The following is a 115,343-nucleotide window of genomic DNA, read 5'->3' on the forward strand; positions in this document are numbered from 1 at the left end:
TCATTCCATTCTTATTATGGTTAGCACTTTACTTCAACAAAAAAATGACAGGTACATTTAGACGTTTATTCTCAGACGTTGCTGATTTCAATGCATGTATTGAGAATAATGTTGGTGGTATTCGCGTAGTACAAGCATTCGGAAATGAAAAGTTTGAGAAAGAGCAATTTGCTGTTAACAACGCTCGTTTCCGCACAACGAAATTAATGGCGTATAAAATTATGGCATTAAATTCATCGATTAGTTATATGCTCATGCGTCTCGTAACACTCTTCGTCTTAATATGCGGTACATGGTTTGTTCTGCAAGGTGAATTAACGTACGGTGGATTTATTGGATTCGTTCTATTAACGAATATTTTCTTCCGCCCAATTGAAAAAATTAATGCGGTAATCGAAAGCTATCCGAAAGGGATCGCTGGTTTTAAGAGATATGTAGAGCTTCTTGAAACAGAGCCAGATATTGTAGACTCTAAAGGTGCGATGGAAGTTAAACATGTACATGGTGATATTCAATATAACAACATTACGTTCGGATATGAAAATAAAGAACCGATTTTAAATGACATTAGTTTGAACATACATGCAGGTGAAACGGTTGCGTTCGTTGGACCATCAGGAGCTGGAAAAACAACGTTATGTAGTTTACTCCCACGTTTTTATGAACAATCGTCTGGTTCAATCCAAATTGATGGTATTGATACGAAAGATATGACATTATCTTCACTTCGTAAACAAATTGGAATTGTGCAGCAAGATGTGTTCTTATTCTCAGGAACGATTCGTGAAAATATTGCTTACGGAAATTTAAAGGCGTCAGAAGCTGAAATTTGGCAGGCGGTAAAACGTGCGCAGTTAGAAGACTTAATTTACTCACAACCAGACGGTTTAGATACCGTTATCGGTGAGCGTGGTGTGAAACTTTCTGGTGGACAGAAACAGCGTCTAGCGATTGCTCGTATGTTCTTGAAAAACCCACCAATTTTAATATTAGATGAAGCGACTTCTGCATTAGATACAGAGACGGAACTAGCGATTCAAAAATCGCTTGCAGAACTATCTGTCGGCCGTACAACATTAGTTATCGCTCACAGGCTTGCAACGATTAAAAATGCAGATCGTATCGTCGTTGTAAATAAAGATGGTATTGCAGAACAAGGTTCGCATGAGGAACTAATTGAGCAAGGCGGAGGATACAGCCGATTATACGAAGCTCAGTTCAGTTCATAAATATAATTTCTGCTGAATTAGTGCACCATAAGTAAGTGAAAATCTTATATGGGAGGCTATAAAGCATGATTGTAACAACAACGTCTACAATTCAAGGAAAAGAAATTATTGAGTACATCGATATCGTCAATGGAGAAGCGATTATGGGCGCGAATATCGTTCGTGACCTTTTCGCTTCTGTTCGTGACGTTGTCGGCGGTCGCGCGGGTGCTTATGAAAGTAAATTAAAAGAAGCGCGCGACATCGCAATGGAAGAAATGAAAACTTTCGCAAGACAAAAAAATGCGAATGCAATTGTTGGTATCGACGTGGATTACGAAGTAGTTCGCGAAGGAATGCTAATGGTTGCGGTGAGCGGGACTGCTGTCCGTATATAAAAGTAAAAAGCCGTGCATCAGCACGGCTTTTTACTTTTATATGTCGAAGTTTCAATATTTCTTGGGAAATGCGGAAGGTCCCGTCGATATATAGGGAAGACATTAGAGTACTTCTTTACATTTTTGAATTTGAGTTAATAATTTTGCGTATTCTTGTTCGAGAGATGTGATGTCATCGTTTTTGTCAAACTTATTTCTGTTCGCTATTTTTGAATTTATTATTATACAATTGTGCTTTTGCCAGCGCCTCAGCATCGTTTTGGATTTCATCTAGTCCATTCGCATCCCCAATAATATATCCTTCAAATGATGAACCAACAAAATCAAAGATGTATTGAAACTGAGTGATAAGCGGCAATGCTTTCAGTTTAGGATTGTCTCCGCCAACGATGACAACATACATTTTTTTGCCTTTCATTTTTTCTTTGAAATGAAGAGATGTATCGCGCAAGCTTTGTGACCAACGATCGACGAAGTTTTTCATATGTCCGCTCATTCCGTACCAGTATAGCGGTGTAGCAAAGATAATTGTGTCGTGCTCTAACATGCGTTTCGTTAACTGCTCATAATCATCATTTACAGGTTGGAATCCTTCTGCATCATGACGTTGGTCTGTAATAGGATGGACTGTATGGTCTCGCAAGTGAATTTGTTCTGTTTCAATGCCCTCTATCATTATATGTGTTAAAGCTTCTGTATTTCCGTTTTGTCTTGAACTGCCATGTATAACAAACATGTAATCATCCCTTTTCTTTTGCTTGTTTTAGGAGTGAAACGTGTTTTTGCAAATTTGTTTGGATGTTGGAAAGCAATGAGATTTGCTTTGTTACTTCATTGAGTTTATCTTCATAAAGCGTAAGAATGCTGCTGCACGGATTGTCGTATAGGTGCGGTTCAATTGCAAGGCAACGCAGCATCCTTGCCGTCTCTTCTAAATTTAAGCCAATTTGTAAGTACATTTGAATAAGTTCTACTTTTTCGATGGCACTTTCATTAAAATCACGGTAGCCATTTGCGAGGCGCTTAGAAGGGAGTAGTCCCTTTTCTTCGTAATGTCTTAGTGATCTTTCACTAACGCCAGTTTCTTTTGATAATTCTCCAATTCGCAATGTGTTTCACTCCTTTTACATGTATTGTAAACCTTCACACTAATGTGAAGGTCAATGCTGTTTTTTCGCAAAAGAGTCTACATGATTTAAAAAAACCTGAATGGCTTTAGACGGGATGAAGTATTTGCCGCGCACGATGGAGAATGGACGGATGAGTTGTTCATTTGGAACTTCGACGTGGAATAGCTCTTTTGCCAGTAGCTCTTTTCGTACAGTCCAATCAGAAAGTATAGCGATGCCAAGTCCGGCACTAACTGCTTCCTTAACGCTTTGGATACTACTAAATGTAAAGAATCGTTTCATTTTCAAATGGTGTTGATGAATAAAGCGGTCACTATAAGCGCGTGTACCAGAACCACTTTCTCTTAATACCCATACTTGATCTTGGAGTGTACTTTCATTTATTTCATTTGTGCGGAGCAGTGGATGATTTGGCGGAACGACGAGCTTCATTTCATCTTGCATAAACGTTTCAACGTCAACGTCGGCGAATACGACTTGCCCTTCCACTAAGCCGATATCGATTTGATTAGAGCGAAGGCTTTGTAAAACGTCTTCTGTATTTGAGATAAAGGTATGAACTTCGACGTGTGGATTTTCATTCGCATAGTTAGCCAGTATTTTTGGAAGTAAGTATTCGCCAATTGTGAAACTAGCACCGATGCGAAGAGTTCCTGTTACAACGTTATGTAATTCGTTAATTTCTTGTTTGGCTTCTTCGTAAAGAGAGAGCATTTGCTTTGCATGTATATATAGTATGTTTCCAGCCTCCGTCACTTGGACGTGCTTTGGGGAGCGCTGAATAAGAGTAGTGCCAAATTCGTTTTCTAAGTTGCGTATATGCATACTTACGCCAGGTTGTGAAAGGTTTAATAATTCTGCTGCACGTGAGAAGTGTTTCTGTTCAACGACAGTAACAAATATTTTTAAAATGTCTACGTTCATGTGATGGGCTCCTTTCTTTTTCTATCATCTTATCATAAGTATTTCTGATGATAGAGATTTGGTATTGGTATTAAACTTATTATAGAAACTCTCTTATAATGTAAGTAGAAAGAACATGCATGTTCCAATACGATTATTGGAGTGGTTCAAAGTGGAACAAACACTTGTTATACAAAAGAAGAAGGGCTTTGGATTTTCGCAAGGAATTGGGATTACATTATTAATCGCAATTGCCGCGAAATATTTAGCAGAGCTTCCATTTTTAAATATTATGGGACAATTAGTAATTGCTATTCTAATTGGGATGGTTTGGCGAGCAGCTATCGGAGTTCCACAAGAAGCGATAGCTGGAACGAATTTCGCGAGTAAGAAGTTACTTCGCTTTGGGATCATCTTACTTGGAATGCGATTAAATCTTGTTGATATTGCGAAGGCAGGGCCGAAAGTATTGGTCATCGCTGCGGTTGTTATTGCATTTACGATTTTCGTTGTATATGGACTAACGAAAGTATTTAAAGTAGAAAAGAAACTCGGAATTTTAACAGCGTGTGGAACAGCAATTTGCGGTGCGGCAGCGGTCGTGGCAATTGCACCGCAAGTGAAAGCAAAAGATGACGAAACAGCAGTTGGAGCAGCGATTATCGCAATTTTAGGTACTATATTTACGCTTATTTATACGTTATTATATCCAGTGCTTGGTTTATCTCCATACGGTTACGGTGTATTCTCAGGTGCGACGCTTCACGAAATCGCTCATGTCATCGCAGCTGCGGCGCCAGGAGGAAGCACGGCTGTAGATATCGCAGTTATCGTGAAGCTAACGCGCGTTGCAATGCTTGTGCCAGTAGCGATTTTAATCGGATTATGGTTTGGTAAGAGTGAAGGTAGCGAGGAAAAAAGATCATGGCGCGAACTTCCAATTCCGTGGTTCATCTTCGGGTTTTTAGCAATGAGTGCAGTGCATTCGCTTGGGATTATTCCAGAAGTTGTTGCGGGATACATTGTTGTCATTGCTTATATGCTAATCGCAATGGCGATGGCGGGGCTTGGTTTAAATGTAGAGTTTAAAACGTTCCGTAAGTTAGGAAGTAAAGCATTCGTGGCGGGGCTGATCGGCTCGGTTTGCCTTTCTATTCTTGGATACGTTCTTGTATATGCGTTAGGATTTATGTAGTAGGACGAAGAAGCTGTTCCAAAAGATATTTTGGGACAGCTTCTTTCTTATGCTTATAGTGCTATCGATGTCGATATATTAAAAAAACGCTGATATAAATTGAACTACTCTTGTACTTTGTTAGAGTAGATGTTTAGTGAAATGTTTTTCTAAAATTTGTAAGGATATCTTTACTCGTTACTGGAAAATATTTATAATTTAAGTAAAGATATCTTTACTTTTGAAGGTGGAGCCTATGGGTGTGAAAAATAAAATAAAAGAGTTAAGAAAGCAAAATCATATAACGCAAGTTGAAATGGCAAAGGCGATGCAGGTGACGCGGCAGACGATAGTGGCGATTGAAAATCATCATTACAATCCGAGTCTAGAGTTATCCTTAAAAATCGCCAAGTATTTTGGAGTGAAGGTGGAGGAAATCTTTACGCTGGAGTAAGGGGGAAAGAAAATAAATGATAAGTTTGAGAGATTTCAATTAGATTAAACGTTTAAATATATAAGGATTGGTTTTGGTTTATTAATAAGTATGGCATCGACGAGTGTGTTAGCAACAAAGAATAATAGATAGAAAAAGGGGAACTGGGATGGAATTACCGGTGTTATGTGTCGCTACAGCTATATTTGCGCTTCTTTGGGGAATGCAAAACTTTTCTCGTAATCCAGTGCCAAGTATTTGTATTATGATTGGTACTGTAGGTTTAACGTATTATTTATTAGTATTAGCCCATTATCATAAAACGGCAACGAGTGTTGTTGTTGGAGCACTTATTTTATTTTGTGGGCGCGCCATACAAAAGGGGTTATTTCCATAAAAGCTGTTTATACACTTTGTATAAACAGCTTTTTGTATTTTTTTACAAATTACTTGAAAGTTACGTAACGTCATCTTTTATAATGAAGGGGAAGAGGTGATGGTAGTGATTTCAATACAAGAATTGACGAGAGAAACAGGGGTTACAGTACGTACATTACGTTATTACGATCAAATAGATTTGTTAAAGCCGAGCGGGAAAACAGAAGGTGGGCATCGTTTATATAGTGAAGTTGACGTAATAAGGCTGCAACAAATTTTATTTTTAAAGGAAATGGGATTTTCATTAAAAGAGGCTGCGAATATGTTAGTAAAAGGTGAGCTTAACTTAAAGGATTCTCTTGAAAAACAACTTCGGTTTGTACAGGAAGAACAAAAGAAATTTAATCGAATGGAGCGTGTTTTACAAGCTGTTGTTTATTCGGTAGATGTGGAGGGAGATCTTGATTGGAAAGTTATGTTTGAACTTATTCAGCTTTCGAAACAGTCTCCTCGTATACGTGAAATATTCCAAAATGAAGTGTTTTCAAAGGAAGAACAAAAGTTGCTTCACAATTTGCCGAATATGAGTGAAGAAGATCCGAATGTTTTAGAATGGGTAGATTTATTAAAGCGATTCCGTACTTTTATGAAGGAAGGTAAAGAAGCTGCTAATGATGAGGTACAAGGGGCAACGAAAAAATTAATGCAGAAGTGTTTAGAAATGGCTAATGGTGACGAAGCATTTTTAGATAAGTTATGGGAAGTTAGAAAATCGAAGGAAGATTCACAGAAAATGAGCATGTATCCAATTGAAGAAGAACTTTTAATATATATGGATGAAGCTTTTCATATTTATGATGAAAAGGAGAAGGATAAATGAGTATACTCGCAGAATATCGTTGGTATTTTTTAATTGGGGCAGAAATTGTATTTTGGTTATCAGCTATCGGTTTCTTTTTACTCCGTTACGGATTCCGTTTGAAAAAGGCGAGCTTTATTATGGGGATTGTACTCCTCGTAAATGAAGTGTTTATTTTAACATTAGGGGCAGTGGACTATTATCAAACAGGAAAGTTCTCTAATTTTCAAATCATTACTGTAATTATTTTATTGTATGCAGTTTTCTACGGGAAAAAGGATTTGAAGAAGCTTGATATATTTGCGCAAAAGCTAGTTGCGAAATGGCGTAATGAACCGGCGCCTATTATTGAAGAACAGGTAGAATTAACAGGTATGGCCTATGCAAAGCAGGAAATAAAAAATTGGGTATTACATCTTGTTTTATTCGTTGGTGTGCACATATTCTTTTTCTTCGCGTATGGATTTATTCCATTTGAACAATGGGGTAATTGGTTAGAATCGGGAATCGTTTTAAATAAAGCTGCAAGTCGCGTGAGCCAAGTGTGGGCAATTATATTTTTAGTTGATACAGCGATTTCATTTTCATATGTGGTTTTTCCGAAGAAGGAGAAAGGAAAAGAAAAGCTACTTTCATAGTTGAAAGTAGCTTTTGGGTATACAAATAATTTTTATAGGAGAGGATGACAATAGAAAAAAGAACCAGCTTTATATGTCTATTTCTCTTTAGTTTAGTAGCATGCTCACTATCTAACACTACAATTGATAAGAAGAACGATGTCATTGTAAAGGGAACCAGGATTTCCAATCTAGATAAATTTGAAAATTTCGTTTTGAATGTCGAACAAAGGGAAGTTGATAAAATAAGAATTGTACAGTATACCCTTGAAGGGGACCCGATTTTTCAAACGTTAGAGCATAGTGGGAAAGATATCCTTTATGTGTTAGATAGTAGACAAGACAAATTTGCTGGTGAGGATAAAGGCTTATATAAAGATAGCTGTAAAAGGATTGTTAAAGAGCAGCGTGAATCACAAACGGCTTATAGGTTAATAGACTGTGTGAATGAAAATGGGCGCAATGGATATGACTTAGTATATGTACCTAAAAAATAGAGTTAGTAGAGGAAGGAAGTTTTGACTCCTTCCTTTTTCTATGTGTAGATTGTCGAAAACTTTACCGAATATCTGTTCGTTTTTTTAGGTTTTTTATAGGCATTCGTGGTAAAATAATAATACAGATTTTTATGAGGAGGTCGGATTTTACTTGGAACATCAATTTGAAATTATATCAGCGTATTCCCCGCAAGGTGATCAGCCAGTAGCTATAGAGAAGCTTGTAGAGGGAATTAATAGTGGAAAGAAAAAGCAAGTGTTGCTTGGAGCGACAGGAACGGGTAAGACATTTACGATTTCAAATGTCATTAAAGAAGTGCAAAAGCCAACACTTGTCATGGCTCACAATAAAACGTTAGCAGGACAGCTATATAGTGAGTTGAAAGACTTTTTCCCGAATAATGCAGTTGAGTATTTTGTTAGTTATTACGATTATTATCAGCCGGAAGCGTATGTACCACAAACAGATACGTTTATTGAAAAAGACGCGCAGATTAATGATGAAATTGATAAATTGCGTCACTCAGCAACGTCTGCATTATTTGAACGGGACGATGTAATTATCGTTGCGAGTGTATCGTGTATATATGGTTTAGGTTCTCCTGAAGAATACCGCGAGTTAGTTGTGTCACTTCGAGTTGGTATGGAGAAGGACCGCAATCAATTGCTTCGTGAACTTGTTGATGTACAGTATGGACGTAATGATATTGATTTCAAGCGTGGTACATTCCGTGTGCGCGGAGATGTAGTTGAAATCTTCCCAGCATCACTTGATGAGCATTGTATTCGGATTGAATTTTTCGGCGATGAAATTGATCGTATTCGTGAAGTAAATGCGTTAACAGGTGAAGTATTAGCAGAACGTGATCATGTAGCAATCTTTCCAGCATCTCACTTCGTTACACGTGAAGAGAAAATGAAGGTCGCTATTGAAAATATCGAAAAAGAATTAGAAGAGCGTTTAAAGGAATTAAATGATAACGGTAAGTTGCTAGAAGCACAGCGTATAGAGCAACGTACACGTTATGATTTAGAAATGATGCGCGAGATGGGCTTTTGTTCAGGGATTGAAAACTATTCCCGTCATTTAACACTTCGTCCAGCAGGTGCAACGCCGTATACGTTATTAGATTATTTCCCGAAAGATTTCTTAATCGTTATGGATGAATCGCACGTATCAGTGCCACAAGTAAGAGCGATGTATAACGGTGACCAAGCACGTAAACAAGTGCTTGTGGATCATGGATTCCGTCTGCCATCGGCTCTAGATAATAGACCGCTCATGTTTGATGAGTTTGAAGAAAAAACAAATCAAGTTATTTACGTTTCAGCAACGCCGGGACCGTATGAGTTAGAGCAGTCACCAGAAGTAATAGAACAAATTATTCGTCCAACAGGGCTTTTAGATCCACCAATCGATATACGACCTATTGAAGGTCAAATTGACGATCTATTAGGAGAAATTCAAGATCGTATTGCAAAAAATGAACGTGTACTAATTACGACTTTAACGAAGAAAATGTCAGAGGATTTAACGGATTACTTAAAAGATGTAGGAATTAAAGTGAACTATCTTCACTCTGAAATTAAAACGTTAGAACGTATTGAAATTATCCGTGACCTTCGCCTTGGTAAGTTTGATGTACTTGTCGGTATTAACTTATTACGAGAAGGATTAGATATTCCAGAAGTATCACTTGTAGCGATTTTAGATGCTGATAAGGAAGGGTTCTTGCGTTCAGAACGTTCGTTAATTCAAACGATTGGTCGTGCGGCGCGTAATGAAAACGGCCGCGTTATTATGTACGCAGATCGCATAACGAGATCGATGGGAATTGCAATTGAAGAAACGCAGCGTCGTCGTACTATACAAGAAGCTTACAATGAAGAGCATGGTATCACGCCGAAAACGATTCAAAAAGGTGTTCGTGATGTAATCCGTGCAACGACAGCGGCTGAAGAGACAGAAACATACGAAGCAACTCCTGCTAAGAAAATGACGAAAAAAGAGCGCGAAAAGACAATTGCGAAGATGGAAGCAGAGATGAAAGAAGCAGCAAAAGCGTTAGACTTCGAGCGTGCAGCTGAACTAAGAGATTTACTATTAGAATTAAAAGCGGAAGGGTGAAAAGAGTGAGTAAGAGCAAGGATTTTATCGTTGTAAAAGGTGCTAGAGCACATAACTTAAAAAATATTGATGTAACCATTCCGAGAAATCAGCTTGTCGTTGTAACGGGATTGTCTGGTTCGGGGAAATCATCATTAGCATTTGATACGATTTATGCAGAAGGGCAGCGCAGATATGTAGAATCGTTATCTGCGTATGCGCGCCAGTTTTTAGGACAAATGGATAAGCCGGATGTAGATACGATTGAAGGATTGTCACCGGCGATTTCAATCGATCAAAAAACGACGAGTCGTAATCCACGTTCAACTGTCGGAACAGTGACGGAGATTTATGATTATTTACGTTTATTATTTGCACGAATTGGTACGCCAATTTGTCCGAATCATGGGATTGAAATTACATCACAAACAGTCGAGCAGATGGTAGACCGTGTTCTTGAATATCCTGAGCGTACGAAATTGCAAGTGTTAGCGCCTATCGTGTCTGGGCGTAAAGGAGCGCATGTGAAAGTACTTGAAGATATTAAGAAGCAAGGGTATGTTCGTGTACGTGTTGATGGTGAAATGCTTGATGTGTCTGAAGAGATTACGTTAGATAAAAATAAGAAGCATTCCATTGAAGTTGTAATTGACCGTATTGTTGTAAAAGAAGGAATCGCAAGCCGTCTTGCTGATTCACTTGAAAGTGCATTAAAGCTTGGCGGAGGCCGAGTGTTAATCGATGTAATGGGAGAAGAGGAACTTCTATTTAGTGAACATCATGCTTGTCCGCATTGTGGTTTTTCAATCGGAGAATTAGAGCCGCGTATGTTCTCATTCAACAGTCCATTCGGAGCATGTCCTTCTTGTGATGGACTTGGTTCAAAGCTAGAGGTAGATTTAGAACTTGTTATTCCGAACTGGGATTTATCATTAAATGAACATGCGATTGCTCCATGGGAACCGACAAGCTCACAATATTACCCACAGCTTTTACAATCTGTATGTAATCATTACGGCGTTGATATGGATGTGCCTGTGAAAGATATACCGAAAGATTTATTTGATAAAGTGTTGTACGGAAGCGGTGAAGAGAAAGTTTATTTCCGCTATGTAAATGAATTTGGTCAAGTAAAGGAAAATGAGATTTTATTTGAAGGTGTTATTCCAAATATCGAACGTCGTTATCGTGAAACGAGTTCTGATTATGTCCGTGAGCAAATGGAAAAGTATATGGCAGAGCAAGCTTGTCCGAAGTGTAAAGGTGGACGCTTAAAGCCTGAGAGTTTAGCTGTTTTCGTTGGTGATAAAACGATTGCTGATGTAACGAAGTATTCTGTTCAAGAAGTACAGGAATTCTTCTCGAATGTGGAGCTAACGGAGAAACAACAAAAAATTGCTCATTTAATTTTAAGAGAAATCCAAGAGCGCGTTGGGTTCTTAGTGAACGTCGGTTTAGATTATTTAACGTTAAGTCGTGCCGCAGGAACTTTATCAGGTGGTGAGGCGCAGCGTATTCGTTTAGCGACGCAAATTGGTTCTCGTCTTACTGGCGTACTTTACATTCTTGATGAGCCTTCTATCGGTTTACATCAGCGCGATAACGATCGTCTTATTCGTACGTTGCAAGAAATGCGCGATTTAGGTAATACATTAATCGTTGTTGAGCATGATGAAGATACAATGATGGCTGCTGATTATTTACTTGATATCGGACCGGGTGCAGGTATTCACGGTGGGCAAGTTGTATCGGCAGGGACACCAGCTGAAGTGATGCAAGATGATAATTCGTTAACAGGAAAATATTTAAGTGGTAAAGAGTTTATTCCAGTTCCACTTGAAAGACGTAAAGGTGACGGACGTAAAGTGGAGATTGTCGGTGCAAAAGAGAATAACTTAAAGAATGCAAAAATGTCATTCCCACTCGGTACGTTTGTAGCGGTAACAGGTGTATCTGGATCAGGTAAAAGTACGATGATTAATGAAGTACTATATAAATCGTTAGCGCAAAAGTTATATAAAGCGAAAGCGAAGCCAGGTACTCATAAAGAGATTAAAGGTCTTGAACATTTAGATAAAGTAATTGATATTGATCAATCGCCAATTGGTCGTACACCACGTTCTAATCCAGCGACGTACACAGGTGTATTCGATGATATTCGTGATGTGTTTGCACAAACGAACGAAGCTAAAGTGCGCGGATATCAAAAAGGACGTTTCAGCTTTAACGTAAAAGGTGGCCGTTGTGAAGCGTGCCGTGGAGATGGAATTATTAAAATCGAAATGCATTTCTTACCAGATGTGTATGTTCCGTGTGAAGTTTGTCACGGTAAACGATATAATCGTGAAACGTTAGAAGTGAAATATAAAGATAAGAATATTTCTGAAGTGTTAGGGATGACAATTGAAGATGGAGTAGAATTCTTCGCCAATATTCCTAAAATTAAGCGTAAACTTCAAACGCTTGTAGATGTTGGGCTTGGTTATATGAAATTAGGTCAACCAGCAACAACATTATCTGGTGGGGAAGCACAGCGTGTGAAATTAGCTTCTGAATTACACCGTCGTTCTACAGGTCGTACGTTATATATTTTAGATGAGCCAACGACTGGTTTACATGCGCATGATATTGCACGTCTTCTAGAAGTGCTGCAACGTCTTGTTGAGAGTGGTGAGACGGTACTTGTAATTGAACATAATTTAGATGTGATTAAAACAGCTGATTATATCGTTGACCTTGGACCAGAAGGCGGGGACAAAGGTGGACAAATCGTCGCTTCGGGAACGCCAGAGCAAGTAGTAAAAGAAGAGCGCTCGTATACTGGTAAGTATTTAAAAGAGATTTTAAATCGTGATAAAGCAAGAATGAAAGAGAAAATAAAAGAAGTAGAGTTATCGCAATAAGTTTATTGATGAAAACCGAGTGGAAATGACGCTCGGTTTTTATTGTATAGGGGGAGATGATGGAGTTTTTAGATGTGTTGCGAAAGAAGAATATGAAGGTAAGAAAGTTCCAAAAGTGGGGTGTATATTTTCGGAAGCGCTGGGAGAATAACTTTGCAAACCATTTAAGTGATGAAGAAAAAGAAGACATTTTCTTTTACGGAGATAAGTATGTATGTGGATATCTTTGGCACATATTTAGTTATGAGAAAAAGAAGTGCTTAGAAGGAATAGAAGCAGAGAGCGCGTTTCATAATGAAGTGAAAAAGGAGTGCTACATTTTCTACCAACACTGTGATGAGGTACTATTAATAAAGGATGCGAGTTTATTACATATGGATGATACATTGTGTGAGACAGATGATGCGTATAAAGGTGATATCTATATTGTAGATAAAGATTTCACTTGGACTTTTGTAAAAACTCATGAACATAGATGGTGTGGTCCCTATTTCACAAAGAAATGTTGGTAGGTATACAAGCGTGAAGAGTAGAATAAGTTGGTATAAGTATTTGTATGATACTTGCGTTTATTGTCTATTAGCGTATGATGAAATATATATGTTAAAAGGATGTGTAAGAAAATGAGATGGATTGTATCACTTCTTGTAAATAGCGTTGTGTTAATCGCTGTATCGGGACTTTTAAAAGGGATTGCACCAGACGCGTTTTACGTAGCGAATATACAAACTGCAATTATTGCGAGTATTATTTTGGCTGTTTTAAATGTGTTCGTAAAGCCGTTTTTAATTTTAATTACGCTACCAATTACTGTTGTAACTTTCGGCTTCTTCTTAATTGTTATTAATGCGATTACGTTAAAAATAGCAGATTCATTATTAGGAGATGCTTTTAATATATCAGGATTTGGTGTAGCGATTGTTGCGGCAATTTGTATTTCAATTTTTAATATGATTATTGAAAAGGTAATTGTGGAACCTCTATATGAAAAAAAGAGAAAATGACAAAAAGAAAAACATTTCATTATTCGTATGAAATGTTTTTTTCTATTTATCAGAAACCGTATTTCTTGTTTCCAGAAAAAAATGGTACAATATCCGGTAGAATGGAATTTTACATCAAACGAGACTGAACCCGCAGCGGAGTGGAGGTTTATACATATGCCAAAAGTAAGGACAAAAGATTTAATTGAACAATTTCAATTGGAGTTAATAAGTGGTGAGGAAGGAATTCATCGTCCGATTGATACAAGTGATTTATCACGACCTGGAATTGAAATGGCAGGATTCTTTACATATTATCCAGCTGATCGCGTGCAGCTTCTTGGAAAAACGGAGCTTACGTTCTTTGATACGTTAACGATAGAACAAAAACAAGAGAGAATGAAAGCGCTTTGTACCGAGGAGACGCCATGTATTATTATAACTCGTAATCAAGATGTACCAGATGAGTTATTACAAGCATCACGTGAATCAGGCATGCCTTTATTACGTTCTTCTCAAACGACAACGAGATTATCAAGTCGTTTAACCAATTATTTAGAAGGTAAGCTAGCACCAACAACTGCTGTTCATGGTGTATTAGTGGATATTTACGGTGTTGGTGTTTTAATTACAGGTCAAAGTGGTGTTGGTAAAAGTGAGACAGCTCTTGAACTTGTGAAGCGTGGCCATCGCCTTGTTGCGGATGATAGTGTAGAAATTCGCCAAGAAGATGAAGACACATTAGTAGGAAGCTCACCAGATTTAATTGAGCATTTATTAGAAATTCGTGGTCTAGGTATCATTAACGTTATGACGTTATTCGGTGCAGGGGCAGTGCGAAATTATAAGCGTATTACACTTGTTATTAATCTTGAAATTTGGGATCAAAAGAAAAATTATGATCGCTTAGGTCTTGATGAAGAGAAGATGAAAATTATTGATACAGAACTTACGAAGATTACACTTCCAGTTCGTCCTGGTCGAAACTTGGCTGTTATTATTGAAGTAGCAGCGATGAACTTCCGTTTAAAACGTATGGGAGTCAATGCAGCACAGCAGTTCTCAGAACGATTAATGAGTGCGATTGAGTTAGGGAATCAGGAGTAAACATTGGAGAGGGAGGTCATACATATGCTGTTAGGTTCTGTACCGCAGCTTGACCGCGTAGCTGTCCAACTTGGGCCGTTTCCTGTTTATTGGTACGGGATTATTATCGGTACAGGTGTGCTATTAGGTCTTTGGCTAGCAACTCGCGAGGGAGAAAGGCTAGGTATTCCAAAAGATACATTTGTTGACCTTGTATTAATTGCAGTACCGATCGCTATTCTATTTGCGAGAATGTATTATGTTATTTTTGAATGGGAATATTACGCGCAAAACCCGAGTCAAATTATTAATATTCGTCAAGGTGGCTTGGCGATTCATGGTGGTTTAATCGGAGCGGTTATTACCGGAACTCTTTTTGCAAAGCGACGCGGGGTTTCATTCTGGAAGTTGGCGGATATTGCTGCGCCAAGTATTTTACTAGGACAAGCAATTGGCCGATGGGGAAACTTTATGAACCAAGAGGCACATGGTGATGAAGTAACCAGACAGTTTTTAGAAGGTCTTCATTTACCAGATTTCATTATTAATCAAATGTATATTGAGGGTGTGTACTATCATCCGACGTTTTTATATGAATCATTATGGAATTTTGTAGGTGTAATTTTACTACTTGCATTAAGAAAAGTGAATTTACGCCGCGGGGAATTATTCTTCACATATTTAATTTGGTATTCAGTAGGACGCTTCTTCGTAGAAGGCTTACGTACAGATAGTTTAATGCTAGGACCACTTCGCATTGCACAAGTAATGTCAATTGGACTTGTTGTTATTTCTATTATTTTCATTATTGTGAGACGAAAAATGGGGCAAGCTGATAAAAGATATTCGGAAAATTAGAGAAAAGTAGCATCTTATTGTAAGATGCTGCTTCTTTCATATTCAGGAAAGCGAAAGGACTAAGGCAATGAGAATAAATACAGTGTTATTTGATTTAGATGGAACTTTAATTAATACAAACGAACTTATTATTTCTTCTTTTTTACATACTTTAAATACATATTATCCAAATCAATATAAGCGTGAAGATGTGTTGCCATTTATCGGTCCATCTTTGCATGATACTTTCAGCAAGATTGATGAAAGTAAGGTTGAAGAGATGATTACAAGCTATCGCGAATTTAACCATGATCATCATGATGAATTAGTAGAAGAATATGAAACTGTATATGAAACAGTTCGAGAGTTGAAGAAGCAAGGTTATAAAGTTGGTATTGTTACAACGAAAGCGAGACAAACCGTTGAGATGGGATTACAGTTGTCAAAGCTTGATGAATTTTTTGATGTTGTCGTGACAATTGATGATGTAGAGCATGTGAAACCACATCCAGAGCCACTTCAAAAAGCGCTTGAATTATTAGATGCAAAACCAGAAGAGGCATTGATGGTTGGGGATAATCATCATGATATTGTCGGTGGTCAAAATGCGGGGACGAAAACAGCTGCGGTTTCATGGACGTTGAAAGGTAGAGCGTATTTAGAAGCTTACAAGCCGGACTTTATGCTAGATAAAATGAGTGATTTGCTACCGATTTTGTCTAATATGAACCGTTCATAAAGGTCCAAGTAAGTTAGTAGAGGAGCGAGCTCAGTGCGACGGACAACGCGCTATCCTGTTTCAGGAGGAAATTCATTATGGAATGTGTATAAAACAGTGTCTTTTTGGAAGGTAATGAAAAACTTTATTATTATCCAAATTGCGCGTTACACGCCATTTTTATCTGTGAAGAATTGGTTGTACCGTACTTTTTTACGGATGAAAGTAGGAAAGAAAACATCATTTGCACTTATGGTAATGCCGGATATTATGTTCCCAGAAAAGATAACTGTGGGAGAGAATTCGATTATTGGTTATAACACAACGCTTTTAGCACATGAATATTTAATTCGTGAATATCGACTTGGGGAAATCATCATTGGAAATGAAGTGATGATTGGAGCGAATGTAACAATATTACCAGGTGTGAAAATTGGAGATGGTGCGACTGTCTCAGCTGGCACACTTGTTCATAGAGATGTACCGAGCGGAGCTTTCGTAGGTGGAAATCCAATGCGTATTATTTATACGAAAGAGCAAATGACCGCAAGAGAAGGTTCATGGTGAAAATGTAACATTTCTCTTCTTTTTTTATGAATAAAAAGGAAATAATTGAGTAGAATATACTGTTTTGTTTTTTACGGAATCGTTTATACTTATAGATAGAAGAATGTGTGAACGAAGAAAACAAAAAACTGGAGGATATATGGGGAAAAATCAAAGAATATATAAGGAGAACGGACAAGTTATCTCTTTTAATCAGCTAGCGGACTTCTTTTATAAAAAAGGGATGAGAGCTTACAAAGGGCAAAAATTGCAAGATGCAATTAAATATTTTCGAAGAGCGGCACAAAGTGAGAAGGAGCCGTTTATTTTATGTCAATTAGCATCAGTATTATCTGAGGCTGGTGAATATCAAGAATCGAATCAAATCTTCTTAAAGTTAGTTAGATCTAATCCAGAACTTGAACAGTGCTATTATTTTATTGCAAATAATTATGCATATATGGGGTTATTTCAACAGGCGAAGAAATATGCGGATCGCTATTTAGAATTTGCAAAAGAGAAGGAATTCGTAGAAGATACATTAGAACTTCTTGAGATTATGGAAGAAGAAGCAATGGGTGCGGAAGAGATTGAAGATGAAGATGATTTAATTGTTATGCAGGAAGAAGCGAATCGTTATATTCGTAATGGACAATTGGAAGAAGCGATTGCTACATTAGAAATTGTTACGAAAGATTATCCGGAATTTTGGTCAGGTCATAATAATTTAGCCATTGCACATTTTCAATCTGGTAATGTAGACAAGGCACTGAAGTTAACAGAAATGATTTTAGAGAAAAATCCTGGTAATATACATGCGCTTTGTAATACGCTTATTTTTCTATATTCAATTGGAGAGCATAAACAAGTAGAAGCGTTAGCGGGACAGCTAGTTTCAGTATATCCGATTTCATTTGAACATCGTTTGAAACTGGGAACCACACTTGCAACGATTGGTTATTTCGAGCATGCATATAAATGGTTCAAATTATTAAAGCGTCAAGGATACGAGGGAGACGTTAGTTTTTATTATTGGTTTGCATATTCTGCTTATATGGTGAAAGATCAGCAACTAGCTGAAAAAATGTGGCAACATGTCGTGGAATTGCACCCTGATAAAAAAGGAAAAGAGCCCTGGAATGCGCTGAATTTAGCAGATGAAGGACAAAGTTTGCTATTTGAAGAATTACGAAAATCATTTCAGCAAAGTGCGACGTTAGAAGAACAAATGCTGGCTTTATATTTAATGAATGAATTGTCAACGCCGGAGAAGGTTGGATTCTTCTTTGATATAACGCAAGCGAAGAACGGTGTTCCCATCGTATCACAACTTGCAAATTACTTCTTTTTACTTAATAGTCATAAGAGTATTCCAGCTGATTTACAACAATTTGAGCAGTGCGTACGAATCGCGGATGCATTATACAATTATACGAAAAAAGATGATGAATTAATTGAAGAGTGTTTACACTTTTGGTTTTGTACGTTCATACGTTTATATACATCTGGAGATATATTTACAAATGTGTACGGCTGGTCAGCTGCGATTGAATACATTGTACGCGGCGAACAAGGAAATAAAATGACACAGTCGGAGCTTGGAGATGTATATAATGTATCTGTAGCGACTGTCCGAAAGTATGTGCAAGCTGTTAAGCGTACGCACACATAAGATAAGCAAATCATTGGGAAAAAAATGATGCTAACAGTATAATGAGGGTAACTTAATTGTGTAGGAATGGATAGGAGTGAATAGTGTGTCAGAAGAAAAAATTTATGATGTCGTTATTATTGGTGCAGGACCAGCTGGTATGACAGCTGCAGTATATACATCTCGTGCAAATTTAAGCACATTAATGCTTGAGCGTGGTATTCCAGGTGGCCAAATGGCAAACACAGAAGATGTAGAAAACTACCCAGGTTATGAGTCTATTTTAGGACCAGACTTATCAAATAAAATGTTTGAGCATGCGAAGAAATTTGGTGCTGAATATGCATACGGTGATGTGAAAGAAGTCATCGATGGTAAAGAATACAAAACAATTATTGCTGGTAAAAAAGAATATAAAGCACGTGCAATTATCGTTGCAAGCGGTGCAGAGTATAAAAAAATTGGTGTACCGGGTGAAACAGAACTTGGCGGCCGTGGTGTATCATATTGTGCAGTATGTGACGGGGCATTCTTTAAAGAAAAAGAACTTATCGTAATTGGCGGCGGAGATTCTGCTGTTGAAGAGGGTGTATTCTTAACGCGCTTTGCATCAAAAGTAACGATTGTTCACCGTCGTGACACGCTTCGTGCACAGAAAATTTTACAAGACCGTGCTTTCCAAAATGAAAAAGTAGATTTCATTTGGAACCATACTATAAAAGAAATCAACGAAGCAAGTGGTAAAGTAGGAAGTGTAACACTTGTCGACGTAAACAGTGGAGAAGAGAAAGAAGTCAAAACTGACGGCGTATTCGTATACATCGGTATGTTACCATTATCAAAACCATTTGTTGAACTAGGTATTACAAATGAAAATGGTTACCTTGAAACGAACGAACGTATGGAAACGAAAATTCCTGGTATTTTTGCAGCTGGTGATGTTCGTGAAAAAATGCTTCGTCAAATTGTAACTGCAACAGGTGACGGTAGTATTGCAGCACAAAGTGCTCAACATTACGTAGAAGAATTATTAGAGGAATTAAAAACTGTATCAGAAAAATAAGGGATAATATACCTTGTGAGAAGAAAGCTACCGACAGGAGCTTTCTTCTTTTTTTGTTTGAAAATGTCAAAGTTTTGTCAAAAAATATTAGGATTATAAGCTTTCTTATTGATATACTGGACTTTACGGAAAAAATCACTATAAGAAATGAGGAATTTATTCAGTATGGAATGGCGTAATATATATCGTGGATTTTGTATGGGCGTTAGTGATTTAATTCCTGGTGTGAGCGGCGGTACAATCGCTGTTGTGTTAGGGATTTATGAACAATTACTTGCGGCAATTAGTGGATTCTTTAGTCGTGAATGGAAAAAACATTTAGGATTTTTAATTCCCCTTGCAGCTGGTGTGGCAGCAGCATTTTTAACGTTAAGTCACGTTATTAAATATTTACTTGCAAATCATTATGAACCGACTCAATTTTTCTTCCTCGGTTTAATTATTAGTATATTACCGATGTTAATGAGAGAAGCTGATGCAAAGTCATCGTTTAAAGGTAAGCACATTGTTTTATTAATAGTTGCAGCAATTCTTGTTGCGATTACAGCTTTCTTTAAACCAGATAAGGCAGCAGATCCAATTACGACGTTAACAATTTTAAATGCAATTGGTTTATTTTTCGCAGGATGGATGGCTAGTATGGCCATGCTGCTTCCTGGGATTAGTGGATCGTTTATTTTATTAATTATTGGTGTGTATCCAACAGCAATTAACGCTTTAACTACACTTAATTTACCTTTAATCGTGGTTATCGGTGCTGGTGTTATGGTCGGATTTGTTGTAAGTAGTAAAGGCATTAGTTTTTTATTAGATCGTTATAAAAGTATGACATTTGCGGCAATTATTGGACTTGTAATCGGTTCGATTGTAATTGTGTTCCCTGGGATTCCGACTGGCGGATTTTCAATTATAAGTTCGATTATTACCTTTATTTTAGGATTTGCGATTGTTACTTATTTCGGTAAGAAATAAAGGCTTTAATCCCCTTGGCGATAAAAATCGTTAAGGGGATTTTTTATGCTATTCATTGAAAGTCTAAGCATTTACATTGCTTGTTATAGAAAGCTTTTTTAAAATTGTTGAGTAGCATATGCTTAACGAAAGAGGACTGGCTCCTTCGTTGTAGCAAACTGTTTTTGATAGTATAATGAAAGAAGTATGCAGTGAGGAATTTTACTGCAAGTAGCTGAGGTGAAGAAACATGCAAAGAGTGACAAACTGTGTGTTAATTAGAGATAATGAAGTACTCTTACTCCAAAAACCTCGCCGAAATTGGTGGGTTGCACCAGGCGGGAAAATGGAGCGTGGTGAGACTGTAAGAGATTCCGTTGTTCGCGAGTATCGTGAAGAAACAGGTATTTATTTGAAAAACCCAGCGTTAAAGGGGGTCTTCACCTTTGTCATCCAAGAAGGTGATAAAGTTGTTTCTGAATGGATGATGTTCTCCTTTTTAGCGACAGATTTTGCAGGAGAAAACAAACTAGAGAGCGAAGAAGGCATCATTGGTTGGCATACATTTGACAAAATTGATGATTTAGCAATGGCGCCAGGAGATTATCACATTATTGATTACTTAATTAAAGGAAATGGCATAATCTACGGTACATTTGTATATACCCCAGATTTTGAGTTGCTTTCATATCGATTAGATCCGAGTTAAACCGTCAAGGAGAGGATACGATGACAGAGAATAATGATATAAAAATGGTAATTATTACAGGGATGTCTGGAGCTGGAAAAACAGTAGCTTTACAAAGTTTTGAAGATTTAGGATATTTTTGTGTAGATAATTTGCCACCGATGTTATTGCCAAAGTTTATTGAACTTATGGCGGATTCAAAAGGGAAAATGAATAAAGTGGCACTTGGTATTGATTTACGTGGCCGCGAGTTTTTCGAACATTTATGGGGAGCGCTTGATGATTTATCAGAACGTACATGGATTATTCCTCATATTTTATTTTTAGATGCGAAAGATAGTACGCTTGTAACTCGTTATAAAGAAACGAGACGTTCGCATCCACTTGCACCAACTGGTTTGCCGTTAAAGGGAATCGAAGCAGAGCGCGATTTATTAACAGATATGAAGGCACGAGCGAATATTGTGCTTGATACATCGGATTTAAAACCGAAAGAATTACGTGAAAAAATTGTTCACTTGTTCTCAACAGAAACTGAGCAAGCATTTCGTGTAAATGTTATGTCATTTGGATTTAAGTACGGTATTCCAATTGATGCAGATTTAGTATTTGATGTTCGTTTTTTACCAAATCCATATTACATTCCACATATGAAGCCATTAACAGGACTAGATGAAGAAGTTTCTTCGTATGTACTGAAATTTAATGAGACACATAAGTTTTTAGAGAAGTTGACGGATCTGATTACTTTCATGTTGCCTCATTATAAAAGAGAAGGCAAAAGTCAACTTGTAATTGCAATTGGATGTACAGGTGGACAGCATCGTTCTGTTACGCTTACAGAATACCTTGGGAAACATTTGAAACCAGAGTATAGTGTTCATGTATCTCATCGTGATGTGGAGAAGAGAAAGGGCCATTAAGGGATGAAAAAAGAGAGAAAGCCTAAAATTGTTATCATGGGAGGCGGAACTGGACTCTCTGTTTTATTAAGAGGATTAAAGCAATATCCTGTTGATATTACAGCAGTTGTTACAATCGCTGATGATGGTGGCAGTTCAGGTAGATTACGTGATGAGCTAGAAATTCCACCTCCAGGTGACATCCGTAACGTACTTGTTGCGTTATCGGATGTAGAGCCACTGGTGGAAGCTTTATTTCAGCACCGTTTCACAACAGGGGACGGACTGAAAGGTCATGCGTTAGGAAATCTATTGTTGGCAGGTATGACCTCAATTACAGGAGACTTTTTCCATGCAATTACGGAAACAAGTAAAGTATTAAATGTCAGAGGACGTGTATTACCAGCAGCGAATCAAAGTGCGGTACTTCATGCGGAACTTGAAGATGGAGAAATTGTAACAGGCGAATCAAAGATTCCTTATTACGGAAAGAAGATTAATCGTGTCTTTTTAACTCCAGAAGATGTAGAGCCATTGCATGAAACGTTGGCTGAGATTAAACGAGCTGATTTACTCGTTTTCGGTCCAGGAAGTTTGTATACAAGTATATTACCCAACTTAGTTGTTAATAAAATTGGGGATGCTGTTCTTGCTGCAAAGGCGAATAAGGTGTATGTATGTAACGTTATGACACAAGCGGGTGAAACGATGGGATATACTGCTTTTGATCATGTGCAGGCGTTACACGATCATTTAGGGCAACCATTTATCAATACTGCAATTGTAAATAACCGTGATATTCCTTGTGAATTACGTAAGTTATATGAGGAAGAAATGTCTACACCAGTTGTAGTGGATGAAGAACGTTTTGCTGAAAATAATATTGATGTCATTCAAGGTGGATTAGCGAAGTATGATGATCGTGTTGTAAGGCATGATACGTTAAAGTTAGCTTCGATTTTATATTCATTGTTATAAATATGCGTTGCCTCGTTTGAGGTAGCGCTCCTCATTCATATAGGACAAGAATTTTGTTCCATAATAATCGTATAAGGAGGTGTTGACTGTGTCATTTGCATCAGAAACAAAGAAAGAGCTGACGAACCTTGAAATGAAGGAATGCTGTGAAAAAGCTGAATTATCAGCGTTACTTCGAATGAATGGATCGCTTTCTTTTTCAAACCGTCGTCTATCTATTGATATTCAAACAGAAAATGCGGCAATTGCAAGAAGAATTTATACGCTTTTGAAAAAGGGATATGACGTAACGGTAGAATTGCTTGTTCGTAAAAAAATGCGATTGAAGAAAAATAATGTATATATCGTAAGGCTTGTTGAGAAGTCTCGCGAAATATTAGCCGATCTTCATATCGTGCGAGATGACTTTTCATTTATTCGAAATATATCACAAGAATTGATTGAGAAGAAGTGTTGTAAACGATCGTATTTACGCGGTGCATTTTTAGCAGGTGGTTCAGTAAATAACCCAGAAACATCATCTTATCATTTAGAGATCTTTTCGTTATATAAGGAACATAATGATGCTATATGTGAACTGATGAACGGATTTGATTTAAATAGTAAGACGCTGGAAAGAAGAAAAGGGTACATTACGTATTTGAAAGAAGCGGAGAAAATTACGGAATTTTTAAATATTATTGGTGCTCATAATGCGCTTTTAAGATTTGAAGATATTAGAATCGTACGTGATATGCGTAATTCCGTAAATCGTTTAGTGAACTGCGAAACAGCTAATTTAAATAAAACAATTGGTGCAGCGCTAAGGCAAATTGAAAATATCCGCTATATTGATGAGACGGTTGGTCTTGATATATTGCCAGATAAACTACGAGAAATTGCGCAGCTACGAAGAGATTATCAAGATGTAACATTGAAAGAGTTAGGTGAGATGGTATCCGGGGGGAAAATTAGTAAATCGGGTATTAATCATCGTTTGCGTAAAATCGATGAAATTGCAGAGAAATTACGCGCGGGGGAAACGGTAGCAAAAAAATAAGAGGTTAAAGGGGAAATGGAGCTGTGGTTCAAAAACGAGTTCAGGTTTCATTAAAAAACGGTTTACAAGCACGTCCGGCTGCGTTGTTTGTACAAGAGGCAAATCGCTTTCATGCAGATATCTTCATCGAGAAAGACGGAAAGACAGTAAATGCAAAGAGCATAATGGGGATTATGAGCTTAGCAATTGGAACTGGTAGCATGATAACAATTACAACAGAAGGTTCAGATGCAGAAGAGGCTTTAGAAGCATTAGCTGCATATGTACAATAAGAAACTATCGCGTATATGCGATAGTTTTTTGTTTTTGCTGTTTACTTAAAGGGAGTTTTCGGGATAGGGGGTATGTAGGTGGTTTGTCCTTGTCGTAGATTGTCGGTAAATCGATATGTTGTGTCGAACCGTTGATATATTAAAAAAATCGTTGATATAATTTGAGTTTTGTTCGATATAATTGAAAAATCGTTGATATATTTAGAGGGATACTGGATAGGGTATACAGACGGAGGTATATGATAATAAAAAAGCGCCCAATTATAGGGCGCTTCCGCTTTTAGTTGTATCCAGCTCCAGCGGCTAGAATGGTCGGTGGCTTCGCTTCTTCCGCCGAGGTAAAAAGCACCTCTTTGTCAGAAGCTCCATCCTCCTCCCATTCTGAACGAGCCGCTTCCGCTTTTAGTATATCCAGCTCCAGCGGCTAGAATCTCCGGTCGTTTCGCCCTTCATTCGAGGCAAAAAGCGCCTCGGAATCAGGGGCTCCATCGCCCTGCGATTCTAAACGAGCCGCTTTCGCTTTTAAGTATTAACGATTTGTAAAGATCTTATCGATTAAACCGTATTCTAAAGCTTTTTCTGCTGTCATGAAGTTGTCGCGGTCTGTGTCGCGTTGTAGTACTTCAAGTGGTTGACCTGTGCGGTCAGCAAGAATTTGGTTTAGTTTTTCACGTAAGAATAGGATACGTTTTGCAGCGATTTCGATTTCAGTCGCTTGACCTTGTGCTCCACCAAGTGGTTGGTGAATCATTACTTCACTGTTTGGAAGTGCATAACGTTTTCCTTTTTCACCTGCTGCAAGTAAGAATGCACCCATAGATGCTGCCATACCGATACAGATTGTTGATACTTGTGGTTTAATAAACTGCATTGTATCATAGATTGCCATACCTGCTGTGATAGAACCACCAGGGCTGTTGATGTAGATGTGAATATCTTTTTCTGGATCTTGAGATTCCAAGAATAAAAGCTGGGAAACGATTGAGTTAGCTACGTTGTCATCAATTGCACTACCAAGCATAATGATGCGGTCTTTTAATAGTCGAGAGTAAATATCGTAAGCGCGTTCTCCACGATTTGTTTGTTCAATTACTGTAGGAATTAAATTCATCTGTTATTTCCTCCTTCTAAAGCTTTCTTAGTCTTATAATACAATTATGGTCAATAAAGGTCAAACGAAACCACTTTAAATCAAAAAAATATGTAGTTGTATCATGAAATATTCGCTATGTTTTCGAAATTCCCTGCTTATGTATCTTCAACATCATAACCGAATTCCATAAATTTAAACGTTATGAAAACTGGAGAAAAAGGAAAAGAACGCTTGTTAACTGAAGCGTTCTTTCGATAATTAGTCTTTTAAAAGATAGGTAACTCTATTTAAAATCTTTTCGATTTGTTTCGCGTTTTTACTATACATTTCGCTTGCTGATTTCGACTTTGTTTCTAGGGAAAATAGTTCAAGATCAGCATGACATTTTTTTAAAGATGCTAATAATAAAGGCTTATTTTGAGGAGAAGGCATTTGTAGTTTGTCATTGTAAATGTCGATAGTAAGTTGTCCGTATGAATCTACTTGACCGAGAAAAACATTTTCGATAACAACACCGAGCTTTTCTAGTTCAGAGTGTAGCCAAGCGCGGTTATGCCCGTTTGCTGAAAGTGGTTCATCTAGTACATTTCCATCCATAATAACAGTTTGTGGTTCTTTTTCATTTGGCACTTTTAAACCGAGATCTTTTGCAGTAAGTGGCTGAGAATCTTTCTTTAATAATACATTTAATTCTCCGCTCGGTTCTAAGACAGCAAATTCGACTTCAGCTATACTGAATGCACCATTTCCTCTAAGAAGCTCAAGTAACTCATCACTTGTATATTTTTCTTTCTTTAAATTATCCTCAAGTACTTTTCCATCTTTTATTAACACTGTAGATTTTCCTTCAAAGAAATCTCTAGCAGTTTTGTTTTTCAAGGAAAGAATTCCAACGAAAAAAGGTACGGAGGCGAAAATAAGTATTGCAAAGACACCGTGGAAAAACTTTTGATCAAGCCCTGTAGCTATTTGAGCAGCGATATCACCGATTGTCATTCCCGCTATGTATTCAAAAAAGGAAAGCTGAGAGATTTGCCTTTTTCCTAAGCACTTTGTAATAGTGAATAAAATAATTAATATGAATACAGAGCGAAGGATGACAAGTGTCCATTCCGGTAGGTGAGACATAGTCATTTCCTCCAGTCTACTTAAAACCCTTTATATTGAGGTTCTTCACGTTCTAATACTGAAACTCTATCCTGTAAATCAGCGATGACACTGTCCATTTCTAACATACATTCATGAAATACGCGTTTAGCTTCATCGTCTGTAGAATTTAGTGAAAGGGAACTTAAGCTTGCTTGAGCGCCTCTTACACTAGCAAGGCAAGTTTTTACGCTAGCGATAACAGTCATATAAACACCTCTTATCCTTTCGGTTTAAATAACAATGCTCCAATGAAGCCGAAAATAATAGCTGCTGATACACCGGCGCTCGTTACTTTAAACATGCCGGTAATAACGCCAACGATGCCATGTTTTGCAGCTTCTTCCATTGCGCCATGAACGAGGGCATTACCAAAGCTTGTAATAGGTACAGTTGCCCCGGCTCCAGCGAAATCAATTAATGGCTCATACAAATTAAATCCATCTAATATAGCTCCAGCAACAACGAGTGTTGCCATTGTATGAGCGGGTGTTAGTTTGCCGACATCAAACATAAGTTGGCCGATTACACATATGAGTCCGCCAATGACGAAAGCCCAGAAAAAAATCATTGCGTTGCACCTCCAAATTCAATCGAAACGGCATGAGCGATACACGGAATCGTTTCTTCTTGTTGGAATGTAAGTGGAGATAGTAAAGCGCCTGTCGCAACGACAAGTATTTTTTTGAACTCTCCTCTTTTCATTCGGTTTAATAAATGACCGTACACGACTGTTGCGGAACATCCAGGCCCGCTAGCACCAGCTATGACAGGTTGTCCTTCTCTATAAATGATAATTCCGCAATCTTGAAATTGTTCGCTCGTTACTTTCGTTCCGTGTTTATGTAGTAAGTCATAAGCAATTTCGCGTCCTACATGTCCGAGATCGCCTGTTACGATTAAATCGTAGTAAGAGGCATCAATTTGGCGTTCACGTAAATGGGCTTCAATTGTATCCACTGCAGCTGGAGCCATTGCGCCTCCCATATTAAACGGATCCGTTAATCCCATATCAACCACTCGTCCGATTGTTGCAGAGGTTACCCTTGGACCGTGTCCAGTATCGCTTAAAATAGCGGCTCCTGCTCCGGTTACTGTCCACTGTGCAGTAGGCGGCTTTTGTCCACCGTATTCGGTAGGGTAGCGGAATTGTTTTTCTACAGCAGTATTATGGCTTGAAGCTCCAGTTAATAAATATTTTGCACCTTTTGCATTTACGATACTTGCCCCAAGTGCTAAACCTTCCATAGAAGTAGAACAAGCTCCGAATAATCCGAGATAAGGAGTGCCCAATGTGCGGCAAGCAAAGCTTGTAGGGGTAATTTGATTAATTAAATCTCCTGCGAGTACAAATTGAATATCATCTTTACGAAGTTCTGCTTTTTCAGTAGCGCGACTACAAGCTTCTTCGAATAAAATTTTATGTGCTTTTTCATAGGAATCTTGCCCGAGCCATAAATCTTCATGAAGGATATCGAAGTCTTCTGGGATGTTTCCCTTTGCTTCAAATGGTCCACCGACAACCCCTGTTGAGATAATGACTGGTTTGTTTTCAAATACCCACGTTCGGTGTCCTTGTAACATTTATAGCCCTCCCCATTGAACGAGAATCGTTTTAATAAGTGCGATGACAAAAGCCGAAAATACACCAAATAAAATAACAGAGCCAGCTAATTTAAACATGTTACCGCCAACACCAAGAACAAATCCTTCCGTTCGGTGTTCGATACAAGCTGCAATAACGGAGTTTCCAAATCCAGTAACAGGTACAGCTGTACCAGCACCAGCAAACTGTCCAAAACGATCGTATATACCAAATCCAGTTAGTAACATAGAAATGAAAATAAGAGTTGCGACTGTCGGATTTCCTGCTGAGCGTTCAGTGAAATCAAAATATGTGATATAAAAAGTAGAAATGAGTTGACCGATGAAGCAAATAAAACCACCGACGAAAAAGGCTTTTATACAATTTTTTAAGACAGGTCGTTTCGGTTCGCGTTCTTGTTCGAATTTTTTATACTCCTGTTGTACAGGGGTTAAGTTTTTATCTTTACTAGACATTGCAATCCTTCCTTTTCTTTTAAAAAGCGTTAAGTGTTAGACTCCATTTTTTTACCAATGAATTTTAATTGTTTATTAATTTCATCTTTAGATACTTCTTTTTCCTTAATTTTTCTTTCGAGTTTTTCGAGTAACATAAAGATTTTTTTATCTGTACTGACACGAACATCGAAAGTAGGGTGCTCATCACTTAGCTGCTTTTGAAGCTTTTTACGAAGAGGTTTTAATCCAAACCTTTCGTGATGCTCAGGTGTAACTGCTATGTAGAGATCTAAATTTGAATTCACTGCTGTGCTTTTTATAATTTCATCCATAGCGAGAGCTCTTTTCTTCGCTCCTTGTGATATAGATTGATTAAAGGATTCCGTACTCGTCTTTGTTAACTTTGGACCTTTTTCTTTCTCCGTTCGTTTTGCTTCTTCTTTCACTTTTTTATCTAAAGGACTATTATCACATCCAGTAAAAGAGCTAAATAGAAGTGCAAATAATGCGGTTATGAGACCGAGTTTTCGCATAATTATCATTCCATTTCTATTGCAATATGTAATGTGATAGAAAAAGGATGACTGCATATCATCCTTTTTCTATTTCACAGCAAGACGGATTCGTTATTGCTGTGAGTATTGTGGTTCTTCCTGTTGGACTTCTTCAACACGTGGGTTTAAAGAATCGATAATCGTTTGTGTTTGCTGCGCAGCTGTTTGAAAAAGTTGCTTAGCTTGTTGGTTATCCGTATCAAGAGCGAATCCCTCTAAGCTAGCTTGTGCACTTTTTAATCCAGAAACAGTTTGCTTTAGTTTCGTAATTACAGTCATTGAATGAAGCCCCCTTTGGAATATCAATTCATAGGTTATAATTTGTGAGTTGGGGAGAATTTATGATTGGAAAATTTAGGGGTGGAATAGATTTTATATGCTTTTAGCTAAGATGTATAAGGTATTACGGGGATATTTTTATTGATTTAGATGGATTTTATTGCTATTATTATGAGAAGAAAATGAAGTGTTTTCTATAATCATGCGCCCATAGCTCAGTCGGATAGAGCGGTGGTTTCCGGTACCACGTCTGCCGGGGGTTCGAATCCCTCTGGGCGCGTTATATACCGCGAAAGCCTTACTGTATCTACATTCCTTTGCGAAACCTTTTGGATAAACGTCATACATTTAGCGTTACTATGACACGTTCTAGTCTAAAACGGAAAGGTTTATGATATTAAGTAAGTGTCACTCAATAACGTTAATAACACGTAGAAAAAATAGTAATAAAATTAGGGAAACCCCTTGTATGTGATTAGAAATAATCGTGTGCAGGGGGTTTTTTCGTTATGAAAAGAGTTAAAAGACGTGCGATTGGAAAGCGTCGTGACATCGATACAGATATCGTTCTTTTTAAGCCTTCTATTACGGTTAATAGGGCGTTAGAACGTGTTATGGACATTTACGTGTCAGAAGGATATAGAGAACGTACTATAAGCGATTATAGAATGTTTTGGTCGGAGTTCATTAATATTATTGACCGCCAACTTATTACCGACGTTACGAAAGACGACATAAGGAAATACGTGAATCATCTATTGAAAGTTAGAAAGTTATCACCTGTAACGGTTAATATTCGTTTGTCTGCTATTAGGGCGATCTTTAATCGTTTAGAAAAAGAAACGGTTATCGAAAACAATCCCGTGGTGGGCGTAAGAAAAATACGAGTCGATGAACAAAAGATTTATACTTTGACCCACAATCAAATAAAACGTCTATTTGCGATGGTTGATAAGACTTCTTATGCGGGATATCGGGATTATGTAGCTATGTTAGTAATGCTTAAATGTGGTTTGCGTATTAACGAAATTAACGCCTTAGAAATTGATGACGTTGATTTTGATAATGGGGTTATTTTATTACCAGGTAGAAAAAACAAGAACCGAAAAAGTCGGGTAATTCCGATGTCTAAAAAAGTTCAAAACGAATTAGCCCAACTAGTAACAGAAACAGGAGAGTATTTTGAAGGATTAGGAACATCTGTATTCGTTAACTCGTTTGGTGACTCTTTGAATCCTGACCATATACGCAAAAGAATGAACTACTACGGGAAGCAAGCTGCTTTAACAAAAGAATGTAGATGTTCACCACATAGTTTACGTCACACTTTTGCAGTTAACTTTTTAAAGAATGGCGGAGATATAAGAACGTTAAGTCTTATTTTAGGTCATAGTGATTTATCGACCACACAAGTATATCTAAGTTATTCAGATACTCACGTAGTTGAACAGTATATGAAGGCTAGTGATAACGATGATTTAGAAGTTTAAAAAAGAAAAAGTCCCCGACGGCAATCGGAGACTCAAAACAATTCAGCTTAAAACTAAATAACGGATATTCCGTACATTCAGCACCTCCATTATAAATTTTTAAAAAATATAATGCAAGAGGTCTAGTTTCTTATTGCCTTTTTTAGGTGATTAGTGGCGTTGGTGTGCGGTAATTCCGAACGTGGAATCCTTAAAATCGGAAATGTGCCTGACCCACGTAAAAAACTGAAATGGTCTGTCGAAGCCAATGCGGGGGGTACTAGTATACGCCTAGCACATGAGGAATGTGTAGTTCGTCCGTTGCCTACAAGTAACGTCGTTTGCCTTGTTAACGACTAGTAGGAACGTTATAGGAATCATAAGTCTGTTGATGCCTGTTGAGGGAATAAACCTCCAAAAGAAGCGTGACTGGGTGGGTTGTCTTGCATTACGGTGCAGGGTTAGTTATCAGATAACAGTATTCATGGCATTTGTCAGACACAATGAATATAGAAAGATAGCTATGACGAAAGGTCAATATTAACAAGGCATGATACATACGGATTCAATACGTGACATACGGCACGTCAGTATCAAATATACTCGTTGTTTCACTGTAAAAAGTGCTTGCAACGGGTATATTATGTCCAGCCGTTGTCCACCGTTCAACCGACTGTCAGTTTGAAGACCGTAAAGTCAAGTGATTTTAAAGGTTTTAAAGAACTACACTACTAACTATGATAGAGAAGAACGGGGCTTATACGATATGTAGATTAAGAATTATAAGGGGGATATGAAGAATTATGAATAAGAAGAAGGGTTCAGGTAGACCGGTAAGTAAGAAAAATAAAGCATATTGGGAAGCTAAAGAGAGATTAGAAAAGGTACAGGCTAAATATATACAAAAACCTAAAAAGAACAGTAGTAAACCAATGAGTAATAAAGAAAAACAAAGTGCGGAATTAAGGGCAAAGAAACGGTATAACGATAGAGTGTGGAAAGGTTGGAGAGAAACAGACGGGGTAACGTATCCTGTAACGGGTTCAGATGAAAAATCAGCAAGTAAGAAGAAATAGAAAAACATCTAGCTATGATAGAGGAGTATATAAGCAACTATTACTTTCGATGGTGGTAATATAGAATATAAACGATGTGTAGATTAAAAACTAAAGTAAGAAGGTGGAGAAGTGAACAGAAAGACAGAAGGAGTAGGTATCAAGCCATTAAGACAAGATAGTGAATTCATCGTTCTAACGTTGTTTCTTATCTTGGTAATGTCTACAACAAGTTATAAAACACCGGTATTAATTGATTATGTTGGAATTGCTACAACAATCGTACTGATCGCAGCAATCGGAATCAAATTAATAGCGAATTGGTATAACAAATAGGTCTAGAATCTTCGTCGCAATGCCAATGGTACATAAATTAAAAGTTAATAGCGTCAGAATGTGAATCTCGGTGCTATAAAAAAGGGAAGATAATAAAATATTGGTAAGGCTAGTATATTGAGGAATATAGTACGGGAAGAATGGCTTTATATTAAGGATTTTTTGCTATGATATGGTGAACTACTAGTAACAACTTGTTGGGAGAAGTAAGTATTTCTTGCTTGAAAAAAGGGAAGCATTGAACGTATAATGTACTTAAGACTTAGTTTGAGTGGCTAGACTGACTAGTTGAGTGGCTAGACTGATTAGTTGAGAACTTAGACTGATTAGTTTTATCTTAAACAGTAAACGGCAGATAGCTGTCTGTATAAATTATCTGTTTTCGGATAATTTTTTTTAGACATCAATGTATATTGGATACACATTGGATATACATTGCTTAACAAAGAAAAAACCTCTTAAGTGTCTGCCAACACAAAAGAGGCTTAATAAAAACATAAAACTATTCTTTCTTAGAATTCTTAGAATTCATGAACGCTATTAGGATATTCGTCGCCAACGATACTATACCTAATACAACAGTGAATATTGCACATAGTGCAATTACCGTAGGTTGGTCCATATTTCCACCTACTTTCTTAAAAGCTTTTCGTACGCCAATACGAAAGGCTTTTTTTTATACTTATCTTATCTCCTATATTAGCAATTAACTTGCATATCCGGCATATTAATTTACTAGTAGCTTAGATTAAGATAAGTTGTTACATGTCTTGTTAACTATAGGTTGTTTACCCTAAATATTGTATTACGTTTCAAAATAAGACACAAGATATATGTATAAATTCTTTCTTTTTTTAACTTTTGTTTTTCGACATAATGTCTTGTTTCTTTGTAATACAATTTCTATGAAACAACATAAGGAAACACCCTGTCAATAAAGTGCTTTTCAAAAAAGTTGTCAACGAATTTAACCTTATTGTAATAAAAGTGAACACTATTTTTTGTCATGAAACTTTATTTACTGGAGTAGTATATTTCTCCAGCATCACGCACAAAAGAACAGTAGTTGTATATTATATATGTTATCTAATAACTTAAACTTTGAGACATTTTAATGAAATATTTTTGAAGAATGTTAAATGGGGTTCATTCTAATATAAACGCGATCAAGGACAACAGTACCAGTAAAGATATCTAGAAATCACTTCAGGATATATGGAAATCCCCCGTTTTAATTAATAAGCACACGATTTCAGCATATGTGTTTGATAGCTAGTGGGAAGAGGGTGGAAACCCTTGATATACCGTTAATCACAAGTTTTAAGCATGACCAAGGGTGTGGGATTATTAAATTATGGTTACTTGAGAATCTGAAAAATGACGAAAAATCTCACAAGAACAACGTGTTTTTTGAATGTAGTTTTAAACGTTGATATAACAACAATGAAAGCGTATAAAAAAACTTAACATAATTGTAACATTTCTTTTCTTGTTAAAAAGGCTGATAGACGGGACTACTATATAGAGAGAGTTAAACGTTATAAATAAACGAAAATAAATAAACGTTATTAAAAACAAAATGCTTTAGCATTAAGCTTTAGCTTATAATTTTTTCTTTAATGAATAAGTTTGTCTATCTTACGATAAACCGTTATTAAAGATAAAAGATACAATTCGACCTAAAGGTCTCATTGGGGCTATCGCCCTTGTTTGTTTAGAAGAAAAAGATTAATTATCTTATTTCCAACAAACTACTACAAAAATAAAATACTAAGAGTTGTCTTTCCGCTTTGTTGCAAATCAGGTAGTTCTCCCTTCCCCTTTCCCCTCGCGATCTTGTTAATCGTGGGGGGCTTTTTTCATGCCTAAAATTAATTTCACAAATAATATAAAAAGTTTCAAAAATCTCTTGTTAAAAGACCGTTCAGCCTGTCTTAAGTATGAGGAAGTCTTACACTACTTCTTCAACAATCATTTCAGATAGAGTTATCGCTATTGCCAACAAATTCTTCCTAAAAATAGACGAACTTGATGTAGGAGTCAGGTTCGTCTTCTTTTTCTATTTGAAAATCAAATTCAGATACAAACATATAAAAATGGGGGTTACATCATATGGAACAAAAAGAATTGAAAATACCAGTTACGTTGAATCACACTACAATCGGTATCCTACGAAAAATCAAAGGTGTCACGGCTTCTCAACTTGCTGACAGAATGTTTATCCATCATTCAGCATTAAAGAAATTAGAAAGCGGTCATGCACCAATTACGGACTTAATGAACGTACGCCTGTGGAAAGGCTTGGCGGGGCTTGGTTATTCCGTTGAAGAGATTTATGTAATAAACGAATTTGTAGAATACAAAGGGGGGCGTTGTTAATGACTAAGCAACGACCATTAACACCACAACAATTAGAACTCTTGACGCAAGTGTTTGAGAGACAACGCAGTGGGGAAAGTGTTACGGCGATTTCGAAAGAAATGGGACTTGACCGACGCACGATTTACTACTGGCGTTCTCGTCCAGAGTGGATTGAAATGGAGAAAGAATTGCGAAGACGATTAGTGGAAGATGCGTATGAGAGTGTGATGGAGGGTCTTGCTAAAAATGCAATGGCAGCGAAGTCACCAAAATGGGTCGAGTTATACCTTAAAGCGACGGGGAAATACAAAGACCAAGAGGGCGTACAAGTTAACGTTAGCAATAACATCGTACAAGACGGTGTATCAGATGATTTACTGGCTGACATTGATGCGATCTTAAACGGGGAATAATTTACAGGGGGACTACTTAATATGACAACAACTAATAAACCAGTATTGGTACAAGCGGAACATGTCGTACAAAAGACGGCAGCGGAACGCAACAAGCTACATATTCGTCTTATTCAACTAAACGGTGAAATAGCTTATTTGCAAAGTGAAATCGTATCAGGTAATGCAAGTCTTCAAGATACGTTAAATGAACGACTAGCGGAGAAATCCACCGTTGATGCGGAATTAAAACAACGTAATGATGCGTTTCTATCTGAATTGAAGTCGATGCGTGACGACTTGCTACGTGAACGACTTGCGGTTCTGAAGTCCGGCAAAGACCGACAAGAGGTTCTTGCAAATGAGATTATGCGTACGAAAGTAGAGTATTTGAAGAAGATAATGGCATTAAAGGAACAAGCGGACGATACGTTTGCAGATGTGAGTTCTTACAATGAAATTATGAAATACATTGAACAAAATCCAGTAGATGTAACGGCAACAATCGTTTATCCGTATCCAGTAGCTAATGGCGATAACCGTTATTCTCCATATGTTACACCGCAAGAGATCGCTACGGCGAATGACGGTACATTACCTTATCCGACTAGACAATTTGAACAAAACTACATGCGAAAAGCATATTAATCAGGGGGAAGCAAAACTATGAATAACAGATTATCAGCAATCGAATTATTATCAATTGGTTATAACAAAGGACTTACCGACGAAGAAAAAATAACGGCGGTACAACAACTAGAAGCCCGCAAAAAGCAACAGGCAGAAGAAGCGGCCCTAAGTTTTGGGAATCCATTTCTTAATATGCGTCAAGCCTATGGCGACAGTACGTCACGACGTGAAGAACGACAACAACAAGATTTACTTGAAGCGAAAATGAAGCGTTTGGCAGAGTTGGAATTGAAGCAAGCAGCGGCCCAAGAAGAATATGAACGCAAGCAACAACAAGAAGCAAAACTAGAACGTTTATCCCACTTGGAACAAGCTGAAAAAGCTGGCTTAATTTAATAAGATACACACACGGGGAATGACGGCGTATAGCGGTTGTTCCTCTCTTTTTTTGTTTATATAAACTTCTTATATATAGCAATAATTTGGGCGTCGCTACGGGGACGGTAGTCACGTTAAAATGGACGTTGCGAATCCGCATAATCCGTGATAAACACGTAACAGATTTCATTTTGATATTTGGGAAGAATCCTTCAAGGAATCCGCACCATTACTGGATTTGTAGGCAATCGTGAATGGCAGGAATAAAGGAAAGTGTGAACGGTATCGGGAATCCTTGCAAGTGCAATTTGCATATGATTGAATGACGTATTCAAAATGACTACCTATAACATTTGTTATGTAAACTAAATTACGGATAAATGTACTTGTATCAATGGATTCTTATTTACCTATTAGTTTTTTATTATGCACTATTTTATACATTAGCGTTAAATCAACGTTTTTGAAGGGTGAATTCCTAGCTTCTTCGCTACAAAATGAATAAACTGAATGTTCTGTTATTTATTCGTTTCGTCCATTTATCCAATACGTAATATTCGGGATATCTATTATTGAAATAAAAGGGGCGGACATTATGTCCCCGTACTGTCTTTGCAATGTCTTCGCAAGCTGAAGGTGAGGACGCAAGGATTAAAAGGGGGATTCCTTAAAGGAACCGGCTATGTAAATTAAAGGGCAGTACACTTCAAGTGGCGGGACTTCATTTAACATGCGGTACGTTGTTTGTAGCCATGCCATTTATTGTGGGCGAAGACGTGGCACGGCACGGCGGATACTGGACGGTTACACATGTATTCCATTACCTATCTATTACTATCCATTAAAGCGTAAGCAATACGGCAAGACGTTGGATAGATCGCATATTATTGTGGTCATCGTATCCCGTGTACCTACCTCGCAACTACTACCAACGAATACTATTACATACGATTGATATGTATTGATTATGGAACAACAATAGTTACATACTTATCATTCATTCATATTAATTTAATAATTTTTTATTTGGATTGAATCTTCATTCGAAACCTTTCAACATTTGTTTTGTTTGAATTCATTCATTTTGATTATTAATATTCAATTCTTCTTTCATTACTTCTTCATCTACAAATCTTCCTGAAGAAGCCATTCCATACAAAATATACATATAGATTTAATCGAATAAAGGCAGAGACCCCGGTAGATGGGTGACGCCCCCTTAGTTTTGCCGTGTAGGGTATTCCGACAATACATATTTCAAATTTCAGCCGAAGGCGGGAATCCGTCCCCGCGATCTGCAACCGCAAAATACAATTACAACAAGAAAAAACAACGCCTTTGAGAAGATTAATGAAGATTAATTTTAAATTACCTGTCACAAGATGAAAGATCGCGTACGAATAGACCCCGAAAAAACAAAAACATTCGGAGGTAGTAATTCATCATGACAATTCAAAAATTACACAAGGTAGACAGAAAAGAAAGCATCTTTGTATTTCACGGTAAAATATCAAATTGGGTACGTGTGGCACTTGTAGAAGATACAAGTTGGTACTGTTTACAAGATGTTATAGACCTATTAGAAGTGTCGGGGAAGGCGTGTAACATCGCCCCGCATATTTCAGGAGAAAATAAACGCATGTTATCGTTTGGGGCAAGACCTACATATGTAGTCGATTTAAAAGGAATCCACACAATGATAACTATGTTTGAGATAAACGACGCTTCATTATTAACAGAACTTGTAGAAGGCGTATCAGGTGTGTTTAATACGAGACAAGAATTTGTAAGTATGGAACTAGACAAGGAAATGAGTGTGCCGAAGGTGACGCAAGAAGACCTGTTGGCTTTGCAAGTGCTGAATGCAGAAAATGACGAAGACAGAGTCCTTGCGTTGGCAGCGTACAAGGATTGGCTGACTCAATAATCATATAACGTGAAAATGACGCATCAGATTGTCTTGTATGCGTCGTTTTTATTTTTGTTAATGCATTTGTATTGTAAATCTACTAAAACGCTTAGAACGGACGATAGATAACTAAAAAAAATGTGGAGTATTTTGGTATTCAAACAAAATTAATCTATCAGGTGAAAATGAGACAATGACGAGGAAACGTGTACTCGCTATTGTAAAAAGGTACGTAAGCCTTTATAATCGAAAGATACAAGCATACATAACGTTGTATGTTCATGTCTAAAAAGATTATTTCTACATTATATATAAGGAAATACCTTGTTTTTACTGATGTTTCACGTGAAAATTAACGGGTGGTTTCCGGTACCACGTCTGCCGGGGGTTCGAATCCCTCTGGGCGCGTCAAAAAGTCCTAACTTACGTTTTGTAGGTTAGGACTTTTTTTATTTCCCTCTTGTTATATCTGATAATAAGATTTACTATTAGTACTTGATAATAATTTTTATAACTTATTATTTTCTTTCAATATTATTCAAATTTCGGTTGTAAGTTGTAAATATCATTAATACATATAAATTAATAATATTTTGGAATGGGCGTCTGCGTGAGGATTCTCCTTTTACCAAACTTATTGTACAATAGAAACAAGGGGGAGATTAGTTTGAAGGCAAGTCTTTTACAAGAACAAAGCTTACGTTTGGCAATGACACAAGAGTTAAGGCAAGCGATTACAATGCTTCAGTATAATGTACAAGAATTATCGGAGTTTTTGTATGAGCAATCGTTAGAGAATCCCCTTATTGAGTTAGGTGGTTTTGAGAGGGAGAAGAAAAAGAGCTCTAACAACAGTAAAAGTACCAGCAAACAAGTCGAGAATCAGATGGAAATCTACAGTGTGGATTCTACAACGATTCAGCAACACTTATTAAATCAAATACAGTATTATAAAATAGATGAAGAAGAGCGGAAAGTGGCTTCTTTCATTATTATGAACATGGATGGAAACGGGTATTTACAAGAAACGAATGAAGAGTTAGCAGAGCTCCTTTCTGCGCATATTCATGTAGTTGACCGCTCTGTAGAGCTTGTCCAATCACTGGAGCCAGCAGGGGTAGGGGCGCGTAATATTCAGGAATGTTTAACCTTACAATTGAAGCGCTTACAAAGAAGGGATGGATTAGCGGAAGATATTGTAGAGGAGCACTTTGCTTATTTCGTGAAGAAGGATTGGCGAAAGCTCGTTCATGTGCTGAAGTGTAGTAATGAAGAATTACAATCGGCGGTGAACTGTATTACATCATTGCAGCCGAAACCGGGCCTTGCGTATTCTTCGGATAAACCACTGTATATTGTGCCTGACATGGCAGTGAAAAAAGAAGGCGATCGCCTCGTTTTACAGATGAATGAGAGAAATATGCCGAGAATTGAAATTCACTCTGAGTACAGTGCGCTTCTTAATAATAGTGAAAGTGAAGTAGCATCTTACGTTTCAGAAAAGTATCAGCATGTGCAATGGATTATGCGCAGTTTGAAACAGAGAAAACAAACACTTCTGCAAGTGATGACGATTATTATGGAAAAACAACGTGATTTCTTTTGGGAAGGTCCAGCGTATTTGAAGCCGCTTGCTTTAAAAGAGGTGGCGGAAGAGCTAAGTGTGCATGAGTCTACGATTAGTCGTGCAACAAGAAATAAGTATGTGCAAACGCCACACGGTTTATTTGAGATGAAATCGTTCTTTAGTAATGCAGTTTCGACGACAGAGGATGAGGCAGTTTCAACGAAGCGAGTGAAACAGTTTATTCAAACGCTTGTGGAAGCAGAGAATAAGAAAAAGCCACTCTCAGATCAAAAGATTTCAAAATTATTAGAAGAAGAGCATGAAATTGTTATTTCTCGAAGAACGGTGGCGAAGTATAGAGAACAAATGCATATCCCAGCTTCGTCATTGCGAAAAACAATCGGATAGGTGAAGAAGATGAAAGTTGTGCTGTATACAAAAAAGAATTGTGGTCTTTGCGTGCAGGCGAAACAAGTTTTGCAGGAAGTACAATGTGAATATTCTTTTCAAATCGAGGAAATAGATATATATGAAGATAATGACCTTTTAGAAAAATATCATTTAATGATTCCGGTTGTAGAAATAGACGGAAAACAAGTAGAATATGGTAACATTCACAAAGGTGTCATAATAAACTATATAAAGAATGCAGTTAAGAGTTGAATAAGTTTCTATCTCCTGTTACAATAATACACGTAGCAGGGATTATTTTTTTAACCTATGTGGGACACAAAATGTCACTACGGGACGTAAAGTGACCACCGAGGAAAAATGAACCAATGTAGTGAGGAGAAAAGATATGCGCTCATGGATTCAGAACACAAAAAAATTATTACCTGATCTGCTACCTGTTATGCAAACGAGAATGCAAATTCTTCAATACATTAGGCTCATGCAGCCGATTGGAAGAAGAAACTTATCAGCAAGCCTCGGTATGACAGAACGAGTATTGCGAAGTGAAGTTCAAGTTTTGAAAGAACAAAACTTAGTTCACGTCGCTTCTTCTGGAATGACTTTGACAGAAGAAGGAACAGCTTTAGTTCTTGCTTTGGAAGACTTTATGAAAGAAATTTCCGGGTTAAAGGTTTTAGAAAAGCAACTTAAGGAAACATTAGACTTGGATGAAGTTTTCGTTGTCCCTGGTGATAGTGATGAATCACCTTGGGTCAAACTGGAGATGGGCCGTGCTTGTGTGACTTGTATAAAAGACCGTCTGACAGCGAATAATATCGTTGCTGTGGCTGGAGGAACTACGCTAGCTGCTGCTGCGGACATGATGCAACTTGATTGTAAAGATTTACATATGCTATTTGTCCCAGCACGTGGTGGAATCGGAGAAGGTGTTGAATTAGAAGCCAATACCATTTGTGCCAAGATGGCGCAAAATACGATGAGTAATTATCGCTTATTGTATGTTCCAGACCATGTTAGTAGCGAAGCATATGCGTCTATTGTGACAGAGCCTTCCGTGAAAGAAGTTCTTGAGTTGATTCGATCTTCCAATATCGTCATTCATGGAATAGGTGATGCGTTAACAATGGCACGTCGCAGAAGTACTTCGGAAGCAGATTGGTTAAAGATTCAAGCAAGCGAAGCAGTTGGTGAAGCTTTCGGTTACTACTTTAATGAAGAAGGAAATGTTGTTCATAAAGTAAGAACAGTTGGTATGCAATTAGAGGATTTACAAAATGTATCTCACGTTGTTGCAGTCGCTGGAGGTTCTTCAAAGGCAAAAGCAATACAGGCTGTAATTAAACAAGGGCACACTTCAATTCTAATTACAGATGAAGGTGCAGCAAAACAGTTAACAAAGGGTTTTACCCTTTAATATAATCCCCCAAGGAGGAAATTCAAATGACTAAAATTGGTATTAATGGATTTGGACGTATCGGACGTAACGTATTCCGCGCAGCTCTTAACAACTCTGAGGTAGAAGTAGTAGCAATCAACGACTTAACAGATGCTAAAACATTAGCTCACCTTTTAAAATATGACACAGTTCACGGAACTTTAAACGCAGAAGTATCTGCTAACGAAAACAGCATCGTTGTTAACGGTAAAGAAATTAAAGTTATCGCTGAGCGTGACCCAGCTCAATTACCATGGAGCGACTACGGAGTAGAAGTAGTAGTAGAATCTACTGGCCGTTTCACTAAAAAATCAGACGCTGAAAAACACTTAGGTGGATCAGTTAAGAAAGTTATCATCTCAGCTCCAGCTTCTGACGAAGATATCACTGTAGTTATGGGTGTTAACCACGAACAATACGATGCAGCTAACCACAACGTAGTATCTAACGCTTCTTGTACTACAAACTGTCTAGCTCCATTCGCTAAAGTATTAAACGAAAAATTCGGCGTAAAACGCGGAATGATGACAACAATTCACTCTTACACTAACGACCAACAAATCTTAGACTTACCACACAAAGATTTACGTCGTGCTCGTGCAGCAGCTGAAAACATGATCCCAACATCTACTGGTGCAGCTAAAGCTGTAGCATTAGTATTACCAGAACTTAAAGGTAAATTAAACGGTGGCGCTGTACGTGTTCCAACTGCTAACGTTTCTCTTGTTGACTTAGTTGTTGAACTTGACAAAGAAGTAACAGTTGAAGATGTAAACGCAGCATTCAAAGCGGCAGCTGAAGGCGAATTAAAAGGTATCCTTGGATACAGCGAAGAGCCATTAGTATCTATCGACTATAACGGATGTACAGCTTCTTCTACAATCGATGCATTATCTACAATGGTAATGGAAGGTAACATGGTTAAAGTACTTTCTTGGTACGATAACGAAACTGGTTACTCTAACCGCGTAGTAGACTTAGCAGCTTACATGACTTCTAAAGGTCTTTAATTCTTAATTATATAAGCAATCAATGACAAAACGAGGGAGAGGGTTTGTTCCCTCTCTCTTCTTTCGTTTTAAAAGCAAATGTGTTAAGCTTTTGAATGGGTTTTGTCAATCCTAACTAGTAGTCGGAGGGAAATCCAATGAACAAAAAATCAATTCGTGACGTAGATTTAAAAGGTAAGCGTGTATTTTGCCGCGTTGATTTCAACGTACCTATGAAAGAAGGCAAAATTACAGATGAAACTCGTATCCGTGCAGCTCTTCCTACAATTCAATATTTAGTAGAGCAAGGTGCGAAAGTTATTTTAGCAAGCCACTTAGGCCGTCCAAAAGGTCAAGCGGTAGAAGAATTACGTCTTACTCCAGTAGCAGCACGTTTAGGTGAGCTTCTTGGTAAAGATGTTAAAAAAGCAGACGAAGCATTCGGACCAGTTGCACAAGAAATGGTTGCAGCAATGAACGAAGGCGACGTATTAGTTCTTGAAAACGTACGTTTCTATGCGGGCGAAGAAAAGAACGATGCAGAACTTGCGAAAGAATTTGCAGCACTTGCTGACATCTTCGTAAACGATGCATTCGGTGCAGCTCACCGTGCTCACGCTTCTACAGCAGGTATCGCAGACTACCTACCAGCAGTATCTGGTCTATTAATGGAAAAAGAGTTAGATGTATTAGGTAAAGCACTTTCTAACCCAGAACGTCCATTTACAGCTATTATTGGTGGTGCGAAAGTAAAAGATAAAATCGGTGTAATTCGTCATCTATTAGACAAAGTAGATAACTTAATCATCGGTGGCGGACTTGCTTACACGTTCGTTAAAGCTTTAGGTCATGAAATTGGTCTATCTCTATGTGAAGACGACAAGATTGAACTAGCTAAAGAATTTATGCAACTTGCAAAAGAAAAAGGCGTAAACTTCTACATGCCAGTTGATGTTGTAATCACTGAGGAATTCTCTGAAACTGCAACAACTCAAATCGTTGGTATCGACTCTATCCCTTCTAACTGGGAAGGCGTAGACATCGGTCCTAAAACACGTGAAATTTATGCAGATGTAATTAAAAACTCTAAGCTTGTTGTATGGAATGGACCAATGGGTGTATTCGAAATGACTCCATTCGCAGAAGGTACAAAAGCAGTAGGACAAGCATTAGCAGATGCAGAAGATACATACTCTGTTATCGGCGGTGGTGACTCTGCAGCAGCTGTTGAAAAATTCGGTATGGCTGATAAAATGAGCCACATTTCTACTGGCGGCGGTGCGTCATTAGAATTCATGGAAGGTAAAGAGCTTCCAGGTGTAGTTTGTCTTAACGACAAATAAGTAGCAGCCAAAGAAAAAGGACGGTGCAAAGCATGCGTAAACCAATTATCGCAGGTAACTGGAAAATGAATAAAACTCTATCTGAAGCAGTTAGCTTCGTAGAGGAAGTTAAAGGTCAAATCCCAGCAGCTTCAGCTGTTGATGCAGTAGTTTGCTCTCCAGCTCTATTCTTAGAGCGCCTTGTAGCAGCAACTGAAGGAACTGATTTACAAGTAGGTGCACAAAACATGCACTTCGAAAAAAATGGTGCATTCACTGGCGAAATTAGCCCAGTAGCACTTAGCGACTTAAAAGTAGGCTACGTAGTACTTGGCCACTCTGAGCGTCGTGAAATGTTTGCTGAAACAGACGAATCAGTAAACAAAAAGACTCTAGCAGCATTTGAACATGGTTTAACACCAATCGTATGTTGTGGTGAGACTTTAGAAGAGCGCGAAAGCGGAAAAACATTTGATCTAGTAGCAGGTCAAGTGACAAAAGCACTTGCAGGTTTAACAGAAGAGCAAGTTAAAGCAACTGTTATCGCTTATGAGCCTATCTGGGCTATCGGTACAGGTAAATCTTCTTCTTCTGCAGATGCAAATGAAGTATGTGCGCACATCCGTAAAGTTGTTGCAGAAGCTGTTTCTCCAGAAGCTGCAGAAGCTGTTCGTATTCAATACGGCGGTAGCGTAAAACCAGAAAACATTAAAGAGTATATGGCACAATCTGACATCGACGGCGCTTTAGTTGGCGGTGCTAGCTTAGAGCCTGCTTCGTTCTTAGGTCTTCTGGGGGCGGTAAAATGAGAAAGCCAACAGCTTTAATCATCCTTGACGGTTTCGGACTTCGTGAAGAAACTCACGGGAATGCTGTAGCACAAGCTAAGAAACCTAATTTTGATGGTTACTGGAACAAATTCCCTCATACAACGCTTACAGCTTGTGGTGAGGAAGTAGGTCTTCCAGAAGGTCAAATGGGTAACTCTGAGGTTGGTCACTTAAATATTGGTGCTGGCCGCATAGTATATCAAAGCTTAACACGCGTAAACGTTGCAATTCGTGAAGGTGAGTTCGATCAGAACGAAACATTCCAAAATGCAATTAAAAGCGTAAAAGAAAAAGGTACTGCTCTTCATTTATTCGGTTTACTTTCTGATGGTGGTGTGCACAGTCACATGAACCATATGTTTGCTCTTCTTCGCTTAGCAGCAAAAGAAGGTGTGGAGAAAGTTTATATCCATGCGTTCTTAGACGGCCGCGATGTTGGACCACAAACAGCAAAAGGTTATATCGATGCAGCAAATGAAGTAATTAAAGAAACAGGAGTAGGACAATTCGCGACTATCTCTGGTCGTTATTACTCCATGGACCGTGACAAGCGTTGGGATCGCGTAGAAAAATGTTACAGTGCTATGGTGAATGGTGAAGGCCCTACTTATAAATCAGCAGAAGAGTGTGTAGAAGACTCTTATGCGAACGGTATCTATGATGAATTCGTATTGCCGTCTGTAATTGTTAACGAAGATAACACGCCAGTTGCAACAATCAATGATGATGATGCAGTTATCTTCTATAACTTCCGTCCAGACCGTGCAATTCAAATTGCTCGTGTATTTACAAACGAAGACTTCCGTGAGTTCGATCGTGGTGAAAAAGTACCTCACATTCCAGAATTCGTATGTATGACACACTTCAGTGAAACTGTGAATGGTTACGTGGCATTCAAGCCAATGAACCTTGATAACACTTTAGGTGAAGTTGTTGCGCAAGCGGGATTAAAGCAACTTCGCATCGCGGAAACCGAAAAGTATCCGCACGTTACATTCTTCTTTAGCGGTGGTCGTGAGGCTGAATTCCCAGGAGAAGAGCGTATCTTAATTAACTCACCGAAGGTTGCAACGTATGACTTGAAACCTGAAATGAGCATTTACGAAGTAACGGACGCTTTAGTAAATGAAATCGAAAATGATAAACATGATGTTATCATTCTTAACTTTGCAAACTGTGATATGGTTGGCCATTCTGGGATGATGGAACCAACAATTAAAGCAGTAGAAGCAACTGACGAATGTTTAGGAAAAGTTGTAGAAGCGATTCTTGCAAAAGATGGTGTAGCACTTATTACTGCTGACCATGGTAATGCCGATCAGGAGTTAACTGCTGATGGCGAGCCGATGACAGCTCATACAACTAACCCGGTTCCTTTCATCGTTACAAAAAATGATGTAGAGCTTCGTGAAGGTGGTATTTTAGGAGATATCGCTCCAACAATGCTTACACTTTTAAATGTGGAACAACCGAAAGAAATGACAGGTAAAACAATTATTAAATAATTTGCTTATATAAAAAGGAGAGAATTTATTATGTCAACAATTATTGATGTTTATGCTCGCGAAGTCCTTGACTCTCGTGGTAACCCAACTGTAGAAGTAGAAGTTTACACAGAAAGCGGTGCTTTCGGACGCGCTATCGTACCAAGTGGTGCATCTACTGGTGAGCACGAAGCAGTAGAATTACGTGACGGTGACAAATCTCGTTACCTTGGTAAAGGTGTTGTTAACGCAGTAAACAACGTTAACGAAATTATCGCTCCAGAAATCGCTGGTTTCGATGTAACTGACCAAGCTGGTATCGACCGTGCTATGATCGAATTAGACGGCACTCCAAACAAAGGTAAACTAGGCGCTAACGCTATCCTTGGTGTATCTATGGCAGTAGCTCACGCAGCAGCTGACTTCGTAGGTCTTCCATTATACCGTTACCTTGGTGGATTCAATGCAAAACAATTACCAACTCCAATGATGAACATCATCAACGGTGGTTCTCACGCTGATAACAACGTTGACTTCCAAGAGTTCATGATCTTACCAGTTGGTGCTCCAACATTCAAAGAATCAATCCGTATGGGTGCTGAAGTATTCCATGCACTTAAAGCTGTATTACATGACAAAGGTCTTAACACTGCAGTAGGTGACGAAGGTGGATTCGCTCCAAACCTTGGTTCTAACCGTGAAGCTTTAGAAGTAATCATCGAAGCTATCGAAAAAGCTGGTTACAAAGCTGGCGAGAACGTATTCTTAGGAATGGACGTTGCTTCTTCTGAGTTCTACAACAAAGAAACTGGTAAATATGACCTTGCAGGCGAAGGCCGTACTGGCTTAACTTCTGCAGAAATGGTTGATTTCTACGAAGAGCTTTGCAAAGACTTCCCAATCATCTCTATCGAAGATGGTTTAGACGAAAACGACTGGGATGGTCACAAATTATTAACTGAGCGTATCGGTGATAAAGTACAATTAGTTGGTGACGATTTATTCGTAACTAACACTCAAAAACTTGCTGAAGGTATCGAAAAAGGTATCTCTAACTCAATCTTAATTAAAGTTAACCAAATCGGTACTTTAACTGAGACTTTCGAAGCTATCGAAATGGCTAAACGTGCTGGTTACACAGCAGTTGTATCTCACCGTTCTGGTGAAACTGAAGATGCTACAATTGCTGACATCGCAGTTGCAACTAACGCTGGCCAAATCAAAACTGGTTCTATGAGCCGTACTGACCGTATTGCTAAGTACAACCAATTATTACGCATCGAAGACGAACTAGGCGAAATCGCTGTTTACGATGGTATCAAATCTTTCTATAACATCAAACGATAATTGTAGAAAATAACGACAGACCGTGAGAAATCACGGTCTGTTTTTTTATGCTAAAATTGTTCGCCCGTCATAAGTGACATGAAATGTTTGAAGAAGCGGTTATAATCAAAATCAATTGCGATTTGATGACTCGGCCAATCAATAAATGGCTTAGATTCTCCTAAAGAGCGAAATTCTCCAATGCTTGCCCCCTGCGCATAAGATTCTGTCATGACAACGATAGGTGATTTGTGATAGGTAAACATAGAGTTATCAAGTAAAGCGAGTATTGGCATTGTGTCATGGAAGGGGCTACCCTTTAAATGTGGTAGGGCGTCTTTATAATATCCGTAGTAATAATGATCGAATAAAGGTTTGACAAGTGGGGCTTTTCCTTTTGTTTCAATATACTCTGCCATCTCGGGTGTAATGACGGAATATTGGGTGACGTTTAATGGGTATATGTACATGTTAGCTGTAGATTGGAGGACTATATTAGCAGCAGTAGGATCGCCATAAAAGTTTGCTTCGGAAATAGGGGTAACATTACCAGGGTGTAAAAAGGCACCGCCCATTACGTAGTAAGATTTAACTTGCTTCATTAACTGTTTACATACGATGAATAAAATTGCTAGGGAGGTAAGTCTTCCTAAACTTACAATGATTAATTCATCTTTATACTGCTCAATAAGAGGAATAACTTCAAAAAAATTCTCCATTTCTCCGTTAGTCACATTTACCTTTGGAATAATTGGCCCGAGCCCCTGTTTCCCATGTACATCCGTAAAAAACGCAGGTGGGGCACCAGTAAGAGGACGTTCTGAACCACCGAATATCTTGATATTTCTATTCTTTGTTTCGTTATTAAAAAAATGAGCATTTTGTACGGCCATTTTTTTCGGGACATTGCCGTAATCAGCAACAATACCGATAATTTCTATTTCATCAATAAAGAAAGCTAAGAGGAGAGCCATCGTATCATCAATCCCAGGATCACAAAAAATGAGAACTTTTTTTGGCATATGTTCACCACCTATCTTGTTTATCCCTTACAAACCCGCTTGATGAGGGCTAACAATCAGTATGGATGTGGGAATCCTCATGGATTAAAGTTTCACTTTATATATATGTAAGCTTAAGGATAAAAAGATTATTTTATTGAAATAATAGTCTTATAAATTCAGAAAATAAAAACTTTTTATATTAGGTCAAGGTTTTTGACGTAATTTTCGTTTGGAAATGCAGTCATATCAAGGTTGTAAGCGTATAACACAGGCTGTTTTTGCTGTCAAGTTGATAAATTGCAGCTTTTTACAATTTATACTATGATAAAGATATTAACAGAAGATCGTATAAACATGAGGGATGATGAACATGAAATTTACAAAGATTCTTGTCCAAATTGCTGCTCTTTACGTGTTTTATATGGTTGGAACTTGGGTGCAAGAAATGCTAAATATTCCAATTCCAGGAAGTTTGATTGGGATGTTCCTCTTACTTGTTTTACTTAGCCTAAAAGTTCTTCCAGTGAAATGGTTCGATTTAGGAGCAGAAACACTCGTTGCTATTATGCCGTTTTTATTAATTCCGCCAACGCTTGGCCTAATGAATTACGGTGCTTTTTTTATGAGTAAAGGAATTTCTCTTTTCATTACAGTTGTAGCGAGTACGTTTTTAATTATTATTGTCGCAGGACATACAGGACAATATCTTGCGAATAGGAAGGAAAGAGAGTCGCGATGAGCCAAATATTAATCGGAATCGGTTGGGTTCTTTTTACGGTGCTATTATATCAATTATCTAAAAAAATCTATAAATTATTTCCAACACCATTCACCATTCCAATGCTTGTAGCAACAGGATTAATGGCTTTCCTATTTATCGTGCTTGATATACCATATCAACATTATATGGAAAGTGGTGGTGGTTGGATTGCAAAGCTACTTGGACCTGGTGTTGTAGCATTTGCAATTCCTCTTTATAAACAACGTCATGTTCTGCAAAAATATGTTGTACCGATTGCTGGTGGGGTATTAGTAGGTACAACAGTTGCAATCGCTAGTGATTTTGCCATTGCTTCACTTATGGGAACAGATAAAAGCTTAATCTTATCGTCTTTACCAAAATCGGTGACAATGCCAGTTGCGATGAGCGTTTCTGAACAAGTTGGTGGTGTACCTTCCTTAACAGCAGCTTTCGTTGTTATCGCAGGTATTACTGGAACAATTACAGGACCTCTCTTATTAAAATGGAGCCGTGTTACAAACTCAGTTGGTAAAGGTATCGGATTTGGATGTGCTTCTCATATTATGGGTGTTATGAGAGCGATGAAAAATAACGAACATGAAGGTGTTATTGGATCGGTAACAATGACATTAACAGCAATTTTGACATGTTTACTTGGACCGTTATTTGCAATGATGTTTATGTAATAGAAGAAAAGCGAGGGCAACTCTATAGCTCTCGCTTTTCTATAGGATTTATGCTACAGTTACAATAACTGAATCTTTGTAGGAGGTACGCCAAGTGCATACGTTATTATCCGTTTTACTTATTACTGTATCGATTTTAATGATTGTTATGGTACTTATGCAGTCTAGTAATAGCTCAGGCCTTTCAGGTGCAATTTCAGGCGGTGCAGAGCAATTATTTGGTAAGCAAAAAGCACGTGGAATTGAAGCGGTATTAAACCGTATTACAATTTTTTTAGCTGTATTGTTCTTTGTATTAACAATTGCTGTTACGTACTTAAACTTATAAAATTGAAAGAAGAAGCGTTAGTAAGATGTACTAATGGTTCTTCTTTTTTTGTTTTGCCATTTGAAAGATGTTTCTAATTAGATTATAGAAATGTAAATATGGTACACTAGATATAGAAAGAATACGACTAGATTACAGAAGAGAAAGAGGAGAAGTACATGATGAAATTAGCATCTCCGAAACCATTTACATTTGAGGGTGGAGACCGCGCTGTTTTATTACTACATGGATTCACAGGGAACTCAGCTGATGTACGTATGTTAGGGCGTTTCTTAGAAAAGAAAGGCTATACTTGTCATGCGCCAATTTATAAAGGGCACGGTGTACCACCAGAAGAGCTTGTTCATACAGGCCCTACAGATTGGTGGCAAGATGTAACGGAGGCATATCAGCTTTTAAAAGATAAAGGTTTTGAGAAAATTGCTGTTGTTGGATTGTCACTTGGCGGCGTATTTTCTTTAAAATTAGGTTATACAGTACCGGTTTTAGGTGTAGTACCAATGTGTGCACCGATGTATATTAAGAGCGAAGAAACGATGTACCAAGGTATATTGGCATATGCCCGCGAATATAAAAAACGTGAGCAAAAATCACCAGAACAAATTGAACAAGAAATGTTGGAATTCCAAAAGACACCGATGAATACATTAAAAGCATTACAACAATTAATTGCTGACGTACGTAACAATGTGGATATGATTTATGCACCAACATTTGTTGTACAAGCACGTCATGACGAAATGATTAATACAGATAGTGCTAACATTATTTATAACGGTGTAGAATCTACGTTAAAAGACATTAAATGGTATGAAGACTCTACGCATGTCATTACACTTGATAAACAACGTGATGAGCTACATGAGGATGTATATAACTTCTTGGAGCAACTAGATTGGTAAGATCTAGTTGCCTCTTTTTTTCATAAGGAATTTTTTGTGAAAACTGTAAAAATCATAAGGGGAGTATTGAAGTTTCGCTTTATACATCCCCTATCTTTCGGATACACTAAATAATATAAGGTTTTAAAGGAGGTATTTTTGCTTGGAAGAAATCACACAAGAACATATTGATAAGTTGTTATTATTTATGAGAGAAGAAGCGTATAAACCGCTAACGATACAAGAGTTAGAAGAGGCATTTGGAATTGAAGGTTCTGAGGGCTTTAAAGATTTTGTAAAAGCACTTGTAATGATGGAAGAGAAGGGACTTGTTATTCGTACACGTAGTAATCGATACGGTCTTCCTGAAAAGATGAATTTAGTACGAGGTAAGTTAATTGGACATGCACGTGGCTTTGCTTTCGTTGTGCCAGAAGAGAAGAAAACTGGAGACGATGATCTTTTCATCCCTCCTACAGAATTAAACGGTGCACTTCATGGCGATACAGTATTAGCACGCCTTAGTTCTCAATCGAGCGGTTCACGTCAAGAAGGTTCAATTGTACGCATTTTAGAGCGTGGAACGAAAGAACTTGTTGGTACATATACAGAATCGAAAAACTTTGGATTTGTTATACCTGACAATAAGCGCTGGACGAGTGATATCTTTATCTTGAAAAGTGCATCAATGGGTGCTGTAGAAGGTCATAAAGTAGTTGTGAAAATTACGAGCTATCCAGAAAACCGTTTAAGCGCAGAAGGTGAAGTTATTCAAATTCTAGGTCATAAAAATGATCCAGGAGTAGATATTTTATCTGTCATTCATAAACATCATTTACCTTTAGTATTCCCTGAAGAAGTGATGGAGCATGCAAACAGTGTACCAGAAACGATTTCAGAAGAAGATTTAAAGGATCGTCGTGATTTACGTGATCAAATGATCGTAACGATTGATGGTGCAGACGCGAAAGACTTAGATGATGCTGTTACAGTAACGAAGCTTGAGAACGGTAACTACAAGCTTGGCGTTCACATTGCGGATGTAAGTCATTACGTTCAAGAAGGTTCTCCAATTGATGTAGAAGCAGCGGAAAGAGCGACGAGTGTGTATCTTGTTGACCGTGTAATTCCGATGATTCCACATCGTCTATCTAACGGTATTTGCTCATTAAATCCGAAAGTAGACCGTCTGACATTATCTTGTGAAATGGAAATCAACAACTTAGGTGATGTTGTTAAACACGAGATTTTCCAAAGTGTGATTAAAACGACAGAGCGTATGACGTATGCTGACGTAAGAAGCATTTTAGAAGATGAGGACGAAGAGTTAATTAAGCGTTATGAGCCATTAGTACCGATGTTTAAAGAGATGGGTCAATTGGCACAAATTCTACGTGAAAAACGTATGCGCCGTGGTGCAATTGACTTTGACTTTAAAGAAGCGAAAGTATTAGTAGATGAAGAAGGAAAACCGACTGATGTTGTTATGCGCGATCGTTCTGTATCAGAGAAGTTAATTGAAGAATTTATGCTTGTTGCGAATGAAACAGTAGCAGAGCACTTCCACTGGATGAACGTACCGTTTATGTACCGTGTCCATGAAGATCCGAAAGAAGATAAGCTTGAGCGTTTCTTCGAGTTTGTAACGAACTTCGGATATGCGGTAAAAGGACGTGCGAATGAAGTACACCCTCGTGCGCTGCAACAAATTCTTGAAATGGTTCAAGGACAGCCTGAAGAAGTAGTTATTTCAACGGTTATGCTTCGTTCTATGAAGCAAGCTCGTTACGATGCGGATAGTTTAGGGCATTTCGGTTTATCAACTGAGTTCTACACACATTTCACATCACCAATTCGTCGTTACCCAGATACAATCGTTCATAGATTAATTCGTGAATACATTATTAATGGTAAAGTCGACAATGAAACGCAAGCAAAATGGCGTGAAAAATTACCTGAGATTGCAGAGCACTCTTCTAATATGGAACGCCGTGCTGTTGAAGCCGAGCGTGAAACAGATGAGATGAAAAAAGCAGAGTATATGGTTGATAAGATCGGTGAAGAGTATGACGGTATGATTAGCTCTGTAACAAACTTCGGTTTATTCGTAGAGCTTCCAAATACAATTGAAGGTCTTGTACACGTTAGCTACTTAACGGATGATTACTACCGTTATGACGAGCAGCATTTCGCTATGATCGGAGAGCGTACAGGAAACGTATTCCGCATCGGTGACGAAATTACAATTCGTGTTATTAACGTAAATAAAGACGAGCGTGCAATCGACTTTGAAATCGTTGGCATGAAAGGTACACCTCGTCGTAAGTTCAAAGATCGTCCAGTCGTTATCGAGCAGCCAAGAACAGGCAGAAAGAAACGCGGTGGACGTAGCGAGCGCAGTAATGAGCGCGGCGGTGAACGTGGCACAGGTAGAAAGTTTGACCGTGGTGGCAAAGGTAAAAGCACAGGAAGAGGATCCGCATCAGCAACAGCATCCACGTCTGCTAGTCAGCCAGGGAAAAAAGATGGTAATGGCAAGAAGAAAAAAGGATTCTTCGAAAACGTACCAGGATTCAAGAAGAAAAAGAAAAAGCGTAAGTAAGAAAAGGATGGCTTCGCTTTGATGAAAAGCGAGGCTTTTTCTTTTTTTATTAGTGGCTTGAGAGCGAGCCACTTTCGCTTTCTAATGGAATCCAGCTACAGTGGCTAGAATGTTCGGCGGCTTCACTTCTTCCCGAGAGGCAAAGAGCGCCTCAAGGTCAGAAGCTCCATCCGTCTCACATTCTGAACGAGCCACTTTCGCTTTTAATGGAATCCAGCTACAGTGGCTAGAATGTTTGGCGGCTTCACTTCTTCCCGAGAGGCAAAGAGCGCCTCAAGGTCAGAAGCTCCATCCACCTCACATTCTGAGCGAGCCACTTTCGCTTTTTATTAACATTTGTTACAATAGTAAAAATAGAGGAGGGACGTTATATGCCAAAGGGTACAGGTAAGGTTATTGCACAAAATAAAAAAGCATTTCATGATTATTTCATCGAAGAAACATACGAGGCAGGGCTTGTCCTTCAAGGAACGGAAATTAAGTCAATTCGCGCTGGACGCGTAAACTTGAAAGATGCGTTTGCACGTGTACATAATGGTGAAGTATGGGTTCATAATATGCACATTAATACGTACGAACAAGGGAATCGTTTCAACCATGATCCGCTTCGCACGAGAAAATTACTTCTTCATAAAAAAGAAATTGATAAGCTAGCGGGCGCTGCAAAAGAAACAGGTTACGCATTAGTTCCACTTAGAATCTATTTAAAAAATGGATTTGCAAAAATGGCACTTGGTTTAGCAAAAGGTAAGAAACAATATGATAAACGTCACGATTTAAAAGAGAAAGAAGCGAAACGTGAAATTGCACGCGTGTTCCGTGATCGCCAAAAGATGTAATACAGATATTTACATTTGTAAAACGGCGCGCGTATGTTATAATAACTTATGTAAGGTTGTTGCACATTGAAAAATAGCTCTTAGTAGCTATCACGATATTTTCTTCGTATGCTCCATTTTTATCATGGGGACGTTACGGATTCGACAGGGATAGTTCGAGCTTAGGTTGCGAGTCGAGGGGATCGGCCTCGTTAAAACGTCAAAGCCTATAATTGGCAAACAAAACAATCTTTCTTTAGCTGCTTAATTGCACTAAAGGTTCCTCCCTCCATCGTCCATGTGGTAGGGTAAGGGACTCAAACTAAGTGGACTACGCCGGAGTTCGCCGTCTGAGGACAAAGGAAGAGAACAACCAGACTAGCAACTTGGAAGCCTGTCGATAGGCCGAAGAGTTCGCGAAATGCTAATATATCGACTACACTCGTAGAAGCTTAAGTGCCGATATTTTTGGACGTGGGTTCGACTCCCACCGTCTCCACCAATACATATTTGGTGGTTTTTTTATTTTGTATGATATGAACCATAACTTTGCCAGATTGGCGAGGTTATGGTTTTTTTGTTTGTGGTTTTATAGAATGCTGAAGTTGATGGGACGGTATCCTTGAAACAGAGAATAAAAAAATGGTTATTGATGATAAGTAGGGAGGTACTATAGCTGCTAGTAAACGCCCAACTGGTGAGTTTGTATTAAAATTTTAATTTATTACAATCTTCATATGTTTTGTGTTTTTAACCATACCTATTGTAAGATTATATAGAGTTCTCCTAATAAGCTGTTTTAATGGATTATTTAGGAATCTTAAATTTATAAATCTTAAATTGTTTTTTCGGGATAATTTTTTTATCTAAATAAGTTATATTGAAGTAGAGGTGAACCATCGGTGAGGCAGGTGTTAGTAATTAAGAATGAACGGTCTTCAGCAAAGAAAATTGTAAGCGGTCTAACGCAAGAAGGCTATTTCATTTTAAAACTTCACAATGAAAACCAAGGTTTAAATATAATATATGAACAAGATTGGGATATTATCATATTGGATTGGGACTCATTAAGTATATCGGGACCAGAAATTTGCAGACAAATACGACTTGTTAAAACGACACCGATCATTATTGTGACCGACAATATTTCTAGTAAGGATTGCATAGCAGGGCTACAAGCAGGAGCAGATGATTATATAAGAAAACCATTTGTGAAAGAAGAATTAGTAGCAAGGGTTCAAGCAATTTTAAGGAGAAGTGACTGTATTCAGCAAAATGAGACGAATTTTTTTCAGTTTAAAGATCTCTTTGTTGATGCATCTAGTAATATTGTGAAAAAAGGTGGCGAAAATCTCTCGCTTACTAAGCGCGAGTACGATTTACTTGTATTTTTAATCAAGAATAAAAATACAATATTGAGCCGTGAAATGCTTTTGAATCAGGTTTGGGGATATAACGTAGTAGTAAATCCAAATGTAGTAGATTTATATATTGGGTATGTAAGAAAAAAGTTAAAGTGCGAGAAGAAAGAAAGATATATTCAAACGATACATGGTAGAGGTTATTCAATGATTGAATGATAAAATAAGGTAATAGAAAAAAGAGTAAAACTGTTTCATTCAGTTTTACTCTTTTTTCTATTGAATCTAATAATCAAATAGTTTCTTAGAAGTATTAAAAGACTTAAAAAAATGGATTATAAAAATATTAGCTATTAATGAGCGTGTTTTGTAGAGGAAATCATGATTAATCAACACGCCTGACTTCACATATTACTTTTGGTGCCTGATTTTATGAATTCACACCATTCACAAGATTTTCACAGAATTAATGACTATACTAATTAACAGGATGTTCAAATGAAAATGATTATCAATAGCGATTCAATTGAATAAAAGTTAATTTCTAATTCAATCTATGGATGTCATCATTTTCGAAATAAATTACACTATAAGGAGTATACATATGAAAAAATCTATGCTTTTAAAATTAGTGAGTATTCTAGCAATTTTTACTTTAATGTTAGTAGCTTGCTCAAATCCAAGTAATGATACTAAAGAGTCAAAGGCTAATAAAGATAATGGTAGTGATAAGGCAAAAACGGTTGAAATCACTGATGCTCATGGAACTGTTAAAGTCCCTGTAAACCCAAAGAATGTAGTTGCTTTGGATAACAGAACTTTTGAAACTTTATCTGATTGGGGAATTAAATTAGCGGCTGCTCCAAAGGATATCATGCCTGCAGATTCAGCATATAAAAAGGATGATTCAGTTCAAAACATTGGAAATCACCGTGAACCAAATCTTGAAATTATTGCAGCTGCAAATCCTGAACTTGTAATCGTTGGTCAAAGATTTGCTGGTCATTACGAAGAAATCAAAAAATTAGTACCAAATGCAGCTGTTATTGATCTTAATGTTGATGTATCTGAGAAGGCTACTAAGCCTGGCGAAAACTTAGTAAAAGGACTTAAAGATTCTACAGTTACTTTAGGGAAAATCTTTGATAAAGATAAAGAAGCTAAAAAATTAGTAGCTGATTTTGATAAATCTATTGAAAACGCAAAATCTGCTTATAACGGAAAAGATAAAGTTATGAGTGTTATCGTTACTGGTGGGAATATCGGTTTTGCTGCGCCGCACTCTGGTCGTGTTTGGGGACCAATGTATGAAATTTTCGGTTGGACTCCAGCATTAGAAGTTTCAAATTCTACTGCAGGTCATAAAGGTGACGACGTTTCTGTTGAAGCTATTGCACAAACAAATCCTGATTGGATTTTCGTATTAGATCGTGATGCTGCAACATCTGATGCAGCCACTTCAGCTCCAGCTAAGGATGTTATTTCTAAATCACCTGCTCTTCAAAACACAACTGCTGTTTCTAAAAACCAGGTTATTTATGCACCAGAAGATACTTACACAAATGAATCAATTCAAACTTATATAGAGTTATTTGGAAATATTTCAAAAACTTTAGCTAAGTAGTGTAAAGGAGTACGAAGCAGTGTCAAAAAATATAATTTCTAGGGTTGAGAATATTTCTCAACCCCAGTTTTATAATCACAATAAATTATGGACAAAACCTTTTATAATAGCGATTATAGTTGTTCTAATTTTAGGGATTATATCACTGTTTACTGGAGTTTATGATATACGTGGACAAGAGGACGGAATGGAGATGTTTTTCATCACTCGTGTTCCAAGAACAGTTGCATTAATGCTTACTGGAGCTGCAATGGCGATGGCAGGGCTCGTAATGCAACTCATTACACAGAATCGCTTTGTTGAACCTACTACAACAGGGACTATTGAATGGTCAGGCTTAGGCCTGCTTTTTGTGTATTTACTATTTCCTGCCCCAACTTTAGTTCAAAGAATGACTGGTGCAATCATTTTTTCTTTTATAGGAACTATGATTTTTTTTCTATTTTTAAGAAGAGTTAAGCTTCGTTCGTCTTTAATTGTCCCGATTATTGGATTGATGCTTGGAGCAGTTATTTCTGCAGTGTCTACTTTTTTGGGACTCCTTTTTCAAAAGACGCAAAGTATTGAAACTTGGTTCGTAGGTTCATTTGCGAACGTTCAGGTAGGAAGATATGAATATTTATGGCTGATTGTTATCATTACTTTTCTTATTTTTATGTATGCTAATAGATTGACTTTAGCTGGACTAGGAGAAGATGTCGCAACAAGCCTTGGAGTTAATTACAATAGAATTGTTCTTTTTGGGACTGCTCTTATATCTGTTGCAGTTGGAATTGTTGCAGCTGTTATTGGACACTTACCTTTCTTAGGATTAATTGTGCCAAATATCGTTTCAATGTTTAGAGGTGATGATCTTAGGAGTAATTTACCTTGGGTTTGTGTGATCGGAATGGGGTCAATAACTGCCTGTGACATCATTTCTCGAACAATTATACAGCCTTTTGAATTACCTGTTTCTTTAATACTTGCAACAGTGGGAGCAGTCGTGTTTATTACTATTTTATTGAGACAAAGAAAACCAAGGAGGCTACGATGATCACATTAGAATATAGAAAAAAAGAAAATGTCGAAATCGATTCTAGCCTTCATAATGAAAGTAGATCAGCTAGCGCTTTTCGGTCTAAGAAGGAAGCAAGACGTTATTGGATTTTACTGATTACATTGATTGCTTTAGGTCTCCTTTCTTCATATGGACTTTTAGTTTATAACAATCCAGTTCCGATAGATTCACCTTCTTTTATCCCAGTCGTTAAGAGAAGGATAGTAGCTATTGTTGCAATGATTATCGCTGCAGTTTGCCATAGCTTGTCGACAGTTGCTTTCCAATCTATTACGAATAATAAAATTATTACTCCATCGCTTTTAGGTTTCGAATCACTTTATTCAGCAATTCAAACGAGTACAATATTCTTCTTTGGTGCTAGTGCATTAATAAATTTTAATGGAATTGGATCATTTTTATTCCAAGTTGTTGTTATGGTCTTCATGAGTTTGATACTTTATGGATGGTTACTTTCCGGTAAATACGGGAATTTACAACTTATGCTTTTAGTTGGAATTATTATTGGTACCGGGCTAAATTCAGTGTCAACTTTCATGAGAAAACTACTTGCGCCTTCAGAATTTGATATTTTACAAGCAAGATTATTTGGTTCTGTTAATCATGCAGATCCTGCATATTTTCCTATTGTAATTCCTATGATCATAATTGTAGCAGTATTAATTTTGGCTCATTCTAAGAATTTGAATGTTTTGTCACTAGGAAAAGATGTTGCTACTTCTTTTGGTGTTAAATATCAACCTAGTGTAATTTATACGCTTGTATTAGTAGCTATTTTGATGTCCATTTCAACAGCTCTAATTGGACCACTTACTTTCTACGGCTTTTTAGTAGCAACTTTGAGTTATCAGGCAGCGTCAACTTATGATCATAGATACATTTTTCCGATGGCTTTTGCTATAGGATTTTTAATAATGACGAGTGCATACTTTTTAATGTATCATGTATTCCATGCTCAAGGTGTAGTTTCAGTTATTATTGAATTATTTGGTGGAATCATATTCTTAACTATAGTTTTAAGGAAGAGGGCTTTATGATAAAAATTGATAATGTTAAAAAGTTCTATACTGATAAGGTGAAGATAGGACCTTTGGATATTGAAATACCAAAAGCAGGCTTTACTTCTTTAATTGGACCAAATGGCGCTGGAAAGTCTACGACACTTTTGATGATTGGAAGACTTTTAGATATGGATGAAGGTCAAATTCAGGTAGCAAATATGGATGTTTCTGAATCCAAATCAAAAGACTTAGCAAAAATTTTGACTATATTGCGACAAGAAAATCATTTTGTAACTAGGCTTACTGTTAGACAATTAGTTGGATTTGGGCGCTTTCCTTATTCAAAGGGAAGATTGACTAAAGAAGATGAGGTTATCATTTCTAAATATATTGATTTCTTAGATTTAACTAGTTTAGAGAATAGATATTTAGATGAGCTTTCTGGTGGTCAAAGACAAAGGGCATATGTAGCGATGGTATTGTGCCAAGAGACGGAATATGTACTTTTGGACGAACCTTTGAACAACCTTGATGTTGCTCGTTCTGTTCAAATGATGGAGCATTTGAGACGTGCAGCTAATGAATTTGGACGAACAATTTTGACTGTCATGCATGACATAAATTTTGCGGCTAAATACTCTGATAAAATTTGTGCTATGAAAGATGGACAAATTGCTGCTTTTGGAACAGTAGAAGAGGTTATGGATCCAACACTTTTGACAGATATTTTTGAAACAAAAATAGAAATTATTAATGGTCCTTATGGGCCAATAGCAGTTTATTAGTTATAAAATGTCTTGCGTAGATTATGCAAGACACTCTAGTTGAAGTTGCTGTCTGTATTTTATAGGCAGCAACTTTTTTTATGTGATTACTCATAAAATGCAAAAGAATGCTTCACCTTTTCAAGTATGTACCAAACGAAAAAAATATCTCTGTATAACTTTTTAAAAGAATTCAGTTTGTTTTTGATATGTAATATTGCATATCAGAGTGTATTGATAAAAGTGTAAGGTGTCACTATAATGAGGGCATAAAGATAAACCACATTATCGTAGCAAGAAAAAGGAGGAAATAATATGGAAATCGCAATGGCAGTTTTAAAATTTGTAGGTGGCGTAATCCCGTTAATTCAAGAACTTTTAAAAGCATTTATGTAAGTTTATTAATTAGCTATCATTTATCAATCATTATCATATTTTACTAAAAAAAGAACGGGGTGATTTTTCTGAATATTAAGAAAAATACTAAAAGAAGAAAGTTCCTTGCATGTTTATTAGTTAGTTTATGCACTATTAATTATTCATCTATTTCCTTCGCAGAAACACAAGCAAGTAATGTAACTGATGTAACTAAAAATGCTAGTGGCATTGATACTGGTATAGCAAATCTTAAATATAATAATCAAGAGGTTTTAGCTGTAAATGGTGATAAAGTAGAGAGTTTTGTTCCGAAAGAAAGTATCAATTCAAATGGTAAATTTGTAGTAGTGGAACGCGAGAAAAAATCACTTACAACGTCACCGGTCGATATTTCAATTATTGATTCTGTAGTGAATCGCACGTATCCAGGAGCTGTACAACTTGCAAATAAAGCTTTTGCAGACAATCAACCGAGTTTATTAGTGGCTAAGAGAAAGCCTTTGAATATTAGTATAGACTTACCTGGCATGAGAAAAGAAAATACAATCACTGTTCAAAATCCGACATATGGTAATGTAGCTGGAGCAGTAGACGATTTAGTATCTACTTGGAATGAAAAGTATTCTACAACACATACGTTACCTGCAAGAATGCAGTATACAGAATCTATGGTTTATAGTAAATCACAAATAGCAAGTGCTCTTAATGTTAACGCTAAATATCTTGATAACAGTCTAAACATTGATTTTAATGCGGTTGCAAATGGAGAGAAGAAAGTGATGGTAGCGGCATATAAGCAAATATTTTATACGGTAAGTGCTGAACTACCTAACAATCCATCCGATCTTTTTGATAATAGTGTTACTTTTGACGAGTTAACTCGGAAAGGTGTAAGTAATTCGGCTCCACCTGTTATGGTTTCAAATGTAGCTTATGGTAGAACCGTTTATGTAAAATTAGAAACAACATCTAAGAGTAAAGATGTACAAGCTGCTTTTAAAGCCTTACTTAAGAATAACAGCGTCGAAACGAGTGGACAGTATAAAGATATTTTTGAAGAAAGTACCTTTACTGCTGTAGTATTAGGCGGAGATGCGAAAGAGCATAACAAGGTTGTTACTAAAGATTTCAATGAAATCCGAAATATCATTAAAGATAATGCTGAATTAAGTCTTAAAAATCCAGCATATCCAATTTCATATACAAGCACTTTCTTAAAAGATAATGCAACTGCCGCTGTTCATAACAATACAGATTATATTGAGACGACAACTACAGAATATTCAAGTGCTAAAATGACACTTGATCATTACGGTGCTTACGTTGCTCAATTTGATGTATCTTGGGATGAATTCACATTTGACCAAAAGGGTAACGAAGTACTAACACATAAAACATGGGATGGTAGCGGAAAAGACAAAACGGCTCATTACTCTACAGTTATCCCTCTTCCACCGAACTCAAAAAATATAAAAATTGTAGCAAGAGAATGTACAGGTCTTGCATGGGAATGGTGGAGAACAATTATTAATGAACAAAACGTTCCATTAACAAATGAAATAAAAGTTTCAATTGGAGGAACAACATTATATCCAACTGCTAGTATTAGTCATTAGTTATAAAAAAAGCGCCCTATAAGTAGGGCGCTTTTTACTCTTTCCAAAATTGTTCTAATAGAATGACAAGCATGGTACCCACAAGTAAGCCATTACTTAAAACATATTGTAAGGAAGAAGGAACTCCGCTAAATGCACTTTCTGGAAGAAACAATATTCCCAAACTGATTAATAATGAAATTCCTAATATAGTTAATCGGCATTGATTTAATTCTTCACGTAAAATGGATTGAAATGAAATGCCTATTACTTGGACAAATGTAGCTAAAAGTGCAGCATTAGCAATAGGTCCTGGTAGCAAGGATATAAAGTTTACAATTGAGGGAATAAAAGAAATTCCTGCTAATATAAGACTTGCTATAAGGAACGACTTCACTTTTCTTTGTCCTGTTAGTTGGATAAATCCTGCTGATGCAGGTAATGGTACAATTCCAATTGTAGAGAACAACGACGAGATAATATGTGATATACCTCCGACCCATACACCACGGTTCAGTGTTTGCTTTTCATTTTCTTTAGATAATGGAGCCACTTGTTTTACAGCCGAAATAGCAGCGATTGTATTTGCAACTAAAAGAAATGTAAATAAAGTTGCAGTTAGAGTCATTCCAATATCGAATCTAGGTGTGCCCCAAGCAAATATCTCTGGTAACTTAACTAGCGTTGTATGCGAAGGGATATGAGATGATTTTCCTAATACTGCATACAAAAGCCAACCACATGAAATTCCAAGTAACACAGCGTAACTTTTCATCCATCCTTTCCCTTTAATTGATAAGAAAGTAATAAGGGCAAAAACAAAGAGAGCAATAGTAGTTGTTGTATAGTCAGGATGGGTTGCAGATCCTTGTAATCCTATCATTCCTTTTAGTAACACACCACTAAGCTGAAGAGATAATATTAAAAGAAAGGTTCCTGTAACCAAGGGTGTAAATAAGCGTAAGATTCGATGAACAAGCCCTGTTATACCAAGAAAGAAGAGTAATATACCTGCAATAATTAATCCGCCTTCTAAAAGTTGCAATACGTCTTTTGCACTTTGTCCCTGATGCATAGCGACTTGTCCCAATATGACAAATATACTTACCCATGAACCGGCTGGCCCGTCCGCAATGGGGTAACGATGCCCAAACCACGCTTGTAGAAACGAACTTACTCCCAAGACTAAAAAAGTCCGCTGCATTAATGTTGAGACATCCTCTATTGGTAAATGGAATATGCCACCAATAATGATAGGTAACGCAATTGCATTTGCTAATAGAAACACAAACCATTGTAGAATACTAAAACTCGTATCAAAGTGTTTTTTATTCATATTATTCTCCTTTGCCGAAAAAGAATCTCATAGTAAAAATCCATCCTTTCTACACAGTTAGATTAAAAAGGATAGATTTATTAAATCTATAAAATTATTTTAATTATATAGATAGATTTTTAATTAATTACCATGTACGGAATGGTAAGAATTTCCCATTAAGTGTAATCACGATACGAGGATCGCCACCTTTTGGATCTTCTTGTGTATCCACACCTAGGTTGAAGTTAATCGCACTCATTACACCTTCGCCCGCTTTTTCTAAGATTAACTCTCTAATAGTTGGTGCATATTGTAACATCATTTCATATAAACGATATGCAATCGGGTCCGTAGGAGGCATTTCCATCACTTGGCCGCGAAGTGGAACTACTGTTAATGATTGAACTACTTCTTCATCTAATTTTAATAGTTTACCAATTTTTTCTGCTTCTGGATGTGTCATTGTAGCTTGTCCTAATAACGCTGTTACAACCCAAGTCTCAGAGTGTTCACTTACTTTTGCAATTTCTTCCCAAGTTAACCCTTTTTCAATTTTTGCCGCTAAAATTTTTTGCGTAGCTTCTTGTCTATTCATATCTAATACTTGTTTTTTCATATCTCATAACTTCCCTTCATATACGTGATAATTATTATTTTGTTTTACTATTTAACGCTTTATATCCATCAACCACTACATCTAATTTACCTGTGTGAGGGTCAATAACTAAACCATGTACAGGAACATCTTTTGGGATAAGTGGATGATTTCTTACTAAATCAACATTAGCTTGCGTTGAGTCGCAAACATCATCGAATCCGAATAACCATTTTTCAAGGTCAATACCAGCATATTCAATTGCTGATAAAATTTCTGATGAAGCTACTCCGCGATCTAATATTTTTTGAAGTGTTCCTTTTGGATTCGTTTGGCTCGCGCCACATCTATGATGTCCAATAAGGAAGATTTCATCTGCATTTAAATCGTATACTGATGCTACAACACTTTGCATAACACTATCGAAAGCAGAAGCAATTTTACCACCTGCATTTCTGATAACCTTTGCATCACCATCGTGTATATCTAAAGCTTTTGGAAGTAGCTCAATTAAACGAGCATCCATGCAAGAAACAACAACCATACGTTTTTTAGGCATTTTTGTCGCTTCACGAGGAGCGTATTCCTTATTTTCTACAAAATGTTCATTGAACGATAGAATTTCTTGTAATAACATATTTGTAACCTCCTTTAAATCTAGATGTATTTTTTTGTTGTGTCCTCTGTGTTATAAGTAAATATAGCTGATAAATAATGTGATGTAAGAGGATAAACTAAGTATAGTGAATTGTATCGATAAGCAGAATAAGTTGGCGAAACACTTTCGGGCTTTCTACTTTCACGGTGAAAGGATTGGTTTATATCATTGATCAAACAGATTTTGAGATACTGAAATTATTAGGAGAAAACTCAAGAATACAATGGAAAGAACTTGGCCAAAAAATACATATGACGGGGCAAGCTGTAGGAAATCGAATTCGAAGATTAGAGGATTTAGGGATTATTGAACAGTATACAATTGCAATAAACCGAATCAAATTAGGACAAGTAGTGACTGCATTTGTTACTTTGTTCGTAACAACGGCTAATCACCAAGAGTTTATGAATTTCTTTCAAGGAGAAGAAGGGATTTCTGAAGTACACCGTATAAGTGGTGAGGGGTGTTATTTATTAAAAACACATTTTGCTTCCAACGAAGACTTAGATAACTTTCTAGGACGACTATTAAAATACGGGAACTACCGTGTTAACTTATCAATAGGAAAGTTGAAATAAGGTTTCTTTTCTTTGGAGGAGATAGTAACATTATTTGCTAAACTTTATTTGTATAGAGATAATGAAGTCGTTTAATGTTTATCTTAAATAGTCAGAGCCTTACTACAATTTATGTGTAGTAAGGCTTTTTAAAGTTGTTATATTCAACAATTAAGCTGAAGTGTTGAGGGGGGATATGAGACGATTTCTTTCAAGAGAATCATAAATGATTTTGTCTTAAGAAAGATCTTGCAACTCAGTACAGGATCTTTAATTAAACGTTTTTAAAAGCTAAATTGTGGTTTCATATCCCCTTTATAAGGTTCATGTTCAACGAATATAGTTATATCCTTACCAGCTTGGTCTTTACCAGTTCTTTTATACGTAAATTTATTCTTATTTAGTTCAGTAAGTTCAAGAGCAGCACCATATTTATTATTTCCAATTGAAACATGGGCTCTTATTTTATTTTCATGTACAACATCGAAGTAGCCATAATCACCGCGGCTTTGACCTGTTTCGCTATTGAAGAACTCATATTTATTAGATTTGTCATCAAATTTTGCTAGACTTATAAAATTCGAATTAAATTGTGTTACATCGTTACCAGCTTCGTCTAATACCTTTGTTCCGTGCCAAAGGGTACCGCCTAAAATTTTATCTCCATCAACATTTTTAACAATATCTCCTGTAGTCGTGTTCAGCTGCTTGTCCGGATCAGTGAAAGAAAGTTCTTTTTCTTTATATGGAACATGTTCAACGAAAACTTCTACATCTTTACCGTTAGCGTCTTTCCCCATTCGTTTATAAGTAAATACATTTTTATTTAGTTTTGTCATGTCAACGACAGCTTGATACTTCATTGATTCTGAAATTAATATTCTCTTCTTCCCATCATTTGTGACAAAGAAAGTTCCTTTATCGCCACGACTTGCACCTGTTTTAGCATCAAAAAATTCATATCTGCCTGACTTCGCATCATATTTTGCAAGACCAATGAAGTTTGCATTCTCTTTTGTTAAGTCATTCTTATCTTTGTCATACACTCGTGTACCTTGCCAATTTGTCTTGCTAAGAATATTAGCCATTTTTTGCCCTTTAGTTAATTTATTTTCCTTTTTTGTTTCTTTAGCAACTTGTTCTTGTTTTTGTTTACTATGATTTTCTTCAGCTTTAGTACCAGCACACCCTGTTAATGCTAATGTGAATCCGAGCAGTACGGATGATAGTGCTTTTGTTTTTTTGTTCATGTTTTATCGTCTCCTTATTTTATGATTTTAAGTAGTACGGTTTGCGATTATAGTAGCAGTGCGTCATATATGAACTTAGTTGCTACATTCCTTATGTTAATACCCGACTATAAACTGCCTCTAAATAAAACATTAAAAAAAGATAAACTAATTCCTAAAAAATGTTCATATTTATAAAAAATCGCTAGCTTGTTGTAGTGCCTACGAGTAATCCAACAAATACATTGTAATGAAGAAGGAAAGTCGCTAACAATAATGTAATTCCTAATGGAGCCAATCGATTGTATTGCAAAATTTTCGAGCTAAACTGTAGGGGAAATGAAGATTTTATAGAATTCGTTTCGTATAGGAAGGGGATGTCCATGTTTGATTCAACAGATTTTAAGATTATACAATTACTACAAGAAAACGCTAGAATGAACTGGAAGGAAATTGGGGAGATAGTACATTTGACTGGTCAGGCTGTCGGGAAACGAATTCATAAATTAGAAGAGGCAGGTGTCATTCAAAAATATACGATAAATATCGATAGGGCTAAGCTAGAAGGATCTATTATGACCTTTGTTACACTATTTTTGCATGCACCGCACTATCATAATCAAATTCAAAAATTTTTTGAAAAAACGGACGTAATTACTGAAATGTATCGTATAAGCGGCGATGGGTGCTATGTCATGACTCTTCACACATCTTCGCATCAGCAATTAGAAGAGACTCTTGCAGATGTTTTACATTATGGTGATTATCGTATAAATACTGTCATTAAGACAATGGAAAAAAAGAAAGAATAAGATACTTATCCTTTCTTTTTTTTGAACTGTAATTTTTTATTTGCTCTTGTTTATAAAACAGTTTGCTGACATGACTGTTGCATAAATATCACCAAACTCTAATGCACTCATGAACGATTGATGAGCGTGTACTGCGGGGATTAGATTTCCTTGAAATTCTAAATCTTTTGTTGTACAAGCATCTTCAATTACAATACATTGAAATCCGAAGTCACTGGCAGCGCGTACTGTTGCATCAATACATACATGAGTCATCATACCGCAAATGACTAGTTGGTCTATTTTCTCTGTCTTTAATGTTTCTAATAAATTTGTTCTTAAAAAACTGTTAGGGTGATGTTTTTGAATGACTCTTTCGTTAGCAATTGGTTGTACATCATCATAAATTTGAACACCTATTGTATCGGGTAAGAAGAAAGTAGCCCCTTCATTGTTCGCAATATGTTGTACGTGAATAACTGTTTTATGCTTTTCGCGAAATACTCTCAAAACTTCTTTCGCTTTTTGTGCGGCTTTTTCAGGTTGATGTAATTCCATATTGCCACCTTCAAAGTAATCATTTTGTATGTCGACTAATAGTAACGCTTCGTTCATAGTTAATCCCCCCACATATATTTGTACAGTACGTTGTTTGTACTGTACCGTTATTATATAAAGTGTAGGTATGCGGAAGTAATAGCGTTATGAAACGATTTTAACGTATATAGTTTCATTGTGAAAAAGGTGAAAGTTGGTATAGGCACAAATGGATTTTGTGGAATTCACGGCAAAGTTATAGGTAGAGTGGCGTTGTAGGATAAAAACCATAACTTTGCTGGAGGATCGGGTTATGGTTTTTTTTATGAGGAAATGCGATTTTAAGTTTTTGCTGAAGATGTTTTTCTAGGATATGCTGTGAGTGATTGAAGTGAGGTAGTGTCGGATATTGTCGACCGATCGATATATTAGAAAAATCGTTGATATATTGTGAGTTATGATAGATATATTGGAAAAATCGTTGATATATTGCTAGTTGTGATAGATATATTGAAAAAATCGTTGATATATTTGTAAAGGGGTGTTTGAGGTGATTGTGAAAGAAAGAAAAATACCGATTTATATAAGACAGTTAGAAGCGCTTCTTAGAAGGTTACCTGTATATCATCCGAAACGAAATATAATTGGAGAAAACTTGGCAAAACACATGGCGGGGTATAAAGGGGAGCAAGCGATTGATTATCCACTTAGTTTTATTTCTGAGAAAGAGTACAGTGTTTTACATGATGTTCGCTTATCTAATCATGATCAATACTTTCAAATTGATACTATTATCATTTCCACAAAGTTTCTTCTGTTTCTTGAGATAAAAAATATAGCAGGTACATTAATATTTGATACAAAGTTTAATCAACTTATCCGAATAACAGAAGGAAATTCAGAGGGATTTCCAGACCCTGTTTTACAAATAAAAAGGCAGGAAATACAACTTAAAAAATGGTTAAGCTTACATGGATTTTCTTCTAGTCTTCCAATCGAGTCCCTCGTTGTTATTAGCTCGCCTCGTACCATTATAAAATCTTCAGATGACAATCTTCTTCATACAATTATTCATAGTGCAAATCTACCTCATAAAATAAAGTAGTTTGAAAGTAAATATAAGAAAAAAGTTATAGATAATGTAGATAGGCTCATTCATCAAATAATAGCAGAGCATTCTCCACTTCAACAAAATATACTTGAGCAATATAAAATAGAAAAAGAGGAGTTGCTAAATGGAGTACAATGTGAGAAATGCTTAGTTATTCCAATGGTTAAAGTTAAGAAGGGGTGGCGTTGTACAAGTTGTAAAGATTTTTCAAAAGTGGCACATGAGGGTGCTATACGAGATTATGCATTGCTCATTAGTACGACATGTACGAACGGTAATTTGAAAGGGTTTCTCCATGTTTCGTCAGGTATGGTTGTAAACAGAATTCTCCACACACTAAATCTGGCCTATATTGGCAACAACAAAGGACGAATATATGATTTAACTTCTTTCCAATCGTAATTTTGCTATAATAAATAAGTACTTATACGAAGGGGAGTTTAAAGATAAAATGAAGTCGTTTAATATCGATCATGTTATAGCTAGTATTTTGCAATGGATATTAAATATAGCTTTAATTATATTATCCATTGTGTTATCGATTTTCTTAGTGAATGAGACGATCACGTTTGTGCAGTATATTTTTTCGTCAAAAGAGTATACGTCTTATAAATTGGTTGAAAGTATCATCGTCTATTTCTTATACTTCGAGTTCATTGCATTAATTATTAAGTATTTTAAATCGAATTATCATTTCCCGTTACGTTATTTTATTTATATCGGAATTACGGCTTTAATTCGGTTGATTATTGTGTCTCATGAGGAACCGATGGAGACGTTATTATACGCAGGAGCAATTCTTGTTTTAGTTATTGCTTTATACATATCGAATATGAGAGATTTGAGAAAAGAGTAGTAGTGCAGACGTAAGTTTGCACTACTTTTTTATGTGGAATTTTCCACCCTATGATTTTGGGGCTGTAATCAAATGAATAGTGTCAGGACATTCTAATTTATAAGTTACTTTGTTGTCTTCAATATCTTTCTTTATCTTTTGACATGTAGTATTCGAATATTGTATCTCTTGGTTTTCATTATGTTTCTCATTTGTTTTTGTGTAGTCGACATCATAATAGACGGAGGTAGATTCCTTTTCTTTTTTTACAGTTAAATCAATAATAATAGGCTCGTTCTTGTTATTAAATTTAGTAATTCTAACTGAATCGTCTTTATTTGAATTATAGTTTTTTACGAAAGTATCTAATTTCTCTATGTTATAAACTTCATCGTTTTTCTCAATAATATCACCACGTTTTTTGGAAGCCTCAAAAGTATATGTCTCGTTTTTATCGTTTTTTTGCTCATTATTAGTACAACCAATAAGAGTAAATAAGGCTAATGAGATTACAGATAACGCATATTTTCTATATTGTATTCTCATAGATTCAGCTCCTTTTCTTAATTTTTAACGATGATATATTTATAATTTTATTTTATCTTAATGAGCTTTTTGGAAAGCAAAAAGACTGTTCTTTTTTCGTTAAGTTACTGTAAATACCTACATTCTTTATTAATTAGTTATAAATTTCGGCATAATATTTTTACATTAGTTTTTACATCTTGACCTTCAAGTTGCTTGAAAGTTTACAATGAAATTAAGGCGTTTGAAATCGAAAAAAATTGAGAAATTAAGTGAAGAGGTTTCTTTTACTTGGAGGTTATAGGAATGAATCAGGAATTGAAGTTACGTCCATTAGAACGAGAAGATTTAAAGTTTGTACACGAACTGAATAATAATGCCCATATTATGTCGTATTGGTTTGAAGAGCCGTATGAGGCATTTGTGGAGCTGCAAGACTTATACGATAAACATATACATGATCAAAGCGAACGCCGATTTATCGTTGAGAAAGACAATGAGATGGTTGGATTAGTTGAGTTAGTAGAAATCGATTATATTCATCGTAGAACAGAATTCCAAATTATTATTGATCCAAATTATCAAGGATATGGTTATGCAGCAGAGGCGACGCGTTTAGCGATGGATTACGCTTTTTCTGTATTAAATATGCATAAGATTTATTTAGTTGTGGATAAAGAAAATGAGAAAGCAGTCCATGTGTATAAAAAGGTTGGATTTATAGTGGAAGGCGAGCTTTTAGACGAGTTTTTCGTTGATGGTAACTATCATAATGCGATAAGAATGTGTATGTTTCAGAAGGAATATTTTAAAAATAAGTAGTTGAATGATTTGGAGGTAATGTTGACGCTTCGTAAAACTGTATGCTAAAATCCCTTTTAAGTATTAAGGAAGGTGCAGAACATGCTTTATATAAAATTTGTAAAACTCATTAGAAAACTTTGCTCCGCACAAATGTATACGGTGAAGCGTTGTACGGAGCTTAATCAAGGGGCATAAATCCCTATATTCATCGACTGAATAACTTTTCTAAAAAAGTATAGTTTATCTATGCTTATTTGGTTATGGTTTTTCAGTTGATGTATAAAATAGATTAAGGGGCCATAGACAATGCTTTGTCTATGGCCCTTTGTGTATATTATTCCGATGAGTATTTACTGTAAATTGGAGTAGTATAGGAAAAACCACGAAGCAGAGGGCTAGTGTCGAATGACGCTATCTCTCTGCTTTTTTTAATTTCAGGAAAAGAGGAATAAAAATGAGTTTACTTAAAGTTGAAAGTTTATCACATAGTTTTATTGATAAAGTATTATACGAAAATGCTTCTTTTGATTTGCATAAAGGCGAGCATATGGGAATTGTTGGACAGAATGGTGCAGGGAAAAGCACATTAATGAAAATATTGGTGGGAGAAATTATTTCTGATAAGGGAGACATAAAGTGGCAACCCAATATTCAAATTGGACATCTTGATCAATACGCAGAAATTGATGAGGGTTATACCATTTCACAATATGTAAAGAGAGCCTTTTATGATTTGTATGAAATGGAAAAGAGAATGAACAAGTTATATGAAGAAAGTGCGATGACTGGAGATGAGAATCAACTACTAAAAGCAGCTGAAATGCAAGAGCAGCTTGAGGCTCGTGATTTTTATTCAGTAGACAGCGTAATAAATAAGGTGGCAGCCGGTTTAGGTATTGATGCGATTGGGATGGATCGTGTTATTGGTGAATTAAGCGGAGGGCAGCGTGCAAAGGTAATTTTAGCAAAGCTTTTATTAGAAGAGCCTACTATTTTATTACTAGATGAACCGACGAATTTTCTCGATAAGGAGCATGTGGAGTGGCTTGCTAATTATTTAATGAATTTTGAAGGAGCGTTTATTGTCGTATCACATGATTTTGATTTTCTGGAAAAGGTAACTTCTTGCATATGTGATGTAGAGTTCGGAACGGTTAAGAAGTATTACGGAAAATACTCAGATTTTGTAAGACAAAAGGAGCATTTGCGAAAAGATTATATTCGCCAATATTATGCACAGCGAAAGAAAATTGAAAAAACGGAAGAGTATATTCGTAGAAATATTGCTGGGGTGAATTCAAAAATAGCGCAAGGTCGTAGAAAACAATTGGAGCGTATGGAAAGAATTGCGCCACCAAGTTTTACTCATAAACCGTCTATTCATTTTCAGGAACTTCCCATTTCAGTTCAGACAGTTCTTGAAGTAAATAACCTTGAAGTTGGTTACGATTTCGCTCTCTTACCAAAATTGAATTTTTCAGTGATGGGTGGGCAAAAACTTGTTATTACAGGGTTCAATGGAGTAGGGAAATCTACTTTATTAAAAACAGTCGTTGGAAATATTGCTAGCATTTCTGGAGAGTTTCACTTTTCAGAGCAAATAAACATTGGATATTATGAGCAAGATTTAAATTGGAGCAATGATTCTTTAACGCCGCTTCAAATTATTTCAGAACAGTTTCCTAAACTGAATATGAAGGAAATACGCCATCATTTAGCTGCGTGTGGTGTGAAGGATACGCACGTTTCGCAAGAAATTCGTACGTTAAGTGGTGGTGAACAATCGAAGGTGAAACTGTGCGGATTATTACTATCACCTTGTAACTTCTTAATTTTAGATGAGCCGACAAATCATTTAGATGCAGAAGCGAAGGAAGCTTTGCAAAAGGCGCTAATTCAGTTTAAGGGCAGCATTATACTCGTATCTCACGAAGCAAGTTTTTATCTTGATTGGGCAGATAGCATCTTTGATATAGAGACAGGATTAGTTAAGGGGGTGTGAAACATATGAGTGAAAACAATTGGAAAACGAAAATTATATTATTTTTGACCGCTCAAACTATTTCGTTGTTCGGTTCCTCTCTCGTGCAATACGCGATTATATGGTATATCACCCTTACAACATCATCAGGAGTGATGTTGACTATTTCAACTGTTTGCGGTTTTCTACCACAAATTGCGATATCTTTGTTTGCAGGTGTTTGGGTTGATCGTTATGACCGTAAAAAGATGATTATGTTATCGGACGGGATTATAGCGATTGCGACGTTAGTTTTAGCAATTTTATTTTTAACAGGATATAAAAGTATTTGGTTACTTTTTATTGTGTTACTCATTCGTTCAGCTGGAACAGGAGTACAAACGCCAGCTGTGAATGCATTAATTCCGCAAATCGTTCCGAAAGAGTATCTGATGAAAGTAAATGGAATAAATAGCAGTATTACATCTTTAATTATGTTTCTTTCTCCAGCAGCAAGTGCGGCGATTCTTTCTATTGCCAGCATTGAAACAACATTTTTTATTGATGTTATTACAGCCATGTTTGGAATTAGTATTATGTTTGTTATTCAGGTCGAAGGACATGTGAATGTAGAGAGTAAGCAAAAATCTAATCTACAAGGAATTAAAGAAGGGTTCTCTTATTTAAAAGAAAATGTATTTATTAAAAGGCTAATCCTTTTATTGATTATCGTCATGATTTTAATAAGTCCAGCTGCTTTTTTAACGCCTTTAATGGTAACTCGTTCTTTCGGGGCCGAAATGTGGAGACTTACTGCGAGTGAGATGACCTTTAGTGCGGGTGCGGCAGCTGGTGGCGTATTGATTGCGGCGTGGGGTGGTTTTCGTAATCGTATGCATACAACAGCGCTAGCTTGTGCATTATATGGACTGCTTATGATTGGACTCGGAATAGCACCGATATTTACTATGTATTTAGTATTTAATTTTTTAATTGGTATAACAATGCCGTGCTTCAATACACCAGTTACTGTGTTATTGCAGGAGAAAGTAGAACCATCGATGCACGGGCGGATTTTTAGCCTTGTACAAATTGCGAATTCATGCGCGCTTCCTTTAGGAATAATAATATTTGGTCCATTGTCGGATATGTTTAGTGTAGAGATTTTATTAATTTATGCTGGGATATTCGTGCTATTTTGCGCAATGTATGTTGTATTAAGCAAGAGGTTTGAAGTGTAAATATTTATGATTTAGAAGGTTTGCGAAGTGATTTAAGATGCTTCGTAAACCTTTTTGTTATTAGTTTAGTCAATAATTATTTATTGTTAAACAATAAATAATTATTGACTGTTAATGTTGTTTTAGATAATATGATGTTAACGATCTAAGGAGAATTACATGAGTAGAGGAGAATGTGAAATGAAAAATAAATACGTAGTAGCTATTTCTTTAATGATTTTAGCGATTATTTCTTTAACTATACATGCTTCAAACAGTAAAATAGGAGCGGATGGATTCCTTGAAGAACCTTTCTTTTTCCTAGTACCGATAAGTTATGTATTGTTCCTTAGTGGTATTGGTGTATTACTATTTGGATTTATTACTTCAAAGCTGAAAAAGGGCAATAGATAGGAGCTACCAATAGGGACAAAACACTCACTATGAAATAGAAACATACCATATGGAAGAAAAAGAATAAGTGAGATGAATCATGATGAATCATTATTTTTATAATGGTAGACAAGTAGGAGCAGCTATTACGCTGGCTGGGGCACAAGGGACAATTCATGCTGTGAATCAGGCTATTCAAATGCAACAACAAGCATATTTTGCACAAATGATGCAAAGTCAGTATATGCCGTATTCACAACTTCCGATGCAAATTGTACATTACGATGTACATCCAGCTGGTTTATTTTCCATTCCATATGGCGGGACATACTTCTTATGAAAGAAAGCGACTGGTTAGAGTCGCTTTTTTTATATTCCGCCTAGCTTCATTCCAAGGAAGGCAAAGGCGATACCAATTATGTAAGTAGCACTTAAATATAAAAGGAAGATGTACAGTTTTTTACGATTGAGAAGCTGAACAGATTCTAATTTAAGCGTAGAAAATGTAGTGAATGCGCCCATAAATCCAGTACCTAATAATAGTTGCCAGTCTGTAGTGACTCCGTTGCCAATTATATATCCAAGTAAAAATGCCCCTGTTATATTAATAAGGAATGTAGCAATTGGAAATTGTGTTTTATTTCTTTTCTTAAACCAATTGCTAATTGCAAATCGTGTAATCGCGCCGAAAAATCCACCTGTTGCCACTAATAAAGCTTCTATCATAAGTGATCACCTTCCGTAAGATGTTTCTTAATTAAGAAATCACCTAGTGTATAGCCAAGACCAGACATAATGAGACCACCAAGTATGCTGCATGATACATATAAGAAAGCCGTATCCCATTCAGAATGATTGATTAGTTGCACAGTTTCTACACTAAATGTTGAAAACGTCGTAAAGGAACCAATGAATCCAGTCCCAATGCCTGTGATAATTTCTAATGGTAAGATGTTTCGCCGAGCGATATAGGTAGTTAGCCACGCTAATAGGAAGCAGCCGAGTAAGTTGATGAGCAATGTAGCTAGCGGAAATGAATGATTCCATGAAGTATGAATAGTAAGACCTAAATAATAGCGAGAAAGGGCTCCTAATATACCGGCTATGCCAACGATAATATAAATCAATTTCTTCACCTCTTTAAATAGCTTGCTCAAAAAAATAGACTCCTACCAGTAGTTATACTGGTAGGAGTCATTAGCTAAGCAGCAGTTATGGCGAACTCCATCGCCTCTGATTATTACATATAGTGTACTAAATATACCGTTTAATTTCTAGTGAGGAGGTGGGTGTAACTTTTCTTTTTTTGATGTTTGAAGGTTTTTTAGTAATTAAAATGAGATCGATTACTTATCAACTAAATATAGTGATATACAGTTTTAATTATGATAAAATGTTTCTTATGTGTGTCGTTTTATTTTATTTGACTGAAAATAAAGAAAAATAAATTCGCGTGAAAAGGAGTCATTTATTTGAAGAAATTTTTAAAAATCGTATTTATATGTGTTTTAGTATTAGCGGGCATTGTAGGAGGATTTCTAGCGTATATGACACTTACTAAAGAACAGCCTGCTGATGTTATAAGCTTGAAGGTGGAGAATAATAAGGAGCGCGTATTAGCGACTGGAAATGAATTTAAAGTTACAACATTTAATATTGGATATGCTGGGTTAGATAAGGATCAAGATTTCTTTATGGATGGTGGAAAGGGATCTGGTTCAAGTAGTAAAGAGCAAACGGAAATTAATTTAAAGAATATGCTTTCGTTTTTACAAAATGAGAATAGTGATTTTGCGCTATTACAAGAAGTTGATATAAAGTCACTTCGTTCATTTGATGTAAATGGACATGAATTTTTGAAAAAAGGATTACCTGATTATGTTTCGTCATTTGGCAAGAACTACGATACGAAATGGGTTCCAGTGCCAATAACAAATCCAATGGGATATGCGGAGGCTGGATTAAGTACGTTTTCTAAATACACTGTTCAAGAAGCGAAGAGGTTCCAGCTGCCTGGAATGGAGCCTTGGCCAAAGCGTTTGTTTGATTTAGATCGAGCAATTGTGGAATATAAAATTCCTGTTAATAATGGGAAACATGTTAGACTCGTAAATCTACATTTGTCTGCTTATGATGAAGGCGGGAAAATTAGAAAACAGCAAGTAGAGTATTTAAAAGAATATATGAACAAGCATTATGAAAATGGTGATTACGTAATAATGGGCGGAGATTGGAATCAATTAGTTTCGAACGCTCAATTAAGTGATCCGAAGTTTGTGAAAGAGCGTCCTGAGTGGTTAGTAGAGTTACCGAAGGATTTTACGGACGGTGGCTTTAAGTGGGCTGTAGATCCGTCTGTTATGACTGTGAGAGATGATGTAAAGAAATATGTAGAAGGTGAAAATTTCGTCACTATTATTGATGGCTTTATCGTTTCACCGAATGTAGAGATTGTAAATGTACAAGGGAAAGATTTAAAGTTTGAAAATAGCGATCATAACCCAGTGAGTGCGGTATTTAAACTGAAGTAATTGATATGTATAAGTAGAAGGTGGGGCTTCATATGGAGTGGTTAAAGAGGACTTGTTTTTCTAACCTTGAGAAAGAATCACAGAAAAATCATTTATTACTGTTTATAACGATTTGTAGTTTCTGCCTTGGGATAATCGCGATTGGGTATTATGGATATATTTTTACAGAGAGAGCAATAGCGTTTTGGATTTGTGGTATTTCTGTCGTTGCATTTGGAACGCTTTTTACTTTTATAAAAAGTATGGAATCAGCGTATAAATATATCATGACATTTATGTTGCTTACCATGTCTTACATCATGGTACAAGCTTTTAATGAAAGCCCGGCTGTATTTCAAATGGTTTATTTTACATTAGCTGTTTCACTTATTTACTTAAGTGAGCGCCTCATTTTAATTCTTGGCGGGGTAGCTGTTGTAATCACATTTATTCTTTGTAGCTATTGGCCGAAGCAATTTTTTGCTTATACAGCCTCGTCTGAAGCTGCTAATTTTGCAAGTTTGTTAGCGATTGTAACAATTGCTATGTGGGGCGTCACGAAAATCGGTTCTAATCTGCTCCTTCGTTTAAGTGATGAGAAGCAAGAAGTAATGAGAAAAGCTCAGGAGCTAGAAGAGACGCAAAGGCTTATTGAAGAAACAGTTGTGAAACTAGATAGTAATTTCAATCATTTAAGGCAAAATATGAACACGTCGATGGAATCGATGAGTGAAATTAATTTTGCCTTTGAAGAGGTAGCAGTTGGTACGCAATCACAATCAGAGATGATGTACCGTTCGGTAGAGGTATTGAATGATATGGAGGGAAATATTGAACAAATCATCTCTCAAGTAAGAACTGCATCGGCTCGTGTGGATGAAAGTTTAGACATTTCAAAAGGTAGTGTACATACTTTAAGAAATTTTGAAGCTAACATGAGAAGTTTAAATGATGTTGTTTCACAGTCTGGAATTATATTTAGAGATTTAATGATGCAATCGAAACAAATTAATGAAATTGTAGATGTAATAACGAATATTTCAAGTCAGACGAGTTTGCTAGCTTTAAATGCAAATATTGAAGCTGCGAGGGCAGGTGAGCATGGAAAAGGTTTTGCTATTGTAGCGAGTGAAGTGTTAAAGCTTGCTGAAGAATCAAATCATTCTGCGGGAAGAATTCAAGGGATTTTGAAGGAGTTTAGTAATCAAGCAAGTAAGGTAGAAGTGCAGGTAGAGAAGTCAGAAAGAGTACAAGAAGAGTGTAACGAAATGTTAGCAAGCGTTTTAACAAACGTAACTGATTTAGGGAAGTTTATTGATGCGATTAATAAAGTAATGCGAGAGGTTGTTATTCATCAAGAAAGTTTCCAAGTTAAAACGACGAATATTGTAAAGGATGTTACGCATGCTTCTAACGTAATTCAGCAAACTTCTACAGCTACAGAAGAAGTGCTAGCGAGTGTGGAAGAAGAAAAACATCGAAATGATATATCGGTGAAGACGTTACATACTGTTAGCGAGCAAGTGAAGTTACTAGAAGATATTCTAGAAAAGTAATATTTCTTGAAAAGGGCACACCATGTGTGCTCTTTTTTCATTTAAATGAATACTTGATAGTAATTTAATTGCTTTTCTGCGCGTTTTCTGCCAAGCTTAAGGAGATAAAGTGAGACTAATACCTACTGATTATTAGTTGAACCTCGCAAATAGCGGGATAAAATACTTCAAAGAAAGAATTATATAGGTGACGAATATGATTGAAGTTAAGACTTCTGAACTTAGTGATGGAGAATTTAATAGAGGTGTATTTGCAACTCGTGATATTAAAAAGGGTGAGTTGATTCACTCAGCACCAGTTATCTCTTATCCGAATGAACAGCATGAACACATTGAAAAAACGTTACTTGCTGACTACGCATTTGAGTATGGGGTAAATCATACGGCATTCCTGTTAGGATACGGCATGTTATTTAATCATGCATATAATCCGAATGCAACGTATGAAATTGTCTTCGAGAATCATACTTTTAACTTCTTCGCGTATAAGGATATAAAAGCGGGAGAAGAAATTTTAATCAATTATAATGGTGAAGTGGATGACGATGAGCTATTATGGTTTGATAAGGAAAAAGAAGAGAACGAAAAATAATTTAATGAGTATAGAAAGAGCACATTCTGTGGAATGTGCTCTTTTTTCATTGATGTAAATAAAGTAAAAAGTACAAAAAAATACCACTTTCTTTTTGTATGGTATAGTAAGATACTGAGGGATAGTGTTTTGAAAAAGTCACATATTTTACAAATTGTTGTCTTTCTGATGACATGTCAAGTTTAGTAGTCCATTTGGGTTGCTTTATTATGCAATATATATTTTAATATGAGTGGCACCTCTTATAAATTAAGAGGTTTATAGGTGTCTCGAATTGATTTTGGGTACACTGTATCCACCACTTTAGGTTCTTTCATGTACGTGGGGATATTATGGGCCCGTATAACGGGATAAAATGAATATAGAAATAGAGGAATCGTAAAATGAATATGCAAGAGGTTTATAAATATTTAAGTACGGTATTGCCTGAAGGACATGTTAAACAAGATGAAATGTTAAAGAATCATACGCATATTAAAGTTGGCGGAAAAGCAGATGTTTTCGTTGCGCCTACAAATTATGATGAAATTCAAGAAGTTATCAAATATGCGAACGAATATAATATTCCAGTTACGTTTTTAGGAAATGGATCGAATGTCATTATTAAAGATGGTGGAATTCGCGGGATTACAGTAAGTTTAATTCATATTACAGGTGTTACTGTAACAGGAACGACGATTGTAGCACAGTGTGGCGTAGCAATTATTGATGTATCACGCATTGCATTAGATCATAATTTAACGGGTCTTGAGTTTGCTTGTGGTATTCCAGGTTCAGTTGGCGGAGCATTATATATGAATGCTGGTGCATACGGCGGTGAAATTTCGTTTGTATTAACAGAAGCTGTCGTAATGACAGGTGATGGAGAGCTACGTACTTTGACGAAAGAAGCATTTGAATTTGGATATCGTAAGAGTGTATTTGCGAACAACCATTACATTATTCTTGAAGCGAGATTTGAACTTGAAGAAGGTGTACGTGAAGAAATTAAAGCAAAAATGGATGATTTAACGTTTAAGCGTGAGTCAAAACAGCCTCTAGAATACCCTTCTTGTGGTAGCGTATTTAAGCGCCCACCAAATAACTTTGCTGGTAAGTTGATTCAAGACTCAGGACTACAAGGTAAGCGAATTGGTGGAGTAGAAGTTTCTTTAAAACATGCTGGATTTATGGTAAATGTTGATAACGGAACAGCACAAGATTACATCGATTTAATTCACTTCGTACAAAAGACAGTTGAAGAGAAATTTGGCGTGAAGTTAGAGCGAGAAGTAAGGATTATTGGAGAAGATAAGGAATAACGAAATACGTATGAAGATATGAATTATTTTAAAATAATATTTGGGTATTGTTGACAATTTGTTTTCAATTCAATATAATGGCTAATAATTTAACAAATAACATACGTTGAAAGAGCCCAGTAGCAGTTTGTCACTGTTAACGAGAGAGCTAGGGGTTGCTGGAACCTAGCACAAACAAACTTGCGAATTACACTCTGGAGTATCTTAGGTAATGCTAAGCGGACTAGCAATCGATATTATTGCTAAGAGTGGTATGAGTAGCTATGCTATTTATGCAAACTGGGTGGTAACACGGTGAATAATCGTCCCTATGTCTATCGTAGACATAGGGGCTTTTTTGTTTTTAAAAAATAAAGGGGATGACAAAAGATGAATATTATTGATGAATTAGAATGGCGCGGCGCCGTTAATCAGCAGACTGACGAAGAAGGCTTACGTAAGCTAGTAGAAGAGAAAAAGATTTCACTATACTGCGGAGTTGATCCAACTGGTGATAGTATGCATATCGGACATTTGATTCCGTTTATGATGATGAAGAGATTCCAATTAGCTGGCCATCATCCTGTTATTTTAATTGGCGGGGCAACAGGAACAATTGGTGATCCGAGTGGACGACAATCAGAGCGTCAACTTCAAACGTTAGAAGTGGTTCAGCATAATGTAGATGCGTTAACAGCACAAATGAAAAAGCTATTTGATTTTGGTGGAAATAGCGAAGTGAAGATGGTAAATAACTATGATTGGACACATGAAATAAATATTATTGAGTTTTTACGTGATTACGGGAAAAACTTTAGCATCAATAGCATGTTAGCGAAGGATATTGTAGCAAGCCGCTTAGATACAGGTATTTCTTTCACAGAATTCACATATCAAATTTTGCAAGCGATGGATTTTCACCATTTATACACGAAAGAGGATGTTCAACTTCAAATTGGTGGTAGTGACCAATGGGGAAATATTACGAGTGGTTTAGATTTAATTCGTAAGTTAGAAGGTCATGAGGCTAAAGTATTCGGATTAACGATTCCGTTATTATTAAAATCGGACGGTACGAAGTTTGGTAAATCAGCAGGTGGTGCAGTTTGGCTTGATCCTGAAAAAACGACACCGTTTGAATTTTACCAGTTCTGGGTAAATACAGATGACCGTGACGTAATTAAATACTTGAAATACTTTACGTTCTTAAAGAAAGAGCGTATTGATGAATTAGCAGCGAAGGTAGAAGTCGAGCCTCATAAACGTGAAGCGCAAAAAGTGCTAGCGGAAGAAATGACGAAATTCGTTCATGGAGAAGAGGCGTTATTACAAGCTGAGAAAATTACAGCAGCGTTATTTAGCGGAGATATTAAATCGTTAACAGCTGATGAAATTGAACAAGGTTTTAAAGAAATGCCAACATTCCATTCTTCAAAAGAGACAAAAAATATTGTAGAGTGGCTAGTTGATTTAGGAATTGAACCATCCAGACGACAAGCACGCGAGGACATTAATAATGGTGCGATTTCTATGAATGGTGAGAAAGTAACAGATGTGGGTACGGATGTTACTGTAGAAAATTCATTTGATGGAAGATTTATTATTATTCGTAAAGGGAAGAAGAACTACAGCCTTGTGAAGTTAGGCGAATAGTTTGTGTGAAAGGGGTGGGAGTAGGAAGAATACTTCCACCCCTTTCATATACACAATTTGGACATAAAATAATCAGTAAATTTAGATAATTAAAAGGGTTATATTATTCTTCTGCCGAATATATAAGTTAGAGAAAATTACGGATAAAGTGAAACTTTAATCAGTGGGGGGATTGTTCCTCCCCACTGATTATTAGTTGAACCAATCGGGCTTTTACGGGCAGTTAATCTTCCGACTTCATCCCTGCATTCACTGGATTTTAAGGTGGAGGTTTTACTGCCCGTTAATGCGGGATAAAAATAGCCCGAACCATGCAGGGCATGATTCGGGCTTATATTCAGATTAGTAAGCTAAGCTGAATAGACCTTTAATATGTGATAAGTAACGAACGTTACTTGCTTCTTTCATTAATGATGCTGGTAAGCCTTTAAGTGGAGTATTGCTTGCTCCAATTGTAGCAACCGCATCTTTACGTCCTAGACTAGCAAGTGTTCCAGAGTTTACAGGTGCGAACTCTTCGAATGCTTTGCCTTCTAGTGCTGCGTATAAGTTGTATCCAATTAACTCACCCATTTGCCAAGCGATTTGTGCAGTTGGTGGGTATGGACGACCGTCTGGAGAGAAGACAACAGCGCTGTCTCCAGCAACGAATACGTCTTTGTGAGAAGTAGATTGTAGGTATGCATCAACTGTTGCACGACCACGGTTAACTTCAAGACCTGATTCACCGATTAATGGATTACCTTGTACGCCACCTGTCCAAACGAATGTGTTAGCAACAAGTTTTTGACCGTCTTTTAAGTCGATCTCATTGCCAGCAACGTTTGTTACAGGAAGACCTGTTAAGAATGTAACACCGCGTGCTTCTAGGCTAGTAGTTGCACGTTCGATTAAGTGGTCTGGTAATACTGGAAGGATTTTTGGACCTGCTTCAACAAGAAGAAGTTTAACTTCTTTTGGATTTACGCCGTGGCTTTTTGCAAGTTTAGGCATAATGTCAGCAAGCTCACCAACTAGCTCAACGCCAGTTAATCCGCCACCACCGATTACGATTGTAGCATCAGCTTCGTTTTTCGTTTTCGCGTATTCACGAATACGGTCTTCAACGTGTTTGTAGATTTTGTTTGCATCAGCAGCAGATTTTAATACCATGCTGTTTTCTTCTAGTCCTGGAATACCGAAGTAAGCAGTTTTACTTCCTAAAGCAACTACAAGTGCATCGTAAGATAAAGTAGTGCCGCCAGCTAGTTTGATTTCTTTGCTATCAACAGAGAATGACTCAACTGTTGCGATTTTAAGATCGATATCTTTGCCTTTGAAAAGCTTTGTAAGTGGCATTGCAATTGCTTGCTCAGCAACGTTACCAGCTGCAAGGCGGTGTAGTTCAGTGATGATTTGGTGTGTTGGGTATTGGTTAATCACTGTAACTTGTGCTTCTGATTTGCTGTAATATTTACGTACGTTTAAAGCGGCAAGAAGACCGCCATAACCAGCGCCTAAGATGACAATTTGTTTTGACATAGTATGATATCCCCCGTCTTTACTAATTGTTGTTATAAGTTAAATTATTTATTGTTACGTTCTGCACTAATTTGAAGATATGCGTTCACAAAGCGGAACATTTTTTGTGCTTGTGGATCTTTTAGTAATTTTAATAGACCGAATAGGCCGATAACTTCAGTACTTTCGTCAGCACGATCTTTCGCTTCGATTGCAGTTGCAGCCATGCTTTTCACTGTATCTTTTACAGGTTCTACAAGCTCTGTAATTGCACCAACAGTGTCGCTTTTTAATACTTCATCAGTAGCAACAGTTTGAGCGAAGTCATAAGACTTAGTTAAAATGTTAACAAGCTCAGTTAATTTTGGAAGCTGTTCTACTAGTGTTGTTAATGATTCTTGTACCTCAGGTTTTAACAACTGATCAAGTACATCAAGTTGTCCTTGGCTAGCAGAAATTTGTACAGTTTCTTGTTCTGGCTTTGTTTGAGTCATAGTTTCTGGCATCTCCAATTCTCCTTTACGATAGCAATACTCTTATTTTTTATAAGTAAGATAGTAAACGTTTACGAAACTTTATGCAAAGTTTCACAAAACACAATAAAATGCCTTTAAATATATGGCAGCAAACAAGCTGACATAGATCTAAAACCACATTTTCTTACCTATTGTTTATGAACTGTCCGATACATGGCTTGTCCGCATAATGGAAAAGCTCCGCTACCGGAAAGTGTATATAATATATATCCTATATTATATACTATATGCACCTATGTTAACATAAAAATGATTCCTAATTATTTGATATTGAGTGTATAACCTAGTGCTGACAAGGTATGAAAGCGTATAAAATATTTTGTTTTAGTTAGAAATGTACATATATATATAGAAAAAAAGGAAAAAACGAACAAATTCATGTTCGTTTTTTCCTTTTTTCCTATTATTCACCTTCTGCAATTAGCATCGATGTATTACCTTCTTTTTCAAGATGACATTCGCCCCAAGTACAAAGAGAGTCAAGAATTGATTCTAAAGACCAACCGTAATCAGTAAGGGAGTATTCTACTTTTGGCGGTACTTGGTTGTAGACTTTTCTTTGAATGACCCCGTCGTCCTCTAATTCGCGTAATTGCTGAGTTAACATTTTTTGTGTAATACCAGGCATTAAACGTTTTAGTTCACTCGTTCTTTTTGTGCCTTTCGTTAGATGACAAAGGATAACAACCTTCCATTTTCCACCGATAACCTCTAAAGTCGCCTCTACAGGAATATTGTATTTTTTCATATGAAACCCTCCTTTTATGAGTAAAGTAAGCTTAATAATACAAATGTTACTTTTTAGTACCTATAGCACTTTAAAGTACGTACTTTTTATCATGTTAAATATGTTTCATAATAGCACATGTGAGAAGCAAGTGAGTAGTACGGTACCAAAAAGTGACTATGTTACTTTTTAGTGCCTATCGTACTTTAAAGTGCGTTCTTCAAAAAAGGAATGAAACCATTCATAATAGCATTTGTAAGTATAAAATATATTTTTTAGAAGATAAAAGGGCCTTTTTATCACACTATTATGATTGGATTTCTTGTAATAAGGAGGAATTCAATTGAGTTCATATACAGTACCATCTTCAGAAGTTCAGACGAATCGAAGAAGTATGTTTGCTTTATTAGCACTAGCAATTAGTGCATTTGGGATTGGTACGACCGAGTTTATTAGTGTCGGTTTACTACCATCTATTTCGAAAGATTTAAATGTTTCGGTTACAACAGCTGGTTTAACCGTTTCTTTATATGCATTAGGAGTAGCGTTTGGTGCTCCAGTATTGACGTCATTAACAGCTAGTATGTCGCGAAAGACGTTGTTAATGTGGATTATGATTATTTTCATTATTGGCAATGGTATTGCGGCAGTAGCAACAAGTTTTACTGTGCTACTTATCGCGAGGGTTGTATCTGCGTTTGCGCATGGGGTTTTTATGTCAATTGGATCTACAATTGCGGCTGCGCTTGTACCTGAGAATAAACGTGCAAGTGCAATAGCATTTATGTTTACTGGTTTAACTGTTGCGACTATTACAGGTGTACCAATTGGAACATTTATCGGTCAACAATTTGGCTGGAGAGCATCGTTTATGGTTATTGTGGCAATTGGAGTCGTTGCTTTAATCGCCAACAGTATGCTAATTCCTTCTAACTTAAAAAAGGGTACGTCTGTATCATTTCACGATCAATTTAAGTTGATTACGAACGGAAGACTATTACTTGTATTTATCATTACTGCATTAGGATACGGGGGAACATTCGTAACATTTACGTATTTATCTCCGTTATTACAAGAAGTAACAGGATTTAACGCAAGTACCGTTACAATTATTTTGTTAGTATACGGAATTGCAATTGCGATTGGGAATATGGTCGGCGGAAAATTATCAAATTATAATCCGATTCGAGCGTTATTTTACATGTTCTTTATTCAAGCGATTGTATTATTTGTTTTAACATTTACAGCGCCATTTAAAGTTGCTGGATTCATTACAATTATTTTTATGGGACTATTTGCGTTTATGAATGTCCCAGGGCTACAAGTGTATGTCGTTATCTTGGCTGAGAGGTTTGTACCTAGCGCTGTTGATGTAGCATCAGCGATTAACATTGCAGCATTTAACGCAGGAATTGCTCTTGGTGCTTACTTGGGCGGTATTGTAACGAACTCGTTAGGATTAATTCATACGGCTTGGGTAGGCGGAATTATGGTAGTAGGTGCTGTGATTTTAACAGCGTGGAGCATGACATTAGAAAAAAGAGATCAAGTAAAATAAAAGGAGAGAAAATAAAATGAAAAACTTACAAAGTAAAACAGTATTAAATAATGGTGTAGAAATGCCTTGGTTCGGTTTAGGTGTATTTAAAGTAGAAGAAGGACCAGAACTTGTAGAAGCTGTAAAATCAGCGATTAAAGCAGGATACCGTAGCATCGATACAGCTGCAATTTACGGAAATGAAAAAGCTGTAGGTGAAGGAATCCGTGCCGGTATTGAAGCGACTGGTATTTCAAGAGAAGAATTATTTATCACTTCAAAAGTATGGAACGCAGATCAAGGATACGAAGAAACAATTGCTGCATACGAAGAGAGCTTAAAGAAATTAGAACTAGATTATTTAGACCTATATCTTGTTCACTGGCCTGTAGAAGGAAAATATAAAGATACGTGGAGAGCGCTAGAAACACTTTATAAAGAAGATCGCGTACGTGCAATTGGCGTAAGTAACTTCCAAATTCACCACTTACAAGATGTAATGAAAGATGCAGAAATTAAGCCAATGATTAACCAAGTAGAATACCACCCTCGTTTAACACAAAAAGAATTACAAGCTTTCTGTAAAGAACAAGGTATTCAAATGGAAGCATGGTCACCACTTATGCAAGGTCAATTATTAGATAACGAAACATTACAAGCAATTGCTGAGAAACACGGTAAAACAACAGCACAAGTGATTTTACGTTGGGATCTTCAAAACGGAATAATCACAATTCCAAAATCAACGAAAGAACACCGCATTATTGCAAACGCGGATGTATTTAACTTTGAATTAACAAAAGAAGACATGGAAACAATCGATGCGTTAAACGAAAATCACCGCGTTGGTCCAGATCCTGATAACTTCGATTTCTAAGATTAAAGTAAGAAAGAAAAAAGAGTGCTTTTATGCACTCTTTTTTTGTGCATAAAAATATTTTCTAATTAAATACTACTTAGTATTAAGTTTGTTATTAAGGGGCTGTAAATATGAATATAAAGCAATCGTTCAAACTTTTAGCTATGTTTTTAAGTGTCTTATTTGTATTATTCCCACTTCAAAAAGCATTCGCAGAGGTTATGGACCATACAAAGTATGAAATGGATTGGAGTTATAGTAGGTCAAAGAAGAAACCAATCCGAACAGAACTTATTAAAACGGCAGATGGAAAAATTGCATTTTGCTTAAATGTAGACTTAAAATCTCCGAGCGGTCAAGACTTACCAGAAATGGGTAAAGTAGATATTAACGTGTACCGTGTACTGTTGAATGGATATCCACAAAAGAGCCCACAAGAATTAGGGGTATCTGATTGGAGAGAGGCGCATTACGCAACGCAACTGGCAGTGTGGAATGCGTTAAAACAAATTGATGTTAATGATTTAGATTTCCGCAATAAAAATGTAGAGAAAGTAACGAAAGACATCGTTGCAAAAGCAAACGCTAGTGAAGAGTTACAAGAAATTACGATGAGTGTAACTCCTACAGAAGAACAAGAAGCAGTATTAAAAAATGATTTCTTTGAAACAGGTTTATATACAGTAGAAACAAATGCAAAAAGCGGAACGTATAAAGTGCAAGCAACAGGTGCACCAGCGGGTGTGAAGTTTGCAAATGAAAAAGGCGAAACAAAAACAGAATTTAATGTAGGAGAGAAGTTCCGCATTTTAATTCCGAAACAAACACCAGCTGGTGGATTTAGCTTTAAAGTATCAGGAAATTTAACGAAATTACAAGGGATTGCGCATAAAGGTACACCGACTATTCAAAATGCAGTAGTATTACTTGAGCGTAGTGAAGAGAAAACGAGCCCTGAGTTAGCGGTAAGTTGGAAAAAGGCTGAGGCTCCAAATAAACCAAATAAGCCATATACTCCAAATGAACCGCATAAACCGAATCAATATAAAAGGTAAATAAAAGCATTGGCCTATGCCAATGCTTTTTGTATGCGAGGATTAAAGTTATATTAAGAAAATAATAAAATAGATAAAATAGTGTTTTTACAGAGTAAATTATATTTTAAAATAATATAAATATAACAAAATCCTAACGTTACGATTAATAGATTAAATTCACAAAATTGTAATATTATTCTTGGGGGGAGGCTATTAAATACAGGTAAAAGCGTGTAAAATTCAGTTGGAAAAACTACCTATAGATGGTCATATATGAAGAAAATGTAAGGTTTTATTTTTAGATGTATAGATGACGAGACTAAAATATATCTTTTACTATTTTCCTTTTATGTAAGAAGAGAACTCATCACAAGTAGAGCGAAGTGATGAGGGCGTAATACATAAAAAAATTTACAATATAAGAAAGCGAATACATTTAGAGAAATGCGGTAGTAATTGATATAGGTGCGAGAGGTGTTAGTCTATTCAATAAATGTTTTTATAAAAATAATAGGATTTCTTATTAAATGAATATATAGGATGGTTTGTCTAAAAAAAGGACAGGGGACACAGATTATGTCAAAGCAGAAAAAGAGTAGGGTATTAGTAGCTGGTATTTGTATATCTACATTATTATCACCAGTAGCTTTCGAAGCATCGAAAGGATATGCGGCGCCTTTGGAAGAGAATAAGGGCGGGCAGTTGGAAGAGAGTAAAGAGAATCGTTTGGAGCAGAGAACGTTTCATTTGCCTGGAAAAGGTAGTGTTGAAGAAGAGCAAAAACGCTTAAAAGTACGTTATGTACTTTCAACAAATGAACCAACTGGAATTTATGCTGGTCCAAATGAAGAAATTAAAATTGAAATAAAAGGAACGCAATCTATTAAAGCGTTCATAGGAACGAAGTCATATGATGAAAAAGGGTTTGAAGAATTTGAGTTAAAACCTGGTGAAAATAATATTTCATCTTCAAGAGGTGGAATACTATATTTTTATAACATGAATAATGATGGCGAAGTAACAGCTTCAGTTATTCATGGAGGAAGTCATTTTCCATTATTTGTATTAGGGAAACACACAAAAAAAGATTGGGATGCAATGTTAAAAAAGTATAAAAATCCTTATGCAGTTGAATTGAAGGGTGAGAGAAGTTTAATTACTGCAAGTCCTGAAGCAGTGGCAAACTATATGGGAGAGACGGATCCAGTAGAATTAATGAGGCTACATGATAAGATTATTCGCTTTGAAAATTCTGTAGCAGGATTATCTGAAGATGGTATAGGGGTGTCAAAAGCTCCAAACCACTATATCCAATTTGTTGAAAAGAGAAAACCAGATAAAGATGATTGGATGTTTGCTACTCATTATCATACAGGGTATGTTCCAGAGACTATGGATAGGGTTTTAAATATAAAGAGATTACAAGGAGATGGCTGGGGACCGTGGCATGAAGTAGGGCATTTACATCAGCAAGCTCCTTGGTTTTGGTCAGGTGTAGGAGAAGTAACAGTAAATATATATTCATTATCGGTTCAAAGAATGTTAGGCAATAAATCAAGTCTAGAAGAAGATGGTCATTATAAAAAAGCTTTTGCTTACTTAGATAATCCTGATGCTCAAAAAAAGATGGAAGAATTCGAGAAACTAGTAATGTTTTGGCAACTTGATTTAGCTTATGGAGAGCATTTTTACCCTAATTTACATCAAATGTATCGCTTATTACCAGAATCTGAAATGCCTGCTTCAGATGAAGATAAAAAGCAAATGTTTATTTATATGGCATCGAAAGCGGCTAAACAAAACTTAGTGCCGTTTTTTGAGAAATGGGGATTAGGTCCAAATGATGAGGTTAGAGGGAAAATCGAAAATTTAAATTTACCTAAATTAGAAAAAGAAATATGGAAAGCAACAGATAGTAATATTATTCGTGAAAAACAAGTGAAACCATACGGCGGGCTTCCTTATGGTGAAGCGTCTACTGTGGTACAAGATCTCATCGTTGGTGCGAATTTTAATGAAAATCTAGCAAATAGTCTTGTTCAAAATTTAGGTGAAAATGTAAAAGTAACAGGTAGAATTATGTGGCCGTATTTAGAGGTTGGAAAAAGAGCGGTATTAGTAGAAATTGAGGATGAGAAAGGACAGAGAAATTTCATTTCTGTTCCAGTTAACAGTCTTTATGGAGATACTATGGTATTTAAAGGTTACGGTGATGAGGTAAATTCTGTTATAACGCTCCTTCATGATGAAAAGAAAATCAACGTTTCTTTCGTTGGTAATGAGTTTCATGAGCGCTTTAAAAATGAAAAGTATGTAGGGATTACCTTATATGATAAGGATGGAAATGAAAAGAAAAATATTTCTATAGAAGGGCAAGAAAATTCTAAAAAGGTTGCTTTGCAACTTGAAGGTGTTGAACTTCAATATGGCGATATTATGAAAGTATATCATGCAGAACCAAGTCGTTTCGATTGGTATCAAAGTAATAAACTTGTAGATCAAGGTGGAGCTAAGAATAAAAAAGAAAAGTTCTTTAAGATTACTCCACAAGGATATGAACTAATAGACGGTATACAGGAAGTAGAAGCAGTACCGCAAAAAGTATTAATCGGGGCAGACGCTGAAAAATTAGAAGCGAAAAACTTTGTTCAAGTAAAAGGTGGAGAAGTAATTGGTTTTGTAGAAAAACCAATTACGACAAAGATTGGTGAACAAAAAGTAAAAGTAGAAACGAAAGATCGTTTCGGAAATAAGAAAGTGACGGAAGTGCCAGTAGAAGTAACTTATGGAGATAGTTTACTTGTATATGGGTTAAGCTATGATGGTGACGATATGAAATCAATTATAACGTTGCATCATGATACGAAAAAAATGAGTGCGACAGATACGGATAATTTGATTCATGATTACTTTGGAGATGAGAAGTATTTTGAATTCACCTTGTACAATAAAGAGGGAAAAGAGAAGAAAAATATAGAGGTAAAAGGCTTGGAGAATACAGAAGCTTTTGCCAAGGAAGTAAATGGATTAGCATTTGAATATGGAGATGTGGTGAAAGTATATCATGCAGAATCTTCACGCTTACATTGGTATCAAAAAGGTTTATATGTGGGAGAAGGAAAAAATAAAGAAATAAAAGAATTATTCTTCAAAATTACTGAAAATGGATTTGAGAGATTAGAAGCTCTGCAAGAAGTAACAGCAGTACCACAAAAAGTAGTTATTGGAACTGACGTTGAAAAATTAGAAGCAAAAGATTTTGTGCAAGTCAAAGACGGAGAAGTAGTTGGATTTGTAGAAAAACCGAATACGACAAAGATTGGTGAACAAAAAGTAAAAGTAGAAACGAAAGACCGTTTTGGAAATAAGAAAGTAACGGAAGTTTCATTAGAAGTGGTTTATGGAGATAGCATTGCATATGCAGGAAATGGCGATGATATTGCTTCAATTGTAACTTTAAAGCACGAAGAGAAGAGATTCCATGCAACTGATATGGATAGCGAAATTCATGAGTATTTTAATAAAGAGCTATACATGGGGATCGCGTTATACGATGGAGAAGGAAAAGAGAAAAAACATGTAACAGCAGAGGGACAAGAAACATCAGAGAACTTTGCGAAGCAAGTGAATGGTATACAGTTCGAGTATGGAGATGTAGTGAAAGTATTCCACGCAGAACCGGATCGTTTGAAATGGTATCAAAATAATACACTTACTGGTCAAGGTGAGAAAAAAGGAACAAAAGAACTATTCTTCAAAGTGACAGAAAAAGGTTTTGAGAGAATGGACATGTTGCAAGAAGTCACAGCGAAACCTCAACAAGTAGTAATCGGAACAGATGTTGAAAAATTAGAAGCGAAAAATTTTGTTCAGGTGAAAGACGGAGAAGTAGTAGGATTTGTAGAAAAACCAACTACAGCAAAAGTTGGAAAACAAACAGTAAAAGTAGAAACGAAAGATCGCTTTGGTAATAAGCAAATAACAGAAGTGCCAGTAGAAGTGATTTACGGAGATAGCATTATGTTCTTCGGTACATGGCACGACGAAACGAATATTAAATCGATTGTTACATTAAATCATGAAGAAAAGAAATTCAGTACAACAGATTCAGAAGGTCCAATGCATACTTCATTTGCAGATGAGAAGTATATGGGAATGACTGTGTATGATAAGGATGGAAAAGAGAAGAAAGATTTATCAGTAAAAGCATCGGAGAATACGAAAGTATTTGCAGAACAATTTAATGGAATGACTTTTGAATACGGTGATGTAATAAAGGTATATCAAAGAGAGTTTGATAGATTTAAAGTGTATAAAAAGAATGAACTAATGAATGCGCAGTATGGTGTTCATGAAGTGCTCTTTAAAGTGACAGAGCAAGGTTTTGAGAGAATGGAAGCACAACAAGAAGTAACAGCTATACCGCAAAAAGTAGTAATCGCAACAAACGCTGATAAATTAGATGCAAAAAACTTTGTTCAAGTGAAAGATAGAGAAGTAATTGGATTTGTAGAAAAACCAAATACAACAAAAATCGGTAAACAAACAGTAAAAGTAGAAACGAAAGACCGTTTTGGAAATAAGAAAGTAACGGAAGTACCAGTAGAAGTAACATATGGAGATAGTCTTGTATACCAAGGGCTGGGTGATGATATTCGTTCTATTGTAACGTTAAATCATGATGATAAGAAACTACATGTAACGTCTACAAATGAACAAATTCATAGTTACTTTAACAATGAATTATATATGGGAATTACCCTATATGATCAAAATGGAACGGAGAAAAAACATGTAACAGCAGAAGGACAAGAAACTTCAAAGAATTTTGCTGAGCAAGTAAATGGTATGATGTTCGAGTATGGTGATGTAGTAAAAGTGTATCATGCAGAATCTGATCGTTTAAGTTGGTATAAAACTGGTGAGTTAATTGGAAAAGGGGATGCGAAAAAATTTAAAGAGATTTCCTTCAAGATTACTCAAAATGGCTTAGAGCAAGTACGATAATAAGAAAAAGCTCGTAAAACATTATGTTTTACGAGCTTTTTTATTATTCAGCTTCAGAAACAACTGTGAAGCGTTCGTTTACATGTTTTGGATTTTCGATTTCATCAAGTGCTGCAACTGCGAAGTCCTCGTAACTTACGTAGCTATCACCTTTTGAGTTAACAAGAAGATTGTCTTTGCCAGCTTTGTAAGAACCAGTGCGTTTTCCTAATGCGAATAGTGCAGAAGGGCTGATGAATGTCCAAGTGATATCATTTGTTTGTTGCAAGATTTCTAAGTTTTTACCTTGGTTTTGAGCTGTTGCAAGGTATTCGCCTGGGAAACCTGGTGTATCAAATACACGTGTTGTTTTTTCTTCGTCTACAAATAAGCTTCCTGCTCCGCCAACTACAAGTAATTTTGTATTTGGTGCACCTTTCACAGCTTCGATAAGTACGTTTCCTGCATCTACGTGAAGGTGTTCTTGCCCTGCTGGAGCACCAAATGCATTTACAACTACGTCGAATGCTTGTAGGTCGTTAGATGTAAGAGAAAATACGTCTTTTTCTAAAACTTTTACGTTTTCTTCTGTAATTTTTGCAGCGTTTCTTACGATTGCAGTTACTTCATGTCCACGATCTAATGCTTCTTTTAAAATACGACTTCCTGCTTTACCAGTTGCTCCGATAATTCCGATTTTCATAATAAATCCCTCCAAAGTGTTTTGTTAAATTGTATATCTGAAAGTGAATGAATGTATTGTAATTAGGTTTGTTACAACCTGTTGTAATCATTATAGTTACAGGTAGGTGTTTTTGTCAATGGGGTAGTTTGTAGATTTATTTTTTGTTTTAGTATGCACAGTTAGAGGGAGGAGAGTCATAAAGATATTGTTACTTCGCGCTTGGCTAATATTTGGAAATTGCAAATTGTCGAAAAATGTTGATTTTTGAATGTTTTTTAAATATAATTCGTTTTATGGAGAAAAGGAGGGGTTAATTGTATGAATATTTTGGAACAATTCGTTTCATCAACGAATACGATTCTTTGGTCATATATTCTTATTGCAATGTTAATTGGTTTAGGGCTTTATTTTTCTATTAAATTGAAATTCGTACAGCTTACTCATTTAGGAGAAATGATTCGTTTAATGAGTGATGGACTAACTGGCAAGACACGTAAAAAGGGCAGTGTATCATCGTTCCAAGCATTTTGTATGAGTTCTGCAGCTCGTATTGGTATCGGGAACTTAGCTGGTGTAGCGTTAGCTATTTCTATGGGAGGACCTGGAGCTGTATTTTGGATGTGGGTTATTGCGATTATCGGTGCTTCTTCAAGTTTCGTAGAAAGTACGCTTGCGCAAATTTATAAAATAAAAGATGGCAGTGGCTTCCGTGGTGGTCCTGCTTATTATATGGAAAAAGGTTTAAATAAACGTTGGATGGGGATTTGGTTCTCTATTCTGATTACAATTAGTTACGGTTTAATTTTCAACTCAGTACAAGCAAATACAGTAACATTAGCATTTGAAAATGCATTTGGCTTAGAGCGTTATATTGTTGGTATTGTATTAGCTGCATTAGTTGCGGTTATTATTTTTGGTGGTGTAAAAAGTATTGCACGTATGTCGGAAATGATTGTTCCGCCAATGGCGCTTATTTATATTGCCGTAGCTATTTTTGTTGTCATTAAAAACTTCTATTTAATACCAGATGTGTTTACGGAAATCTTTAAAGGTGCATTTGGTTTAGATTCAGCTGTAGGTGGCGGTATCGGTGCTGCGATGAAATATGGTATTCAGCGCGGATTATTTGCGAACGAAGCAGGTATGGGTAGTGCGCCGAATGCGGCAGCAACAGCTGATGTAACGCATCCAGCGAAACAAGGTTTTATTCAAACGATTGGAGTATTAGTAGATACATTCTTAGTATGTACATCAACAGCATTTATCGTACTATGTTCTGGTGCATATAAAGCAACGAATTTAGAAGGTATTGAATTAACACAAAATGCATTAAGTTCACAAATTGGCCCATGGGCGAGCAGTTTCTTAGCGATTATTATTTTCTTATTTGCATTTAGTTCACTTCTAGGAAACTACTATTATGGTGAAACAAATATTGAATTCATTAAGCAAAGCAAAACGTGGTTAACAATTTATCGTATTGCGGTAGTTGGAATGGTATTATTCGGTTCTGTTGCGACGCTTCAAGTTGTATGGAATATGGCGGACTTATTTATGGGGCTAATGGTAATCACGAACTTAATTGCGATTACACTTCTCGGCCGATTTGCGTATGCTGCATTGGCAGACTATGTAAGGCAAAAGAAACAAGGAAAAGACCCAGTCTTCAGTGCAGATTCTATTCCTGGTTTAACGAATACAGAGTGTTGGGATAAGTCAGCGGTAACAGATAAAGAAAAAGCAGTGTAAATGAAAAGGCGAGCATCGAGGTGAATTCGATGCTCGCCTTTTTTGTTGTAGGAAATGATGAAAAGGGTGAGAGGTAATTATTAATATAATTTTTTTTGTTTATTTCTCTCTCGTTATTTGTGGGGAACGTGCTGTATTAAAAGTATGACTGGTCGAAGAGGATAAGTGATTGAGTATTGGATAAATGTATGTAATGGCTATATTTTTATGTAAAAAAAACACGTATGTTAATTTTATTAACATATTCATGTTATAAAACCTTACATAAAGTTCTTGATTACTTAAAGTTTTTAGAATATAATTTTCTTATTGTTAGGAAGAGGGGGCAATGCAAATATGGATTTTTTAGCTAGGGTAATTGGGGATGTAAATAATATCCTTTGGTCATATGTCATTATTGCGATGTTAATTGGGTTAGGGCTCTATTTTTCATTTCGTGTGAAATTTGTCCAAGTTCGTTACTTCGGTGAAATGATTCGTTTGCTTGGGGATGGAGCAAGCTCGAAAACGAGAAAAGCGCAAAAAGAGAAGAGCGGCGTATCATCATTTCAAGCGTTTTGTATGAGTACAGCTTCTCGTGTAGGTACTGGTAACTTAGCTGGTGTAGCTATTGCAATCTCAGCAGGTGGTCCAGGAGCAGTATTTTGGATGTGGTTAATCGCGGTAATTGGGGGTGCTTCTGCATTTGTAGAGAGCACATTAGCGCAAATTTATAAAGTAAAAGATGGGAATGCATTCCGTGGGGGCCCAGCGTATTATATGGAAAAGGGTTTAAAGAAACGCTGGTTAGGTGTTGTGTTCTCTGTTCTAATAACAGTAAGTTTCGGATTGATTTTTAACGCTGTACAGTCTAATACTGTAGCGGCTGCCTTTGATGGGGCGTTCAAAACAGATAGTAGATTAGTAGGTCTTGTTATGGCTGGTTTACTTGCAGTTATTATTTTCGGCGGAGTAAAACGAATTGCTCGCGCGGTTGAAATGATTGTTCCAGTAATGGCAATTATTTATGTAGCAGTGGCATTATTCGTTGTTGTAACAAACATTACGGCAATTCCATATGTATTTAAAGAAATTTTCTTACATGCTTTCGGAATTAAAGAAGTAGTAGGTGGAGGATTAGGAGCTGCGATTTTATTAGGGGTAAAACGTGGATTATTCTCAAATGAAGCAGGTATGGGTAGTGCGCCGAACGCAGCAGCGACTGCAAACGTAACGCACCCAGTTAAACAAGGTTTCATTCAAACTTTAGGGGTATTTACAGATACATTATTAATTTGTAGTTGTACAGCATTTATTATTCTTTTATCAGATGTGCATAATGCAGCTGATTTAAATGGAATTCAATTAACGCAGCAGGCGTTAAGTCAACATATCGGTCCATGGGCTTCTATATTTGTAGCAGTTGCAATCTTCTTGTTTGCATTCAGTTCATTAGTAGGTAACTACTACTATGGTGAAACGAATATTGAGTTCTTAAATGGAAGTAAAGTGCTATTAAATGCATACCGCATTGCTGTACTTGGTATGGTTATGCTAGGGTCCGTGGCGACAATTCAAATCGTTTGGGATTTAGCAGATTTATTTATGGGAATTATGGCTGTTATTAACTTAGTAGCAATTGTATTCCTTTCTAAGTACGCTTTCGCAGCGTTATCAGATTATATTAAGCAAAAGAAACAAGGGAAAGATCCAGTCTTTTATGCGGAGTCTATTCCAGGTTTGAACAATACAGAGTGTTGGGATAAGCCAGAGGTAGCTGATAAAGAAAAAGCAGTATAATGAGGTGAGCATCAAGTGAAACTTGATGCTCATTTTTTGTTGGTTCAGCTATTTGTGTGAAGTGAAACTCCCGTTCATTAAAGTTTCGCTTTATAATGAAAAAGACGAACATTCATGAATGTTTCATAATAAAACGTATTTTTTTAAGAAAAATGCGGATATGAATTATGATTTATGTTAGAATGGAAAATGCCTTTGAAATAAGAGGTTTTATGATCTTTCCTATCCGATTGAAGGTTTTGGAGGAGAAATGGAAAGTTCGGATTATTTCTTGTTTCGAATGGTCAGACGTTCAACGTTAATGAAGAGTTAAATGGAGGATTTTATTAATGAAGTTTGTTATGTTCCTTGTAGGATTACTCGTTGTATTTGTACTCGGTTTTCTTATAAGTGCCGATCGAAAGAAGATTAAGTATAAACCAATCGCAATTATGCTTATTATTCAGCTAGTATTATCTTATTTCTTATTAAATACGCAAGTTGGTTATATTTTAGTAAAAGGAATTTCAGATGGATTTGGCGCACTTCTTGGATATGCGGAAGCTGGAATCGTTTTCGTATTTGGTGGTCTTGTTAATAAAGGAGAGGTTTCATTCTTCTTAACAGCGCTATTACCAATCGTATTCTTTGCGGTTTTAATCGGAATTCTGCAACACTTTAAAATTTTACCAATATTTATTCGTGCTATTGGTACGTTGTTAAGTAAAGTAAATGGTCTAGGAAAACTAGAATCATATAACGCAGTAGCAGCTGCCATTGTTGGACAAGCAGAAGTATTTATTACAGTAAAAGATCAATTAAGTAAAATCCCAAAACATCGTTTATATACATTATGTGCATCTTCTATGTCGACAGTATCGATGTCAATTGTTGGTTCTTATATGAAAATGATTGAACCAAAATATGTAGTAACAGCACTTGTATTAAATTTATTTAGTGGTTTCATTATCATTCATATTATTAACCCGTACGATATTACAGAAGAAGAAGATACACTGAAATTAGAAAATAAGAAGAAACAATCATTCTTTGAAATGCTAAGCGAATATATTATGCTTGGTTTCACAATCGCGATCACAGTAGCGGCAATGTTACTTGGTTTCGTAGCATTAATTACAGCAATCAATAGCTTGTTTGATTCAATGTTCGGTATTACATTCCAAGCTATTTTAGGATATATTTTCTCACCATTAGCATTCGTAATGGGCATCCCGCAAGCAGAAATGGTAACAGCGGGACAAATTATGGCAACAAAATTAGTATCAAACGAGTTTGTTGCGATGCTTGATCTTGGAAAAGTAGCTGGTGATTTATCGGCTCGTACAGTTGGTATTCTTTCTGTATTCCTTGTATCATTTGCGAACTTCTCATCTATCGGAATTATCGCAGGTGCAACGAAAGGTATCGATGAAAATCAATCAAATGTTGTATCATCATTCGGCCTACGCCTTGTGTACGGTGCGACATTAGTAAGTATTTTATCAGCGATTATCGTTGGTGTTATGTTATAAAGTGAAACTTTAATTAGTGGGGGGAGCTTTATCCCCCGCTGATTATCAGCCCTCACCAATCGGGCTTTTATGGGCAGTTAATCAACCATCTAACTTCTTTGTTTTCGCTGAATGTTGAGATGGGGGTCTTACTGCCCGTTAAAGCGGGGTAAAAAAAGGATGGCTCTAGCTCATAGCTAGGGCTATTTTTTTATGGTAAATTTGCATGAAAAAACCAATTAATTAGGAATATATTAACATATAAAAATCTTTTAAAATTTATATTGCATTTCACCTAGATAACGCTTACAATTTGATTTGTAGGTGGTATCAATTTCAGACTTTCAAGTATGGTAGGAGAGAAGAAGCTACCTTTTATAAATTGCAATTTATGTAAACGCTTACTGATTTTAGATGACAGTTGAATAGTTTTTAGGGGTTTTAAATTTTTTTAACAACAATGGTCAGACGTCATTCGTTATACGTTATACGACCAATAACTCGTGGGAGAAGTGGGGGATTCACATATGAAAATAGTAATGTTTCTAGTCGGTTTACTTGTAGTGTTTGTACTAGGTTTCCTTATCAGTTCAGATCGTAAGAAAATTAAATATAAACCAATTGCACTTATGCTTGTCATTCAATTGGTACTTGCGTATTTCTTACTAAATACAAAGGTCGGATTTGTATTAGTAAAAGGGATCGCAGATGGATTTGGTTCTATTTTAAAATTTGCGGAAGCTGGGGTTAACTTCGTATTTGGTGGTCTAGCAAACGATGGACAAGCACCATTCTTCTTAACAGTATTATTACCGATTATTTTCTTAGCAGTATTAATCGGGATCCTGCAACATATTAAAGTTTTACCGATTATCATTCGTGCAGTCGGTTTCCTATTAAGTAAAGTTAACGGTTTAGGAAAACTAGAATCATATAATGCGGTAGCGGCTGCAATCGTTGGTCAAGGGGAAGTATTCATTACAGTAAAAGATCAACTAAGCAAATTACCGAAAAATCGTTTATACACACTTTGTGCATCTTCAATGTCTACAGTATCGATGTCAATCGTCGGTTCTTATATGAAAATGATTGATCCAAAATATGTAGTAACAGCACTTGTATTAAACTTATTCAGTGGATTCATTATCGTTCATATCATTAATCCATATGAAGTAAAAGAAGAAGACGATATTTTAGAATTACAAGAAGACAAGAAACAAACATTCTTTGAAATGTTAGGCGAATATATTATGCTTGGTTTCTCTATCGCTGTAACAGTAGCGGCGATGTTAATCGGTTTCGTAGCATTAATTACAGCAATTAACGGTGTATTCGATTCAATTTTCGGAATCACATTCCAAAGCATTTTAGGATACATTTTCTCACCATTAGCATTCGTAATGGGTATTCCAACATCAGAGATGCTACAAGCAGGACAAATTATGGCAACAAAATTAGTGACGAACGAATTCGTTGCAATGCTTGACCTTGGAAAAGTAGCTGGCGATTTATCAGCTCGTACAGTAGGTATTTTATCTATCTTCCTTGTATCATTTGCGAACTTCTCATCTATCGGAATTATCGCAGGTGCAACGAAGAGTATCGATGGCAAACAAGCAAACGTTGTATCATCATTCGGTTTAAAACTTGTATACGGTGCAACGTTAGTAAGTATATTATCAGCGATTATCGTTGGGGTTATGCTTTAATAAATTAAGAAAAGCAATGAGCGTAAGCTCATTGCTTTTTTGTTTAACTTGCTTTATCCAAATCTCTTTTAAAACGTGGTTTCTCTAAATAAGTTCCCAGTCTCCACACATATTCCACTGGACCCATCCGGTATTTCTGGAGCCAATAGGTGCTAACGAATAATTGAATCGTATAAATTCCGATGGTTACAAGAATACCGAAGAAATAACCGATTTTACCGTATAGGCCAAATCCATATGCGTAAAAAATAGTTGTTGCAATAATAGATTGTGCTAAGTAATTACTAACGGACATTTTTCCCATGTTCGCCATGTATGTTAGTAGACGAGATGCTTTTTTGTAATGGAATAATAAAATAATCGTACTTCCGTAAAAGAAGGTCATAGTTACTGGTGTAAGGCCATCTTGTAACATAATTAAAATCGGATGCTTTACGAACATAGCTAAGATTTTAATTGTAAAAGAGAAGAGACCGGTGGCAAACCATATTTTTTTGACAGCAGGTATATGTTTATTGACCTCAAATAGCCAGCCTTTTTTCCCTACATACATTCCGAGTAGGAACAGTGGAGACATAAAAATTATTGCGAAAACTGATATGAAAAATAATCCGAATGCACCGTCAATTCCCATGTAATCAAAAGGATTTTCAGTCAATCTAAAGTTGACGTGATCCATATAGCCTCCGGTTTGATGGACTTTATGTTCTTTTTCAGTATAAGGTGCGAAATCATTTATATTTGTAGATGGATCAGTTTGATAGGACATAAGTGTAATAAGTGCGAGTAGAATAATCGCCCAAATGAGCAAAGTTTTCGGTTTTCGATTGATGAACATCATTAAGAAAATCCCGATAACTCCGTATGCAAATAAAATATCTCCCTCCCAAACAAAAGTGCCGTGAATGTAGCCAAGTAGTAAAAGAATGATAATACGTCTTATGTATGTAGGGAAGAATTTTTTTCCTTTTGCGATAATACTTTTTTGTAACAAAATAATGCTAAGCCCAAATAGAAAAGAAAATAGGGATATAAAATTGTGTGTGCCGAAAAATTGAATAAACCAATTAGCGCCTTTATCAAGATTGCCGAATAGATAAGTGGGTTTTTCACTGGTGAAGAACCCAAATTGAATTAATGTCATATTGACTAGTAAAATGCCAAACAAAGCGAAACCACGAATTGCATCGACAGCTTCTACACGTTGATTCATTTTTTCTCTCCTCGTATATTGTTTTTATATTGAAAATAATACCATTTTATAGCTGGCGCTATGTCAAATATGAGGAAATTTAAGGTGATTTTAAGATAGAGAGCAAATAAAAAATCACCTTAATACATGTATTAAGGTGATTGAAATATTATTGAGCTGGAGGTGTAAATGTACGTTTCTCTAATTCAGCATCTAGCATAAATAGTGCGTTTGAATCACTTGTAATACGTTTTAGTTTTTGGATGATGCTATCAAATGAAGCTTCTTCTTCTACTTGCTCATCGACGAACCATTTTAAAAATGTAATTGTTGCGTGTTCACGCTCATCCCAAGCGATATCAGATAAGTTATAAATACGCTTCGTTACTTCACGCTCGTGCTCAAGTGCCACTTCAAAAGCGTTCAATACAGATTCATATTCGTTATTTGGATTATCAAATCCAGTAATAATAGCACGCTCACCACGGTCATTAATGTAGTTGTAAAGCTTCATTGCGTGGAAACGTTCTTCTTCAGCTTGTACAAGGAAAAAGTTAGCGAATCCATCATAGCTCTCAGCTGTACAGTAAGCAGCCATTGCCATATAGGCGTGGGCAGAGTAAAATTCAAAGTTCATTTGATCGTTTAATGCGTCGTGCAATTTTTTAGATAACATAAAATCCCCCTTAGTATTGTGACAAGAACATTATACCATAATTGATAATATTCTCATTTGGATACTTCGAACCTTTTCGAAAGCTTTGTGACGTGTGCCTCCATAATGTCTTGTAAATCTAAATCATATTTTTGTGAAAGAATAATAAGATTAGATAGTACATCACCAAGTTCTTCTTTTAACTCTTGTTTTAGTTCTTCTTCTGTTTTCACTTTTTCGTCAGGACGATCACGGCCAATTTCGATTGCACGAACAACGCGTGAAACTTCTCCAACTTCCTCTGTTAAGAAATTTAAGCGAATAAAGGAATTATACTGTGACCAGCTTCGTTTTTCGTAAAATTCCTCCACCCATCTTTGAAATGCGACGATATCCATTTCTTCCTCATCCCTTCAATATGTTGTACAATATTCATTGTATCATAACAATATATAGTTTCGGGGTGTAGGAATGAGAAAGATTTGTGTGTTTGCAGGTTCTAATTTAGGGGAGAGACCAGAATTTAAAGAGCAGGCAATAGCGTTAGGAAAAATGTTTGTTGAGAACGATTATGAGCTTGTATACGGTGGTTCTTGCGTTGGATTAATGGGAGAAGTGGCAAACGAAGTTCTTCGCTTAGGCGGACGTGTAACAGGTGTTATGCCACGCGGTCTATTCCGAGGAGAAATTGTTCATACAGGGCTAACAGAATTAATTGAAGTAGAGACGATGCATGAACGTAAAGCGAAAATGGCAGAGCTTGCGGATGCTTTTATTGCATTACCAGGCGGATACGGAACGTTTGAAGAGCTATTTGAAGTAGTATGTTGGTCACAAATTGGTATACATAATAAGCCGGTTGGTTTATTGAACATAAAAGGCTTTTACGGACCAATTTTACAAATGGTTGAACGTTCAGCTGAAGAAGGATTTATGAATCCATCAAATAAAGAATTGATCGTTTCAGCTGAGACGGCAGATAAACTAATTCATGCAATCCAAAATTATGAGCGTCCTGTTTTGGGAACGAAGTGGAAGCAACTATCATAGCAAATACGGAAACACATGTCGTTTTAATTTAAGATGGCATGTGTTTTTAATTTGGTTAAATATGTTAATGTTTAGATGTAATGTTTTGGGGAAAGGAGAAATAGATGGAGGAGTTCGTATATTTACGTCCGGTTTTTAAAAGTATTTTAGCAGCATCTATTCTTGTTATGCTAATTGTTTTGAGACAGAAGAAAGAGTTGATTAATGAATTTTCGCTTTGGTTTATCTCGGTATTGTGTATCGGTGTTTCCGCGATAACGTTGTTTATGTCCGGATTTATCGTTGATGAGTATAATCTAGGTGGAGATCCACAATCGTTTTGTATGTTTATTGCGATTGGTTGTATTAGTGGTCTGAATTTCATTATTTATTACAGAAGGCAATAAAAGAGGCATTCCATATTACTTTGGAATGCCTTTATCATTTTGATTGCTTTGTTTTTTATACAGGTACCAGCCACCCCAGCCGCCACCAATTGCTACGACAACGAGGAAAGCATAGTCCTTAACCTCGACACGTATATTGAAAATATTAGCTATAAGTAAGAGAATCCCAACTGTTATTAACGCAAAAAACGCTCTAATTAAGTAGTCTTTCAACTGAACCACTCCCGTCATTTAAGTAGTAAATGATGAATTTGGAAAAGCCTTTTGGATCTATGATACTAAAGGGTGTTTCCTATATTTTAACATAAAAAGGATTGTAATATAGTGATAAAAGTGGGGGCGAGTTGTGTGTTAATATTGTCGTGATTTGTCGGTAAATTGATATCCCTTGTCGAATCGTTGATATATTGAGGGTAATGATCGATATAATGAAAAAATCGTTGATATATTAAGGGTAATGATCGATATATTTGAAAAATCGTTGATATAATTTCGTGTACCGTTAAGTGCAACCACTACATAAAAAAAGCGACTCTGAACGAGCCGCTTCTGCTTTAATTTTATTATCCAGCGCCGGTAGCTAGAATGTTTGGTGTCTTCGCTTTTTCCTCACATTCTGAGAGAGCTACTTCCGCTTTTAACGATATCCAGCTCCAGCGGCTAGAATCTCCGGTCATTTCGCTCTCTCGCTCGAAGCAAAAAGCGCTTCAAGGTCGAGAGCTCCAATGTCCTGCGATTCTGAGCGAGCCGCTTCTGCTTTTAACGATATCCAGCTCCAGCGGCTAGAATCTCCGGTCATTTCGCTCTCTCGCTCGAAGCAAAAAGCGCTTCAAGGTCGAGAGCTCCAATGTCCTGCGACTCTGAGCGAGCCGCTTCTGCTTTTAATGATATCCAGCTCCAGCGGCTAGAACAGTCGGTTGTTTCACTCCTTCATTCGAGGCAAAAAGCGCCTCGTAATCAGGAGTTCCAACACCCTCCTGTTCTGAGCGAGCCGCTTCTGCTTTTAATGATATCCAGCTCCAGTGGCTAGAACAGTCGGTTGTTTCACTCCTTCATTCGAGGCAAAAAGCGCCTCGTAATCAGGAGTTCCAACACCCTCCTGTTCTGAGCGAGCCGCTTCTGCTTTTAATGATATCCAGCTCCAGTGGCTAGAACAGTCGGTTGTTTCACTCCTTCATTCGAGGCAAAAAGCGCCTCGTAATCAGGAGTTCCAACACCCTCCTGTTCTGAGCGAGCCGCTTCTGCTTTTAATGATATCCAGCTCCGGTGACTAGAACAGTCGGTCATTTCGCGCCTTCCTGTGAGGCAAAAAGCGCCTCTTCGTCAGGAGCTCCAATGCCCTCTTGTTCTGAGCAAGTCACCTCCGCTTTAAAATCTATTATTGATTCAAGAACGCGCGTAGCATCCAAGCGTGTTTTTCTAGTTCTGTGTAGATGCCTAGTAGTAGGTCAGATGTCATTTCGTCGTCAGAGTCTTGAGCGATTTCCATGCCTTTTTTCAGTTCGACTAGCATCATTTCGTAGTCTTTCATAATTGCTTCGACCATCCCTTCTGCAGTTTCTCCGTATGCTGCTTCTTGAATAGAAGATAGTTCTAAGTATTCTTTCATTGTTGCTACTGGTTTGCCGCCAATTGCTAAAATGCGTTCTGCAATTTCATCGATGTGAGTAGCTGATTCTGTGTAAAGTTCTTCGAATTTCTCGTGTAATGTGAAGAATTGAGGCCCTTTTACGTACCAATGGAAGTTGTGAAGTTTTGTGAATAAAACGCTCCAGTCTGCTACTTGTTTGTTTAATACCTCGATTACTTGTTTGTTCATTATGATCAATCTCCTTTTGAGTTGTTATGTTATATCAATTACTAATTTATAATTATTATAATCTAGTAATTGATATAAAACAACCCTTTTGCTGAAATTAATTTGAACAAATTATGAACTGTTGTAAATAAAAATCCCTATTACGGTGAGGTAATAGGGATTTTGTTTGATATATAGCTCTTGTTCTAAATGAGCCGCTTCTGCTTTTATATAATATCCAGCTCCGGTGACTAGAACAGTCGGTCATTTCGCGCCTTCCTGTGAGGCAAAAAGCGCCTCTTCGTCAGGAGCTCCAATGCCCTGCGATTCTGAACGAGCCGCTTCTGCTTTTAATGATGTCCAGCTCCGGCGGCTAGAATCTCCGGTCATTTCGCTCTCTCGCTCGAAGCAAAAAGCGCTTCAAGGTCGAGAGCTCCAATGTCCTGCGATTCTGAACGAGCCGCTTCTGCTTTTATATAATATCCAGCTCCGGTAGCTAGAATGTTCGGTGGTTTCGCTTTTTCCTGCGAGGCAAAGAGCGCCTCTACGTCAAAAGCTCCATCCCCCTCACATTCTGAGCAAGCTACTTCCGCTTTTAGGCGATGTCCAGCTCCAGCGGCTAGAATCTCAGGTCATTTCGCTCTCTCACTCGAAGCAAAAAGCGCTTCAAGGTCGAGAGCTTGAAGTGTCCTGCGATTCTGGACGAGCCGCTTCTGCTTTTAATTTATTACACAACCTTCTGTTTTTCTTCTACATCCTGTCCATCCCAGCACTCTGTATTCTGTAAACCAGGGATAGAGCTTGCAACGAAAACTGGATCTTTTCCTTGTTTCTTTTGCTTCAAATAGTCTACTAATGCAGCGTAAGCAAATTTGCTAAGGAATGAGATGGCAATTAAGTTTGTGAATACCATTAGTCCCATGAATAAATCAGCTAAACTCCAAACTGTTTTAAGAGCAGCGATTGATCCGAAGAATACCATTCCGACAACTGCAACACGATAAATCATTAACCATGTTTTGCTTTCTTTAATGAATGCAATATTTGTTTCACCATAATAGTAGTTTCCTAGTAGAGAACTGAAAGCGAATAGGAAAATAATAATCGCTAAGAAAGTGCTTGCCCACGGTCCGATTTGTGAACTTAAAGCGTTTTGTGTTAATTCGATACCTTCTAAATTTGATCCTTTGTAAAGTCCAGAACATAATACGATAAATGCTGTTGATGTACATACTAAGAATGTATCTACGAAAACACCTAATGCTTGAACAAGTCCTTGTTTTACAGGGTGAGATACATCTGATGTTGCTGCTGCGTTAGGAGAGCTACCCATACCTGCTTCTGTCGCGAATAAACCGCGCTGAATTCCGAACTTGATTGCTGCTCCAATACCACCAGCGATGGCTTGGTCTAAACCGAATGCACCGTTAAAGATTTCCATGAAAATGCTTGGTAACATATTGAAGTTGTTAATAACGACAAAAATAGCCACGCCGATATAAACGATTGCCATTGGCGGAACAATCATTTCTGTAATACGTGAAATGCTCTTAATACCACCAAAAATAATGACTGCAACTAATAAGGCTAATAGAGCTCCTACGATTGTTCGCTCTAGTCCAAAAGCATTTTCAAACGCTATTGTTACTGTATTCGCTTGTACTGAATTGAAAATTAATCCGTACGCAACTGTAATAAGAAGTGAGAACCAAACACCCATCCAGCGTTTGTTTAATCCTTTTTCCATGTAATATGCCGGCCCACCACGGAACCTGCTACCATCTTTTACTTTATAAATTTGAGCGAGCGTACATTCTACGAAACTAGTAGCTGCTCCGATAATTGCGATAAACCACATCCAAAATATTGCGCCAGGTCCACCCATTGAAATTGCTAGTGCTACACCGGCTAAGTTCCCGATACCGATACGTGCTGCTGCACTTAAGCAAAATGCTTGGAATGGAGAGATGCTATCTTTCTTTTTTTCTTTTCGATTAAACCCTTTACTAATTAAGCTGACCATCTCACTGAAATGAGTAATTTGGACAAATTTTAATTTAAAAGAGAAGTAAAGACCGAAGCCGATTAGCATTGCAATAAGAATATATGACCATAAAATATTATTCGTTACCTCAAGGAATCTGCTAAAGATATCAACCATATAATACACTTCCTTTTTTTCGTAATAAGAAAATTATATGCAAAAAATATACGAGAATCAATTTTTCTAAAAAATTATGTTACTTAAATCAATTTTGTGTTATGATTATGTTACATCGTAATATTTTTAGAATTATTTACATTTTAAAAAACTAAATTTAAAGCGAGAAAGTGGGGATAATTTGAAAGAAGATTCTTTATTGAAATTAAGCCTTGAGAGTTTGAAAATGAGAAGTAATATGTTTTTTATCATTACATCTTTAAGTATCTTTTTAGGGGCAACTTATTATTACAATAAAAGATTTCCAAATCACAAATATCCTGAGTGGTTAGAATTTCTAAAGTTGATTGGATGAATAAAAGACAGAAAAACAGAAAATTAAAATAAATAAGTTATGGAGGAGCTAAAAATGAATATTAGAGAAAGTGAACTTCCGGGTATTGGTTATAAGTTTCAAATCGTTACGAAAGGTAACGAAAAGATGGTAATTGTCATTCATGATGATGGGCGTAGAGAAATGTATCATTTTGATTCAGACCATGAAGAAAGCATCTCAAGTATTTCACTACGTGACTCAGAGGCAAGGCAAATCGCAGCAATATTAGGTGGAATGGTATATAAGCCTAGGGCGTTAGAAAATGTTGAGATGGTTTTTGAAGGTTTAGCGATTGAGTGGTTCAAAGTGGAGAATACAGCTCCAGCAATCGGAAAAACAATTGGCGATCTTGAAATAAGAAAAACATATAGCGTAACGATAATCGCAGTTATGAAGAAGAACATGAAGAAGCTATTTAATCCAGGACCAGAAACAGTAATTGAAGAAGGAGATATGCTTGTAGTTTCAGGTGAGAGAGAAGAAATTAAAAAAATCATTAATGAATTACTTTCAAATAGGGGGGACTGACTAGATGGATACGTTAATTTTTGAAGTTGGTACAGCTTTAGTTTTAGTGGCAATTGCAGCGGTAATTGCTGGAAAATTTAAATTCTCAGTAATTCCTTTTCTAATTGTTCTCGGAATGTTAGTAGGACCGCATGCACCGACAATAGGTGTTATCGATCTCAAATTTATTGAAAGTGCAAGTGTAATTTCCTTCCTTGGACGGATTGGGGTTCTATTCCTTCTATTCTATCTAGGATTAGAATTTTCAATGAAAAAACTAATTAAATCTGGACGCTCTATTGCGATTGGCGGAACGATTTATATTTTAATTAACTTTTCACTTGGTTTGTTATACGGATTTATAATGGGATTCCCATTACTAGAAATCTTAATTATTGCGGGTATTATTACGATTTCTTCTAGCGCTATCGTTGCTAAAGTGTTAGTGGACTTAAGAAGAACTGGTAATAATGAAACCGAATTAATTTTAGGAATTATTATGTTTGAAGATATATTCCTTGCTGTATATTTATCAGTTGTTTCTGGTTTAGTACTAGGGGATCACGCTTCCTTCTTAGGCGCCCTTACTTCAATTGGAATTGCTTTAGGATATATGCTTCTATTCTTTATAGTAGCTAGAAAGGCTACGCCGTTATTAAATAAATTGCTCAATATTAGCTCAGATGAAATCTTTATTATTGTAGTATTTGCTTCGTTATTCTTCATTGCTGGTTTTTCAGAAACAATTCACGTTGCAGAAGCGATTGGGGCACTTCTTCTAGGATTAGTTTTCTCTGAGACAGAGCATAGTGATCGAATTGAACATCTTGTTGTTCCATTCAGAGACTTTTTCGGAGCTATTTTCTTCTTCAGCTTCGGGTTAAGTATTGATCCGTTCTCATTAGGCGGAGCGATATGGTTAACGTTAGGTGCTGTCCTTCTTACAATAATCGGCAACTTTGTAGCAGGAATGATTGCAGGAAGACAAGCAGGGTTATCTCATAAAGCATCAACAAATATCGGATTAACAATCGTTTCACGAGGAGAGTTCTCCATCATTATGGCTAATATCGGTATCGCCGGTGGTTTAATGTCAGTACTGAAACCCTTCTCAGCACTATACGTGCTTATACTATCCATTTTAGGCCCACTTCTGACAAAAGAGTCGAAGAATGTATATAAATTCTTAAATAAAATCTTTAAGTGGGATACGAAGACTAACTAAATTTAAAAAAATAAAGTACAAGATATTTCCTGCTTGTACTTTTATTTTTGCAATGAAAACAGTAAAGAGAGGTAAATGATGTTAGGAGAGTTGATTCATTCGGTTTTAGTTTTTTTAGAAGGACTTGGTTATTGGGGAATTATGCTTGGATTAATGCTAGAGGTTATTCCAAGTGAAATCGTATTGTCTTATGCAGGTTATTTAGTATCAACAGGAAGCATTACATTTTGGGGCGCTGTCGCGTTTGGTACAATTGGTGGTGTAATTGCACAACTATTCATTTATTGGATCGGTCGATACGGAGGAAGACCTGTTCTTGAGCGATATGGAAAATATATTTTAATTCAGAAGAAACATATTGATTATGCTGAAGATTGGTTTAATCGTTACGGAACTGGCGTTATCTTTACCGCACGTTTTATTCCGGTTGTGCGTCATGCTATTTCGATACCGGCGGGTATTGCGAAAATGTCACATGCTAAGTTTATTACGCTAACTACATTAGCTGTTATTCCGTGGTCAATTGTGTTTGTATATTTAGGGTTTAAATTAGGAACAGAGTGGGAAAGCATTAATAAAGTTGCGGGGCCATATGTGAAATACTTTGCACTTGCTGCTATTGTTTGTGCAATTGGTTATTTTGTATTAAAAAAAGTGATGAAAAAAAAGTGATTACGGAAAAGGAATCTATGTCGACATAGGTTCTTTTTTTATTGGCATTTTTTCAAGGATGAAAGAATACGTTTAATATTTACCATATTGTGGCATACATATAGAAAAAGGGTGCTTGGAAAGGGGAATAAAGAGAAATGGAACTCCAGTTTCAAAATGTATATCAACAGGTAGAGAATTGGTATGTGTTGGATTCGGAGCTTCATTGGGATGTCAAAAAGCTGAGAGAGGATTTATTTTCTCTTATTGAAGCATGTAAAACGCCCGTTATTTTTTGTGATACGTGTGATGCAAACGATGTGCTTCTATCATTAGGGGAAGAGGAAGAAGAATTCCTATTCCCAGTAGGTGGTTTTTATCATAAAGAAAAACAATTAATTTTTGTTTGTATGTGGGAAGAGTATGAGCAGGTGCTCAAAACACTACTGCATGAGTTTCGTCATGCGATGCAGCATAAGAGAGAAGTATTGTATGTTGGAAGTGAAGTGTACGAAGATAGATGGATTGAAAAAGATGCGAGGAAGTTCGCGGAGAGGAAATTGGATGAATATAAGAATAGAAAGTTAATGTAAAGCATAGTGGAGAAATAGCGCTGTGCTTTCTGTATACTTATTAAAAATAAGTATTTGACTTTTATAAAGTTTAGTTCTAAACTAATGATATGAAACGAGCGAGGTGATGAAATGAAAACAGAAGATAGACTCGGATTACTATTATGGTTTCGTTTATCACGCTTTTATAATAAGAGTATTCGTGAGACGAATCAGCATTTGAAAGAATGGAATGTATCTGCCGCTCAGTTTGATGTACTAGCTCAAGTTGGAGGGCATAATCGTCTAACGCAGCAAGAGCTTGGAAATAAGCTATTTGTTACGAAGGGAAATATCACGCAGCTTTTAAATAAAATGGAGCAGCTAGAGTGGATTCGTCGTGAACAAGAAGGTACTACAAAATATATTTCGTTAACAGAAAAGGGAAAAGTTTTATATGAAGAAATCGTCCCGCCTCAAGAAACATTCCAAGCGGAGCAGTTTCAAAAATTAAATGTAGAAGAACAACATCAATTATTACAATTACTAAAAAAATTACAGTGAGAAAAAATTTTAAAATAAATCTCGAATTCGATATAGTATGAGGTGAAGGATATGTTTAGAAAAGTTGATCATAAAAATATGGGCAGAGCAAATCATGGTTGGTTAAATACACATTTTCATTTTTCTTTTGCCAATTACTATAATCCAAATAACATGAACTTCGGAGCGTTACGTGTTATTAATGATGATCTAGTAGCGGCACAAACTGGTTTTGATATGCATCCGCATCGTGATATGGAAATCATTTCGTACGTTGTAGATGGTGCTTTAACACATGAGGATAGCATGGGGAACCGCGGAACAATTGAGCGAGGACATGTTCAATATATGAGTGCTGGCACAGGTGTATTTCATAGCGAGCATAATTTAGGAAATGAAACACTACGTTTATTACAAATTTGGATTTTACCAGATCGTGCGGATCATAAACCAAACTATGGTGAGTTTAAATTTGATTGGAGCGAGCGTGAAAACGAATGGTTCCATATGGTATCTCCAGTAGAAGGAGAGGCACCAATTCAAATTCACCAAGATGCAAATTTATATTCTTTATCGTTAGATGCCGGAAAAGAAATTCATTTTCCTGTGCGAGAAGGCCGTCAATTGTATCTTGTTCAAATTGAAGGAAGCAGTGTAATAAATGGTGAAACGTTTGTTATGCGTGATGCAGCAGAATCTGTAGAAGAAGATACTCACATTCAAGCGAAAGAGCAATCACACTATTTAGCAATTGAATTGAAAAAACAATAAAAGGCTTATAGAAAAGAGGACATCTGATAGGATGTCCTCTTTTTTGATTGGAATTATCTGAAAAATGTTTCTCAAATTTTCGGTAGAGGTATCGGCTGTAAAAATCAGAATTTTATAAAAGTGTCAAAAATCTTTATGGGAATGGGGAATGTTATAGTGAAAAAGCAAGTCATTTCATCAGCATTAGCGTTAACTGTTATCGCCGGGGGATTTGGAGCGTTTGGGGCAACGACAACGAAAGCGGAAGAACAAAAAATTCAATATCATCAAGAATTTAAAACACCTGCATACATAGGTGAAGAATGGAAAGCACCGGAAGGACTAGATAAAAAAGAGACGGTCTTTCAATACTTAGAGAGTAAGAAAGATATGTTTAAATTAGCAGGAAATATTGAAAAGCATTTTAATATCGTTGGAGAAGAAAAAGACGCTGAATCTGACACGACACATGTGAAGCTAGTTGAGAAACATAATAACATTCCTGTGTACGGTTCTGATCAAACTGTTACACTTGATAAAGAGAATAATGTAAAAGCATTCTTCGGACAAGTTATTCCGAATTTAGATGATAAAAATATCCCTGCATCTGCAAGCATTAGTGCGGAACAAGCAGAAACAATTGCAAAGGCAGATATTGAGAAAGAAATTGGTAAAGTAAAGAATTATGACGGTGTGAAAAAAGATTTATTTGTATATGAAAAGGACGGTAATTACTACCTTGCATACTTAGTTAAGGCATCGATTTCAAAACCAGCTCCAGGGTATTGGCATTATTTTGTTGATGCAACAAATGGAAATGTTATTGAGAAATATAATGCTGTAGATCACGTTACAGGGTTTGGCTACGGAGTATTAGGTGCTAGACAATCATTTGAAATTGCCCAAGATGAAAAAACGGGAGTATTCAACTTATTTGACGGTAAACGAGGACAAGGTATTCACACATTTGATGCAGAAAATATGGATGAAAACTTGTTTAATTTATTCTCACAATGGCTTGGATATACAGGCGAAGAAGTTGAAAGTAAATCTAAGTTCTTCGAAGATAAAGCTGCAGTTGATGCGCATGTAAATGCAGGAAAAGTATATGATTACTACAAAAAAACATTTAATCGTAACTCTTTCGATGATAAAGGTGCGAAGCTTATTTCAACTGTTCACGTAGGGGAGAGCTGGAATAACGCAGCTTGGAACGGTGTGCAAATGATGTATGGTGATGGCGATGGAAAAACATTCATTCCATTATCTGCTGGACTTGATGTTATCGGTCACGAATTAACGCATGCTGTAACTGAACATACAGCAAACCTTGTTTATAAAAATGAGTCAGGGGCGTTAAATGAATCGTTATCCGATATTATGGGTGTTATGGTTGAGAAGAAGAGCTGGGATTTAGGTGCTGACATTTATACACCTGGTAAACCAGGCGATGCACTTCGTTCACTAAAAGATCCAGCGTCTATTCCAAACCCATTAAAACCAGGTGAAGGTTACCCAGATCACTATAGTAAACGTTATACTGGAACAGCTGATAATGGTGGCGTTCATATTAACAGTAGTATTAATAATAAAGCTGCTTATTTAGTATCTGAAGGCGGAGATCATTACGACGTGAAAGTAGCTGGAGTGGGCCGTGAAGCGACAGAAAAAATTTACTACCGCGCTCTTACGAAATATTTAACTGCAAACTCTGACTTCAAAATGATGCGTCAAGCTGCTCTTCAATCAGCCGAAGATTTATACGGTAAAGATTCTAAAGCTGTACAAGCTGTAACGAAAGCTTATGATGCAGTAGGCGTAAAATAATAGGAAAAAAACCTGACTAGAATGTCAGGTTTTTTTCTTTATCCCGCTATTTGCAGGGCAGTAAGACCCCCACCTCAAAATTCATCGGAAGCAAAGAAGTTAGGTGGGGGCCCTGCTGCCCGTAAAAGCCTGATTGGTGAGGGCTGATAATCAGTGGGGAATGAACAAAACCCCCATGGAATAAAGTTTCACTTTATTCCGCTAGTCGCGAATACCTAATGCGATTTTCGCCATACGTGACATACGTTCTTTCGACCACGGTGGATTCCAAACGACATTTACTTCTATTTCATTAACTTCAGGTACGTTTGTTGATAATACTTTTTTAACGTCTGATACGATTTGCCCAGCCATTGGACAACCGATAGAAGTCATAGTCATCGTAATGACAGCATTATTATTTTCATCTGCTGTAACATCATACACTAATCCAAGATTAACGATATCAACACCTAGTTCAGGGTCAATAACAGCTTCTAAATTATCCAATAATTTATTTTCAAATGCTTCTTGTGACATAAGCAGCCCCTCCTATATTTTAATGATATCGATTCTCATTATAACGGAAATGAGCATAATGTGCAGGAAATGAGCTCAAAAAAAATATCCCTCTTTGAAAGAGGGATATTTTTTGAAAATCTATTCTGTTTTAAAATGAGATACGAGTTGATCTAACTCTTCAACTGTTTGTTTCATTTTTCCAGCAGTTACTGTCATTTCATTCATAACGATAACTTTCTGTTCAGCAGATTGTGCCGTTGCGGCGGTTTCGCTGG

At 36.6% G+C, this 115,343-nt stretch carries 115 protein-coding genes, 1 tRNA gene, 1 other RNA gene, 1 pseudogene, 1 riboswitch and 1 other annotated feature (2 of these 120 running past the window's edge); of the genes and pseudogenes, 85 read left to right on the forward strand and 33 right to left on the reverse strand.

Annotation, left to right across the window (positions count from 1 at the left end; all coding sequences use genetic code 11):
- A protein-coding gene (locus N2V92_RS09095; protein WP_000944606.1) for an ABC transporter ATP-binding protein crosses the window boundary here: on the forward strand, positions 1–1,229 show its 3' portion. It extends 487 nt beyond the left edge of the window; the window shows 1,229 of its 1,716 coding nt (coding positions 488–1,716); the start codon falls outside the window, past its left edge; the stop codon is at positions 1,227–1,229.
- A 65-nt stretch (positions 1,230–1,294) separates the two neighbouring features.
- The gene (locus N2V92_RS09100; protein WP_000637523.1) at positions 1,295–1,606 is read left to right on the forward strand and encodes a heavy metal-binding domain-containing protein; all 312 of its coding nucleotides are present in this window, start codon (positions 1,295–1,297) and stop codon (positions 1,604–1,606) included.
- 190 nt (positions 1,607–1,796) lie between these two features.
- On the opposite strand, the gene N2V92_RS09105 is transcribed toward N2V92_RS09100, so the two are convergent.
- From N2V92_RS09105 to N2V92_RS09115, 3 genes are read right to left on the reverse strand one after another with little or no spacing between them, the layout of a single operon-like run.
- Positions 1,797–2,342, reverse strand: coding sequence for a flavodoxin family protein (locus tag N2V92_RS09105; RefSeq protein ID WP_042596630.1), 546 nt, complete (start codon positions 2,340–2,342; stop codon positions 1,797–1,799).
- A 4-nt stretch (positions 2,343–2,346) separates the two neighbouring features.
- Positions 2,347–2,715, reverse strand: coding sequence for a MerR family transcriptional regulator (locus tag N2V92_RS09110; protein WP_001219215.1), 369 nt, complete (start codon positions 2,713–2,715; stop codon positions 2,347–2,349).
- A 51-nt stretch (positions 2,716–2,766) separates the two neighbouring features.
- A complete protein-coding gene (locus N2V92_RS09115; RefSeq protein WP_001100014.1) occupies positions 2,767–3,660 on the reverse strand; it encodes a LysR family transcriptional regulator in 894 nt (297 codons plus the stop codon).
- Positions 3,661–3,811: 151 nt separating this feature from the next.
- Here N2V92_RS09115 and N2V92_RS09120 point away from each other — a divergent pair, with 151 nt between their 5' ends.
- The 22 genes from N2V92_RS09120 to N2V92_RS09225 all read left to right on the forward strand — a co-directional run bounded on the left by N2V92_RS09120 (position 3,812) and on the right by N2V92_RS09225 (position 24,321).
- On the forward strand, positions 3,812–4,834 hold the full coding sequence (locus tag N2V92_RS09120) for a YeiH family protein (RefSeq protein WP_000438421.1): 1,023 nt from the start codon (positions 3,812–3,814) through the stop codon (positions 4,832–4,834).
- A 235-nt stretch (positions 4,835–5,069) separates the two neighbouring features.
- Complete coding sequence (locus N2V92_RS09125) at positions 5,070–5,267, forward strand: helix-turn-helix transcriptional regulator (protein WP_000538364.1); 198 nt, start codon at positions 5,070–5,072, stop codon at positions 5,265–5,267.
- Between the two features lie 148 nt (positions 5,268–5,415).
- Entirely contained in the window at positions 5,416–5,643 is a 228-nt protein-coding gene (locus tag N2V92_RS09130) for a hypothetical protein (RefSeq protein WP_000422656.1), read from the forward strand.
- Between the two features lie 99 nt (positions 5,644–5,742).
- Positions 5,743–6,504, forward strand: coding sequence for a MerR family transcriptional regulator (locus tag N2V92_RS09135; RefSeq protein WP_042596627.1), 762 nt, complete (start codon positions 5,743–5,745; stop codon positions 6,502–6,504).
- A complete protein-coding gene (locus N2V92_RS09140; protein ID WP_000025200.1) occupies positions 6,501–7,121 on the forward strand; it encodes a hypothetical protein in 621 nt (206 codons plus the stop codon). Before N2V92_RS09135 ends, N2V92_RS09140 begins: the two co-directional genes overlap by 4 nt.
- Before the next feature lie 44 nt (positions 7,122–7,165).
- Positions 7,166–7,597, forward strand: coding sequence for a DUF4362 domain-containing protein (locus tag N2V92_RS09145; protein ID WP_042596625.1), 432 nt, complete (start codon positions 7,166–7,168; stop codon positions 7,595–7,597).
- Positions 7,598–7,748: 151 nt separating this feature from the next.
- The gene (gene uvrB, locus N2V92_RS09150) at positions 7,749–9,725 is read left to right on the forward strand and encodes an excinuclease ABC subunit B (protein WP_000400993.1); all 1,977 of its coding nucleotides are present in this window, start codon (positions 7,749–7,751) and stop codon (positions 9,723–9,725) included.
- 5 nt (positions 9,726–9,730) lie between these two features.
- On the forward strand, positions 9,731–12,607 hold the full coding sequence (gene uvrA, locus N2V92_RS09155) for an excinuclease ABC subunit UvrA (protein ID WP_000045589.1): 2,877 nt from the start codon (positions 9,731–9,733) through the stop codon (positions 12,605–12,607).
- 59 nt (positions 12,608–12,666) lie between these two features.
- Entirely contained in the window at positions 12,667–13,119 is a 453-nt protein-coding gene (locus tag N2V92_RS09160) for a DUF4275 family protein (RefSeq protein WP_000394721.1), read from the forward strand.
- Between the two features lie 111 nt (positions 13,120–13,230).
- Complete coding sequence (locus N2V92_RS09165; RefSeq protein WP_001267311.1) at positions 13,231–13,611, forward strand: phage holin family protein; 381 nt, start codon at positions 13,231–13,233, stop codon at positions 13,609–13,611.
- Between the two features lie 156 nt (positions 13,612–13,767).
- Complete coding sequence (gene hprK / locus N2V92_RS09170; protein ID WP_042596622.1) at positions 13,768–14,697, forward strand: HPr(Ser) kinase/phosphatase; 930 nt, start codon at positions 13,768–13,770, stop codon at positions 14,695–14,697.
- Positions 14,698–14,721: 24 nt separating this feature from the next.
- On the forward strand, positions 14,722–15,534 hold the full coding sequence (lgt, locus tag N2V92_RS09175) for a prolipoprotein diacylglyceryl transferase (RefSeq protein WP_042596621.1): 813 nt from the start codon (positions 14,722–14,724) through the stop codon (positions 15,532–15,534).
- Between the two features lie 67 nt (positions 15,535–15,601).
- Positions 15,602–16,252, forward strand: coding sequence for a pyrophosphatase PpaX (ppaX, locus tag N2V92_RS09180; RefSeq protein WP_001222403.1), 651 nt, complete (start codon positions 15,602–15,604; stop codon positions 16,250–16,252).
- 33 nt (positions 16,253–16,285) lie between these two features.
- Entirely contained in the window at positions 16,286–16,798 is a 513-nt protein-coding gene (locus tag N2V92_RS09185) for an acyltransferase (protein ID WP_001255086.1), read from the forward strand.
- Positions 16,799–16,937: 139 nt separating this feature from the next.
- Positions 16,938–18,449: a tetratricopeptide repeat protein gene (locus tag N2V92_RS09190; RefSeq protein WP_000517718.1), complete on the forward strand. Its 1,512-nt coding sequence runs from the start codon at positions 16,938–16,940 to the stop codon at positions 18,447–18,449.
- 85 nt (positions 18,450–18,534) lie between these two features.
- Complete coding sequence (gene trxB / locus N2V92_RS09195) at positions 18,535–19,491, forward strand: thioredoxin-disulfide reductase (protein WP_001288077.1); 957 nt, start codon at positions 18,535–18,537, stop codon at positions 19,489–19,491.
- Between the two features lie 165 nt (positions 19,492–19,656).
- Positions 19,657–20,463 carry a DUF368 domain-containing protein gene (locus N2V92_RS09200; protein WP_000455196.1) on the forward strand — a complete coding sequence of 269 codons (807 nt, stop codon included), beginning with the start codon at positions 19,657–19,659 and terminating at the stop codon, positions 20,461–20,463.
- A gap of 229 nt (positions 20,464–20,692) precedes the next feature.
- The gene (locus tag N2V92_RS09205; protein WP_001190080.1) at positions 20,693–21,151 is read left to right on the forward strand and encodes an NUDIX hydrolase; all 459 of its coding nucleotides are present in this window, start codon (positions 20,693–20,695) and stop codon (positions 21,149–21,151) included.
- Positions 21,152–21,171: 20 nt separating this feature from the next.
- The gene (gene rapZ / locus N2V92_RS09210; protein ID WP_000138458.1) at positions 21,172–22,053 is read left to right on the forward strand and encodes an RNase adapter RapZ; all 882 of its coding nucleotides are present in this window, start codon (positions 21,172–21,174) and stop codon (positions 22,051–22,053) included.
- 3 nt (positions 22,054–22,056) lie between these two features.
- Complete coding sequence (locus N2V92_RS09215) at positions 22,057–23,010, forward strand: gluconeogenesis factor YvcK family protein (protein ID WP_000712190.1); 954 nt, start codon at positions 22,057–22,059, stop codon at positions 23,008–23,010.
- A gap of 88 nt (positions 23,011–23,098) precedes the next feature.
- Entirely contained in the window at positions 23,099–24,049 is a 951-nt protein-coding gene (whiA, locus tag N2V92_RS09220) for a DNA-binding protein WhiA (RefSeq protein WP_000006563.1), read from the forward strand.
- Positions 24,050–24,072: 23 nt separating this feature from the next.
- Positions 24,073–24,321 (forward strand): HPr family phosphocarrier protein, encoded by a 249-nt coding sequence (locus N2V92_RS09225; RefSeq protein WP_000250307.1) that lies wholly within the window; start codon positions 24,073–24,075, stop codon positions 24,319–24,321.
- Positions 24,322–24,850: 529 nt separating this feature from the next.
- On the opposite strand, the gene clpP is transcribed toward N2V92_RS09225, so the two are convergent.
- From clpP to N2V92_RS09265, 8 genes are all read right to left on the reverse strand, one after another.
- Positions 24,851–25,432 carry an ATP-dependent Clp endopeptidase proteolytic subunit ClpP gene (gene clpP, locus N2V92_RS09230; RefSeq protein ID WP_001049162.1) on the reverse strand — a complete coding sequence of 194 codons (582 nt, stop codon included), beginning with the start codon at positions 25,430–25,432 and terminating at the stop codon, positions 24,851–24,853.
- A gap of 240 nt (positions 25,433–25,672) precedes the next feature.
- On the reverse strand, positions 25,673–26,542 hold the full coding sequence (locus N2V92_RS09235; RefSeq protein ID WP_000018929.1) for a DUF421 domain-containing protein: 870 nt from the start codon (positions 26,540–26,542) through the stop codon (positions 25,673–25,675).
- A 20-nt stretch (positions 26,543–26,562) separates the two neighbouring features.
- Positions 26,563–26,769, reverse strand: a complete 207-nt coding sequence (locus N2V92_RS09240) for a DUF1657 domain-containing protein (RefSeq protein WP_000215916.1) — start codon at positions 26,767–26,769, stop codon at positions 26,563–26,565.
- Between the two features lie 11 nt (positions 26,770–26,780).
- Complete coding sequence (spoVAE, locus tag N2V92_RS09245) at positions 26,781–27,131, reverse strand: stage V sporulation protein AE (protein WP_000575919.1); 351 nt, start codon at positions 27,129–27,131, stop codon at positions 26,781–26,783.
- Positions 27,128–28,144, reverse strand: coding sequence for a stage V sporulation protein AD (spoVAD, locus tag N2V92_RS09250; protein WP_000938972.1), 1,017 nt, complete (start codon positions 28,142–28,144; stop codon positions 27,128–27,130). The genes spoVAE and spoVAD overlap by 4 nt, the downstream gene beginning before the upstream one ends.
- Positions 28,145–28,621, reverse strand: coding sequence for a stage V sporulation protein AC (gene spoVAC, locus N2V92_RS09255; RefSeq protein ID WP_000095399.1), 477 nt, complete (start codon positions 28,619–28,621; stop codon positions 28,145–28,147).
- A 29-nt stretch (positions 28,622–28,650) separates the two neighbouring features.
- Positions 28,651–29,136, reverse strand: a complete 486-nt coding sequence (locus N2V92_RS09260; protein WP_001228545.1) for a YhcN/YlaJ family sporulation lipoprotein — start codon at positions 29,134–29,136, stop codon at positions 28,651–28,653.
- Between the two features lie 93 nt (positions 29,137–29,229).
- Positions 29,230–29,436 (reverse strand): DUF1657 domain-containing protein, encoded by a 207-nt coding sequence (locus tag N2V92_RS09265; protein ID WP_000216166.1) that lies wholly within the window; start codon positions 29,434–29,436, stop codon positions 29,230–29,232.
- A gap of 204 nt (positions 29,437–29,640) precedes the next feature.
- On the opposite strand from N2V92_RS09265, the gene N2V92_RS09270 reads away from it, so the two are divergent.
- The 17 genes from N2V92_RS09270 (at position 29,641) to eno (ending at position 47,354) form a co-directional block, all read left to right on the forward strand.
- A tRNA-Arg gene (locus tag N2V92_RS09270) sits at positions 29,641–29,716 on the forward strand.
- A 229-nt stretch (positions 29,717–29,945) separates the two neighbouring features.
- On the forward strand, positions 29,946–30,926 hold the full coding sequence (locus N2V92_RS09275) for a tyrosine-type recombinase/integrase (RefSeq protein WP_044798191.1): 981 nt from the start codon (positions 29,946–29,948) through the stop codon (positions 30,924–30,926).
- Positions 30,927–31,708: 782 nt separating this feature from the next.
- The gene (locus N2V92_RS09280) at positions 31,709–31,981 is read left to right on the forward strand and encodes a hypothetical protein (protein ID WP_044798188.1); all 273 of its coding nucleotides are present in this window, start codon (positions 31,709–31,711) and stop codon (positions 31,979–31,981) included.
- A 111-nt stretch (positions 31,982–32,092) separates the two neighbouring features.
- Positions 32,093–32,296, forward strand: a complete 204-nt coding sequence (locus tag N2V92_RS09285; protein WP_044798186.1) for a hypothetical protein — start codon at positions 32,093–32,095, stop codon at positions 32,294–32,296.
- 2,112 nt (positions 32,297–34,408) lie between these two features.
- Positions 34,409–34,675: a helix-turn-helix domain-containing protein gene (locus tag N2V92_RS09290; protein WP_044798185.1), complete on the forward strand. Its 267-nt coding sequence runs from the start codon at positions 34,409–34,411 to the stop codon at positions 34,673–34,675.
- Complete coding sequence (locus N2V92_RS09295) at positions 34,675–35,070, forward strand: phBC6A51 family helix-turn-helix protein (protein ID WP_044798184.1); 396 nt, start codon at positions 34,675–34,677, stop codon at positions 35,068–35,070. Before N2V92_RS09290 ends, N2V92_RS09295 begins: the two co-directional genes overlap by 1 nt.
- Before the next feature lie 21 nt (positions 35,071–35,091).
- Positions 35,092–35,697: a hypothetical protein gene (locus N2V92_RS09300; protein ID WP_044798182.1), complete on the forward strand. Its 606-nt coding sequence runs from the start codon at positions 35,092–35,094 to the stop codon at positions 35,695–35,697.
- An 18-nt stretch (positions 35,698–35,715) separates the two neighbouring features.
- Positions 35,716–36,075, forward strand: a complete 360-nt coding sequence (locus N2V92_RS09305; RefSeq protein ID WP_044798181.1) for a hypothetical protein — start codon at positions 35,716–35,718, stop codon at positions 36,073–36,075.
- Between the two features lie 1,426 nt (positions 36,076–37,501).
- Positions 37,502–37,984, forward strand: coding sequence for a hypothetical protein (locus N2V92_RS09310; protein ID WP_044798180.1), 483 nt, complete (start codon positions 37,502–37,504; stop codon positions 37,982–37,984).
- 649 nt (positions 37,985–38,633) lie between these two features.
- Complete coding sequence (gene rpoN / locus N2V92_RS09315; RefSeq protein ID WP_000647951.1) at positions 38,634–39,941, forward strand: RNA polymerase factor sigma-54; 1,308 nt, start codon at positions 38,634–38,636, stop codon at positions 39,939–39,941.
- Between the two features lie 9 nt (positions 39,942–39,950).
- Complete coding sequence (locus N2V92_RS09320) at positions 39,951–40,196, forward strand: glutaredoxin family protein (protein WP_000869737.1); 246 nt, start codon at positions 39,951–39,953, stop codon at positions 40,194–40,196.
- 136 nt (positions 40,197–40,332) lie between these two features.
- The gene (gene cggR, locus N2V92_RS09325; protein ID WP_001258185.1) at positions 40,333–41,361 is read left to right on the forward strand and encodes a gapA transcriptional regulator CggR; all 1,029 of its coding nucleotides are present in this window, start codon (positions 40,333–40,335) and stop codon (positions 41,359–41,361) included.
- A gap of 26 nt (positions 41,362–41,387) precedes the next feature.
- Entirely contained in the window at positions 41,388–42,392 is a 1,005-nt protein-coding gene (gene gap / locus N2V92_RS09330) for a type I glyceraldehyde-3-phosphate dehydrogenase (RefSeq protein ID WP_000161234.1), read from the forward strand.
- A 137-nt stretch (positions 42,393–42,529) separates the two neighbouring features.
- Entirely contained in the window at positions 42,530–43,714 is a 1,185-nt protein-coding gene (locus tag N2V92_RS09335; RefSeq protein WP_001036332.1) for a phosphoglycerate kinase, read from the forward strand.
- Between the two features lie 32 nt (positions 43,715–43,746).
- Complete coding sequence (gene tpiA, locus N2V92_RS09340; RefSeq protein WP_001231042.1) at positions 43,747–44,502, forward strand: triose-phosphate isomerase; 756 nt, start codon at positions 43,747–43,749, stop codon at positions 44,500–44,502.
- Positions 44,499–46,028: a 2,3-bisphosphoglycerate-independent phosphoglycerate mutase gene (gpmI, locus tag N2V92_RS09345; RefSeq protein ID WP_001231141.1), complete on the forward strand. Its 1,530-nt coding sequence runs from the start codon at positions 44,499–44,501 to the stop codon at positions 46,026–46,028. Before tpiA ends, gpmI begins: the two co-directional genes overlap by 4 nt.
- A 30-nt stretch (positions 46,029–46,058) precedes the next feature.
- Entirely contained in the window at positions 46,059–47,354 is a 1,296-nt protein-coding gene (gene eno, locus N2V92_RS09350) for a phosphopyruvate hydratase (protein WP_000103951.1), read from the forward strand.
- 50 nt (positions 47,355–47,404) lie between these two features.
- Here the strand turns inward: eno and N2V92_RS09355 are convergent, their stop codons facing one another.
- Positions 47,405–48,355: a nucleoside hydrolase gene (locus tag N2V92_RS09355; protein ID WP_001125040.1), complete on the reverse strand. Its 951-nt coding sequence runs from the start codon at positions 48,353–48,355 to the stop codon at positions 47,405–47,407.
- Positions 48,356–48,707: 352 nt separating this feature from the next.
- Here N2V92_RS09355 and N2V92_RS09360 point away from each other — a divergent pair, with 352 nt between their 5' ends.
- The 13 genes from N2V92_RS09360 (at position 48,708) to alo (ending at position 62,198) form a co-directional block, all read left to right on the forward strand.
- Positions 48,708–49,076 (forward strand): CidA/LrgA family holin-like protein, encoded by a 369-nt coding sequence (locus tag N2V92_RS09360; protein ID WP_000673222.1) that lies wholly within the window; start codon positions 48,708–48,710, stop codon positions 49,074–49,076.
- On the forward strand, positions 49,073–49,765 hold the full coding sequence (locus N2V92_RS09365) for an LrgB family protein (protein WP_000078304.1): 693 nt from the start codon (positions 49,073–49,075) through the stop codon (positions 49,763–49,765). Before N2V92_RS09360 ends, N2V92_RS09365 begins: the two co-directional genes overlap by 4 nt.
- Positions 49,766–49,859: 94 nt before the next feature.
- Positions 49,860–50,093, forward strand: a complete 234-nt coding sequence (gene secG, locus N2V92_RS09370) for a preprotein translocase subunit SecG (protein WP_042596553.1) — start codon at positions 49,860–49,862, stop codon at positions 50,091–50,093.
- 161 nt (positions 50,094–50,254) lie between these two features.
- A complete protein-coding gene (estA, locus tag N2V92_RS09375) occupies positions 50,255–50,995 on the forward strand; it encodes a carboxylesterase (RefSeq protein ID WP_000761986.1) in 741 nt (246 codons plus the stop codon).
- Between the two features lie 142 nt (positions 50,996–51,137).
- Complete coding sequence (gene rnr, locus N2V92_RS09380) at positions 51,138–53,576, forward strand: ribonuclease R (protein WP_098348794.1); 2,439 nt, start codon at positions 51,138–51,140, stop codon at positions 53,574–53,576.
- Positions 53,577–53,947: 371 nt separating this feature from the next.
- Positions 53,948–54,415 (forward strand): SsrA-binding protein, encoded by a 468-nt coding sequence (gene smpB / locus N2V92_RS09385; protein ID WP_001123920.1) that lies wholly within the window; start codon positions 53,948–53,950, stop codon positions 54,413–54,415.
- Between the two features lie 126 nt (positions 54,416–54,541).
- Positions 54,542–54,896, forward strand: a transfer-messenger RNA (tmRNA) gene (ssrA, locus tag N2V92_RS09390).
- 400 nt (positions 54,897–55,296) lie between these two features.
- On the forward strand, positions 55,297–55,974 hold the full coding sequence (locus tag N2V92_RS09395) for a response regulator transcription factor (RefSeq protein WP_042596480.1): 678 nt from the start codon (positions 55,297–55,299) through the stop codon (positions 55,972–55,974).
- A gap of 385 nt (positions 55,975–56,359) precedes the next feature.
- Complete coding sequence (locus tag N2V92_RS09400) at positions 56,360–57,379, forward strand: siderophore ABC transporter substrate-binding protein (RefSeq protein ID WP_016078161.1); 1,020 nt, start codon at positions 56,360–56,362, stop codon at positions 57,377–57,379.
- A gap of 19 nt (positions 57,380–57,398) precedes the next feature.
- A complete protein-coding gene (locus N2V92_RS09405; protein ID WP_000041823.1) occupies positions 57,399–58,415 on the forward strand; it encodes an ABC transporter permease in 1,017 nt (338 codons plus the stop codon).
- Positions 58,412–59,476: an iron chelate uptake ABC transporter family permease subunit gene (locus tag N2V92_RS09410; RefSeq protein ID WP_000631243.1), complete on the forward strand. Its 1,065-nt coding sequence runs from the start codon at positions 58,412–58,414 to the stop codon at positions 59,474–59,476. Before N2V92_RS09405 ends, N2V92_RS09410 begins: the two co-directional genes overlap by 4 nt.
- Positions 59,473–60,225 (forward strand): iron ABC transporter ATP-binding protein, encoded by a 753-nt coding sequence (locus tag N2V92_RS09415; protein ID WP_000590056.1) that lies wholly within the window; start codon positions 59,473–59,475, stop codon positions 60,223–60,225. Before N2V92_RS09410 ends, N2V92_RS09415 begins: the two co-directional genes overlap by 4 nt.
- A gap of 434 nt (positions 60,226–60,659) precedes the next feature.
- The gene (gene alo, locus N2V92_RS09420) at positions 60,660–62,198 is read left to right on the forward strand and encodes an anthrolysin O/cereolysin O family cholesterol-dependent cytolysin Alo (protein ID WP_000576735.1); all 1,539 of its coding nucleotides are present in this window, start codon (positions 60,660–60,662) and stop codon (positions 62,196–62,198) included.
- A gap of 34 nt (positions 62,199–62,232) precedes the next feature.
- Here the strand turns inward: alo and N2V92_RS09425 are convergent, their stop codons facing one another.
- The 3 genes from N2V92_RS09425 to N2V92_RS09435 all read right to left on the reverse strand — a co-directional run bounded on the left by N2V92_RS09425 (position 62,233) and on the right by N2V92_RS09435 (position 64,727).
- Positions 62,233–63,513 carry a purine/pyrimidine permease gene (locus tag N2V92_RS09425; protein ID WP_042596474.1) on the reverse strand — a complete coding sequence of 427 codons (1,281 nt, stop codon included), beginning with the start codon at positions 63,511–63,513 and terminating at the stop codon, positions 62,233–62,235.
- A 127-nt stretch (positions 63,514–63,640) separates the two neighbouring features.
- Complete coding sequence (cynS, locus tag N2V92_RS09430) at positions 63,641–64,090, reverse strand: cyanase (protein WP_042598534.1); 450 nt, start codon at positions 64,088–64,090, stop codon at positions 63,641–63,643.
- Between the two features lie 55 nt (positions 64,091–64,145).
- A complete protein-coding gene (locus N2V92_RS09435) occupies positions 64,146–64,727 on the reverse strand; it encodes a beta-class carbonic anhydrase (protein ID WP_000926482.1) in 582 nt (193 codons plus the stop codon).
- Between the two features lie 167 nt (positions 64,728–64,894).
- On the opposite strand from N2V92_RS09435, the gene N2V92_RS09440 reads away from it, so the two are divergent.
- The gene (locus N2V92_RS09440) at positions 64,895–65,326 is read left to right on the forward strand and encodes an Lrp/AsnC family transcriptional regulator (protein ID WP_002008929.1); all 432 of its coding nucleotides are present in this window, start codon (positions 64,895–64,897) and stop codon (positions 65,324–65,326) included.
- A gap of 263 nt (positions 65,327–65,589) precedes the next feature.
- On the opposite strand, the gene N2V92_RS09445 is transcribed toward N2V92_RS09440, so the two are convergent.
- Complete coding sequence (locus N2V92_RS09445) at positions 65,590–66,555, reverse strand: DUF4822 domain-containing protein (protein ID WP_042596471.1); 966 nt, start codon at positions 66,553–66,555, stop codon at positions 65,590–65,592.
- A 362-nt stretch (positions 66,556–66,917) separates the two neighbouring features.
- On the opposite strand from N2V92_RS09445, the gene N2V92_RS09450 reads away from it, so the two are divergent.
- Positions 66,918–67,346 carry an Lrp/AsnC family transcriptional regulator gene (locus N2V92_RS09450; protein WP_000460471.1) on the forward strand — a complete coding sequence of 143 codons (429 nt, stop codon included), beginning with the start codon at positions 66,918–66,920 and terminating at the stop codon, positions 67,344–67,346.
- Positions 67,347–67,382: 36 nt separating this feature from the next.
- Here N2V92_RS09450 and N2V92_RS09455 read toward each other — a convergent pair whose 3' ends face one another.
- Positions 67,383–67,940, reverse strand: a complete 558-nt coding sequence (locus N2V92_RS09455) for a cysteine hydrolase family protein (protein WP_042596469.1) — start codon at positions 67,938–67,940, stop codon at positions 67,383–67,385.
- A 478-nt stretch (positions 67,941–68,418) separates the two neighbouring features.
- Between N2V92_RS09455 and N2V92_RS09460 the strand changes: the two are divergent.
- Together N2V92_RS09460 and psiE are read left to right on the forward strand one after the other, a co-directional pair.
- Positions 68,419–69,375: pseudogene (locus tag N2V92_RS09460) on the forward strand (nuclease-related domain-containing protein).
- A 49-nt stretch (positions 69,376–69,424) separates the two neighbouring features.
- Positions 69,425–69,829 (forward strand): phosphate-starvation-inducible protein PsiE, encoded by a 405-nt coding sequence (gene psiE, locus N2V92_RS09465; RefSeq protein ID WP_000834707.1) that lies wholly within the window; start codon positions 69,425–69,427, stop codon positions 69,827–69,829.
- Positions 69,830–69,877: 48 nt separating this feature from the next.
- Here psiE and N2V92_RS09470 read toward each other — a convergent pair whose 3' ends face one another.
- Positions 69,878–70,354: a DUF4362 domain-containing protein gene (locus N2V92_RS09470; RefSeq protein WP_001222628.1), complete on the reverse strand. Its 477-nt coding sequence runs from the start codon at positions 70,352–70,354 to the stop codon at positions 69,878–69,880.
- A 285-nt stretch (positions 70,355–70,639) separates the two neighbouring features.
- Between N2V92_RS09470 and speG the strand changes: the two genes are divergently transcribed.
- The 5 genes from speG (at position 70,640) to N2V92_RS09495 (ending at position 75,050) form a co-directional block, all read left to right on the forward strand.
- Entirely contained in the window at positions 70,640–71,155 is a 516-nt protein-coding gene (gene speG, locus N2V92_RS09475; RefSeq protein WP_001071085.1) for a spermidine N1-acetyltransferase, read from the forward strand.
- A gap of 436 nt (positions 71,156–71,591) precedes the next feature.
- Entirely contained in the window at positions 71,592–73,139 is a 1,548-nt protein-coding gene (abc-f, locus tag N2V92_RS09480; RefSeq protein ID WP_042596467.1) for a ribosomal protection-like ABC-F family protein, read from the forward strand.
- 5 nt (positions 73,140–73,144) lie between these two features.
- Positions 73,145–74,338 (forward strand): MFS transporter, encoded by a 1,194-nt coding sequence (locus N2V92_RS09485; protein ID WP_001293768.1) that lies wholly within the window; start codon positions 73,145–73,147, stop codon positions 74,336–74,338.
- Positions 74,339–74,497: 159 nt separating this feature from the next.
- A complete protein-coding gene (locus tag N2V92_RS09490) occupies positions 74,498–74,731 on the forward strand; it encodes a DUF3955 domain-containing protein (protein WP_000086300.1) in 234 nt (77 codons plus the stop codon).
- Between the two features lie 79 nt (positions 74,732–74,810).
- The gene (locus N2V92_RS09495; RefSeq protein WP_000980956.1) at positions 74,811–75,050 is read left to right on the forward strand and encodes a DUF3947 family protein; all 240 of its coding nucleotides are present in this window, start codon (positions 74,811–74,813) and stop codon (positions 75,048–75,050) included.
- A gap of 29 nt (positions 75,051–75,079) precedes the next feature.
- Here N2V92_RS09495 and crcB (N2V92_RS09500) read toward each other — a convergent pair whose 3' ends face one another.
- A complete protein-coding gene (gene crcB / locus N2V92_RS09500; RefSeq protein ID WP_000568577.1) occupies positions 75,080–75,436 on the reverse strand; it encodes a fluoride efflux transporter CrcB in 357 nt (118 codons plus the stop codon).
- A complete protein-coding gene (crcB, locus tag N2V92_RS09505) occupies positions 75,433–75,837 on the reverse strand; it encodes a fluoride efflux transporter CrcB (RefSeq protein WP_000639338.1) in 405 nt (134 codons plus the stop codon). The genes crcB (N2V92_RS09500) and crcB (N2V92_RS09505) overlap by 4 nt, the downstream gene beginning before the upstream one ends.
- Before the next feature lie 54 nt (positions 75,838–75,891).
- Positions 75,892–75,951: riboswitch (Fluoride riboswitch) on the reverse strand.
- A gap of 231 nt (positions 75,952–76,182) precedes the next feature.
- Here crcB (N2V92_RS09505) and N2V92_RS09510 point away from each other — a divergent pair.
- The 5 genes from N2V92_RS09510 to tyrS all read left to right on the forward strand — a co-directional run bounded on the left by N2V92_RS09510 (position 76,183) and on the right by tyrS (position 82,301).
- Positions 76,183–77,241 (forward strand): endonuclease/exonuclease/phosphatase family protein, encoded by a 1,059-nt coding sequence (locus N2V92_RS09510; RefSeq protein ID WP_000714043.1) that lies wholly within the window; start codon positions 76,183–76,185, stop codon positions 77,239–77,241.
- Between the two features lie 32 nt (positions 77,242–77,273).
- Entirely contained in the window at positions 77,274–78,776 is a 1,503-nt protein-coding gene (locus tag N2V92_RS09515; RefSeq protein WP_000455073.1) for a DUF4077 domain-containing protein, read from the forward strand.
- A gap of 196 nt (positions 78,777–78,972) precedes the next feature.
- Positions 78,973–79,368: an SET domain-containing protein gene (locus N2V92_RS09520; RefSeq protein ID WP_000573651.1), complete on the forward strand. Its 396-nt coding sequence runs from the start codon at positions 78,973–78,975 to the stop codon at positions 79,366–79,368.
- 383 nt (positions 79,369–79,751) lie between these two features.
- On the forward strand, positions 79,752–80,669 hold the full coding sequence (gene murB, locus N2V92_RS09525) for a UDP-N-acetylmuramate dehydrogenase (protein WP_042596460.1): 918 nt from the start codon (positions 79,752–79,754) through the stop codon (positions 80,667–80,669).
- Between the two features lie 97 nt (positions 80,670–80,766).
- Positions 80,767–80,982, forward strand: a binding site (T-box leader).
- A gap of 56 nt (positions 80,983–81,038) precedes the next feature.
- Positions 81,039–82,301: a tyrosine--tRNA ligase gene (gene tyrS, locus N2V92_RS09530; RefSeq protein WP_001021089.1), complete on the forward strand. Its 1,263-nt coding sequence runs from the start codon at positions 81,039–81,041 to the stop codon at positions 82,299–82,301.
- A 342-nt stretch (positions 82,302–82,643) separates the two neighbouring features.
- On the opposite strand, the gene N2V92_RS09535 is transcribed toward tyrS, so the two are convergent.
- The 3 genes from N2V92_RS09535 to N2V92_RS09545 all read right to left on the reverse strand — a co-directional run bounded on the left by N2V92_RS09535 (position 82,644) and on the right by N2V92_RS09545 (position 85,085).
- Entirely contained in the window at positions 82,644–83,822 is a 1,179-nt protein-coding gene (locus N2V92_RS09535; protein ID WP_000043197.1) for an NAD(P)/FAD-dependent oxidoreductase, read from the reverse strand.
- A gap of 44 nt (positions 83,823–83,866) precedes the next feature.
- Positions 83,867–84,307 (reverse strand): DUF1641 domain-containing protein, encoded by a 441-nt coding sequence (locus N2V92_RS09540; protein WP_001115310.1) that lies wholly within the window; start codon positions 84,305–84,307, stop codon positions 83,867–83,869.
- Positions 84,308–84,740: 433 nt separating this feature from the next.
- Positions 84,741–85,085 (reverse strand): winged helix-turn-helix transcriptional regulator, encoded by a 345-nt coding sequence (locus N2V92_RS09545; protein WP_000760473.1) that lies wholly within the window; start codon positions 85,083–85,085, stop codon positions 84,741–84,743.
- Between the two features lie 373 nt (positions 85,086–85,458).
- Here N2V92_RS09545 and N2V92_RS09550 point away from each other — a divergent pair, with 373 nt between their 5' ends.
- The 4 genes from N2V92_RS09550 (at position 85,459) to N2V92_RS09565 (ending at position 93,504) form a co-directional block, all read left to right on the forward strand.
- On the forward strand, positions 85,459–86,622 hold the full coding sequence (locus tag N2V92_RS09550; protein WP_170264811.1) for an MFS transporter: 1,164 nt from the start codon (positions 85,459–85,461) through the stop codon (positions 86,620–86,622).
- A gap of 16 nt (positions 86,623–86,638) precedes the next feature.
- Positions 86,639–87,478, forward strand: a complete 840-nt coding sequence (locus N2V92_RS09555; protein ID WP_000793558.1) for an aldo/keto reductase — start codon at positions 86,639–86,641, stop codon at positions 87,476–87,478.
- Positions 87,479–87,591: 113 nt separating this feature from the next.
- Positions 87,592–88,515 (forward strand): thioester domain-containing protein, encoded by a 924-nt coding sequence (locus N2V92_RS09560; protein ID WP_001022528.1) that lies wholly within the window; start codon positions 87,592–87,594, stop codon positions 88,513–88,515.
- A gap of 558 nt (positions 88,516–89,073) precedes the next feature.
- On the forward strand, positions 89,074–93,504 hold the full coding sequence (locus tag N2V92_RS09565; protein ID WP_042596455.1) for a putative mucin/carbohydrate-binding domain-containing protein: 4,431 nt from the start codon (positions 89,074–89,076) through the stop codon (positions 93,502–93,504).
- 43 nt (positions 93,505–93,547) lie between these two features.
- Here N2V92_RS09565 and N2V92_RS09570 read toward each other — a convergent pair whose 3' ends face one another.
- The gene (locus tag N2V92_RS09570; RefSeq protein WP_000689910.1) at positions 93,548–94,186 is read right to left on the reverse strand and encodes an NAD(P)-dependent oxidoreductase; all 639 of its coding nucleotides are present in this window, start codon (positions 94,184–94,186) and stop codon (positions 93,548–93,550) included.
- 300 nt (positions 94,187–94,486) lie between these two features.
- Here N2V92_RS09570 and N2V92_RS09575 point away from each other — a divergent pair, with 300 nt between their 5' ends.
- The 4 genes from N2V92_RS09575 to N2V92_RS09590 all read left to right on the forward strand — a co-directional run bounded on the left by N2V92_RS09575 (position 94,487) and on the right by N2V92_RS09590 (position 100,895).
- Entirely contained in the window at positions 94,487–95,917 is a 1,431-nt protein-coding gene (locus N2V92_RS09575; protein WP_001022952.1) for an alanine/glycine:cation symporter family protein, read from the forward strand.
- Between the two features lie 336 nt (positions 95,918–96,253).
- Positions 96,254–97,696, forward strand: coding sequence for an alanine/glycine:cation symporter family protein (locus N2V92_RS09580; RefSeq protein ID WP_000346410.1), 1,443 nt, complete (start codon positions 96,254–96,256; stop codon positions 97,694–97,696).
- 329 nt (positions 97,697–98,025) lie between these two features.
- A complete protein-coding gene (locus N2V92_RS09585; protein ID WP_000673845.1) occupies positions 98,026–99,207 on the forward strand; it encodes a NupC/NupG family nucleoside CNT transporter in 1,182 nt (393 codons plus the stop codon).
- A gap of 506 nt (positions 99,208–99,713) precedes the next feature.
- Entirely contained in the window at positions 99,714–100,895 is a 1,182-nt protein-coding gene (locus tag N2V92_RS09590; protein ID WP_000706853.1) for a NupC/NupG family nucleoside CNT transporter, read from the forward strand.
- A gap of 43 nt (positions 100,896–100,938) precedes the next feature.
- On the opposite strand, the gene N2V92_RS09595 is transcribed toward N2V92_RS09590, so the two are convergent.
- The 3 genes from N2V92_RS09595 to N2V92_RS09605 all read right to left on the reverse strand — a co-directional run bounded on the left by N2V92_RS09595 (position 100,939) and on the right by N2V92_RS09605 (position 103,140).
- A complete protein-coding gene (locus N2V92_RS09595) occupies positions 100,939–102,108 on the reverse strand; it encodes a DUF418 domain-containing protein (protein WP_042596448.1) in 1,170 nt (389 codons plus the stop codon).
- Between the two features lie 148 nt (positions 102,109–102,256).
- Positions 102,257–102,763: a ferritin gene (locus tag N2V92_RS09600; protein ID WP_000949393.1), complete on the reverse strand. Its 507-nt coding sequence runs from the start codon at positions 102,761–102,763 to the stop codon at positions 102,257–102,259.
- A gap of 53 nt (positions 102,764–102,816) precedes the next feature.
- The gene (locus N2V92_RS09605; RefSeq protein ID WP_000355764.1) at positions 102,817–103,140 is read right to left on the reverse strand and encodes a MazG nucleotide pyrophosphohydrolase domain-containing protein; all 324 of its coding nucleotides are present in this window, start codon (positions 103,138–103,140) and stop codon (positions 102,817–102,819) included.
- 73 nt (positions 103,141–103,213) lie between these two features.
- On the opposite strand from N2V92_RS09605, the gene N2V92_RS09610 reads away from it, so the two are divergent.
- The gene (locus N2V92_RS09610) at positions 103,214–103,792 is read left to right on the forward strand and encodes an LOG family protein (RefSeq protein WP_033669073.1); all 579 of its coding nucleotides are present in this window, start codon (positions 103,214–103,216) and stop codon (positions 103,790–103,792) included.
- 104 nt (positions 103,793–103,896) lie between these two features.
- Complete coding sequence (locus N2V92_RS09615) at positions 103,897–104,178, forward strand: hypothetical protein (protein ID WP_000390910.1); 282 nt, start codon at positions 103,897–103,899, stop codon at positions 104,176–104,178.
- Between the two features lie 15 nt (positions 104,179–104,193).
- Here the strand turns inward: N2V92_RS09615 and N2V92_RS09620 are convergent, their stop codons facing one another.
- From N2V92_RS09620 to N2V92_RS09635, 4 genes are all read right to left on the reverse strand, one after another.
- On the reverse strand, positions 104,194–104,391 hold the full coding sequence (locus tag N2V92_RS09620; protein WP_000656312.1) for a hypothetical protein: 198 nt from the start codon (positions 104,389–104,391) through the stop codon (positions 104,194–104,196).
- A 912-nt stretch (positions 104,392–105,303) separates the two neighbouring features.
- Positions 105,304–105,465: a hypothetical protein gene (locus N2V92_RS09625; RefSeq protein WP_015670564.1), complete on the reverse strand. Its 162-nt coding sequence runs from the start codon at positions 105,463–105,465 to the stop codon at positions 105,304–105,306.
- A gap of 91 nt (positions 105,466–105,556) precedes the next feature.
- Positions 105,557–105,997: a Dps family protein gene (locus N2V92_RS09630; RefSeq protein WP_001041895.1), complete on the reverse strand. Its 441-nt coding sequence runs from the start codon at positions 105,995–105,997 to the stop codon at positions 105,557–105,559.
- 706 nt (positions 105,998–106,703) lie between these two features.
- Positions 106,704–108,137, reverse strand: a complete 1,434-nt coding sequence (locus tag N2V92_RS09635) for an alanine/glycine:cation symporter family protein (protein ID WP_000227588.1) — start codon at positions 108,135–108,137, stop codon at positions 106,704–106,706.
- 409 nt (positions 108,138–108,546) lie between these two features.
- On the opposite strand from N2V92_RS09635, the gene N2V92_RS09640 reads away from it, so the two are divergent.
- The 7 genes from N2V92_RS09640 (at position 108,547) to nprB (ending at position 114,567) form a co-directional block, all read left to right on the forward strand.
- The gene (locus tag N2V92_RS09640; protein WP_001026075.1) at positions 108,547–109,041 is read left to right on the forward strand and encodes a cation:proton antiporter regulatory subunit; all 495 of its coding nucleotides are present in this window, start codon (positions 108,547–108,549) and stop codon (positions 109,039–109,041) included.
- A 4-nt stretch (positions 109,042–109,045) separates the two neighbouring features.
- Positions 109,046–110,245: a cation:proton antiporter gene (locus tag N2V92_RS09645; protein WP_000380223.1), complete on the forward strand. Its 1,200-nt coding sequence runs from the start codon at positions 109,046–109,048 to the stop codon at positions 110,243–110,245.
- Positions 110,246–110,323: 78 nt separating this feature from the next.
- Positions 110,324–110,917 carry a DedA family protein gene (locus N2V92_RS09650; protein WP_000900216.1) on the forward strand — a complete coding sequence of 198 codons (594 nt, stop codon included), beginning with the start codon at positions 110,324–110,326 and terminating at the stop codon, positions 110,915–110,917.
- A gap of 137 nt (positions 110,918–111,054) precedes the next feature.
- On the forward strand, positions 111,055–111,489 hold the full coding sequence (locus N2V92_RS09655; RefSeq protein WP_000422791.1) for a DUF3920 family protein: 435 nt from the start codon (positions 111,055–111,057) through the stop codon (positions 111,487–111,489).
- A gap of 111 nt (positions 111,490–111,600) precedes the next feature.
- Complete coding sequence (locus tag N2V92_RS09660) at positions 111,601–112,011, forward strand: MarR family winged helix-turn-helix transcriptional regulator (protein ID WP_000845462.1); 411 nt, start codon at positions 111,601–111,603, stop codon at positions 112,009–112,011.
- A gap of 51 nt (positions 112,012–112,062) precedes the next feature.
- Complete coding sequence (locus N2V92_RS09665) at positions 112,063–112,761, forward strand: pirin family protein (protein ID WP_000488932.1); 699 nt, start codon at positions 112,063–112,065, stop codon at positions 112,759–112,761.
- 156 nt (positions 112,762–112,917) lie between these two features.
- Complete coding sequence (gene nprB / locus N2V92_RS09670) at positions 112,918–114,567, forward strand: neutral protease NprB (RefSeq protein ID WP_000745125.1); 1,650 nt, start codon at positions 112,918–112,920, stop codon at positions 114,565–114,567.
- A gap of 201 nt (positions 114,568–114,768) precedes the next feature.
- On the opposite strand, the gene N2V92_RS09675 is transcribed toward nprB, so the two are convergent.
- Entirely contained in the window at positions 114,769–115,086 is a 318-nt protein-coding gene (locus N2V92_RS09675; protein WP_000076424.1) for a metal-sulfur cluster assembly factor, read from the reverse strand.
- A gap of 120 nt (positions 115,087–115,206) precedes the next feature.
- Positions 115,207–115,343, reverse strand: partial view of a methyl-accepting chemotaxis protein gene (locus tag N2V92_RS09680; protein ID WP_001012200.1) — the 3' end only. Its footprint extends 1,555 nt past the window's final position; only the last 137 of its 1,692 coding nucleotides appear in the window; the start codon falls outside the window, past its right edge; it ends in the stop codon at positions 115,207–115,209.

This window comes from Bacillus sp. CH_48, assembly GCF_038008465.1.
Classification (GTDB): domain Bacteria; phylum Bacillota; class Bacilli; order Bacillales; family Bacillaceae_G; genus Bacillus_A; species Bacillus_A thuringiensis_S.

What these genes read in the sequence shown, in the direction of transcription:
- N2V92_RS09100 (WP_000637523.1), top strand. Translation starts at nt 1,295, where the DNA reads ATGATTGTAACAACAACGTCTACAATTCAAGGAAAAGAAATTATTGAG.
- N2V92_RS09105 (WP_042596630.1), bottom strand. Translation starts at nt 2,342, where the DNA reads ATGTTTGTTATACATGGCAGTTCAAGACAAAACGGAAATACAGAAGCT.
- N2V92_RS09115 (WP_001100014.1), bottom strand. Translation starts at nt 3,660, where the DNA reads ATGAACGTAGACATTTTAAAAATATTTGTTACTGTCGTTGAACAGAAA.
- N2V92_RS09125 (WP_000538364.1), top strand. Translation starts at nt 5,070, where the DNA reads ATGGGTGTGAAAAATAAAATAAAAGAGTTAAGAAAGCAAAATCATATA.
- N2V92_RS09130 (WP_000422656.1), top strand. Translation starts at nt 5,416, where the DNA reads ATGGAATTACCGGTGTTATGTGTCGCTACAGCTATATTTGCGCTTCTT.
- N2V92_RS09135 (WP_042596627.1), top strand. Translation starts at nt 5,743, where the DNA reads ATGGTAGTGATTTCAATACAAGAATTGACGAGAGAAACAGGGGTTACA.
- N2V92_RS09140 (WP_000025200.1), top strand. Translation starts at nt 6,501, where the DNA reads ATGAGTATACTCGCAGAATATCGTTGGTATTTTTTAATTGGGGCAGAA.
- N2V92_RS09145 (WP_042596625.1), top strand. Translation starts at nt 7,166, where the DNA reads ATGACAATAGAAAAAAGAACCAGCTTTATATGTCTATTTCTCTTTAGT.
- N2V92_RS09160 (WP_000394721.1), top strand. Translation starts at nt 12,667, where the DNA reads ATGGAGTTTTTAGATGTGTTGCGAAAGAAGAATATGAAGGTAAGAAAG.
- N2V92_RS09165 (WP_001267311.1), top strand. Translation starts at nt 13,231, where the DNA reads ATGAGATGGATTGTATCACTTCTTGTAAATAGCGTTGTGTTAATCGCT.
- hprK (WP_042596622.1), top strand. Translation starts at nt 13,768, where the DNA reads ATGCCAAAAGTAAGGACAAAAGATTTAATTGAACAATTTCAATTGGAG.
- lgt (WP_042596621.1), top strand. Translation starts at nt 14,722, where the DNA reads ATGCTGTTAGGTTCTGTACCGCAGCTTGACCGCGTAGCTGTCCAACTT.
- ppaX (WP_001222403.1), top strand. Translation starts at nt 15,602, where the DNA reads ATGAGAATAAATACAGTGTTATTTGATTTAGATGGAACTTTAATTAAT.
- N2V92_RS09190 (WP_000517718.1), top strand. Translation starts at nt 16,938, where the DNA reads ATGGGGAAAAATCAAAGAATATATAAGGAGAACGGACAAGTTATCTCT.
- N2V92_RS09200 (WP_000455196.1), top strand. Translation starts at nt 19,657, where the DNA reads ATGGAATGGCGTAATATATATCGTGGATTTTGTATGGGCGTTAGTGAT.
- N2V92_RS09205 (WP_001190080.1), top strand. Translation starts at nt 20,693, where the DNA reads ATGCAAAGAGTGACAAACTGTGTGTTAATTAGAGATAATGAAGTACTC.
- rapZ (WP_000138458.1), top strand. Translation starts at nt 21,172, where the DNA reads ATGACAGAGAATAATGATATAAAAATGGTAATTATTACAGGGATGTCT.
- N2V92_RS09215 (WP_000712190.1), top strand. Translation starts at nt 22,057, where the DNA reads ATGAAAAAAGAGAGAAAGCCTAAAATTGTTATCATGGGAGGCGGAACT.
- clpP (WP_001049162.1), bottom strand. Translation starts at nt 25,432, where the DNA reads ATGAATTTAATTCCTACAGTAATTGAACAAACAAATCGTGGAGAACGC.
- N2V92_RS09235 (WP_000018929.1), bottom strand. Translation starts at nt 26,542, where the DNA reads ATGTCTCACCTACCGGAATGGACACTTGTCATCCTTCGCTCTGTATTC.
- N2V92_RS09240 (WP_000215916.1), bottom strand. Translation starts at nt 26,769, where the DNA reads ATGACTGTTATCGCTAGCGTAAAAACTTGCCTTGCTAGTGTAAGAGGC.
- spoVAE (WP_000575919.1), bottom strand. Translation starts at nt 27,131, where the DNA reads ATGATTTTTTTCTGGGCTTTCGTCATTGGCGGACTCATATGTGTAATC.
- spoVAD (WP_000938972.1), bottom strand. Translation starts at nt 28,144, where the DNA reads ATGTTACAAGGACACCGAACGTGGGTATTTGAAAACAAACCAGTCATT.
- spoVAC (WP_000095399.1), bottom strand. Translation starts at nt 28,621, where the DNA reads ATGTCTAGTAAAGATAAAAACTTAACCCCTGTACAACAGGAGTATAAA.
- N2V92_RS09260 (WP_001228545.1), bottom strand. Translation starts at nt 29,136, where the DNA reads ATGCGAAAACTCGGTCTCATAACCGCATTATTTGCACTTCTATTTAGC.
- N2V92_RS09265 (WP_000216166.1), bottom strand. Translation starts at nt 29,436, where the DNA reads ATGACTGTAATTACGAAACTAAAGCAAACTGTTTCTGGATTAAAAAGT.
- N2V92_RS09275 (WP_044798191.1), top strand. Translation starts at nt 29,946, where the DNA reads ATGAAAAGAGTTAAAAGACGTGCGATTGGAAAGCGTCGTGACATCGAT.
- N2V92_RS09280 (WP_044798188.1), top strand. Translation starts at nt 31,709, where the DNA reads ATGAATAAGAAGAAGGGTTCAGGTAGACCGGTAAGTAAGAAAAATAAA.
- N2V92_RS09290 (WP_044798185.1), top strand. Translation starts at nt 34,409, where the DNA reads ATGGAACAAAAAGAATTGAAAATACCAGTTACGTTGAATCACACTACA.
- N2V92_RS09295 (WP_044798184.1), top strand. Translation starts at nt 34,675, where the DNA reads ATGACTAAGCAACGACCATTAACACCACAACAATTAGAACTCTTGACG.
- N2V92_RS09300 (WP_044798182.1), top strand. Translation starts at nt 35,092, where the DNA reads ATGACAACAACTAATAAACCAGTATTGGTACAAGCGGAACATGTCGTA.
- N2V92_RS09305 (WP_044798181.1), top strand. Translation starts at nt 35,716, where the DNA reads ATGAATAACAGATTATCAGCAATCGAATTATTATCAATTGGTTATAAC.
- N2V92_RS09310 (WP_044798180.1), top strand. Translation starts at nt 37,502, where the DNA reads ATGACAATTCAAAAATTACACAAGGTAGACAGAAAAGAAAGCATCTTT.
- N2V92_RS09320 (WP_000869737.1), top strand. Translation starts at nt 39,951, where the DNA reads ATGAAAGTTGTGCTGTATACAAAAAAGAATTGTGGTCTTTGCGTGCAG.
- cggR (WP_001258185.1), top strand. Translation starts at nt 40,333, where the DNA reads ATGCGCTCATGGATTCAGAACACAAAAAAATTATTACCTGATCTGCTA.
- gap (WP_000161234.1), top strand. Translation starts at nt 41,388, where the DNA reads ATGACTAAAATTGGTATTAATGGATTTGGACGTATCGGACGTAACGTA.
- N2V92_RS09335 (WP_001036332.1), top strand. Translation starts at nt 42,530, where the DNA reads ATGAACAAAAAATCAATTCGTGACGTAGATTTAAAAGGTAAGCGTGTA.
- tpiA (WP_001231042.1), top strand. Translation starts at nt 43,747, where the DNA reads ATGCGTAAACCAATTATCGCAGGTAACTGGAAAATGAATAAAACTCTA.
- gpmI (WP_001231141.1), top strand. Translation starts at nt 44,499, where the DNA reads ATGAGAAAGCCAACAGCTTTAATCATCCTTGACGGTTTCGGACTTCGT.
- eno (WP_000103951.1), top strand. Translation starts at nt 46,059, where the DNA reads ATGTCAACAATTATTGATGTTTATGCTCGCGAAGTCCTTGACTCTCGT.
- N2V92_RS09355 (WP_001125040.1), bottom strand. Translation starts at nt 48,355, where the DNA reads ATGCCAAAAAAAGTTCTCATTTTTTGTGATCCTGGGATTGATGATACG.
- N2V92_RS09360 (WP_000673222.1), top strand. Translation starts at nt 48,708, where the DNA reads ATGAAATTTACAAAGATTCTTGTCCAAATTGCTGCTCTTTACGTGTTT.
- N2V92_RS09365 (WP_000078304.1), top strand. Translation starts at nt 49,073, where the DNA reads ATGAGCCAAATATTAATCGGAATCGGTTGGGTTCTTTTTACGGTGCTA.
- estA (WP_000761986.1), top strand. Translation starts at nt 50,255, where the DNA reads ATGAAATTAGCATCTCCGAAACCATTTACATTTGAGGGTGGAGACCGC.
- smpB (WP_001123920.1), top strand. Translation starts at nt 53,948, where the DNA reads ATGCCAAAGGGTACAGGTAAGGTTATTGCACAAAATAAAAAAGCATTT.
- N2V92_RS09400 (WP_016078161.1), top strand. Translation starts at nt 56,360, where the DNA reads ATGAAAAAATCTATGCTTTTAAAATTAGTGAGTATTCTAGCAATTTTT.
- N2V92_RS09410 (WP_000631243.1), top strand. Translation starts at nt 58,412, where the DNA reads ATGATCACATTAGAATATAGAAAAAAAGAAAATGTCGAAATCGATTCT.
- N2V92_RS09415 (WP_000590056.1), top strand. Translation starts at nt 59,473, where the DNA reads ATGATAAAAATTGATAATGTTAAAAAGTTCTATACTGATAAGGTGAAG.
- N2V92_RS09425 (WP_042596474.1), bottom strand. Translation starts at nt 63,513, where the DNA reads ATGAATAAAAAACACTTTGATACGAGTTTTAGTATTCTACAATGGTTT.
- cynS (WP_042598534.1), bottom strand. Translation starts at nt 64,090, where the DNA reads ATGAATAGACAAGAAGCTACGCAAAAAATTTTAGCGGCAAAAATTGAA.
- N2V92_RS09435 (WP_000926482.1), bottom strand. Translation starts at nt 64,727, where the DNA reads ATGTTATTACAAGAAATTCTATCGTTCAATGAACATTTTGTAGAAAAT.
- N2V92_RS09445 (WP_042596471.1), bottom strand. Translation starts at nt 66,555, where the DNA reads ATGAACAAAAAAACAAAAGCACTATCATCCGTACTGCTCGGATTCACA.
- N2V92_RS09450 (WP_000460471.1), top strand. Translation starts at nt 66,918, where the DNA reads ATGTTTGATTCAACAGATTTTAAGATTATACAATTACTACAAGAAAAC.
- N2V92_RS09455 (WP_042596469.1), bottom strand. Translation starts at nt 67,940, where the DNA reads ATGAACGAAGCGTTACTATTAGTCGACATACAAAATGATTACTTTGAA.
- psiE (WP_000834707.1), top strand. Translation starts at nt 69,425, where the DNA reads ATGAAGTCGTTTAATATCGATCATGTTATAGCTAGTATTTTGCAATGG.
- N2V92_RS09470 (WP_001222628.1), bottom strand. Translation starts at nt 70,354, where the DNA reads ATGAGAATACAATATAGAAAATATGCGTTATCTGTAATCTCATTAGCC.
- speG (WP_001071085.1), top strand. Translation starts at nt 70,640, where the DNA reads ATGAATCAGGAATTGAAGTTACGTCCATTAGAACGAGAAGATTTAAAG.
- abc-f (WP_042596467.1), top strand. Translation starts at nt 71,592, where the DNA reads ATGAGTTTACTTAAAGTTGAAAGTTTATCACATAGTTTTATTGATAAA.
- N2V92_RS09485 (WP_001293768.1), top strand. Translation starts at nt 73,145, where the DNA reads ATGAGTGAAAACAATTGGAAAACGAAAATTATATTATTTTTGACCGCT.
- N2V92_RS09490 (WP_000086300.1), top strand. Translation starts at nt 74,498, where the DNA reads ATGAGTAGAGGAGAATGTGAAATGAAAAATAAATACGTAGTAGCTATT.
- N2V92_RS09495 (WP_000980956.1), top strand. Translation starts at nt 74,811, where the DNA reads ATGATGAATCATTATTTTTATAATGGTAGACAAGTAGGAGCAGCTATT.
- crcB (WP_000568577.1), bottom strand. Translation starts at nt 75,436, where the DNA reads ATGATAGAAGCTTTATTAGTGGCAACAGGTGGATTTTTCGGCGCGATT.
- N2V92_RS09515 (WP_000455073.1), top strand. Translation starts at nt 77,274, where the DNA reads ATGGAGTGGTTAAAGAGGACTTGTTTTTCTAACCTTGAGAAAGAATCA.
- N2V92_RS09520 (WP_000573651.1), top strand. Translation starts at nt 78,973, where the DNA reads ATGATTGAAGTTAAGACTTCTGAACTTAGTGATGGAGAATTTAATAGA.
- murB (WP_042596460.1), top strand. Translation starts at nt 79,752, where the DNA reads ATGAATATGCAAGAGGTTTATAAATATTTAAGTACGGTATTGCCTGAA.
- tyrS (WP_001021089.1), top strand. Translation starts at nt 81,039, where the DNA reads ATGAATATTATTGATGAATTAGAATGGCGCGGCGCCGTTAATCAGCAG.
- N2V92_RS09535 (WP_000043197.1), bottom strand. Translation starts at nt 83,822, where the DNA reads ATGTCAAAACAAATTGTCATCTTAGGCGCTGGTTATGGCGGTCTTCTT.
- N2V92_RS09540 (WP_001115310.1), bottom strand. Translation starts at nt 84,307, where the DNA reads ATGCCAGAAACTATGACTCAAACAAAGCCAGAACAAGAAACTGTACAA.
- N2V92_RS09545 (WP_000760473.1), bottom strand. Translation starts at nt 85,085, where the DNA reads ATGAAAAAATACAATATTCCTGTAGAGGCGACTTTAGAGGTTATCGGT.
- N2V92_RS09550 (WP_170264811.1), top strand. Translation starts at nt 85,459, where the DNA reads ATGTTTGCTTTATTAGCACTAGCAATTAGTGCATTTGGGATTGGTACG.
- N2V92_RS09555 (WP_000793558.1), top strand. Translation starts at nt 86,639, where the DNA reads ATGAAAAACTTACAAAGTAAAACAGTATTAAATAATGGTGTAGAAATG.
- N2V92_RS09560 (WP_001022528.1), top strand. Translation starts at nt 87,592, where the DNA reads ATGAATATAAAGCAATCGTTCAAACTTTTAGCTATGTTTTTAAGTGTC.
- N2V92_RS09565 (WP_042596455.1), top strand. Translation starts at nt 89,074, where the DNA reads ATGTCAAAGCAGAAAAAGAGTAGGGTATTAGTAGCTGGTATTTGTATA.
- N2V92_RS09570 (WP_000689910.1), bottom strand. Translation starts at nt 94,186, where the DNA reads ATGAAAATCGGAATTATCGGAGCAACTGGTAAAGCAGGAAGTCGTATT.
- N2V92_RS09575 (WP_001022952.1), top strand. Translation starts at nt 94,487, where the DNA reads ATGAATATTTTGGAACAATTCGTTTCATCAACGAATACGATTCTTTGG.
- N2V92_RS09580 (WP_000346410.1), top strand. Translation starts at nt 96,254, where the DNA reads ATGGATTTTTTAGCTAGGGTAATTGGGGATGTAAATAATATCCTTTGG.
- N2V92_RS09585 (WP_000673845.1), top strand. Translation starts at nt 98,026, where the DNA reads ATGAAGTTTGTTATGTTCCTTGTAGGATTACTCGTTGTATTTGTACTC.
- N2V92_RS09590 (WP_000706853.1), top strand. Translation starts at nt 99,714, where the DNA reads ATGAAAATAGTAATGTTTCTAGTCGGTTTACTTGTAGTGTTTGTACTA.
- N2V92_RS09595 (WP_042596448.1), bottom strand. Translation starts at nt 102,108, where the DNA reads ATGAATCAACGTGTAGAAGCTGTCGATGCAATTCGTGGTTTCGCTTTG.
- N2V92_RS09600 (WP_000949393.1), bottom strand. Translation starts at nt 102,763, where the DNA reads ATGTTATCTAAAAAATTGCACGACGCATTAAACGATCAAATGAACTTT.
- N2V92_RS09605 (WP_000355764.1), bottom strand. Translation starts at nt 103,140, where the DNA reads ATGGATATCGTCGCATTTCAAAGATGGGTGGAGGAATTTTACGAAAAA.
- N2V92_RS09610 (WP_033669073.1), top strand. Translation starts at nt 103,214, where the DNA reads ATGAGAAAGATTTGTGTGTTTGCAGGTTCTAATTTAGGGGAGAGACCA.
- N2V92_RS09615 (WP_000390910.1), top strand. Translation starts at nt 103,897, where the DNA reads ATGGAGGAGTTCGTATATTTACGTCCGGTTTTTAAAAGTATTTTAGCA.
- N2V92_RS09625 (WP_015670564.1), bottom strand. Translation starts at nt 105,465, where the DNA reads ATGACCGACTGTTCTAGTCACCGGAGCTGGATATCATTAAAAGCAGAA.
- N2V92_RS09630 (WP_001041895.1), bottom strand. Translation starts at nt 105,997, where the DNA reads ATGAACAAACAAGTAATCGAGGTATTAAACAAACAAGTAGCAGACTGG.
- N2V92_RS09635 (WP_000227588.1), bottom strand. Translation starts at nt 108,137, where the DNA reads ATGGTTGATATCTTTAGCAGATTCCTTGAGGTAACGAATAATATTTTA.
- N2V92_RS09640 (WP_001026075.1), top strand. Translation starts at nt 108,547, where the DNA reads ATGAATATTAGAGAAAGTGAACTTCCGGGTATTGGTTATAAGTTTCAA.
- N2V92_RS09645 (WP_000380223.1), top strand. Translation starts at nt 109,046, where the DNA reads ATGGATACGTTAATTTTTGAAGTTGGTACAGCTTTAGTTTTAGTGGCA.
- N2V92_RS09650 (WP_000900216.1), top strand. Translation starts at nt 110,324, where the DNA reads ATGTTAGGAGAGTTGATTCATTCGGTTTTAGTTTTTTTAGAAGGACTT.
- N2V92_RS09655 (WP_000422791.1), top strand. Translation starts at nt 111,055, where the DNA reads ATGGAACTCCAGTTTCAAAATGTATATCAACAGGTAGAGAATTGGTAT.
- N2V92_RS09660 (WP_000845462.1), top strand. Translation starts at nt 111,601, where the DNA reads ATGAAAACAGAAGATAGACTCGGATTACTATTATGGTTTCGTTTATCA.
- N2V92_RS09665 (WP_000488932.1), top strand. Translation starts at nt 112,063, where the DNA reads ATGTTTAGAAAAGTTGATCATAAAAATATGGGCAGAGCAAATCATGGT.
- N2V92_RS09675 (WP_000076424.1), bottom strand. Translation starts at nt 115,086, where the DNA reads ATGTCACAAGAAGCATTTGAAAATAAATTATTGGATAATTTAGAAGCT.